This window comes from Streptomyces sp. NPDC021212 (genome assembly GCF_044332925.1).
GTDB lineage: Bacteria > Actinomycetota > Actinomycetes > Streptomycetales > Streptomycetaceae > Streptomyces.
In genome coordinates, this window is sequence record NZ_JBIRPZ010000008.1 from 16,751 (window position 1) to 132,093 (window position 115,343).

A 115,343-nucleotide genomic window follows, 5' to 3' on the forward strand; every position below is an offset into this window, starting at 1 on the left:
GCATATATTCATAATTTAAGGTTGCATTGGGCCGCCGCCACTAACCGCTGACCAATGGTCACGTTTTGGCCAATGGTTGGGGGTTAAAAAACCCCCCCCCCCCCCCCCCCCCCAGAGGGGCATGCGCATCACTTCACCGGCACGCCCCACTCCACCACTTAGGGGCAGAGCACTACGAGGAGTTAATCGCAAACCGATAATCGTCCGCCATAAGGAGCAGAATCAAGCAGCCCTCCCCCATTCCTCTATTACCTCCGCTTTCCCCCCGACCACAGTCGGCCTGCACGCAGCCGACCGGACTCCAACCGGACAGCGATCCCACTTCCTGCCCAGATTCGGGTGAGACGCTCATTCCGATTGACTGTGCGAATTCCGTTCATTCGCACACGCGCGGGGCAGGGGCCAGCAGCACCAGCACGTTCACTGCCCGTTCTCCCCCGCTCAATGACCGGATGCGGCGCGCAAAGAATCCCGGGCGGGAGGACAGAGCCTCCCGCCCAGGTACCTGCCTCGAGTCTCTGGCCTGAGAAGGCAGGTATTCAGCAGATGCGGTACCAACGCATCGAGGACCACGTGGAACGAGCCCTCGCGAGTATGAGTACCACCCAGCGGTGAACGCTGAACTCTTCCCGACTTTTCTGGTTACGCACCCCGCTCGCGTGACAGCCGGGCCGACTTCCCAGCAGGCCGGGATGCCGCGTCCTCTCCAACTGGCGCCCGAGCATGTCCGTCGGCCGGACCCAGGCGCGATAGATCAAAAACTAGCCGAATCCGGTCGGATCTGATCAAAGGACATCTCGGCGGTCAGAGCGGACGCTACTGTCCCTGTTGCAGGCAACATGCCTGAGCCAGAACGCTCTAGGGGGGAAGTTGGCGGGGGACGTCACCGGGGACAAAGATCAGGCCCCTGAAGCACCCTCAGAACGGCTGAGCCTCTTCCGGTACCTGACAGCCGAGAACTCTGGCGACTACCTCGCCATCATGCGCCTGTTCTCCTCCACGCTGCTGGCCGACCTCTCGGCAGCGGAGGTGGTCAACCTCCTACGAGAGGAGGGCCGCAATCTCGACACCGACGCCGTCGAAGAGCGGTGTCGCATGCTGGTGCGCTGGGGCAATCTCATCCGGTCGCTGCGCGACGCGCGGGTCCCCACCATCGCCGACTACCGCAATTCGCGAGCCCGGTTCCAGATGTCCACGCTCGGCGGACGCGTGCAGCGCCAGGTCGAGGATCTGTTCCGGGCGACCGACGGCGCCCGGGAAGTGGCCCGGGAAGTGCTCGGGCACACCGTCGGCGTCCTCGATCGCATCCATGAGCGGCTGTCTGGTACCGCACCCGACGCCGAGGCCCTGGCCGCCGAAGTCACTACCGTCTTCAACAATCAGGCCCTGTTCAGCGAAAGTGCCCGCGACTTCTACAGCTACCTCGGGTCCGTGCTGACCCGCTATGACCTGGTCGGCGAAGAGTACGCGACCCTCAAAGGCCTGCTGCTGGAGTACGTCGAGCTGATCAGCAACGATGTCGCCCGCCACTCCCCCGCCATCGTCGAGCGGCTGGCCAGGCTCGATCCGCTCCTCCCCTCGCTCGTGGATCTGCTGTCGGCGCTGCCCGGTCTGGAAGCCGGCGGCGGGCCCGTGGAACGGCTGCCGGGCCGGTCTCTCTCCGACTGGGCCCAACTGTCCGCCTGGTACACCGGCAGCACGGGCAGATCGGGCCCGGCTCAGCTGCGGGCGGCGGCCGAGCAGGCCCTGGGCCAGCTGATCACGAACGCCAAACGCATGTTGTCTGCCGGCGGTACGGGAGCGTCACGGCGGGCCGATCTTCTGCGTCTGGCCGCCCTGCTCGCCACGGCCGACGCCGAACAGGCCGAGCGGGCCTTCGCCTCGGCCTTCGGCGCCTACGGAATGAGGCATCTGAGCGGCGGCGCGGAGGAGCCGGATACACAGGTCTCCCCGACGACATCCTGGTGGCACGCTCCGCCGATCGAGGTGCCGCTCTCGCTGCGTGAGCGGGGCGATCGTACTGCCCGGGGCCGCTCGTCCCGGGTCCCCGACCCCGGTACGGACCGGATCTGGCTGACGGCCCAGGCCGAGCAAGAAGCCGGACGGCTGCGCGCGGCGGTGGCCGAACTGATAGCGGCCAGGACGATGCACGGGGCCCAGGTGTCCGAGTACGCCCGTGAAGTGCTCCTGGACTACGTCGGGGACTTCATGGCGAGACACCAGGTACTCCCGCCGGACGAGCCCGTCACGATGCCTTTCGAGGATGTGGGAATGAGCCTGGTCGTGACCTACAGCAAGGGACGGAACACGGTAGTGCGTTCCCCCGACGGGACATGCTGTGTGATCCACGGCTTGATAGTCCGGGTGGAGCAGATCGCAGGTCAGCAGGCATCGGGGGGGATGTCGTGAGTTCACTGGTATCCGCCACGACAGCAGCCCATGACGCCTTGGAGCGGCGCCAAGCGGCACGGCTCCTGCTCGCCAGTCCGGTGCTGACGGCACACCGAAATCCCGGCGAACTGGCGCTGGTCCGCCGCCATGCGCCCGCGCTTCGATCCGTGTTCTCCCGGATGCTGGGCTACCAGTTGGTGGTCGAGTCCTCGTTCGCCCGCCTGGTCAAAGTGCCTGTGAGGGGCGATGCACCCGCCCGGCATAGCAGCGGCACCGGCTTCACCCCTCAGATTCGTGCCCTGTTCTGTCTAGCCTGCGCTGCTCTGCTCGCCCCGGGGACCGGCGAACAGATTCTGATCTCCTCATTCATCGAGCAGATCAGGGCCGACGCTGCCGCGGCCGGAGTCGCGCTGGATGACAGTCGGAGCCAGCGCCGTTACCTGGTGACGGCCATCGGCCTGCTGATCGAGTGGGGGGTGCTGACCGAGACAGACGGCACTCTGGCGGGATGGAGTGAACGCCACGAGGAGGCGCTGCTGAGTATTCACCGTCCGCTGCTGCCACACCTGCTGGCCAGGCCCTTGGGCTGTGTGGAACGCCTGGAAGACCTGTGGACCCCACCGGGTCCGGAGTCCGACGAACCGCGAAGGTCGCTGCGACGGAAACTGGTCGAGAACCCGCTGGTGCGTCGCGAGCAGCTCAGCGAATCGGAGCGCGATGTGCTGTCGCGTGAACGAAGTGACCTGACCCGACTGCTGGAAGAGCATTTCGGGCTGGTGCTGGAAGTGCGGGCCGAAGGCACCCTCGCCTATGCGAGCGACGGCCCGGCCAGCGACATCGAGTTCCCCGGTCCCGGCACGGTGCGGCAGGCCGCACTGCTGCTGATCGATGTGCTGCTGCAGCACAGGTCGGAGAGCACCCTGCCGACAGGGCCGGAACCGAGCCTGCGATGCACCTGGTCCGAGGTGGATGCCGCGCTCCAGGAACTGGCCGCGGCCCACGCCAAAGCGTGGTCGTCCCTTTACACCAGTGATCCCGACCGGCTGCGCAGCGACGTGATGCGCCTGCTACTGGCCATGTCGCTAGCTGAGGCCGACGACGAGGGGCTGCTGCTGCATCCGGTGGCAGCCCGCTACCGGCCCGTGGTCCGCGCCGGTACCCCTACACGTGCCGCAGCCCGGCTCAACACCGACAGCCCTGCTCCCGCCACCCTGTTCAAGGACACGTGGACCACCGCAACGGAGACCGCCTCGTGACCACTGCCACTCTCCCCGCGCCGCGTTGGCATCAGGATGCCACGCCCCACACCCCCCTGGGCCGCTGGCGACTGCGCCGTGCCGGGATCGTCAATGTCTGGCACTACCTCGACCAGGAGTTCGACATACAGGGAGGCCGGTTGGTGCTACGTGGCACCAACGGCTCCGGCAAGTCGCGAGCGCTGGAGATGCTGCTGCCCTTCCTCCTGGATGCCGACCGGCGACGGATGGACGCCACCGGCTCCGGGAAGGTCCGGCTGGAAGAACTCATGCGTGTCGGCGGCGGGGAACAGGGCAACCGGTTGGGCTATCTGTGGCTGGAAGTGGTTCGCTTCCCCCAAGGGGCCCAGGACGACCGATCCAGTGCGCGGCACGAGAAGGCGCAGTACCTCACGATCGGGGCCCTGGTGCGCTTCGCCCGCAGCACCGCCGAGGCCAAGGTTTGGTACTTCACCACACCTCAGCGCGTCGGGCATGAGCTGATGCTGATGGACGAGACCCGTACTCCCCTCTCCCGTGATCAGTTGGTCACAACGATCGGTGCAGACCGGATCACCGACCGCGCCGAAGTCCACCGGGAGAAGGTGCGCACCCAGGTGTTCGGGCTGACCGGAGAGGCAGGACGTCAGCGCTATGCGGGGCTGCTGCAACTGCTGCACACCCTGCGCTCCCCCGACGTGGGCAACCGCATCGACGAGGGACGGCTGCCTCAGATCCTCTCCGCCGCACTGCCACCCCTGTCCGACCAGGCACTGGCGGCCGCGGGTGAGGAACTCGACGGTCTCGAAGAAACCAGGGCGGCCCTGGCCCGACTCGAAGATGCCTGGCAGCGCGTCACCGACTTCCACAAGGTGTACTCCCGCTACGCCACCGGCGTCCTGGTCGACAGCGTGAGCGAGGCTCGTGAAGCAGCCCGCCAGGCACTAGCAATGGAACAACAGGAGTCCGAACAGGCAAGAGCCTACGAGCAGTTGGTGCAAGAGCACGCCCAGGCCCTGGCCGCGCAGGAAGAAGCCGAGAGCTACGTCAGGGAGCTCGCGGCCACAGCCGCGGGCCTTAAGGATTCCCGCGCCTACCGCGAGGCCCGCGAGCTGTCGGAACGTCTGGGCAGGCTTGAAGCCCTGGCGAGTGCCACCGACCACGCCCTACAGGCTGCGGCCGCCACCCGCCGGGAAGAGACCACGGTCGCATCCGCCAGCGCGCACGCCGGAGCCGAGACACAGACCGCCGTTCGCGCCGGCGCTGACCTCCTCACGCAGCTTCATAGCGCAGTGAGCCAGGCCCGGTTCACCACCCGCGTGCCCAGCGACTACGCCGCTGAACTGCGGCAGCCGACCGCGGCCTCCGAGCCTGTGCGCATCCGGCGTGACGCGGACCCGGTCGCCGTCACACGGCCCGACCCCACCCTTCTGGCCCCGGCGCCCGACACGCTGCGCGAGCAGCTTGCCGCACTGCTGCAGGCGTCAGCTGAAACCGGCGAGGCCGCCCATCTGCGCCGCGACCAGGCCATGGCCCGGGCTAGGGACGCGGTCGAGCTGGACGCCGGACTGCGTGGCGTGCAGCGTGCCGAGGAGCGGGCGGAAGAGAGCACGCAGGAGGCCCGGCTTCTCGAGGAATCCGCTACCGAGGCCTTCCAGCGCCGGGACGACTGCGCCGTCCTTCTCGCCGAAGCATGGCGCAGCTGGATCACGGTCCCGGACGGCCGCACCTTGCTGCCTGGCGTCGACTGGGCGGACAGTGCCGCCGCCGCGCTTCTCCTTGACGTCCACGCGCTAGCCGGCGAGGACGAAGAAGGCCGCGAGCAGGGTACCGATCTGAAGGCCTTGGACGTGCTGCCCAACCAGGCTGCCGGCCCAGCCCGTGCCGCGCATGCACGGGAACTGGCCGCGCTCGACGCCGCCGAGCAGCAAGCAGCCAGCCGACGCGCCGAGCTGGAGGCCGAAGCGGCTGCTCTGCGGCAGGCACGCGATGTACCGCCACCGGCCCCCGTCTGGGCCGACAACCCACCTGCCAACGGCATCGCACTGTGGCGGCTGCTCGACTTCAAAGACGGGCTCAGCGCCCGTGAGCAGGCGGGGCTGGAAGCAGCCCTGCTGGCCTCCGGCCTGCTCACTGCGCATGTCACTGCCGACGGCGTCGTCACCGAGTCGGGACAGCTCCTCGTGTCCAGTGACGCCTCCGTGGTCGTCCCCTCGCTGCGCTCCGTGCTGACGGCCTCGTCCGGCCACCAACCCGTTCGGGACACTCAGGTCCTGGCCGTCTTGGACCGGATCGCACTCGATGTGTCCGGGCACGCCACATGGATCAGCCGTGACGGGTCGTTCGGCATCGGCGCGCTGCGCGGACGGCACGCCCTGCCTGCCGCTCGCTACATCGGTGCCACGGCCCGGGCGGCTGCCCGGGCCGAGCGGCTGCGGCAGATCACACAAGAGTTGAGCACCCTGCACAGCGCCACGGAAGTCCGTGAGCGAGAACGCTCGGACGTCCTGGCGCGACAGGAGGCACTGGAGGCGCACCTGGCCGCCGCCCCGCGCTCACATGAACTGGCGGCCCTGCGCCTACAGGCGGTTTCTGCTCGCCGTAGCGCAGTGGCCAAGCAGCGACAGGCTGCGGAGCTGACACGGACAGCCGAACGGGAACGTCGCCAATGGGCGGCTGCCGAACGCGCTCACCGCGAGCGGTGCGCCGCGTTCAACCTCCCTGTTGCCGAAGGTGAGTTGAACACCGTGGCCGAGGCCGCAGGCCACGCGGCCTCCCTTTGCCGGAACCTGACTGCAGCCGGCGCATCCGTCACCTCCCGGCTCTCCGAAATGGAGAAGGCCCAGCAGACACTGGCCGAGACCGCCGACCGGCGGCGTCAGGCAGAAGCCACAGCAGGCATGCAGTGGGCCCTGTGGGCGGCGCAAGCAGCGGAGCTGGCCGCCCTGCAGGACAGCATCGGAGCCTCGGCCGAACAGGTGCACGCCCAGCTGGCCGAGGTGGAGGCCGCCACCGTGCAGGCAGAGGAAGAACGCAGCCGACACAGCAGGACCGTCACTGATCTAGTCGGTCGTCTCGGCACTGCCGAAGCCACCCTCGCCGCCTCACGGCAGTCCGTACAGGAAGCCCACGTACATCTGCACCGGGCCGCTGCCGTGCTCGCCACACGTGCGAGCCACCCCGCGCTGGCCCCCGCGGCCACCGGCCGGCCAGCCGCGCCGCTCCTGCCCGGCAGCAGCCCTGCCGATATCGCACAGGCCGCTCAGAAGGTGCAGGACATGCTCGCCCGCCCCTCGGCACGCGCTGACGTCACCGCGCTGCTGAGAGCCCTGTCCGCACTGGAACGTGAGGTGACGGGCACCTTCGACGTCCTGATCACCGTGGAGGATGAGCTGCACGTGGTGGAACTCGCTGACGCTGACGGCCGTCGGCACGTCCACGAGGCGGTCCATGACCTCAAAGAGCAGCGTGACCGCGGCCGCGAGGCCCTCACCAGCCGCGAGCGAGCCGCATTCGAGCACTTCGTTCTAGGCGGCATGGCCGAGGAACTACGCCTGCGTATCTCCCAGGCCTCCAAGCTGGTCAAGGACATGAACACCTCGCTGCGGTCCATCGCGACCAGCCACGGCATCGGTGTCCGGCTTCGCTGGCAACTGGCCGAAGACACCGAGCATCCTCTGGCCCGGATCAATGACCTCGTCTCCCACGACACCCGCGTACTCCGCGCTGATCAGCAAGAAGAGCTGATCGAACTCCTCAAGGCCCGGGTCGAGGAACGCTTCCGGGCCGATCCTCAGGCCGGATACACCGTGCACCTGCGCGACACGATGGACTATCGCTCCTGGTACACCCTGGAAGCCATCATCACCGGCCCCGAGCCCGGCCGTGAACGCCGGCTGAGCCGGCGCGCGAAACTCTCCCAGGGCGAGACTCGGTTTGTCTCCTACGTCACTCTGTTCGCCGCAGCCGACGCGTATCTGTCCGGACTGCCCGACGCTGACAGCGCACTGCGGCTGATCCTGCTCGACGACGCCTTCGCCAAGGTCGACAACCGCACCATCGCCGACCTCATGAGGCTGCTGGTACGCCTGGATCTGGATTTCGTGATGACCGGGCACGCGCTGTGGGGTTTCTTCCCCGAGGTGCCATTCGTGGACGCCTACGAGGTCCGCCGGGCCGAAGGCACCTCTGCCATCACCACCCACGTCCACTGGGACGGCCGCACCCGCCACCTGCATCTGGCAGGCCAACGATGACCGCAAAGGCTGAATGCCTGGCCGAACCCCTACGTTCCTACCTGGCCCATCCCAGCCTGCGCCCGGTCTGGACGGCGGCACGCGCCCGCATGGAACGCAACCGTCTCACCCCCGTCGGCAGTGTGCAGCTCACCCTCAATGAGGAGGCCGCTCACCGGTTGGCAGGCCTGCTGGGCACTCCCGCCGAGGCAGGAACCCACCGCTTGTCCCTCAAGCGGCTGGACGAGGCCCTGCGCGTCTCGGCCGCCGCCTGCGGACTTCTGACCGCGCTCGCGGACCTCACCGGTAGTCCGCTGCATGACCGCACCGCCGCCCGCGAACAACGCCAGGCCGAACGCAACAGCGTGTGGCAGTACCTGGACACCGAACTCGCGCGGGCCAGGCTCGCCCACACCACTTGGGCAGGCGACTGGATCGATGCCCTGCGCGCGTCCCGCTTCCTGAGCCGCGCGACTCCCAAGGCCGCGATTAGCGCAGTAACCATGGCTGTCGAGACCCTGCGGACGCTACCCGCCCTCGCCGGCACAGCACCCCAGACCGGCGGGCAGATCCGCGAGCTGGCCGAGCTCGCGGCTGTCGTCACCAATGACGCCCACGGCCTGGACGGCGGCACACTGACCGCCGCTCTGGTCCTGCAAGCAATCGCCACCGCTCTGGATCAGCCCGCTCCCACCACGACCCGCGAACGACGACATCTGTGGGAACAGGCTGGCATCACCACCGACTTACTGTCCGGGACCGTCCTCACATGGCACCTGGACCCGCCGGGGGACGCTCCCTGGCCCACCATGCTGCGCCAGCGCACCAAGCTCGGCCTGGCCACCCACCTCACCGTGCAGGAACTCCGCTCCCCCGCAGCCGCGCAATGTCCTTTGATCCGTCCAGGCCAAAGGGTCTACGCCTGTGAGAACCCCCAAGTTCTCCAGGCGGCCCTGCGGCACACAACAGCGGCACCGTTGGTCTGCACGTCGGGGAATCCTTCACACGCCGCCTGGATCCTGCTCGAGCGGCTGATCGCTGACGGTGTCGACATCGTCTACCACGGCGACTTCGACTGGCCTGGCATTGCCATAGCCACCCGCATCTACACCATTGGCGCCCACCCCTGGCGCATGCACACCAGCGACTACCGAGCCGCGCTCCGCAATCCCACCACAGCCGACCGCCTCCCGCTGGCCGGGACCGCGCTGCCCACGCCATGGGATCCCGCGTTATCGCAGGCGATGCAGAACGCCGACACCGTCGTGCACGAAGAAAGCCAACTCCCCTGTCTCCTAGCCGACATGAACTCCTGACGGGCTCGTGCGCAGTCATGGGACGGAACGGAGATAGTGCATCCATGGGCCCCGTGCTCGTACGCCATCCGCTTCACGCACTGCTCGCCCGCGAGCACACCACCGCCGCCACGTACCTCAAGCGGGTCGCCGACCGGCACCAAGCCCTGGGATACGGGCAGATGGTTGGTCCACCGCAAGGAGAAGCTCTCCCGGTGGACCGGCGGGCACCGAACCGGAAATAACAGCTCAGCTCGCCATGGCTAACCTGCACGGCATCGCCCCCGAGGAAGTCCACCGCCGCGGCTGGCTCGCCAGCTGACGTCTGTGACAGCTGTGCAGGCGAGCGCTGCGGCGCGCGGTTTGGAGGCGACCGCGTCTACTTTGCGCAGGACCTTGGCCAGGTGGCCCTCCTTGGGGTCTGTGCAGTTTTTGATGTGCCAGATCACAGCGTCCGGAGGGAGGCCCAGGGTGGGGGTGCTTGGCCTTCACAACCCAGAGACGGGCAGTTGCCAGATCGGCGATGACAGATGTGTTCCCCGGCAATCTGGGGCCGTGGTTCGCAGCCTGGGTCAAGGTGATGAACGGGAAACTCCCCAAGGCCGACGATGACCTAGACGATGCCGACCTTTCTCATCGGCGAGGCAGCCCGTCAGGAAGACGGAGTTTCCCTGGCGTGCGGTCCAGGTGCCCAGGTCAGTGGTGACAGACCATGTCGGCTGCACGCCGAGCGACTCGTCCGTCCAGCAGGTCTTGCCGGTGACTGTCGCGCGAGGCTCCCCTGTACACGGCGAGGTGAGGGTGACGGTCCATACCGGCACAGGGCCATGACGACCTCCCGTGCGGGTATTGACGTACACGCTGGGGCGGCGGCCTGACAGGTAGACGGCGATTACGATGGCTTCCGCGACAGGACCCGCCTTCTGGCTGATCTGGGTGATCGACGCTTGATTGGGCTTTTGTGATATGTGCCCTTCCGCCCGGATAATCGCCGTTAGCCAGGCCTCTCGCTGCTCGGTCGACATCGCGAGCACTTGCTGGACGCAGTCAGTTTTCGGGCTTCCGGCGCGTTCGGTCAGATCGCGCGCATACGGAGCCGACAGGCGCCACTCCCTGTCATGGCGCAACTCACCGTTGACGTGCCGCTCACGGGTCCGTGTCACTCGACCGTGCCCATCCAGTGCCAGGTCTATGGCTGCCCAGTTCTGCTCCTTCGTCTGGGCGATGAGGTAGGTCATGGGCGTTGAGCCGGACTTGTAGCCCTTCTCTGGGTTCCGACCGCGCGACGGGCGAGGTTTCTGCTGCCAGCCGTCACCCGCGATCCACGCCAGCAGAGCCGCTTCCTTCACAGTGATGGCGAGTTCGCCGACCGTCTCGGCAGGCCGGCTCAGAACGATCTGTTGCCCGCGTTTGAGAGCCTGCTGCTCGACGAAGTACTCGTGAGCGGCATGGGGGTTGCGCCGTCTGCCGCGGGCGTGGTGGCCGTGGAGGTAGAGGTTCGGCATACCCCGCTCGATGCCCTTCTCAGGTACGGGGTTCTTCGCGGGAGTGGTGGTTTTGCCGCATCCGCACTGGCACTTGCCGTACGGGATCGTGCCGGGTGCGGGTGGCGGGGCGCACAGTGCCTCGGTGCGCTCCACCAGCCACCGATGGTCCGGTGCGGCGACAGCAGACCACTTCGAGGTGCCGAAGCGGTGAAGTTCTGCGGCGCCGTGGTGTACAGCGGTGACGCGAGTCCACAGACTCACGCCTCTTTGCATGCTGTAGCCCATGGTCTCGTCACCCACACGTACTTGATCATGCCGCAGCCATCCCCGACGTGTAAGCATCATCGTGCCTAAATCCATATATCAGGGGATACCACAGGCCACCGACAACGGACACGTGGTGACCTCCGCCGCAGAGCCAGTCGCATCTCCGGTTGTCTTGAGAGCACCGTGATTCAGGTGATCGAGCTGCCGAATAGTCTGCACACCCGCCCCAACCTGGATAGGCGACGTCACTGTCGGCATCTACGCCCACGTACGGCTCCGACTCCCACGCCAAACCATCAACACACTTGGCAGCGCCCTTACCGGAATGCGGATAGTAACGACGTTCCGCCCGCTGCGGCCCTCCTCCCGAGATTGTCGTCAAACACCCAGGAGCCCCGGCTGAGTAACAACTCGGCGGGGGCTCCTAGGTGTGCGCATAAGTGAACTCAGAAATCCTCTGCGACTCTCTTATCCAGCGCACCGGCGGAGGTTAGTGCTATGACAGGTTGTGCCAGCCATGACTACAAGTTCCTCGGCACTTCGTTTCTCTTCGTCGCGTGTCAGCCACAGCAAACGTGGACAAGAGAACACGGAAGGACTTCACGTACTCGGCGGGGGGTAGGTTTATGATCTTTCCCATTTGTTCGAGAATTGGTTCTCGAACAATCAACACTGCCGGGGTCATGGTTGGCTTGATGCCTGATCGCAGTAGCCCCTCACGCCCATCGTCCACCGTTGCATGGGCCTGCATGGAGTAGCGAACAACCTCGTGCAGCGCTGCTTTCTGCTCAGCCTGCTCCAACGCAGAGAACCAGGTCACAGCCTCCTCCAAACTGCGGAGGCCTTGGGCAACCTCGTTGATGATTCGCTCTGACGCTCGCAACTGCTCACCTTCTCCGAGGTTCGAATACAAGGTACGGCCTGTTCCTGTCTAGCTCGGCGTAGTCTGGACGGCTGGGGTTGTAATTCTGCCAGAAGTCCCTACCGCGGCCGCTCCCTTCACCGTCACCCATCCCTCTCGGCAGTGAATTCTTGACACTGTGGCGAGTTCTAGACGGGCCAGAGAGGATATAATCCCAGTCCGATGTCGGGTTAGGTGTTCCGTTGGCGCGGCTTCCGACAACAATGATCGGCTGTTCGACCTTATCGGCTGCATTCTGGATTCGCTTGGCGTCATTCGGGCTGATACCAGCCTCAGCTGGTGTTCTATAGCCAGGGCCGCACCACCCATTGGAGTTGTGAACGAGGATCGGAGTCTGCCCGGCCAGCACGTAGTACGTGTGGACCCCGGCGATGGTGAGGTCGTGCGTGCGCTGGTGCTTGGTGAAGTGGCGGGCTTCCTTGACGGTGACGGTGTCGCCGCTGGGCGCATGGAGGGTCATTCCGGGCTTGAGGTCACCGGCCTTGATCCATTTCTGCTCAGAGTCCGCCCAGAAGGGGTGCGTGGAAGTCGATATAAGAGCTGCTGCACGACCCTCCCTTGCATTGACTGTAAGGTCGACGAATTCCTTATCATCCTTAGTGGTGATGGTGCCGACGACTTTGCGTGCGGTGGTCTTTCCCGTCTTCGGGTTAGTTACCTTTACCGTATCGCCTAGCTGGACGTCCTCTATTGGTTTGGTGGTTCCATCCGCAAGGAGAACCTCAGTACCCGGCGTGAAGCTGTGACAGGCGGACTCTGCTTTACTGGAAGGGGAACTCTCTTTGGATTTCTTATTCCTGGCGGCCCATGCTTCTTCCCCTCTTTCGATCACCTTCTGGGCCGCTTGCTTCAGGAGGCGCGCCTTGGTTACACCAATCATATCGAGGCCCGCCGAAGTGCACGTGTCTAAATCCCATTCACCCGGGCACTCCCTTGCATTTTTAGTTGGGTCGAGTATTTCTATCGCCTTAAGCGTAAATTTTGTTATCACGTCCCATGGGTCAAGAAGAGCAGCGTTTTCTTCCATCTTCTTTCTGGCGTGGGCGTCGACGCTGGGGCCGTAGCCGGTAACCGATCCGATGCCGTGCCGATATTGCGCCCTGGCGGCAGCTCCGGTGTTGGCAGGGCTGCTGTAGCCGCCTCCTCCACCACCGTGTCCCCGGCTGCGGTGTCCACCACCTCCGTGCCCACCACCTCCGCCGCCACTTCCGGGCCATCTGGGGCCCATCGGCCCTCTCCCCGCGCATGCCTCCTCCGGGCACATGCCGGTGGGGTCGCTCATCGTGACGGGTGTGTTGTTGGCGTAGGCGTATCCGTTGATCTGCTGGGGGTCGGTCAGGTCCATGACCGGGTCGACGGAGATGAAGCGGCCGGTTGCCGGGTCATATTCGCGGGCGCCGAGGTGAGTGAGGCCGGTGGTGGTGTCGATCGTGCCGCCGACGAAGCCTTTGGTCCCGGGCCAGGTCGAGGGCTGCTCGCCGCGTGGCGCGCCGAAGGGGGTGGTGCGGCGCTGGGTGAGCTTCAGCGACTGGGCGTCGATGGCGAGTTGGGCGGTCCCGTGGTGGTCGGCCAGAGTGAGAGAGACGGTGTTGTCATCGGCACGGACTGCTTGGTTGCCGCCGCCTAAGTCGGTGTAGCGAGTGGCTTTCGGGGTTTTCGTGTCCTTGGCGAGGGTGATTTCGGTGGGACCGAGGTAGAGAGTGGTTTCTGTGGGTGTGCGGCTAATCAGGCGGTTGCCGTCGGCGTCGTAGAGGTACTCGGTGACTTGGTCTGTGCCGCCTTCGCGGGGCTGGCTGACCTTTGCGAGGTGGCCTTCGGCATCCCAGGTGAGTTTCTGGGTGTCGCCGCTCCGGGTGCGGGTGGCAGTGTTGCCGACTTCGTCGTAGCCGTAGGACTCTTCGCTCTGGCCGGTGGGTCCGGTGATGTCTATTGAGGTGAGGGCGTGAGGTTGCCTGCTGGTGGCGCCCGGTGCGGGGTAGTGGTATTCGCGCTTGGTGTCCTTGGCGGAGTCGCCTGTCGGGTCGTGTTGGGTTTCCGTGAGACGATTACCGGATTTGTCGTAGGTGTAGGACTGCCAGTACGGGGCCAGTCCGCCCGTTGTGCCGGCGGACGGGGTGTTCGCGCAGGTCTTGGTCGGCTGTGTCCATGCCTCAGTGAGACGCCGCAGGTGGTCGTAGGTGAAGCACTGGGTGTCGGTGCCGGCTCGGGAGACGTCGGATACCGAGGTAACGTTGCCGACCGGGTCGTAGCCGTAGGTGGCGTACTGGTCGACGCCTGCGACGTCCTGACGGTCCACGCGGGTGGTGGCCAGTCTTTGCGTGCCCCACTCGTAGGTGTTGGTGACGGAGGTGTTCTTCCCTCCGCTGACGCCGGTGAGCTGGTAGGCGTATGGCTTGCCGGTCAGACTGTATGAGGTCGTGGCGGTCATGCCTCGGCCGTCGTAGACCTTGATCGGCCGGAGGGTGTCGTCCTCGTAGGTGTAGTTGCTGCCGCCGCCGGGCAACGAGCCGGCCGCGGAGTAGCTGGTTGCTGCTACGAGGCCGTTGGCGTGGTAGTCGGTGCCCGACTCGTAGGTACCGGCCAGTTCGTGTTCGCGCTCTGGGATGACCGTGGCGGTCTTCATCGGCCGGTAGAGGCGGTCGTACATCGTGATTTTGTTGGTGTAGGCGGCACCGTCGACGTAGCGGGTGGATTCGGCGAGCTGTCCTTTGGCTCCGCTGATGGTGTCGAAGACCCACTTGGCGCGCAGCGGTCCGTCGGTGGTGCCTTCACGGAGTTCGGTGCGGCGGCCGAGGTCGTCGTAGGTGTTCGCGAGGGTGACGCGGCGTGCGTCGGTGGTGGAGGTCAGCTGGCCGCGGTCGTCGTAGGTGCTTTTGGTGGTGCCCTTGTCCGGGTCGCTGGAGTTGATCTGCCGCCCGAGTTGGTCGTAGTCGTACTTCCAGGCGTTGCCTGCGGGGTCTGTGACCTGTGCCAGTTGCCCGGCTGGGGTGTAGCGGTAGTGGGTGGTGTCGGCTGCCGCTTCGGTCGTGCGTGTGCGGTGTTGCTGCAGTTCGGTGGTTTTGCCGCGTGCGTCTGTCACAGTGGTGGTGGCTGTGCCGCCCTCTGGGGGGAGGACCGTGGTCCGGTCGCCGCCGTAGATGGTGCGGGTGGTGGAGAGGACGGTGCCGCCGTCGCCGTTGCCGGCGATCTGCTTGGCTTCGGTCTCGCGTCCCAGGCCGTCATAGGTGTGGCGTGACTGGGTTTCGACGCTGAGTGCGTTGTCCGGTTCGAAGAGTCTGGTTTGGGGTGTGGCTTCGGCGTAGTAGGGGGCGAAGGTCTTGGCTGTGAGGCCGCGTTCGTCGTAGAAGGTGTCGGTGATGATGCGGCCGCCCTCGGGGCCGGGGGCTTGGGTCTGGCGCGCTCTGAGGAGGCCGTCGTAGAGGGTGTAGGAGGCGATCTGTGCGCCGCCTGCGGGGGTGAGGGTTTGGGTGCGGACGGCGACGGCGTCGCCTTCGGTGATGAAGTAGGAGAATTCGTAGGTGGGCAGTTGGCTGGTGCGGCGGTCGGCGAGCCAGACTTTGGTGGACCTGCCCAGGGCGTCGTAGGCGAACTCGGTGCGCTTGTTGTTGGTGTCTACTTCCGCGAGTGGCTGGCCGCGTAGCGGGTCGAGTTCGGTCGTGGTGGTCTGTGCGGTGGTTGCGTCGCCCTTGGTGGCGGGCGGGGTGGTCACGGTGGTTTTGGCGGGGATACCGGTGGCGGGGGTGTAGGTGGTCTTGGTGGTGCGGCCGTCGCTGCGTGTGGAGCGGGAGGGGGGCCCTGTGGTGGCTGCGGTGACGGTTGCGGTCAGGTCGGTGCTGGTCAGCTCGCGGCCGTAGGAGTCATAGGTGGTGCCTGACTCCAGGTAGGTGGCTTTCTTCCCGTCGTGATCTTTGAGGGTCGCGGTTGCGGTGGCGTCGCCCTTGGTGGGGGCGACGTCGTAGGTGCCGCCGTCGTAGGCGGTCCGGACATCGGAGATGACGTCTTTGGAGCGGTCGGGGGTGTCGTCGCACTTGACGGCCACTGTCTCTTCACGGGAGGGCAGCGTCAGGAGGTTCGCGGTGGTGTTGTCGGCGTAGGTCGTGCGGGTGCACTGGTTGTCGTCGGCGGTTGTGAGGTCGCCGAAGTCGTCGACCTGCACAGGGCGTCCGGCGACGGTGTCAAGGCTGGTGGATGAACTGGTCGTGCGCCATTTCTGCCCGTCGCCGTTGTCGAGGGAGGTGAAGTTTTTGGTGTAGGAGGTCCCGATGAGGTTGGCGGTGACGGTGCCCCAGCTTCGGACTCGCTTGGCGGTCTCGTGGTGCCAGGGGCGGTTGACCGTCTTCTCGAGCGCTTTGCCGCCCGGCCCTGAGAAGGTCACCGACTTGTACGTGAAACCGGCAGCCGACTCGTGGTCGGTGATGGGGTCGCCTTCGTCCTCGTCCAAGGTGACCGTGACGTCTCGCGTGCCGCCGGAAGGGGATTTCTTGTCGCCGTCCATGCCGCGCAGGAAGTAGGTCTCTTCCTGCGACTTCATGCTGTCGGTTCCCTGGCCGCCGGTCTCTACGCGCACGCGTCCGTAGCCGCGCCACTGGGACCAGGTCTTGTACTTCTCCTTGGTCAGGCCGTCGTCATCGTCGTAGTGCCAGGCGGCGCCGTCGAGATAGGTGTAGCGGGTGACCTGGTCCGGTGCTCCGCCCGTGCGGTCGGTCGCGGTGACCGAGTCGACCACGTATTTGTTGAACCATTCTTCATCGGGGCCGTCGCTGGAGCTGCCGCCGATGTACTGGGGGAAGCAGCGTGTGGTGTTCGTCTGCGGCGTGGGCAGGGAGCCCTGGACACAGGCCGGCTCGGAATAGTTCACATCGGTCTGGCCGCCGGATTCATCCGCGACGGTGGAGAGGCGGGCCTTGATGAACGGGGCCTTGCCGTCGCCTGTTTTATCGAGGCGGTTGGCCTGCTGGGTGTAGGTGAGGGTCGTCTTCGGCAGAGTGATAGGGGTGGCAGCGCTGTGGCCAGTGTGCTGGATCTCGTCCAGAAGTAGCTGGTAGTCGACGTCTGCTGTGCCCCAGTGGTGGCCGAGTTTCCAGGAGTCGATCTTTGCGTATGTGTCGTCTTTGAGGACGGTGGTGGTGACTTCGGTCAGTCGCTTACGGGTCCAGAAACTAGGCGATAGCCGCCCTTGGTCACATTTGGTGCCGGATTTGCAGTTGAGGTCCCAGGGTGTGTCGTACCAGTAGGGTGCTTTGCTGTCGATGGTGCCGGGGTCGCAGGTGATCTGTTGTTTGGGGTCGGGAATGCAGCGTTCGGAGCTGAAGAAGGTGACCTTCGCCAGGGCTTTACTGGTGTAGACGTTGGTGGACTTCAGGCCGTATTCAATGCGGTCGAGGTAACCGCCGCGTACGTAGGGTGTGTCGTCTGCTTCTTTGAGGTCGCGGCCGTAGGAGTTGGTTTCCTTGTCGTAGTAGTAGGCGACCGCGTTGCCGTGGACGTCGACGATGTAGTCGAGGTTCCATCGCCACGCTTGCTGGCACCATGATGCGGCGAAGGATGAGGCGTGGCAGGGTTCGTCGGCGTCGTCGCCGAAGACAGGGACGTTCCAGGCGGAGTTGGTGGTGTCCTTGCCTGACGCCCAGCCGCTGAGTTTGTTGTAGCCGAAGTAGTAGCTGGTGCCGTCGGGGGTGGTCAGTACCCAGTACTCGCCGTTGTCGTCCCCGTTGTTGCGGTCTTTGTCGCTGACGCGTTTGATCTTGGTGCCGTCGTCCTGCTTCAGCTTCCACTCGTCGTGTCCGGCGGGTACGAGTTCGCCGGCCATGCCGTTGAAGGAGATGGTGGCGTTGTCGTATCCCCAGCACAGGTCGCCTGGTTTGTTGCCGTCGGCGTGCTCGATGCCGTCGTCGGAGCAAGGCTTGTAGCGGCGTTCTATGTAACCGGGCCACATTTCGAAGCCGTCGCCGGCCCATGAGGACTGGTTGTTGGTGCCGCCGGTCCGGCCGTCGATGGCGCCTGAGGTGTAGGAAAGCCCTACGCTCGGTTTCAGTCCTCCGGGGACCTCCGGTGTCGGCATGTCGTAGGACCAGGCGAAATCACCTGTGTTGAGGTTGGTGGTCCAGGTCGCGGACGGTGACAGTGAGGTGGCTTTGTAGTCGCCCTTCTCCCCCTTGTCCGCAGCTGCTGCTGCCAGCAGCGTCGTGGCGCCGCCGTGGAGGGGGACGCCGTCTGTGGTCAGGGTCCGCTTTTCCTCGTCATTGACTGTGTGCATGGGGGTGCCGGAGCGGCACGCGGGCTTGTGGGGGGTGGTCAGAGCGCACGCGGGGAGTTCCAGCAGCTGCAGTCGGGATGCATAGCCGCCGCCGAACATTTCGGAGAAGGCGGAGTAGTCGACCTTCACGGCGGCCCGGTCGCTCTGGTCTCGTCGCTCGGCTTCGGGTGTCAGGGTGAACAGCAGGCCGTTCACACCGGCTTGCTGGGCCTTTTTGTGCTCGAGGACACGAATGCGGACGCTGCGCTCCGCGCTTCCCGGGTCGTCCGCGGCTCGCTTGGCTGCCCCGGTAGGCGGCTGGAGAGTCAGTGCGACGGGAAGGTCTCCCGCCCGGGTAGGCGTGGCAGAGCGTTTCGTGGTCGAGGTTGGGAGGTGGAGGAGAGCCGACCCGCCGTCTGCCCAGCTGGCTTTCGGTGCGCGCGCTGGTGTCCTGGGGCCTTTGAAGAGGGGGCGTGGCTTGGCCTTCCCGGCTGCTTTGCCGGCTACCGGATTCTCCAGGCCGGGCGGCACCGAAGGCTTGCTCCGGCTGCTTGCCGCGCTTGGCGGGGCGCCTGCGCCCTGAAGCAGCGCGCCGACCATGACAGCGGATACGGCGATGGCAACCTGACGGCGTAGTGCTGAACCCATGCGGAGTCTGGGTCTGCCCTTCATACCTGGTTCAATCCCTCACTGCGAGCGCCACGGGGTACGGGCCCGTATGGCGCGGACGTTGTGTGAACCGAGCTGTGTGGCGGGCGGCAGCAGGGTGTGCTGCCGCCCGTGGCGGCGTGGCTACTCGGTCTGTGGGACCTCGGTGGGTACGTCGGTCCAGTGCCCGGCGAGGAAGGCCACTTGTTCGTCGGTGAGTGCGCCTTGGAAGGCCCATGCGTCGTCCACGGCGCCCGGCCAGTACTCGCCCCAGGTACCGGCCGTTTTCGCCCGGCCGATCTGCAGCGACTTGGTGGCTTTGAAGGTGAGCGTGTCCTCCGCCCACGGGATGCGGTCGGCGCAGGTGGTGTCGTCGGCTTCGCCGTCACCGTCGGCGTCGGGGCAGGCGATCTCCTCCAGTTCCCCGTTCACGTACAACCGTGCTTGTTTGCTGAATCCGTCGTAAACGAGCGCGAGGTGGTTCCAGTCCCGCACGTCGTAGAACTGTTCGTTGTCCACGCTCACCAGGGAGGCGCCGGTGGCGTCACGGTCGGGCAGGGTGACCTGCCATCGTCCTAGGCCTTCTGGGTCTTTCTTGTCTGGTTCGAAGCGCACGGCGAACGCGCTTTGCTGGCTGCCTTCTGCGCTGATCAGTGCGGCGCTTGTACTGGGAGTGGCGGCGGCCTGGGCCCAGCCGGTCACGGTGAAGCTGCCGCTGGTGTCTACCGGCACGGTGCCGGTGTCGGCGTAGTCGCCTGCGCCGTCGAGTTGCAGGGCGCCATCGTCGACCATGCCGGTGCCGATGCTTGCGTTGCCGTGGAGAGCCATGGCGTGGCGCTCGGGCGTGGCATCGGGAGAGGTGGCTGGTGTGCCGGAGGCTGTTTCGAAGTTCCAGCGTCCTTGGAGCTGGGGGCGTTGCCGGAAGAGCTGCAGCACTTCGCCTGAAGAGACGGGGCGGTCGTAGAGGCGGACATCGTCAATCTGGCCGGGGAAGAAGTTTCCCGGTTTCTGCTCGTAGGAGCCTGCACCGATGAACATCGGTCCGTCGGCGTACCAGGAGCCGCCGAGTTTGACCGAGTCGGCTTGTTGGCCGTTGACGTACAGGGTGAGGGTGTCGGCGACGGTGTCGTGTACGCCGACGAGGTGGGCCCAGGTGTTGCCGTAGGCGTGCGTGCCTTCGGGCTGCATGGCGCGTACGGCGCCGGCATCGGGTGCGTCGGAGGTGTGCTGGTTGAGCACCCACCGGTCGTAGGTGGCCGAGTAGTAGAGCTCGAAGCCAGCTTTGTGGGCGCCGCCCTGGGCGATGGCGGTGACCGAACGGCTGGGTTTGGCCTGTGGCAGCTTGGCCCACATGGAGACGGCGAAGCTGCGGGAGGTGTTGAGGTGAGGGGCGCCGACGCGAGCGTAGTCGTCCACGCCGTCGAGGGTGAGGGCCTTGCCGGCGATGCCTGGGGCTCCTGGTTTGGTGCCGCCCTGCAGGCGGGCGGGCAGAACATCGCCGTGGCCGGTCACGGTGGTGGACCCGAGTTCTTCATCGAGGCTGAAGATGGCGATGGCGGGGCGGCCGGGATCGCCGATGCGTTCCTTGGCGTAGAGCCGGGTGACCTCGTCATCGCTGATTCTTTTGTCGAAGATCTGCAGATCGTCGATGGTGCCGGGGAAGAAGGCGTCGGACTGACCGTCGTAGGAGCCGGCGCCGATCTGCAGTCCGCGGCGGGCGTTCCACGCGGAGGTGTAGGTGGTCTCCCCTACCTGTTTGCCGTTGACGAACAGGTGCAGGCGTTCTTCGACGGAGTCGAAGGAGCCGACCAGGTGGGTCCACTCCCCTGCTTTTACTCCGCCGGGCTTGTTTGCCATGGCGCGGGCGATGCCTGCGTCCGCGCTGTCGGAGGTGTACTGGTTGAAGACCCAGCGGTCGTAGGTGGAGGAGTAGTACAGCTCGAAGCCGGGCCGGTGGTTCCCGGGCTGGGTGGCGATGACGGCCGCGTGGTCGGGGACCTGGGAGAGCTGCACCCAGGCTGAGACGGTGAAGCCTCGATCGGTGTCGACCACCGGGATGTCGGTGTCGGCGTAGCCGGTGGTCCCGTCCAGTTGCAGCGCCGAGCCCGTCACACCGGTGGCGCCGGTCTGGGCGCCACCGTGGAGCTGTGCGAGGCGGGGAGGTGCTGTGCCCTTTTCCTCGGTGGCGTCCGTGTCTTCGTCCATCTGCCACATGGCGCGCTCGGGTTGTCCGGCCTTGACGCGGAATTGGTAGGTCCGGATCTCAGATGCGTTTCCGGCCTTGTCGAAGGCTTGGGCAGTGACGAAGTTCAGCCCGGGTTTCGAGGGGAGGATTTTCGCCACCTTGGCGGCGCCGTTGGAGGTGGTGATCTCGTGCTTGGCTGACGGGCTGCCGTTGACGCCGTAGCGGTAGCGGTTGACGTCGGTGGAGGTGGAGTCGAGGGTGAAGTCGCCGTACTGTCCTACGCCGTCGAACCAGGGGTCGTCCGGGTTCTCCGGGTCGGAGGCCGGATACTCCCCCGAGGACACCCCGGGGGCTTTGGGGATGCTTGTGTCGTAGAGGAAGTAGCAGCTGGTGGCCGATCCTGCGGATGACCACGGGGAGTACTGGGCGCCGTCGTAGGAGCGGACGTACCAGGAAATGGTCTTGTTCGACGGAAGGGAGGAGGGCAAGGAGATCCGGAAGTCCGAACCGGACTTCTTGGCTGTGGTGCGGCCCGGTTTCCAGCGGGCGATGGTGCCCTTGCCGTCGCCGGAGTCCCATGCTGCCTGGAACTGCACAGATATGGCGTCACGGTCGGGGTCGGTGACGTTGTTCGCGTAGATCTGGCCCCGAGTGCGGACCCGCGGGGCATCGCCGGGTCTCTTGCACTGGCCTCCGTACTCCATGAGGAGCTGGTTCATCTTGATCTGCGGGGGCGGACGGTTGTACTTCACCCGCAGGAAGGCCTTGTCCGAGAAGCGCTTCCAGGCATACCGATCGGACTCGCTCCCGGCCCGCAACCCGAAGGTCATCGTCGACCACTTCTTCGACGCCGCCTCCTGTACCGCGCTCCTCACATCGAACTCGGCATCTCCGGCGGCGCAGCCCTCATAGCCGTAGGCGAAGGAGTACGTCTTCAGATGGTCGACCCAGAAGCCGGAGGCGTTCTGTGAATTCCAGGTCGTCGATGAGCTGATGTCCTTGGTCCGCCACAGCTCCACCTCCCGCTTCGAGCAGGACGCCGACCAGGTGTTGCGCACGACGAACTCGGCTGACAGGACCGCCTTGCCGGCGAAGGCGGAGGTCGGGATGCGGTAGAAGAGCCGTTTGGTGTCATACGGGTTGCAGTAGTTCCACTCGCAGTACCCCAGGCCCTCGGTGGATTTGCCGTTGAACTTCCACTGCGGTGAGCTCGCCCAGTACTTCGACGCCATCGTCCATGCCGACGAGCGGGGCGAGTGCCACTGGGGGTCGATGAAGACCGGGTACACGGTGTCCCCGCCGCGCAGGACATCACGGTCCGGGGTCAGCACCAGCTCCTGACCGTCGGTGGGCACATGCACACCGATAGGGGCGAGCTTCCCCGACTCCCCCGCGCCCGGCTCGTCCTCCGCAGTCCCTTGGAGCGCCTGCTGCGAGGTGTCCGGGTTCTTCAGCGATCCCTTGCGGGGCGCGGCCGGTTTCCTCGCTGTGGTCTGGGACGTTGCATCGCTGGAGTCCCACATCAGGGGTGTGGATGCCTCGAAGACCGCGGACTTCGCTCCGTTATCGACGGCTTCCAGTCCGCCGTCGGTGGTCTGCTGTACCTGGATGTTCTGTGTCCGCAGCTTGAGGCGCAGTTGCTCCAGCTCCGGGCTTGCCGCAGCTTTGGCTGACTTCACCACGAGGAGCTGTGAGAATCCGTCGGTGTCTGACGAGAGTCTGAGATCTACCTCGGGCAGCACGTCGCGGTAGGTGGCTGTGTTGCCTTCCAGGACCGGTGCGGGCAGCGCGGTGGGCCAGGACAGGGCCAGCTCCCGGCCGGCGCGGCGCATCCGCACCATCGGGCCATCGCCACCGCCGGAAAACGCCACATCGAGGGCCGCCGCTTTCGGCGCGACCGTGCCGTCGCTGGTACGCGCCAGGTCCGTGTCGATCGGCTTCCACTCGCTGCCCGCCCGCGTCCGCACCGGTCGCAGGTACTCGTTGGCCTCGAGGTAGCCGTCCGGCGTGGCGAACACATCGCGTGTCTCGCCTCGCAGGGAAACGACTTCCACTTTGCTGTCTGAACGCTTCGCCTTGGCTAAGGCCTCAGCCTCAGAGACGGCTGCCTTGCTCTTGTGCAGGCCCGCGGCGGACATCGCCTGGTGAGACGTCGCGCCTTGCGCTGCGGCCAACGCCTGTGGAACTGCAGCAGGCATCAGCCCCAAGCACAGGGCCACGGCTAACCCACCCGTGACCACCCCACCCCGGCCGCGCCTGCGCGCACGACGAAACATCCCCCGGCCCCCAGCCAAAGACATAAAGATCACGTGAATAAGACGAGACGAGAACGTAGAGCAACAAAACAAGACGGTCTATGCCATCAAAGTGCACTTAAAGGGACAGAACCAGTCTCTGACGAGATGAAGGGAGGCATGACTTGAACTGCTTTTTGCCAAGGAGGCCAACTCTCAGAGGATCTTCCGGCTCTACACCGCTCTTTCTCGATGAGTCCTCTACCAAGACTTGAGCCCACATTCACCCAGAAGCAGAGGAGTTGGAGCGCCCGCCATCGCCAACAGCGTCCCGGACCGGACGGCAGCACCCGCAGGCAGCGCGTGAGCGCCGCTAGGGAACCTCCCGTGCACCCGGGTCACTGCGCACAGAAGTCAACGAGTCTCGCGAGCCCGATCTCAGTCAGCTGGCTTACCACCTCCTTCTCGGGCTGAGTAGCCTGGTCGAGTGGACTGGAGCGAACGGGCAGCCGGCGCGGTCGTTGGCGCGGCGGTGGGTGACGCGCTGGGAGCCCCGTTCGAGTTCGGCCCCGCAGGAGCGTTCTCTGCCCGCTTCCCGGCATGCGGCGTCGGCGGCGAGATGTGCGGTGGAGGCGGCTGGGATCCGGGTGAGGCGACGGACGACACGCAGATGGCGGTCCTGGTCGCTGAGTCTTTGATCGAGCAGGCCGGGCTGGATCTGCCAGACATCTTCACCCGCTTTCAGCGGTGGGCCACCTCCGAGCCGAAGGACATCGGTCTGCAGACCGAGGACGTGCTCACCAACGGCATGCCCTGGGACTTGGCCGCCGCCATCCACTTCCAGGTCAACCTTCGGGCGGCCGGCAACGGATCGCTGATGCGGGCCTCCACAGCAGCGGTCTATTTCGCCCCTGACGGTCAGCAGACCACCATGGATGCGGCGCGGCGCATCGCTGCCCTCACTCATGGCGATCGCGCCGCCTGGGAGGGCACCGCTGTCTTCCACGAACTCCTGCGCCTCGCGCTCCACGGCGACGATCCTCTTGCCGCGCTCCCGGACATCCTGGATCTGGTGCACCCCGATCACCGGGACCGGTACGCAGCCGTCCTCGCTCCCGGCTGGCACCCCGACCAGGCCACGGAGTTCAACGGCGCCGTGTGGCCGTGTCTGGGCTCCGCCGTGTGGGCACTACGCGCCACCAGCAGCTACGAAGAGGCGGTACGGGCAGCGATCGACCTCGGCGGCGACACCGACACCGTCGCCGCAGTCACCGGCGGCCTCGCCGGCGCCTGCTACGGGCTGGACACCATTCCCACCCGGTGGACCGAGCCACTCCATGTCCCCCTCCCAGGCTTCGGCAACCGGACACTGCGACTACCGGAACTCCTCCACCTCACACACCATCTCGTGACCTGACCCACGGTTTTGCCCGGATAGGCCTCCCCACCCCAGCCCACCAGATCGGTGTTGCTCCGCGCTCGCCGCTCCCTCCGGCCTGATCGGGAGCGATAGGGCGACCTTGGCCCGGTGACGTCATCTTCGTGAACATCCGCGAGCTTGGCGGGGAGCTGGGGGCGGCACGGATTCCAGCAGGCCCTGCGCACGCGTTCACGCCCCGCTTGCCGACAACCAGTCCGCCGAGACGCAGCTCTCCGAAGGCTTCGCGAACCAGCGAGTGGTGGAGGCCGAGCAGTTCAAGGTGGAGATCACCAGCTCGACCCCCGAGCTGCTGGCCGCCTGCCTTGGGAGCGCGCCGGCCGGGTCGCTCCCTTCCGGCGACGGGTGGATCAGAAACACCACCGAACCGGTCGCGCACCGGAACAAGACCACCAACCCGCCTGGCCCGGCGGGTACCCGGGCGGCCATGGCTCAGGCCTGCCTCGGGAGGAACCTCCTCAAGGGCACCGAAGCCTCGGGGGACATCACCGGCTGGCAGGACGCCCAGGAGTTCGCCCGCCTCAACTCCCCGGGACCGGGCTCGCCCGGTGTCACCTGATCGCCAACATCCTTGGTGGAAAGGGCCAGATACGGGACGGCGGACAGGACAATCTCGTCCCCTGCTGGCAGTCGGGCATGAACACCGGAACACCCAGCATGCGGACCTACGAGTTCGAGGCTCAAAGGGCGGTGAAGGACGCCAACTTCGGGGCGAATGACGCGATCCTCTACGTCGTACCGATGTGGGCCAGTTGGCGAAGCCCTGGGCTGCTGTGGTGGGGATCCTGTTGCTGGCCGCGCTGGTCTGCGGGACGTGGGCGGCGCTCTCCCTGGTCCGTGCTGCCCACGGCAAGCTGGACCTGACCCCACTGCGCGAGGGTCTGGTGCGAAGCGGCATCGAACACACCGAGGCGCGCTCAGCACTGCTGGCGCTTCGCCGTGGTGTCGTGCTGACCCTGGTATGCGCGGCGCTACTGGTGACGGCGGTAGGCACGACTTGGTACGGGCCCGTCGAGAAACCGCCCGGTGTCGAGGTAACCACACCATCCACCGGGAAGGTCTGCGGGCAGCTGGTGCGGGTAAGCTCCGGCACCTTGGTGGTGAAGACGCGTTCAGGCGAAGTCGGCGTCCGGACAGCGGACATCGCGCAGATGGCGGCGGTGGATCAGTGCCCCTGAGATGGATTCTGCTCCGCAGGTACATGCTCAAGGAGGTCGAGCGGGGCGCTGAGGCTGCAGAGACCTGGGACCCCGACCAGTTCGTCGAGCATATCAAGGTGCTCCACCGACTCCTGCAGCATGTGGAGCTATCACCGTTGGACCGGTATACCGGGGAGCGGTACCTGGGAACGCTACTCCTGAGGCTCCACCTGCTGAACACCAATACGGAAGCCCTCGACTGGTGCATCGAGCTCTTTCGCAGCGCCGCGAACTTCGGCACGGGGATCTCCCGGGTTGCGGACCTGTCGGCTCTGGCCGGGGCCCTGATGCAACGCTTCTGGGCCAGCGGTGATGTCGCCGAACTCGACGAAAGCATCTCGCTGCACCGCGCATTGCGGAAGACCGTGCTGAGTGCACCTCTCGAGCCCAAACCCAGTCCACGTGAGTTGGTGTCCTTGCTCCTCAAGAAGCCCGGCCTGTCCCGTAACCGCAGGCTGGAGGCGCTGGACTGGACACTCGAAACAGGCATCGTCTTCGGTGCATCGAGCCTGGCCGACGCCCTCTACATGCGTTTCCTGTTCTTCCGCCAGATCAGTGATCTGGAAGAGGCCATCACCTATGTCGGTGAAGCGATTGACCGCTCCCGCTCCACCCGGTTCGAGCGGGAACGCCCGGGCGAGGCAAAACGTGACCGAGGCAAATTCCTCTCGAACCTCGGGCATTACTACGTGGAACGCTTCGAGACTCTGAGGCGAAGCGAGGACCTCGACGCCGCCGTGGGGTGCGTGCGGGAGGCTGACGCCCTGCTGCCGCCCGGCGACCGGGAGAGCACGATGCTGGCCCGCAACTACGTACGCGCCCTGACCGTCCGCGGCCGGGTCAACTCAACGCTCGCGGACTACGACGAAGCCGCCCGGCTATTGGACAAGCGGGACCCGGAAGGCACCGTCTGGGAGACTGTCGTGCAGCTGCATCTCGGCCGGGCCGCGCTGAACGGTTCGGAGGAGGACCTTGCTGTGGCGGTCGGCCGGCTCCAGGATGTGATGGCGAGCGTGGAGGCCGGCGAGGTCATCGATGGCCCGCACCGCGCGAGGGTGCTCACGTTGCTGGCGGGTGCGTTGGAACAGCAGGTAGCCGCGCTCGGTCAGGCCCCCTCCGCAAGCCGGGAGGCGATGCTCGGCCGGGCCGAGGCGGCCTGGCGTGAGGCGGCTTTGCTGCCGGACGCCGCAGCGTGGTACCGGCTGCGGGCGGCCCAGGGTTGGGCCGCCCTGACCATGCGTGAGCGGCCCGGCTCCGCCGACGCCGTCGACGCATGTGCCGTGGCTGTGGAAATCCTGCCGATCGCTGCGTGGCGCGGCCTGGACCGGGTCAGCCAGGAACGGGTACTCACCGAGGCCGGGGAACACCTGGCCACGGACGCTGCGGCCGCGCTCACTGCCTCCGGTGCCCCGGAACGTGCCATCGAGCTGCTGGAGTTGGGGCGCGGAGTTCTGTGGTCCCACGGCCTGGACACCCAGACCGACCTACAGGCGCTCCGCGCCAGGTACCCGGATCTGGCGGACCAGCTGACCCGCGTACGGGTGCTCCTCGAAGGGGCTTGAGCGCGGCTTTTAGGGTGGGGGTGGGCGGTAGGGGATCGGTTCAGCTTCGCGGTCCTTGAAGCACAGCCCCAACGGCCGTCCAGCTGTCTCAACAAATCAAGATGAGCAGTCGGGTGATCGGCGAGGTTAAAGATCAAGCTCAGTCAACATGAGCGAGCTTTTGCGGGCTATGCGTCGTCGTGCTGGCGGCGAGCGGACCAGAGGCGTCTGAGGGCTTCGAGATCGGTTCGAGGGAAGTGTTCGCCCCATTTGCTGCGGTAGCTGCTCTCACCATAGGACCGAGCCACCTCGTCGAAGCAGCGGATCACAGCTCGGACGAGTGCGCCGAGAGGGAGCTGGGCCGACCAGATCTCGGTGCCCTTGTTGTCGTGATCGCTGCCGTGTCGCAGCTCTAGCACGCGAACCCAGCTGTCGTCGCCTTCGCGATAGAAGATCCAGCGATAGGCCGTCGGCTCGGCTTCGAGGCTGTCCATCCTCCCGTGGCGTTCGGCCAGGGGCGCAACGTCGAGGTCAACCCGGCATGGCCGCCAGCCAGCCCGGCTACGAAGGCCGCAAGATCAGCGTCCCAGATCCAGGCCACAACCTCGTCGACGCGCGCAGTCAGGCCGGGAGCTCAGTCCTCGCCCACATATTGCACGCAGCCCTCGTCGTATGGCTCCTGTCCGCTGAGCCGCACCCCGACGGCCACGTCGTCCAGGGAGCGGATGGTTACGCCGGGCTTGTCGTCTATGCCGTCGTCCGGGGAGGTCATGGGCGAACGCTAGGCCAGCACCACGCGCGACGTCATTCGGATTCATCGGTGGTGGCGTCCGAACTCGTATGAGAATGACTGGCCAGCACCAGATCCACGCCCGAGTTCCCGCCCTTACGCGTCCAGGAATTCGCGAACCTGCGCGCTTCTCCACGTACCGCCCACAAATCCATCGACCAGGACCGTGCCGCGAACGATGTCGTTGGCCGTCATCACGCGGCCCGGAGCCACCTCCCCGAGAATGCGGGACCGGTCGGCATGCGACAGCACCAGGTTGTCGAAGTCCGCGACGAAACGCGCGGAGACCGGGGTATCCGGGTCGGGCAGGCCCGCGTCCGGCAGGTCGTACAGCACTCGTCCCGCAGGTCCAGTCCGGCCACGACCTGGCGCAGCCCCGTCAGCCCGGACCACTTCTGCAGGTCGGCGACGCCCGCCGGGCCGAAGGCGCCGAGATACCGCCTGACGACAGTCTCCGGGTCGGGGCTTTCGACCGCCCGCCCCAGCCACTCCTCCACGGTCGCGTACACCGGCTGCCCGCCCTTGCCCCATACCCCGCGCGGCGGCAGCTGCACGAGGGGCACCCAATTACGCAGCGCGTTCACCAGTGAGCCGGGATCCGCCTCCGGCCACCGTTCGCCCAGCGCCGCCCGCAGCTCCGCAGGATTCCGCGCCCGCTCCCCCACCAGCACCCGCCCGGCAGCCACCAGCTCCTCCCGGTCCACACCCCGCACTCCGGGCGCCCAGGTACTGCTACGGAACTGGCGCTCCAGCATCGGCTGCACCACCGGCCGCAACGCCAGCACGTCCGACGCACTCACCAGATGCACCGTCCCCGCATCAGCACAAGCCGCACCGCGCGGCGCTCGGTTCCAGGGCATCTCGTCCCCGTGAGCGGGAACAGGCACCGCGGTCACGCGGTCCTGTCCCTGAGACACGCAGGAGCGCATGTTCCAGCGTCCACGGCCCTGGTCACATCTCTCTTCTCTGGTGATGACTCGCACCATGCTGGCACAGGCCCACGAAGGAGGCGGCGGAACTGGGCGCCGTGGTGGAGGCGTTCGCCCCGGGGAGGACAGAAGGTCCTCTACGCACGCTTCAGGCGTGCAACGCGGCTGTGCCGCCGCCCGAGTCGTGCGAGTGCCTGCCTGTAGATGGGGCCCTGGTGTCCAGTGCCTCAGAAGAAGGCAACCTTCGGAGCAGGCCAGCCGTGCAGCAGTGAGTGACACCTACCCTACGCCGGAACCGCCTGCGAGACACCGGTGAGCTACCTCCGTCAGCCTGCCTGGCGCTCCACCGGTATGCCGTCACAGGTGCGCGCTGACCATCACCAGACTTCAGATGCGCTGCGTCTGGCGTCGCACGGCGGAGCAAACCACATGCCCTTTCCGTGCTATCCCTACGACATTACCGTGCGGGAGTACCTGCTCCTGCACACGTGGCAGCATGCCCTGACAGCACACGCATGAGATTCGCACACGCCGCGAGCTTCGCCCCGTCGGCCGTGGCACCCGGAAAGGGATGTAAACACATGTCGAAAACCACTACGCCGCCCACCCAGTTGACCTCGGAGTACAGCACGAAGGTGGCGGATGACCTCGAGCTCAACGGCAAGGAACAGGAACGCATCAGCGGTGAACTCGAAGCGCTGAAGGCACAGTTGGTCGCTCTGGAGCAGGACCACACCGTCCTGGTGAACGTCCAGCAGGCCCTCGGGGCGTCGGCAGCACCCGCTGTATCCAAGTCCACCACAGCAGCCCACGCACCCCGCAAGAAGAAGACTGCCGCATCGAAGACCGACAAGCAGCCGCAGGCCAAGAAGCCCGCCACCCCGGCCCCCAAGCAGTCCCGCAAGAAGAACACGCCCAAGGCATCCGCCGTACCATCGGCCCAGCCCACCCTCGTAGATCTGGTCCGCGAACACCTCACAGGCCAGGGCGAGCCTCGCTCCGCAGCCGAAATCACCGCCGCGCTCGACAAGCAGCACCCCGAGCGCAACCTCAAGACCACCGTCGTGCGCACCACACTCGAAAACCTCGTGGCCAAGAACCAGGCACAGCGCACCAAGCAGGGCGCGTCCGTCTTCTACACCGCCCCGGAGACCGCAGGAGCCGCCACACAGAGCGATTCGGCAGAGCAGCAGGCTGCGGGCTCTGACAGCTGAACCCCGGTGACGGTGTCGTCGTTGATATCCAGCAGGTCGGACGCCTTGAGGTCGGGGCCGATGGCTCCCGGGTCATGTCCTATGGGCAGCGGCCCGGCTGCTGGACAACGGCACCACACTGACGTGGTGTCCCCGCGTGGATTAACGAACGACTGGTCGATGGACCTCGGTCGCCGGGGAGCCAGTCACACGCAGCGTGTCCGGTGAGTGCGTGATCGCCTTGTTCGGGTTGACTTTCTTGCGCACGACGGGCTCCGGGAGCATGCACGGCACGAAGCTTCAAACCATGGGCGTGCGATAGCGTCCCACGGGCGGGCAGGAGGGTGGCTCTCGTCGCTGCAGGAGTATCAGGTGCGACGGTCTCCGCGTGCCCGGGAGATCTTGGCCGTCAAGTGACTGGCTTCCTGGCTGGGCTGGTCGATACCCGTTTCCCGTGGGCGGCAGCTTCACTGCCGGAGTCGACCAGCCGTACTGGAAAGACGTACTCGGCGGCCTGGTGAGTCGACGCCTCGATGCGGCCCTCAAGCAGGGCTATCCGCAGTGCCAGCAGATGCCGGTTAGTCAACCGATCCCGGACAGATGAGTTCACCCAGTTCGTTTTCCAGAGCGTCCAATGTTCCTCGGAGATGGAGTGGCTCCGTGCCCGTGGCGCAAAGGCAGCGTGTTTGGTCGAGGTAGTCCTTCAATTGGCTGCGGGAGACGGACAACAAGGCGGTTCCCTCTGGCGAGCTCAGTCGGATGAAAGTGCGGTGTCCGATGTCCCAGATGCGTCCGGCAGAACTCCAGACGATGACATCGCCTTCTCCCGCACTGTGGTTGAGTCCTTCGATCAGCAGATCGCGGGCGAAGGTCCACACCACCGGCTCGCCTGGCCCGTCAGGGCGGAAGGCTGCTTCGACTGCGTAGGGATCGGCGACTCGGTAGGTGAGCCCGACCGGGAGTTCTTCGCCTTGGTCTCCTTCCTCTTGGTGCACCGTCACCTTCAAACGAGCGTGCAGAACCGAACCGTCCGGTCCCTTGCTGATCCACGCGCCCGTTCCAGGCTGCTTGGTTGGGGGCCTGCTGCTGCCTGGCGAATGGTTCTGACCGCCAACGGCGGGGTGCGCTTCAGGAGTCTCCTTACTGGAGAGATCGGATTCTGTCCGCCCCACCTCGGCCAATGCCGGCGACCACAGGTCGGGTAGGTGACTGACGAGGAGCAGACTCGTGCCCCATGACTGGTCGGAGGGGGGTGGCGCAGGATGCACGTTGCCGAAGGTCGCCACCATGCCGTTCGGCAGAGAGGTTCGGGGCAGTGCGCACGTGCGCCTGAAGAGCGCAAGGCTCCCTTCGGGCGGCCTGGATGCGGCCTGGTCGCGGCAGGCCGTCAGTCCGATCCACACACGTGCCGTAGACGGCGGCTGGCCCTCGGTTCCCTTCGGTCCCGTCCATGCCAGCGGTGCCTGTCCCGGAGTGAGGGCTGTGCGTTCGTGCTCAGGCCGAGCCAGTGTCATCGGCTCGTGGCATCGGTACTGCTGGCGACAAACCCACAGCGTGCCCGTGTCCCCTCGCACAAAGGTCTGTCCGGAGACGAGCAGCTCAACCATGCGTGCAGGCCGAAGGCTGGATTCACTCGGTGCAGTCATGCGCTCCGATGCCGCGTCACACGCATCAAGCATCATGCGCAGACGGGTAACAGCTGCGGATGCGTGGAAGGTAAGGGTGCAGGTGTCCTCGTCAATACTGGCAATGAGCTCGAGCCACCTCAGGGTGACATCTAGTTTGCCCATCAACTCGTCGGCAAAGCAGACCATGTGTTGCGCCGAGCAATTCCGCAGCTGGCCAATCTGCCCCAGTTGTGGATACAGCTGCAGCTTTCCGTGGTTCGAGCGGGCAGACAGCGTCTCCCTCAGGAAGCGCCTGCGCAGCAGGTACAGCGCATGTGTTTTGCCGACGCCGTCGCCGCACACCATAGTAACTCTGGGGCGGTCTGCCTCCGCCAGGTCCCTGAGACGGAACGGGAAGGAGAGCACGTCGTCGTGCACCCAGTCGTCGAGGGCGTAGGGATGCAGGGAAGGGCCGGCCGCACACTCGTTCTCGTCCTGTGCCGGAGGCTCGGCGGCCGGGCGGGCGGGGCCAGCCGCCGCCTGAGACAGACGGCGGTAGACATCAGCGGGAATGGGCTCGGTCTCGGCCAGAACGTGGGGGGCTCCGAGGCTGGAGGCCTTGAGCAGGGCGTCGAAGTCGTCGCCCTCGGTCGCAGTGACGTTGCCCATGTCAGTGTCCTTCCGGACGCTCACCGTGCTCCCTCCTCTCCGAGTTCGGACGCATGCACGTAGGCAATCTGGATCTTGGTGCGGGCCCGGCTGATGCGGCGCTCCAGGGCCTTTTCTGTCAGGCCGATCCGCGCCGCGGCCTCAGCCTGGGTATAGCCCAGGGCCCGCCAGCCGAGTCCTTCGCGCACTTGCGAGTCGGTGATGTGAGGCAGGATCTGGGCGAGCTCATCGCTGGTGGCTGCGGCGTAGTAGGGGTCGATGGCCCGCTGGTCGGGGATGTCACGCTGCGGTTCGTCGCCGATTCCGTCGTCGGTGCGTGCCTGCAGCTCAGCTTGCCCCATCTGTTGGCCGCGGAACCAGCTCATGTAGGCGGGTCGGAAAGAGCGGATGGTGGCACCGGCGACGTAGGTGGTGAGGCTGGCGCCACCCTGCGGTTTCCACTGTGCCTGGACCAGTCCGCGCTCGCGGAACAGCTCCATGCCGGCGATGACGGAGTCGGTGGCCACTTGGTAACGGTCGTCTTTGCTCCAAGTGCTGGTGATCATGCTGGGCGGAACGGGCCGGCCGGCCTGCTGTGAGCGGACGAAGGCCTCGCCGGTGCCTGTCCACTTGACCATGATGCGCCAGCCGTAGCTCCACCAGCCGGCGGCTGCTTTGTCGTAGCGGGGGCCCTGGAATCCGTCGCGCCGCAGAAAATCTACTAGCCGTTGATCGGCTTCCAGGCGTGCTGCCCTCGCCTTGGCGCTCTCCTGTGCGCCCGCACCGAGAGCGAGTTCGGTCTCCAGGCTCAGTAGATTCATCGAACTGCGCTGCGCCGGGTCGTCGGCACACAACTCATCGTCGGGAGCGAACTCCTCCCTGGCTTTGTCCGGCACGTCCGCTCCCTCACATCACCATGGCCAGCAGGGCCATCGAACCTGACACCCAGGTCTTAGGCAGGCATCGTGGATCTCCCCCCCGCTTCCAACCCGAACTCGCAGTGTGACTCACGCCACACGGGGGGAGGTGGCTGTGCGGCCGCTACAGCATCAACGACGCAACCGCCCGCCGGGACGGCCGCCGCCTTCCCTTTTCGATGACCGGAGTTGATGGTGAATAACCTGAACCCGCAGCCACTCCTCAGCCTGCGCACCGCGATCATCCTGCTGCTCGGCGTGCTCACCGGTCTCGGTGCAGGGATCCTGACCGTGCTCGCCGGTGGGGCCGTCGCCAGCGGTGGCCTGGCCTGCGGTGCTGCCTTCGCGGCCGCACTCCTCTTCTTCCACACGATCATCGCCTGAACGGGCGGGGGCGCCCCACTACCTGACCGTGCACCTGCGGGGTAGCAGAATCTCCCACGTGGCCTGGGGCGGCGCAGTCGGACTCGCTATCGCCGGCGCCTCACGAGACGGCCCTGGTCTGCTATCTCTGCCCCACGGCGCAAAGTAGCCGCCGCTTCCCTCCGTCTTCCCGTTGCTTCGTGTCCGGCTAGTTCGTTAGGCCGAACGAGTAATCGGCGGAGGGACGGGAGCGTTCATGCGCCGGGAGTGGTCGCCCGAGGACGTGGTGGCGTACTGGACGCCAGTCGGCAGTGCCTGGGCCCTGGTCGCGAACAAGTCCGGCCCGGCTCGACTTCGTGCTGATGCTGACGTTCTTCGAGCTGGAGGGCCGGTTCTGCCAGTTCGTGGACGAATCCCCGCAGGCTGCGGTCGACTGCGTGGCCGACGTGGTCAAGGTGCGCCGAGGTATTCGGGGCGCTCACGGAACTGCGTGCGCTGGCAGCCCGGCTGGACGACCTCGACCCGCCACCGGAAGCCGCCTCGGCCAAGCCAACCGGGGTCACGGCACAGACAGGCCAGTTTGGCGCGGAACTCCGAAACCTCCTCACGGAGAAGGTCCGCCGGGAGGCTGCCCCCGAAGGAGCCGTCAGCCGCGCCCGCCTCGGACGTTGCCGACCGTCACCGGCAGCCTCAGCCCTTTCCACCGAAGGGGAAGTTTAAGAAGAAATACACCCAGATCGCGACGAAGCCGAGGAGGACGAATCCACCGCAGCCGATCGCGAAGAACTTCAGGCACCCCGCTTCACCTCGGTCGCTTCTCGGCAGTCCGTGCGCCGCGCGAACTCCGTCCTCGACGGCGTCTCGCATCTCCCACGGCTCCATGTTTTCCAGCCCCTTCTGCTTCAATATCCGATGATGCCTAATCAAGTCCGATATGCACCAGAACCGTATTGGATTCACGGCGTCTTGCTAGCGGCCTGGGGGCCCACCGTGCGGCGGGCCCCCAGGCCGGGCAGGGGTGCTGCGAGTCGGCCAGCCGCGTCCGTCACACGCCTTGCAGTCGCCGCTGCCCTTGCAACTGGAGCAGGTGAACAGCTCCCCGGGATCCGGAGCCGTCGCAGGTGGTGCACTGCCGTTGCCCTTGCATCACTGGCACATGCTGATCGCTGCTTACTTGTGGTGGATCGGGGTAAAGGTGTGGGGCTTCTCCCAGCCTCGGGCGTACTTGGTCAGGACCGGCCCGAAGTAGGAGTTGGGCGGGGTGCCGCCGCCATTGGGCAGATGGGCGCGGCTCAGGGCCGGGCTGTACTTGCGGAAGATTGCGACGGCCTTGGTGAGGCAGTTGTTGTACGCGATCTGATAGCCGTTGTCCCTCATGGCCCTGAAGGTGCGCTGCGCGGCGGCGACGTCGCCGCCTGCGGTGTTGATGCACCGGTAGGCGTCGTAGAGGTCCTTGTGGTGGCCGGGGTCCGGCTTGAGGTTCTCTCGGATCTTGTTCCAGCTGCCGCTCCTCATCCAGCTGCCGTTGTCCTTTGCCCGCCGGGGTGTAGCTGTCTCCCTGGGCGTTGTCGGTCGAGCCCCAGATCCAGCGGCTGCTGTTCCTGGGGTCCCGGATCGCCCAGGCCACGTGCCCGTAGGTCCTGCCGGCGAAGCGCGCGCCCTCCTTGTCCAGGAAGAGGCAGGCCCGGCCGGGCGGGGCGGCCTCGGCCTTGGTGGGCGGGATGGTCACGGTTGCGACTCCCAGTACGACGGTGGCCAGAGCGGCCATCGACACACCTCCATACATTCGGGCAATTGTTCGATACATGGTTTGTTCCTCTCTCACGCTTCGGGTGGTTGCGGGATTCGGCGGCGACGTGAACGCGCCGCCAGAACCGACACTGCCCCAAAGGTTCAGGAGAGAGCACAGATGTAGGGGCGGTACATGTTGCAGTGCAACTTTCACCGTACTGACCTGCGGAATTCGGTGTCGGCGTGCAAGCGGGAAGGGCCTGCCGGGTGGGAAGTACCAACGAAGAACTGATCGACGAGTTCGGTGATGCACTCGATAAGTGGGCCAGCGAGGTCAAGGAGGTCTGCCGTGCGTTAGGCGTGCAGCAGCAGCAGCTCGCCAGCAGACTCACCGAGCTGAGCAAACTGGGGGGCGTCAGCCCGAGCCGGGTCTCCAAGTGGCTGAGCGGCCGCAAGATCATCACGACCGGCGGTGCGGCTCTGCCGGGCAAGGGCCTGTCCCAGGACATCGTTCGAGCCCTGGGGCTACAGGGAGCACAAGCCCGGCGAGTAATGCAGCTCGGCGAGAGGGTCGATCTCGTGCAGGTCCAGCTGGAGCGCAGGTATCCGACTGGCTGGAGAGTTGCCGCACAAGCTCACTTCCGCAATTCGTCTGTGGCAGCGCTCCATTCGAGTTCTTCGGCCGATGCCGAAGCTGCCCCTTCTGCGTGCGAAGCACCCCCTCCTTCTCCGTCGGCGGCCGGCCATCGCCAGAACACCCCCGAAGCCCCCGGGCCACCGCTCGCCCGCACGACGACCACCGCGCCTGCTGCTGCGGCTGACGAGGAAACCTCGGCCCGGCCACCGCTGGTCACAGGGGACGGATCGCCCGGCACCCCTCGTCGCAGCTGGAGGCGACGGCTGCAGCCTGACCGGCCTGGGTGGATCAAGGCTTGGGGAAGCGTGACGGCTGCGGCTGCCGCGCTGGCCATCGTCACCGCGGCGGTGGTGGGAGCCGACGGTGACGAGGAGACCAGGAGCGGTTCCGAGGGGGGTACCCCCCAGACGTCGGCTCCGGCCAGCCAGGCTCCTTCCCCGCAGGAAGGCCCGGGAACAGTCCCCTCGGAGTCTCCAGGCCTGGAGAAGGGGACCCTGGGGGAGGACAGCCGATGCAGCGTCCCGTTCGCGGGACCGGGCGCGACAGCATGGAGAGTTTGTGCACGCGTCGAAACGGAGCGCGTTTCCTTCGCCCTCAAGATCACTAACCATGCGAGCAGGACAACAACCGTCAGGATTCGCCTGGAGTACGCACAGGCCAACAAGTTCCATCCGTGCCCGAAGACGCCGAGCACCCATCCTCTCGACATCGCGGCAGGAAAGACCGTCATCACGGCCCCCCGGCAGTGCACTGTACCCCGGGAGGAAGCGCCTTCCGCCTACCAGGGAGTGGGCTGGGTGGTTGCCGAGGACGCCAACGCGGGCTCGTACAAACTGTCCCCCACAGCGAACGTCTATCCCGACCGCGACCGGGTCATCTGGCAGCCCGACCTGGTGTGATCGGTAGCTCTGACCCCGCAAGGGGGTGCGAGCGGGGCTCTCGCGTCGGGCCGTGAACGAGGAGCGTGAGGAGGCGAGGCAGGCAGGAGTGATCCATCCGGTGCTGCGGCACAGCGCCGTCCTGCCCGTGTCCGTAGACCGACAGGCGGCTCGTTGTGCACTGCCCGGAATGCGGCTGGGCCCGGGTCCTCGACGAAGACCTGGACGAGGAGCGGGAGGACGCGCTGCTGGCCTGGACGGAGCACCCGGACGGCGCGGTCGAGCACCTCGCACCGCCGGCCGGTCCGTCTGGCCGTCGTACGTGCGCTGACGCAAGACCGGCGGGCGCGTGGCCGTCGGCGACGAACGCACGGACGAGGCGAGGCGGTGCTGTTCAACCACGGGTGCCTGGCGATCCTCCGGCCAGTCGCGGCCGACGGCACACTGGACGGCGCGGTCACTGCCAACGCCCGACCCTGGACCACGGACCTCGTCTGTCTGTCCAGATCGACCTCTGTGGCGCCTTGCCGACTGGACCTGGAGTTGACGGTGGCCGCAGGAGGCGGCGCCTGGGACTTGGGACTGGCCCCTAAGGCGCGGCGAGCGACTATCACGGCGATCATCGTCGGCGCACGTCGACAACCCGCCGGACTCGCGCAATCTTCGCCCCTCGCGCGACTCTGCCCGTGTGTGCAAGAGGTGTCCGGCAAAGGCTCTGATCGGATCTAAGGCTCTCCAACGGCCTGGTCCGGCAAGCGAAGAGTGTCCGGAAAGAATTGAGTGTCCGATCAAGTTGCCGGACGCAGGGTGAAAACCCAAGAGTGGGTCGCACGAGCCCGGCAGTGATGCCGGAACCCCATGTCTTCTGTGGTCCAGATCGTCAAGGGGAAGTGGGTCGCCAACTGTTGCAGCAGAGGGCGGCACAAGCCACAACTTCAGAACTAGGCCCCTCACAAAAGTGAGGGGCCTGCTTCCGTTTCGGCGGGAACTTGCCGCCAACGCCGTTCGTATGCACCATCAAGGTTCACGGACGGCCGTCGGCTAAGGGGCTGCAACTCCTTGGTGCTGAAGGCGGCCTGACGAGGGATCTGGACCACAACCGCATTGACAAGACATAGGGGTAGAGATGACTCGATGGACTCGGCGGACAGGCAAGGCCGCATGCGTGGTGCCCGAGAAGGACACTACAGACCGCACCACCAAGCCCTCGAAGAAGGTGTTCGTTGTCGTGATCCTGGTCATCACCACGGCGATTGGCGGCCTTACCGCGGTCGACATGCCCGTGGCGACCAGCGTCGAGGTGGTCGCGGCAAGCCTCACGGCCGTTGAGGCCGCCAGGCGCCTGACCGCTGCGAAGGCTGCGGTCCCGGTGACGGGCACTGCGGACTAACTGCACGGCTGTGAGCAACCAGCACATGGGCTCGGAGGTCGCGAAGCTCGCAGCTCAGCTTCGCGACCTCCGGGCCAGGCGGGGAAACCCCACCTACGAGTCGCTCGGCCGCATGGCCGGGATGTCGCAAGCCACGATTTCCCGCATGCTTTCTGGGCGGGTCCTGCCCTCCTGGGACGTCGTGGCGCTTTTCATCCGCGCCCTCGACCGTGAAGCGGACGTTGGTCCGTGGCGTCGACAGTACTCGGCCGCATTGGCGGAACGTGAGGAGAAGAGGGAGGAGGCCAGACTGCGCCTGGAGCTGTCTTCTCCGCAAGAGTCCTCACAACTGCTGGCAGCGGCTACCGACCTGTCAGGCTTCCAACGCGCCCTGCGTGAGTTGATCCGCGAGTCCGGGCTCTCTCTGCGGGAGGCCGCAGTGCAAGCTGGAGTAGCGCGAAGCACCGTATCTGACGCCCTCAACGGCACAAGGGTGCCCAGCCGTGACGTGGTTGCGGCGCTTGCCCGAGCCTGTGGCCACCCGAGCGACGATTGGGTGAACGCTGCTGACTGGCTCCGAGACGCGCAAGGGAAGCCCCCTGCCCGTGATGTCTCGGCGGTGTCGTCTGATACTCGCGTCCTCGCTTCGCAAGTCGCTGAAGCGGGTCCCGCTGACGCCATGTATGCGCTGATGGCGGGTGCTGCTACCCGGACGCCGGCCGAGATCGCCGCCTTGGCCCTTCGTTTGAGGGAACAGGGACATGCCGAGGCGGCCGATTCTCTTCTCGCCGCGGTGGCGAGGGTCCGTGCGGTCGATGAGGTCGCTGCCGTGGCAGTAGCTCTCCTCGAAGCAGCGCGGCCCGTTGATGTTGGGGCCGCCGAGGCAGATGAGGCGGCGAAGGCGGAGCCAGCACGCTTTTGGCGGCTGGGGCGGCGAAACAGCACCGCCTGAGTCGCCCCCCCGCCCGCCGTCAGTCATGGCGCAGGCACCGGGTAGGGCCGCCTAAGCTCCGTCATGGGGAAGCCCAGCCAGGGCTCGGGGCCTTGTCCTACGAGGTGCGCTGGCGCGGGTATAGGGTCGGCGGCTTATCGGTCGGGTTGACGAGCAGCTGACGGACAGTCTCTGGATGCCAGCGCTCCCCGCGCTTGGATCGGATGCCCTCGGCCTTGAGTACCGCGGCGATTTCATGGAAGGACAGTTCGTCCTCGTCTCGGAGCTGGCAGGTGCGGTCGCCTTGCTCCATCTCTTCCTAGATCAGCTCGTTCTTGTGGGCCTGCCACCCGACGGCGGGGCGCCGTACGCATACTCGGCCTTCTCCCCCTTGATGCGGCGACCGCGGCGGAGCTTGATCGCTCCCTCCGGCTGGCCGTAAGGAAAGCACAGGATAATCACGGTTATCCTGTGCGTATGCTGACGCCGAATCAGAATGCCAGGGAATCGGGTGAATCATCCGACATGCCGGGGGTGCAGCTGGACTTCCCGCCGATCCCCAACGGCATGGACTACCTCGTCGGCGTCGTGAACCACCTCACCGCCGACAAGGTCGGGCCGCGTGAACTCAAGTACGCGGTGCTCCACCTCCACGCAGCCGCCGAAGTACTCCTCAAGGCCCGACTTCAGCAAGAACACTGGAGCCTGGTCTTCGACGATCCGCGCAAAGCCACCCGCAGGGCCTTCGAGTCGGGCAACTTCCAAAGCTGCGGTATCACCGACACCGTTACCCGGCTCAACGAGATCGCCGGGGTCACCCTCACCGCCACCGAGCAGAAGGCGCTCAAGAGCCTGGGCCGGGACCGCAACGCCCTCCAGCACTACGGCCTCACCCACAACGCCCGCGCCGTAGAGGCCCGAGCCGGGCAGGTCCTGGACTTCCTCGTCCGCTTCCTCGACAACGAACTCCAGCCACAGCTGAGCGACGACGCGGTGAAATGGGTCCGGCAGGACATGCTCAGGAAGCTCAGGACGGGGCTGCGGAACATCCACGCCTACCGCACCGAACGCAGAAAGCGACTGCTCGGCACCTTGAAGGACGTGGCGCACCGCACGCTCGAATGCCAAGAGTGCGGCGAACTGGCCCTCATCACCCGAGACCGCTGCCACTTCTGCAACTACCCCTTTGGCAGCTTCGATCCCGAGTACGCGGCAGACCAGTACATGTCGTACCGCCACTTCGAGCCGCAGGAACTGATCAGCGACTGCCCCCGCTGCAGGCGACGCACCATGGCCCAGGAGGTCGTCACCGCTGCCAGCGCCGACCCGGTGGACTTCTGCTTCAACTGCGACGCCCCCATCCCCAGCACGGAGATCGGCGAGCTGACGGCTAGGCCACAGGGCCGACCGTGACCACGATCGAACCTGCCCCGCAGGCCACCCTCGGCACCCCTCCACCGCCACCGTACCGCCCAGGTCCTGCCGTGACCGGCGCAGCGCCGGAGAGCCCTGTGCCGCTCGAAAAGTCATCGCTGCATGTCATGTCGCATATCTGTACTCGTTGATGACGCCGCCGAGGATCCGGGTGCACAGGACTTTGCTGGTGCTGAGGGCATGCGCCGCGGCGGGTTGTTCGTGGGCGTCGGGTGGTAGCTGGTTGCGGGTTTGGTGGGGTCGGTGTTCGTTGTAGTGCCGCTCGTAGGCCGCGAGGACGTGGCGGGCGTGGGCCTCGTTCATGATGAGGACGTGGTCAAGGGCTTCGCGCCGGATGCCGCCGATGATGCGTTCGCAGTGCGCGTTCATACGGGGAGCGCGGGGCGCACTTTTGAGGATCTCCATCTCCTCAGCTTGGAAGACAGCGTCGAATGCCTCCCCGTACTTGCCATCGCGGTCGCGTAACAAGAAGCGCAGGGTCTCAATGCGCATGCCCAGGTCGGCGGTGAGATTCCGCGCCTGCTGCACCGCCCAGTCCCGGGTCGGGTGGGCGGTGACCCCAGTGATGTGCAGCCGCCGGGTGTCGTGCTCAAGGAACACCAGCGCGTACAACCGCCTGCCGAGTGCGGTGTCAATGTGAAAGAAGTCTGCCGCGATGATGCCCTCGGCTTGCGCGGTCAGGAACTCGCGCCAGGTGGGGCCTGAGCGACGTGGCGCGGGGTCGACGCCGGCCTCGTTGAGGATCTCCCACACCGTCGAGGCGGCGATCCGATACCCGAGTCGGGCCAGCTCCCCTTGGACCCGCCGGTGCCCCCACGTCGGATTCTCCCTCGCCAGCCGCACGACGAGCTTCTTGATCGCTGCCGGGGTGGGTGGGCGACCGGTGCCCCGACGCGCGGTGTAATCCCATTTCACGGCGATGAACCTGCGGTGCCAGGCAAGCAGGGTGCCAGGGGCGACAGGGAAGATCTTGAGCCAGTGGCGCCGGGGTATCAGCCCGGACATGGCGGCGAACCAGAATCGGTCGGCAGGCTCATAACGGCCGGTCCGGCCAACTGGCGACGCAGGAGCGCGTTCTCGTGCCGCAGCACCAGCAGTTCCGCCTCCTTCGCCATCCCGCGACGCAGGAGCACCGATGGAACAGTCAGCAGCTTCCGGGTCACCTTGTACAGCAAGGACACGATCACGGAGGACATGATCCCAGCGGACTGACCGCATCCCGCTCACCTGCGGCGATGACTTTTCGAGCGGCACAGGCCGCTGAGGCGGGCCGCTGAACGGTTCCAGGTCAGCCACCCCACCGCCGCCCGCTGGGCCCAGCGCTACCGCCGCCATGGGGCAGCAGGCATGACCGACCGCTCCAGCCGCCCCCACCACTCACCCCACCAGACACCCGCCTCCGTAGAAGAGCGAGTGCTGCGGATGCGCCGTGAACACCACATCGGCCCACTGCGGCTGGCCGCCCGTGCCCCCATCGCCGCCTCCACCGCCCACCGCATCCTCCAACGCCACGGCCTGCCACCACTGACCGCCTGCGACCGAGCCACTGGCGAACCCGTCCGCCGCTACGAACGCGCCCGGCCCGGCGAGCTGGTCCACATTGACGTCAAGAAGCTCGGCCGCATCCCCGACGGCGGCGGCCACAAAGCCCTGGGCCGCGCAGCCGGACGCAAGAACAAGAGCGGGGCCGGCTATGCCTTCCTGCACACCGCGCTGGATGACCACTCCCGCCTGGCCTACACCGAAGACCTGCCCGACGAGAAGGCCGCCACCTGCGCGGCCTTCCTGCGACGAGCTGCCGCCTGGTTCGCCGCACGCGGCGTGACCGTCGAGCGCGTGCTGACCGACAACGCTTGGTCCTACAGCAAGAACACCTGGCGGCAGACCTGCCGTGAGCTGGGTATCAGCCCCCGCTGGACCCGCCCCTGGCGCCCGCAGACCAATGGGAAGGTCGAACGCTTCCACCGCACCCTGCTGGACGAATGGGCCTACCAGCAGCCCTACACCTCAGAACATGAGCGTCAGGCAGCGTTTCCCGACTGGCTGGACTGGTACAACTACCACCGACCCCACACCGGAATCAGCGGCCACACCCCAGCCAGCCGCGTCACCAACCTCTCCGGACAGCACAGCTAGGGCGGACCGGCTCCCGGGATATACAGACCTCCGGTCTCCAGGGCGCGCAGCCGGTGGTAGTCCGCTTCCAGGCGGGAGGGATCGGGCGAGGTGAGGTACACGTATCCGGCGGAGGTCACCAGGTCGACTGTCTCGGGGGCCGGGCTGCCGGAGGAGATGGTCAGCACCATGTCCGTATAGGACTCCAGGGCTCGCACGGGCGCCCAGCCCTCGTGGTCCGGGACCACGCCGTCACGCGGGGTGATCAGGTTGACGTAGCGCAAGTACCGCTCGATGCGGCTGGTGCGCAGGGTCCCGTCCAGGACACGCTCGGGATGGGCGATCGACTGTGCCAGGCACTCGATCTGATCGGTACCCAGACAGGCCCGCACCACGTCTGGCAGTTGGGCGCCACCGGGACGCGCAGCGCACTCGACCAGGACGGGCCCGGCCTCGGTGAGCATCACCTCGGTATGGGCGGCCCCGTTGCGGACCTCAAGCGCGTCCAGCACCTGCCAGGTGTACGCGGACAGGGCGTCGTAGGCGGGACTGCCGGGCGGCAGCGGTTCATCGAAGTCGTTGATGGACCGGCCACCGGATGCCGGACGCTTGTTGTACCGCCAGATCTCCACAGTACGGTGCACGCCGTCGACACTCACCGTGTTGACGAAGTGCTCGGCGCCCACAAGGCATTCCTGGACCAGGACGGCGGTGTCGCGACTGCGGTAGCGGTTCTTCCCGGACATGATCAACGCGTGCGCGCGACGGATCTCATCGTCGGTCTCGCAGAAGAACACCCGGTCCGTACCCGCGCTCGCCACGGGCTTGAGGACGACCGGTCGCAGCACCTTCGGCTCCCGCGCCCAGGCCACGGCCACCTCCGCATCGGTGGAGAGCAGCGTACGCGCCGTGGCCAGACCGGCCCCGGCCACAGCCTCGGTCATCTCGTGCTTGTCACGCCGGGCGGCCGGCCGCGTCATACCGTTGCCACGGGTGCCCAGTTCGGCGGAAAGCCCGTCGGCCAGCAGGACGCCCGACTCCGTACCCGCGATGACGATGGTGACACCGTGGTCACGCAGCGACCGTGCCGTGGCGGCCACATCACCACAGTGCTCGATATCGACATCGAAGTCCTGGGGCCGGTAGGTGAGGTGGATGTCCGGGTTCTGAGACCGTACGTGGACGTACTCGACGCCGTATCGGCGCAGTGCCCGGGGAAGGTACCGGGCGATGCCGTACGCCTCGACGATGGCGCAGATCACAGTGGGCGAGACCTTTCGTGCTCGGGGTGGGCGGGCCGATGGCGTGCGGGGCCGCCGGGGGCATGGGCCGACGGCTGAGTCGGCTGTTCGTGGTGGTGTCGGGCCAGTATGCCCGCGCCGATCAACAGCGTGATCGAGACCACGCACACCAGAGTGAGCGGAGCAACCAACAGGCGGTCGTCGGTCAGCTGGAGCAGGAAGGCCAGCGGTGGTGACAGCGCGGAGAACAGCGACGCGGTGATGGGCTCGGTATGGCGAATGCCCACCTGGATCAGGTAGAGGGGCAGGCCGACGCCCAGCACGGCCAGCACGGCGGCCGACGGCAGGGCGGCACGGAGCTCGCTCGCCCGCCCGCTCAGCAGGGCCACGGCCCAGGAGATCACCAGCGTCATCGGAAACCGAACCGACATCACAGCACGCGGTTCGAACCCCGCGTCGCTCAGCCGCTTCGAGAAGATGACGTTGCCTGTGGACGCGACGCCCGACACCAGGGTCAGCAGCAGACCCATCACGGCGTCTTCAGTGTCCAGTTCGCCCACGGCGCTGCGCCCGACGCAGCTCGCCCAAACCAGGACGGCGAGGAAGCCGGTGATGGTGAAGGAGATGATGGTTTCGGCCCGCAGGGGCCGCGCGCCGCGCCGCAGGACCGGTTCGAACAGCACGGTGAGGGCCGGGCCCACGGCGAGGCCCACCACGTTGACGACGGCCGGCTCCAGACGGACCAGGGCATAGAGCATGGTCAGCCAGCCGATGGCGGTGGTGGCGTTGAGGGCGAGGATGTCCGAACAGCGGGCGCGCGCCGGGCGCAGCACCTCAGCTGGCCCCTGTGTCACGAGGCTCCAGCCGAGGAAGACCACGGTGACCAGTGCGAACGACACAGCAGCCAGGGTCATCGGGCTGTACTGCTGTACGCGTTCCCCGGCGTACACGTCGAATCCCGCGCTGAGCGCGGCATACGCGCCCAGCGCGGCCATCCCGCGTGTCGCCGGAGCCCGGCGCGGTACCGGGTTGGCAGTGTCGGGCACGGGGTGCGGACTCTCAGTTGTCCTGCGTGGCGGTGGCCGACAGCGGGTTCCAGCGCTCCGCGGTGATGTTGATGTCCTGATCGACGCTGTCGAAGATCCCATAGGCCTCGTCGAGGAGGATCTCCATGCCGCGCTGTCCCAGTGCGATGCCGTACCACAGGTCGGCGCGGTCGGCCTCGGGCAGCGCGTCGACGGCTTCGTACAGGGCAGCCACGTGGTGATCGTCGACCTCGATGTGCAGATCAAAGAAGTTGGTGCCCAAGGCGGGGTGGTACTTGGTCAGCGCCTGCTTGGCAGCCGTGTAGGTGACGGGCGTCATGGCCTCGTTGACCAGCATGTATCCGATCGAGCGGCCGGTGTTGCATCCGCGGGCGATGTTGAAGGCCAGCTGGAGCGCGAGCTTGATGCCGGCGCGCTCCTGGTAGTCGTTGAACTCCTGGCGCGGCACGCCCAGGTCGTCGAGCAGGTGCAGGTAGTGCAGGAAGTGAGCGTGGGAGGGGTCGCCGGAGCCCAGTTCGTCGTCCAGGTTCTCCTGCAAGATGCGACGGATCTTCTCGTTCTCGGTCCATCTCAGAAGGTCCTGGAGGATCCAGGGGAAGCTACGGCTCTCGCGGCCCGCGCAGAAGACCCAGCGTATGGCGTTCTCCAGCGGCAGGAGACCGTCGGCGGCGGCCCGCACCAAGGAGTGAGCACGCACCGCATCAAGCGCGGTGTCGACCTGCTTGCGGATGTCATCGGTGAACACGTCAGGAACCCTTCGGAACTTCGGGACAATGGTCTTCGAAGTCTCCTGACGGCCCCCGAAGTACCGCTCCCCCGTGTCAACAGGACGGTGGCGCTGTTCAAGCAGAACTCTGCACGTGACGGGCCCCGCCAACAATCCGGCTCTCCCCAAGTGGCCTGATACGTCGCCCTTATTGACCAGATCTCATAGGGCGTTAACGGCTAAAAACCGATCTTCGCTGTTGAGTGGTCATTTATCACTCGAGATCAGGCAACCCTCCAAAGCAACCCGGGGTCAGTGACTTTTGATGTCACTCGGCCGACGCGGGGGCCACTCCGTCCGGTTCCAGGCTTCTTTGGACCAGACCGTCGCTCTGGCTTGCAGGAGTCGTCTCGGACCGCTGCTTCGCGTTCGGCTCTTGCTGCGGTGAGTGAGGTTCTTGACCCTCACGTGGCGTCAGGCTGCTTAGTCGGTGCCGTGGAGGATCACTGGACCGTGGGACGCGTAGCCGAGCTGGCCGACGTGCGCGTCCGCACGCTGCATCACTATGACGAGATCGGGCTCGTTCGGCCGTCGGCGCGGACCGCGGCCGGGTACCGGGCCTATTCGGCGGGCGATGTGGAGCGGCTGCGGGAGGTGCTGGCCTATCGGCGGTTGGGCTTCGGGTTGCGGGAGGTGGCGGAACTGGTCGGCGACCCGTCCACCGACGCGGTCGCGCACCTGCGCCGACTGCGCGGCCTTCTGCTGGAGCGGCGTGATCGCGCTGACGCCATGGTGGCGGCCATTGACAGGGAACTTGAGGCACGGGCGGTGGGACTGCTGGTGACACCGGAGGAGCAGCTGGCGATGCGCGGTGCACAGCTGTACGACGCGATCGGCGGTGCTTACACCGCGACACGGCGTACCGAGCCGCGGGTCGCCGCGCGGATCTGGGACGCGCTCGGGGACGCGCGGACGGTGCTGAACGTCGCGGCCGGCTCCGGCTCCTATGAGCCGGCTGATCACGATGTGACCGCGGTGGAGCCGTCGGAGGTCATGCGGGGGCAGCGGCCTCCCGGCTCGGCGCGGTGCGTGGCCGCCGCCGCCGCGGAGAGTCTGCCGTTCGAGGCAGTCCTTCGACGTCGCGATGGCCGTCTCCCCTGTTCACCATTGAGGGGACCCGATAGCGGGGCTGCGCGAGATGCGGCGCGTGGCCCGCCGCGTGGTGGTGCTGACGCGCCAGGACGTAGCGTCCTGCCTTCGACACCGACGAGCCCGGATGGCAGGACCGGTTCTGGCTTACCCGCGACTACCTGCCCCGCGTTCGCCGCCGTCCTCGCAGAGTTTCCCTCGCTTGCTGGGACGGCCGGCGCGATTGGCGCCCGCGCTGAGCCGGTGCCCATCCCGTGGGACTGCGCTGACGGCCTGTTCGAGGCGTACTGGCGCCGACCGGGGGCGTATCTGGAGGATCACGTGCGCCGTGCGATGTCGGTGTGGACGAGGGTCGGGTCGGAGGCCGAGCAGCGTGCGGTGCGAAGCCTCAGCGACGACCTCGACTCCGGCCAGCGGGCCGAGCGCAACAGCGACCTCGCCGACCTCGACGCGGCGGATCTCGGCCTCCGCCTGCTCATAACTTGACCCACGTCGCAGGTTCACTGGCCCCTTTATGGCCACAGCCCGGGCGGCTGCCAGTTCCGGACGGCGGGCGCCTCACCACGCAGCAGCTGCACCAGGACGTGACAGCCAGGGCATGGGCCCGCGAGCGTTGTGCTTGGTCCCGGTCAGGCCGACCGGGACCAAGCACCGCTTCGCCGGTCCCGCGGAAGGCTGTTTGACGAAGCTGACCTTCCCTGGGCAGATCAGGCAGAAGGCGAACTGCCGGTGATCGGCCCGGGGTAAGCACCGACTCGGCATTGCCAGGTACCTGATTCATGAGGGTCTTCCCAGATGACTTCGTTGTGCGTCAGGCGAGGTCTGGCTGGCCGGTGACTACCAGGAACCACTGGAAGGCCCACGAAGCAGAGTTGGACGTACGCCTCCGGGATTCTGTCGGCGAGCTGGTAGAGGATGCTCGCATCCGTTCCACGGACGTCGACGGCGAACCCGAGACCCATCCCCGAGCTGTCGGAGACCAGTACGTCCACGTACCCTTCCCCTTCCCTGCTCGACTCGGAGTATGTAGTAGTTGGTTCCTCTGCGACGCCTGCCCAATGAAGGTCGTGCAGCCCTTCTCGGCGAGCCCTTCGATGCGGGACATCTCGTCTCCCTTTCATGTTGGTACCACACCATCTTCACGTGGCCGGGACACGGTCGTCCCAAGGATCGAGTGCGTGACCGCCGATTGGTCAGATCAGCGTGATCGTGAATTCGAACTCTGTGTGGATGGTGCGCGTTCGGTTGCCGGCCATGGGGAATTTATCGGTCGACTTGAGAACATAGTGCGCGGTCTTTGCCTTGAAGGATGAATGGGCCAGGTAATTGGCCGCGATGTCTGGATGCGTGTCATGGCAGCCGAAACGCTGGCCGTTCTGCGTCGCCGTGGCGACTTCATCCATCAGATCGGTAGCAGTGGCTGCTGTCCTACGGTTGAGCTTGTGACTCCACATGAACCGGATGCTGGAGGACCCGTACTTCACCTGCGCAGTGAAATGGCCATACTGGCTGTTCGCCCTGTAATCGGGGTCCTGTGGAGTGAAGAAATGAGTTGCCGCGCTTGTCGACTTCGTTGGGGTATCGGTCTTTCCCTTCGAAGTCACCCAGCTCTTGGAATGCTCGGCGATGGTCACTTGGTAAGCCCTGAGCGGGGAATGCTTGGACGACTCGGAAGCGGACGCAGTGCCGGTCAGCGGCAGTAACGTGAGCGTGGCGAGAGCGATGTTGGAAATGACTCGAACGTGCTTCATGGTTCCCCTTGCGTGTTGCGGTCAAATGTCTCGTTCCTTGATTCACCCGACCGCAGGCGGGGAGTGGAGGGGATCTTCCCGGGTACTCAGATCCCCTAGGTAGCCGGGCTTACCCAACGTCGAGGAACGGCCGTCCAATCCGGTGATCCGGCGCAGCACCGCGCGGGCCCTGGGCATCAGCGAGGCGATCTCGGGTGCTGTGGGCCCGGTCGGTGGACGGGCCCACAGCGGGGTATCTCAGGCGTCCGGGATGAGGAGGGAGTCGTCATCGAGTCGCACCCGCATCGTCATGAAGGGCATGAAGGGAAAGGACGTGAAGCAGATCCAATGCCTGCTGAACCACGCCTACGGCTACCCCCTGGAAATCGACGGCGCATTCGGTCCTGACACACTCAAAGCCGTGGAGACCATGCAGAAATGCGCCGGGATCGAGGCGGACGGCCAGGTGGGCCACCGTGGTCAAGGTTCGTGGTTGGGCCGACACCACAGTGGACAAGGGGTCCGAGTTATCCCTTACGCACCCGCAGCGCGTCCAGGCCCTGCGTCACTCCGTAGATGAGGGCGATTGCCAGGCTGGTCTTGCCCGTTCGTGGGGTGCCGGTGATGCGACTGCACCCCGGCGAACTTTCCGCCGGGGTGCAGCTTGCTCAGGTCTGGGTCACATCCAGTGCTGGACCCATGTGGTGAGCAGGGTGATGGCGCTACCGTCGGCCGCGTACAGGGCGCCGCGAAGCGGTTCCTGCCACATCGGGCGTGGACGCTGTTCGCGGGTTCGTCGGCTTAAGCGCAGGTGGCGGGCCCGGCGCAGCCCGGGCCTGTCCACGGGTGGGGTGGTACCGTCGTTTTCCATAGATGTGCCTCCAGAAGCTGGGTCTTCGCGGTCCTGATCTGTGGTGCATCGCGTAGAGAGCCCTCCTGACCAGTGGCCTAGGAAACCGGGTCGGGGACGGGCTCTCTGTCGCGTTGTGACGATGGTATCGAGCGCGAGCAGGAACACCTTTTGGGTGGGACCTCGTGGTCCGCGGTCCCGCTCACAACGGTCACAGGTCGGCCAGCTGGCGATCGCGAGCACGACGTGGCCCGCTCTTCGTCGGCACCGTAGCCTCGAGCCATGCACGACATCTCGGTGGCACGCTTCTACGACGAACTGGCCGACGACTACCACCTGATCTACGCAGACTGGGACGCGAGCATACGTCGGCAAGGCGAGGCTCTGGACGCCCTCATCGGTCAGGACCGCGCGGCAGTGCTCGATTGCTCCTGCGGCATCGGCACACCGGCCACCGGCCTGGCGCTGCGCGGGCACCGCGTGACTGGAACTGATCTCAGTCCCCGCGCTGCTGTCCGTGCCGCGCGAGAGGCTGCCCACCGGAAGGTAACGCTGCGTACGAGCGCCGCCGACATGCGTCGCCGCCCATTCCCTGACGCCCAGTTCGATGCCGTCGTCTGCGCCGACAACTCCCTGCCTCATCTTCTGACAGAGCAGGATGTCCACGTTGCTCTGGCCGATGCCGCGTGCTGCGTCCCGGCGGCGTGCTGCTGGTGAGCACGCGTCCCTACGACGAGCTGCTGCGCAACCGGCCCACTTCGACGCCTCCACAGGTCCACCGGCTGACGAACGGGGGCGAACGGGCCGTCACCTTCCAGCTCTGGCACTGGTACGAGGACGGCGAGCACTACGACTTGGAGCACTTCCAACTCCTGCCGACTGGCGGAGAATGGCACGTCCAGGTCCGCCAGACCTCCTACTGGGCACTCGGCCAAGACCGGCTGGCCGGCCTCGTGGCCGAGGCCGGGTTTGTGGACCTCCGGTGGCAGATGCCGCAGGAGACAGACTTCTTCCAGCCGCTGGTCGTGGCGCACGCCGACAGGTAGACGGCCGCGGTCAAGGGGAAATCGTGCTGGGCGCTGTGCTGGCCGCCCCCGCAGTGATGCTGGCTCTTCCCGTCTTCCCGTCTTCCCGTCTTCCCGTCTTCCCGGCCGCAGCCGCGGCCGCGCCGGGCGATGTCGTCACCGCTCCGTTGTCCGAGCTGACCGCCGCTCTGCCCGTCCAGGACGAGGGCGCCCGTGACGGCTACAGCCGTGAGCAGTTCCGGCACTGGATCGACGCCGACCGCGACGGCTGTAACACCCGCAACGAGGTCCTGCTGAGGGACGCGGTGGTGGCGCCGGAGATCACCGGCCGGTGCACCATCACCGCGAACACGGGCGTGTGGTGGTCCTGGTACGACGAGACCACCCAGACCGACAAGTTCGACGTCGACATCGACCACATGGTCCCTCTCCGCAAGGCGTGGAACTCGGGCGCTGCGGGGTGGACCGCCGCCGAGCGCCAGGCCTACGCCAACGACCTCGACGACGAACGCTCCCTCCTCGCCGTCCACGACAGCGCCAACCAGTCCAAAGCCGCGACCCTGCCCAATGGATGCCACCCGCCCAGGACGCCACCTGCCGCTACATCACCGACTGGGTCGTGGTCAAAACCTGCTGGGGCCTGGCCACCGACCCCGCCGAACACACCGCCATCGAACGAATCGCCGCCGCCTGCAACGACCCCACCATCACCGTCACCCTCGCCCGATAGCAGCCACACGCCGAAGGGGCACCTCGTTCTCTTCGACGCGATCTTCTTCGCCTCACTGGAGCGGATCACCAATGTCGTCCTCATCGACGCCACGGACCTCGCCGACTGGGCGGTGCGCCTCTACGACGAGCGCCTCAGCCGCCCCGATCTGATCCGGCTCGCGACCTGGGCGCGCCTGGAGCGGCGCCCGACCGGGTATCTCGTGGCGACCACGACCGCTACGACGACCACAAACTCCGCGCCATCGCAGAGGCCCAGGCCGCCGGGCGCATCAGACAGGGAGACCCCTTCGACGTCATGGCCATGGTCATCGCCATGTCCATGGCCTGGTCTCCGGTGAGCAACGTCTACGCTGCCTCCACCCAGGAACCCACGAGCGTGCACGACCAGCGGCGCACCCTGCTCCGAGACTGCGTAAGCCGCGCCGTCGCCCCCGACCGGGGAGCCTGAGCACACCACGACGGTTCGGTGCGGCAAGCACACCCCACGAGCGTGCGGGCCCAGCCTTCACCTGCGAGGCGCTCGTCTTCGCTCCCCACTCGGTTGAGGGGCGAAGCGAGTGGGACGACGCGTAGCCCTGGCCGATTCCAGAGATCCTCATCACGGCTTGGGTGAGGCGCCCCAAGCGTCCGTACAGCACCCGCACCCACGCACTGGACGGTTGCTTCCAGCGGGACGGACAGCCGCTGCTCGGCCTGGTCCAGGAAGACTTCGGCGAGGGCTCGGCGGCCGGGTCCACCACAGGGCGCCGAGTACTCGGTCACGGCGGCCCTCCGCCCCTAGGGTTTCGGCGACGTCACGTACCTGGGGGAAGTGTCCTACGTCGGTGCCCGTCGCCGTCAGGGGTGTAGAAGGCGTTGACCGCCGCGTGCGGCTTCCACAGCATCAGCACCGTCTCCTGCCACACCGCAGGCTCCAGCTCCCACTCCCCCGCCGCCATCGCCTCGAACGCATCCCTACGTGATGACTCGTCGGCGCTCCGGGCCCGGGCGTACAGCGAGGGCCACAGGGCTTCGGCTCCGGGCAGCAGGCGGTCACCAGCGCCGTGTTGGTGTCGGCGGTGATCCGCAACGTCTGCTTGCTCCGCACCCGGCCCAGATAGACATCGCGCCGTACGACCGTCGCCCCCACCTCAAAGCTCCCCACCGTCTCTCCTCCTCCCCCACCGGCCGAAGGCCCGGGCCCGCCCAGCGATTGTTCACCCCAACGTCGGAATCGTCAGCTTCCCCGCTTGAGCATGGGCGTGGGCCCCGCGTGGTGAGGCGCGCCGGGCAGCTTGCGGTCCTCTGGACGGCGGTGACGGGTCCTGCCATCTTGCTCTCATGACGCCAGGGGGACTGATCATGAGACGTTGACTCAATGCGCTGTTGGTCTTGTTGGCTGTCGCGGCTCCGGCCTATGCAGCTGCTCCCGATGCGGACATGCACGGCGCAGCGGCGCTGATCAGTCTGCTGGCGGGTGTCGTCCTCGCTGGGGCGTATGGTCGCTGGTCACGCGTTGCCAAAACGTCCTCGCGTTAGCTCGGGTGACTGGTCATCGATGCGCAGTTCCCGGATGTACCAGTCGAGCCGTGTCCCGTCCTCGCCGTGCGTGTGCTTGCCGTGGGTGAATCCCGCCCGTTGGGCGACTGCCGCAGATGCGGTGTTCTCGGGCTCTACCCGGATCACCGCCTCCTTCCCGCCCTCCGTTGCCGCGTATCGGGAGACCAAGCCCACGGCGCGGGTAGACAGGCCGTGCCCCCTCCAGGGCGGGTAGAGGCCATAGGCGACATTCACCTGCCCGGGAGCCAAGCCTTCTGCTGCGAACCGCAGGTCGATGGTCCCCGCGAGCGCCTCGTCGGCGCCTGCCCGGATGCCGAAAGCGCGCAGTGGCCCGGCGGTGTCCCACTGTTCCTGGCAGTGCCGGATGTAAGCCTCGACGCCTTCGCGTGTGCCGGGACCGCCGCTGAGCCAGCGAACCAGCAGCTCATCCTCCCCTGCGAGGTGCGCCTCCGCATCGTCCAGGCGCAGCGGGGACAGGGTGATGATCCCGTCGGACAGCTTCACTTCCTGCATCTGGCGATTCTTGGGGCCAAGGCTGGGTAGTGCCATCGAATTCTGCAAGGCATCACGCAAAGCCACTCCATCACAGGGGGATGGTCTCAGGGTGGCTGGCGCTCCTTGGCCGCAGGCCCGAGGCCCAGGACGCTTGGTGGTGGGCGCCCTCCGAGAAACGCCGAAGCCGTACCGGATTTCTGCCATGCCCGTTTCCGCGGCTTTCCGCGGCCCGCGCAGCGCTAGCATCGGGTCCCGTGATCGTATGGCTCAACGGCACCCACGGGGCAGGCAAGACAACGACCAGTGCACTCGTGCAGCCGCTGATCCCGGATTCACGGGTGTTCGACGCCGAGAAGGTCGGCGAGACGCTCATGGACATCACGCCAGGACTGCCTGGGACGGACAACTTCCAGCACTGGCCGCCGTGGCGGCCGCTCGTGGTCGAGACCGCCCGCCGCGTACTGGACTACACCGGCGGCACTCTGGTGATGCCCATGACGGTCCTGGTCGAGCAGTACTGGCGCGAGATCAGCACGGGCCTCGCCCGACATGCCATCCCGGTACGGCACTTCGTCCTCCACGCTGACCAGGACACCCTCCGCGGGCGCATCGAGGGGGACACGCTGCTTGGCCCCTCGCCCTTCCGTCTCAAATACCTCGAGCCCTACGCCGAAGCGGCCCGCGCCTGGCTACACGACGAAGCCGAGGTCATCGACACCACACACCTCACGCCCGCCCAGGCCGCCCTGCAGATCGCAGAGGCCGTCAACAGCTGAGGCTTGATCCGCCCGCCACGTGCAGGTGGCAACAAAGAACGACCTTCCGGTGTCGAGCAGTGCGAACAGACCCAACCAGGGGCCCAGGTCAGTCCAACACCGCGGTGTCCTCTACCCCGAAAAGTCGCAGGGATTCGTCGGCGTAGAAATACACCACCCGTTCACCCACAAACCGAACCGCCTCCGGCACGCAAGCCCCCTGACCTGCACGGGCAGCTGCGCCACGTGCAGCGACAGTGGCGTCCTTCGCGACGTTGGCACGGGAGGCGCCCTTGGACGCAGCGATCGCGGAGTTGTAGGCGCGGGACGCGGCGAGGCCGGCGGTGGCGGCTGCCTGGGAAGCAGCCGTTGCCGCCCCAGGCCGCGCGGCGGATGCCCCCACTGCGGTATTGGAGGCCCTAATGGCTGTCCGGGCGGCATCCGCCGCGCCTCGAGCGGCTTTGGCTGCCTTGCGCGCTGGCCGTGACGTGGTCCTTGCCCGCCTGGCCACCCCGGTATGGAGGCCCCACGGGGCGCGAAGACTTTGTCAGCCGCAGTCGTTGCGGTTGATACGCAGGGAGCGGGTCTGGTCGTTGAGGTTGTAGCCGCGCAGGTCGTGGATCGACCCGCCGCTCTTGGTGACGCATACCCACAGGCCGGAGTAGTTGCGCTTCTCGTAGACGCGTGCAGTGCGGCCGGAGTTGTTCCGCACTGAGCTGCCGCGGTCGCGGATGGCGGAGGGCAGTTCCTTCACGCTGCCGTCGACGGCCCGCTTCACCCACGGCTGCCCGCCGAAGTTGATCTCGGGGTAGATGCACACGTAGCCATCGGGACAGTCGATCTCTGCCGGCCTGGCGGTCGCCGACGCGGCAGCGGGAGCCACGGCGGTCAAAAGGGGCGCGGTCAGCGCGGCGGCCACGAGGCCGCGGGAGAGATGGTTCATGCCCGCGTTGAAAGGCCACGGCAGCACTCGCGAGAGCGTCGGGAGACAAAACCACAAGATCGGGCGGAAACGGCGCATAGTTCCTGGAAGAGCTGGGATGTGAGAACCGACGCTGGCGCCGGGCCGCCCTGGGTGACATACGATCAGGCTCCCTTCGCGCTGGAAGGTGGCCTGTCCATGCCCGTGCCGAGCCTACTCGCGGTTTTCGCTCACCCGGACGACGAGTCGTTGTCGGCGGGTGGGGTGCTGGCCCGCCACGCGGCAGCGGGCGCGCGGACCGCAGTCGTCACAGCGACATGGGCCGCGGGGACCGAGCGGGCTGCCGAATTGGCCGAGGCGCTGCGGATCCTCGGCGCCGGCACTCCGCGGTTGCTCGGCTACGCCGATGCACGTGTACCGCAATCGGCTCCGGGCTGCGTGCGGTTCTGCGATGCACCGCTGGACGAGGCGGTGCGACGGTTGGTGTCGCATATCCGTGAGTTCCGCCCGGACATCATGGTCACCCATGACGCCTACGGCGGGCTGACCGGTCACCCGGATCACCTGCACACCCATCGCGTGACCATGCTCGCCGCCCAAGCGGCCGGGCTCGAGCAGCTCTACCCGAGCGCCGGCGCCCCCTGGCAGCCGCGCGCCCTGTACCTGGCCACACACCCGCACTCCGCCGTGCCGGTTCTGAGAGACGTGATCGGTGCGCGCAAGGCGGTGTACAGCGTTCCCGACGCACAGGTCACCGCAACCATCGATGTCAGCTTGTGGATGGAGCAGAAGAGCGCCGCGGTACTGGCGCACCGCTCCGAGGTGGAACGGGGTGCCCTGCCAGGGGTGATCGCCAGCCTTCCGCCAGATGCGCGGGAGCGGCTGTTCGCCATCGAGTGGTACATCCGCCACGCCCCCATCACCGAAGCGATGGCCCAGACGGAGCTGACCGCTTGACCGCGTGGTCCCATCGGCGGGGAGGGCTGCCCGCGCGCCCAAAATCATGGCTATTGATCACGCGAGTGGTCCCGGAGCGACTCCCACCGATCACTGGCATGCGGGACGCTCAAGGACGTTCTATGCCTTGCGAGGGGGCCGCATGTCGATAGCTCCGGACGATGGTGGAGCGCCTTGCCATACTGGCCCGGGGGTGGTCGGAGATGCCGGAGCAGCGGCTGTCGCGGCAGGAGTTGGTCCGGCGTAAGCGGCGGCGCGGTTTCGTGGGGCGGCGCGGCGAGCTGAGCGTTTTCCGGGAGAATTTCGGTCGGGATCCGGAGGCCGACAGCTATCAGTTCCTTTTCCACGTGCGCGGCAACGCTGGTGTAGGTAAGACCTCTCTGGTGCGGCAGTGGGATGCGGTCGCTGTCGAACAGGGTGCGGCGACGGTGTATCTCGATCACAGTGTGCACAGCGCCGTGGAGGCTATGGAGGCGCTCAGTGAGGGGTTGGGCCGTCAAGGGTTGGAGCTGCGGCGGTTCGACAAGCTGCTGGCGACATTCCGGCAGCGTGCCCACGAGGTGCAGTCGGTACTGGGAGCGCAGGCCGCGGAGGAGAGTGGTGTCGCTCAGCCGCCCTCGCCTTCGCTGTCAGGGTCGGTGGCCACTCAGGTTGGGCTTGCCGGGCTTGGGATGGTGCCGGTCGTGGGTGCGCTCGCCGGGGCTGTTGATCCCCAACAGGTGGCTCAGCGAGTGGATCGGTTGTGGGCGGCGCTCGGGGCTCGGATGCGGTCCCACGATGAGGTGCGGCTGGTCATGGATCCGGTGCGCAGCCTGGCTCCGGTGTTTTTGGAGGATCTGGCCGAGGCAGCGCGGAAACGGGCGTGGGTGGTCCTGTTCTTCGATGTGTATGAGCGAACGGGGCCGGTACTGGATGAGTGGCTGTGTGACATTGCGTTCGGCGAGGTGCATGGTGCGCTGCCGGCCAACGTTCAGTTGGTGCTGTCTGGGCAGGGCCGTCTGGACGTCCGGTTCTGGGGCGACTGGTTGGACCTGATCACTGAGGTACCGCTGGAGGTGTTCACCGAGGAGGAGGCGCGGGCGCTGCTGGGGCTCCAGGGCATCACCAACGAGCAAGCCGTCGAGGTCGTCCTGCGCTTATCGGGCAGACTTCCCCTTTTGGTGCATACCCTGGCACAGACGCGTCCCGGTTCCGCCGAGGCGGTGGACGACCCTTCGGGCACGGCAGTGGAGCGGTTTCTGAAGTGGGAAACGGATCCGTCGCGGCGGGCCGCCGCCCTGGCCTGTGCCCTGCCCCTACAGTTCAACGAGGATGTCTATCGTGTGATCGCCCCGGTGGAGGCCGCTGAGCAGTACCCGTGGGTGCGTCGGCTGGCGTTCGTCACTGAGCAGGCCGGGCAGTGCCGGTATCACGATGTCGTACGCACTTCTATGCTGCGGCTGCAACGCAGCCAGTCTCCCGTCCGGTGGAGTGCCACGCATGAGTCGCTGGCGGAGGCATTCTGCGCCTGGCGGGAAAAGCGGGAGGAGGGCGTGCCGGCCGAGGAGCGCTGGAGTGACGTGGCCTGGCTTGAGTACCGGTCGAACGAGACGTATCACCGCCTGTGTGCCGATCCTCGTGGGGGGCTGGCCGGGGCGCTCGCGGAGGTTGTCCATGCCTGCGATCGTGGGAGCGGCGCGATCAGGCGCTGGGCTCAACTGCTCGTGCAGGCCGGGGCGGACGCAGAAGATGAGGGTCTGGCGGCTTGGGGAGAGCGGTTGACCGCTGTATTCGGGGACGAGGCCTCTGTTGTCGTCACCACCCTTGATGTCCTGCTCCGTCACTCTGGGTTGGCGTCAGCGGAAGAAGTGCGCGCTAGGTTGCTGCGGGGCCGGGTGCACTGGCAGGCCGAGCGGTACGGGCATGCAGTGTCCGACTACACCGCAGCGCTGGTCCTGGACCCGGAGCATGAAAAGGCCTTCGTGTGGCGTGCCCTCACCCATGAGCGGATAGGGAACTTCGAGGAAGCGATTGCCGATTGGGGCGAGGCCATCCGTATCGAGCCCGACAGTTCCTGGAATCACACGTTCCGCGGGCACGCGAGCTTGAGCCTCGGTCGCCGCGACGAAGCACTGGCCGACTTCAACCGAGCCATCGAACTCGACCCTGGGCAGGGCTGGGCACTCGTCCGGCGCGCCGAGGTGTACCGCGAGCTGGGCCGTCACCAGGAGGCGCTAGCGGATCTGGATCGCGCACTCGGAATGGATCCGGAGTACACCATGGCGTATGCGGAGCGATCGCGATGCTTGTGGCAGATGGAGCGATGGGATGAGGCGGTCCGTGACATGGCGCGGGCAGCGGATCTCGAGGCTCACAGGTCGTGGTACCGAGTTCAGCTCGCTGACATGCTCCTGAACCTTGGTATGCACGCGGAGGCATTGGAAGAGGTCAGCCGCGCCTTGTCCGATCTCGACGAGGACGGGCCGCGCGGCCATGCCTGGCCCCACGAGCTCCGTGGCTGGGCACTGCACGGCCTGGGCCAGGACGTCGAGGCATTGTCCGACCTGCATCATGCGGTGGCCATCGACAGCTCGAGCTCGATTGCATTCGCGAGGCGTGGATGGCTGCTGTGGGAGGCAGGGCAGCTCGCTGAGGCGGAGCAGGATTTTGACCGGGTCCTGTCCGAGAACCATGGGTGGACGTGGTGCCTGGTCGGTCGTGGCATGGTGCGCCTCTACGGGCAGCGCTACGAGGAAGCGGCCGATGATCTCGCCCAGGCGTTTAGCATCCAGTTTGGGCTCACCGAGGCAGAACATGAGATCGCTTGGCCACTCGTGGACTTGCTGCGGGAACATCTGACAGGAAACCGCATTCCCGTCACCGCCGCGATCCGGCTTGCCGCGCTCCTCTCCCACCAGGAGCAGCGACCAGGCCTGGCTAAACAACTGGCTTCTGTGCTTGCCCTCCGTCCAAGTCCGCGGCTGCTGATCGAGAGCCTCAGAATGCTACGCCGCGTTGTCACCGCCCTACGCAACCAGCCCGCGAGCGAGGATGCCAAGCGAGTGGACTGGTCTTTGAAGCTCCTGTCCCCCATCCTCCTCGTCCTGGGCCGCGGCCGCGGAAGTCAACGATCAATCGAATGACGCGCGCGGAAGAGCGGCCAGCGTATGCGTAGCGAAAGTCGTCCCCCGTACTGAAGTCCACCAGGCGCCGGTGGGATAGGAGTCCTCCGACACCTGACGGTCTACCGGTGCGACTTCCTCGTGCAGCGCGGCGAGGGTGGTTAAGGCAATCTCTACTTCCAGGCGAGTTGCCCGACTGGGTGGGCGACGCGCGAGCGGGGCGTGGCTGTGGTGTGGTGACCGATGCGGTGTTCGAGTGCGGTGAATCGGCGGCGTGGGTGGGTGTTGGCCAGGGATCGGTGGACGGCGGAGGGCTGGCCGATGAGCATGACGCCTTGGCGTGCTCGAGTGATGGCGGTGTAGAGCAGGTTGCGTTGGCAGAGTTGGCCGGCGGAGGTGGTCATGGGGATGACTCAGTGATGGTTCCGGTGGATCCGTTGAAGACGCCGTTGGTTCCGCGGTGGGGTTGGTTGCGGGTCTACAGGACGCGGTCGCCGAGGCGGAAGATGTGTCCTTCGTGGACCGCGCTGAAGCCATGGCTGGCGCAGTGCAGAACGCCATGGCCGCGACGGAGAAGGGGCGGGCGGACGACCGGCTGAAGGAGCTCGCCGGCACCAGCGTCATGTCATTGTTCGAGCCGGGCGCCGACCAGACCACGGTCGCCATCGACGACATCGTCACGCACACAGGCATCGATGTGGAACGTCAGAGCCGTTGTCGAACGGTTCCCCCTCGACCTCGGGACGGCCGATCCTGCGGAGGTCATCGACGCGTTCACGACCGGCAAAAACCCGATGCGTGCCCGTCCGCTCATCGTCAGCACCAGCGGACGCCTCATGCTGCCACACCCTGCGCTGAACGTGATCGCCGTCCGGGAGAACCTCGAAGAGCACCTGAAGACGTCGCAGTCCGTGTGGGACCAATACTCCAAGCATCGCGGAGACCTCCTGGAGTCCCGCACGCACGACGCGCTGAACCGCGTACTTCCCGGGGCCCGCTTCCGGGACGCCTTCGAGTACTACCTGCCCGCGAACGCCCAGGAAGCCGAGACCGCTGATCCGGCGAAGTACACCAAGCGCGTCGAGGGCGACCACCTCATCGTCCTCGACGACGTCGCCATCATCGTGGAGGACAAGGCCGTCGCACTGAGCACCCTGGCCCGCGGAGGAAAGACGACACGGCTCCGCACCGACCTGACCCGCATCATCACGAAAGCGGCCGAACAGTCCGGCCGCATGCGGGATGCCATCCAGCGAGACGGGGGCCTACGCATCGAGGACGAGGACTGGTCGATCTCAGCCATATCCGCGAGATCCACACCATCGCCGTCAGCCTCGACGACATCTCGGCCGTCCTCACCGCGACCGCCGAGATGGTACGGGCCGGCCTGCTCTCCCCCGACAACATTCCCTGGACAGTGTCCCTGCACGACCTCGAGTTGATCACTGAGCTCGTCGCACGCCCGGCCGAGTTCCTCCTCTACCTGCGCCGACGCCGCGACCCCGATGTCACCGTCATGTTCCGCGCCCCGGACGAACTGGACCTGTTCCTGTACTTCTTCGAGGCGGGCCTGTGGGTCGAACCCGAGCCTGCGCAGGTACGTGCCGCCTTCCTGTTCCTTTCCGAGCCGACCACAGCCGGGCTGCGGCGCGACCGCGCGCAGGAGCCGGTATACCTGAGCAGCCGGACCGACGCGCCGGACAGGTGGTTCTACGCCAAGCAACGTGACGACGAGGGGCCTGAGTCCGTGCCCAAGCCGGCGATGGTGCCTGCACCACTCGCCCCCTTCATCGGCGAACTGCAGTCGCGGCAGGTCCGCGGGTGGCTCAGTATCGGTGCAACGTTGCTGTCTATGGCAGCGGCCGTCCAGCACCTGTTCGCGCGCCACGGTGAGCAGCTCCTCAACCACCCGGCCCCCCACGGCCGCGGCCGCAGCATGACGGTGCCTGTCACGGCCAGCATCGATCCAGCCGAGGGGTGGCTGTTCGTTTGGGCTACTCGCCCGGCCGGACAGCCCCCCCACGACGCCGAGATGAGCCTCCGTCTACCTGCGGGCCAAGAAGCACCAGCTCGGCCTGCCGCGAGGCGTCGTCTTTCTCTACGACGAACCGACCCGCGATCTCATTGGGGTGTTCTATGACGGACACATCGGGCTCCTCGACGCCGCGCTGACGGCCGGCCTGCAGTCTTTGCAGCCTGCAGCGAAACTTCAGCGCGCGATCCACCCGAACGCCAAGCGGCCACCGCGCGGCGCGAAAAGCGCCCCGAAGCAGAAGCGGTAGCCCCGCCTCCAGCGCCCCTCGATGACAGCAACCGGCGGCCTCAGCAGAACAGGCAACAGCTCGGCGGAGTCAATGACACCCGGCTACACGGCGGTACGTCGGCACCTCTTCTCCAGCTCCGCCCAGAACTCGGAGGCGCGTCGTCTGCTGCTCTGGGGGATCCGACGGAATCTTGACGTGCGGTTTCATGCAACGTGGCGAGAGCCAGTTCCCAGCGGTCGGTGATCATGTCCCAGACTGTTCAGCCTCTACGGTGACTGGCCTGTTGTCCGACTCTGTTGTGGAGCGGAGTGTGACGGCTCGGTATATGTCCTGAAGGGGCTTGAAGAGCTGCTCGTCGCCGTCCTGCAGGTCCGGGTGCCAGCGGGCGGCGGCCATCCGGTAGAGGGCCGTCGGGCTGGCAGTGCTGTGAGGGCTGGCGCCGGCGAGTTCAGGCAGAAGAGCAACGGCATGGGGCCTGGCCAGGGGATGGCGTGCACCGATGACACGGTAGATCGCGTGATACCGCACCAGGAGCAGTCGCCGACGGCGCGCAGCTTCGGTGCGGCGTCGGCGCTCGGCGAGCGCTTCAGGGCCGAGCCGGTGGCGCCATGCGGCCTGTTTGCAGGCGTCCGAACACCACCGCGGCGCCGGCCCACGCCGCAGCGGCCGGTTCCACTGCATGCCACACCAGCCGCATGTCAACCGCTTCACCGGCGCCCCTGTGCGGGCACCGACCGCTCCGCTCTCGCCAGCCCGCTCCCCTCGCTTCGGCCACCTTGTTATGCGTAACGCGCCAGGCGCCTGCCAGGTCGCGTAGGCCGCAGGAGAGTCCCCCGATCGTGTTACGGATTCCGACCTCTGCCACCGCGCACACCCCGAGGGGCTGAACTGCGTTTCTACCCCAAGAAACAGGCATTGACAGGCGCACACCGCGTTACGGGATCTTTGGGAAGACAAGGCGATCAGAGGCGTCCGTCCATCCTGCGGAAACCCGTAACACGGGTCGCACCTGCCATGCGCAGGCCAGCGCCACGCTGCGGCTCAGGCAACAATGCGGTCATGGCCCCAAGCTGGAGGGCATGGAACGGATGCCGTACTCAACAGACTTGTCCGACAGGCAGTGGGCCTTGATCGAGCCGCTGGTCACCGCCTGGAAGCAAGAGCGGGTGTCGCGCTCGGCGACCGGGGACCCGGGCTCCTGTGACCTGCGCGAGGTCGTGAATGCCCTGCTCTACCAGAACCGGACGGGCTGTCAGTGGCGTCTCCTGCCACATGGCTTACCGGCCTGGTCGGCGGTGTTCCACTACTTCACCCTGTGGCGCCAAGACGGTCTTGACCAGCGGATCCAGGAGATCCTGCGCTGCCAGGTGCGGGAGCGGGCCCGGCGATTAGAGGACCCGTCCCTGGTCATCATCGACACCCAGTCCGTCCGCGCGGCGGCGGGGGTGCCGAAGACGACGACGGGACTGGACGCGAACAAGAAGACGCCCGGCCGGAAGCGGGGACTTGCCGTCGACGTGCTGGGCCTGGTCATCGGCATGGTTGTCCTCGCCGCCAGCGCGCACGACAACGAGGCCGGCATCGCCCTGCTGGACCAGGCGGCCGAACGGTGCGGGATGCGCCTGGAGAAAGTCCTGGTCGACCCGGGCTTCAAGGACGCCGTGATCATCCACGGGGCGGTGAAGGACTTCACTGTCGAGGTTGTCCGCCGCAACCCCGAGGACCAGGGCAAGGGCTTCGTTCCGCAACCGAAGCGATGGGTAATGGAGCAGGTCAACGGCACCCTTATGCTCCACCGGCGCCTCGCCCGGGACTACGACCATCGTCCCGACAACGCCGCCTCCCGCGTCTACTGGGCCTCCACCGCGGGCATGCTCCGCCGCCTCACCACGCCCAGCCCCGCCTGGCGCGACGAGGTGGAGCTGGCCGCGCGAACGTCACCGAACTCGTGCGGCTGTTGCAGGCCGAACACGACGAGACCGCCGCGCGGGCCGACAGCCTGCGCGAGCAGATCGATCGGCTGACCACCGCACTCGTCGAGACCGAGGCCCGCCGGGCCGAGCTCACCGCGACCCGCAAGGTCATCGACGCCCTGACCCCGCCCGGCGACGAACCGGCCCTCGCGGAGGCCGCCACGGTCTACCAGCGCATCGTGACCACCTTCACCGAGCACCCCAGGCGGGTCTTCCGCGTCCGCGACCTACACGAACTCCTCAAGCTGCCTACCGACGAGCCCTCGATCAACGTCACCCGCTCCCGCCTGGGAGGACTTGTCCGCCAGGGACTCCTCGACCAACCCGGACGCGGCCAATACCAGAAACGGAATTAACGTCCACTGAGTGGTGCGGGTCGTGGTGGCGGGGGATGGCGGTGCCGGTCAGGCGGGCAGCTGGTTCAGCTTGCGGATCTGCCGGTCGAAGGCACGAGCGGGGACCAGGCGGCGCAGGGTGCTGACGCGTCCGGCGGTCGGTCCGGCGGGGTAGCGCAGCTTCGGCTTCGGGTCGGTCGCCGCGGCGACGATCGCCTTGGCGACGGTGGCGGGATCGTCGCCGTCCTTCATCGCCGCGGCCATCACGCGCTCGAAGACCTGCCGCTGCTGCTCGTAGACCGGCAGAGGCGTGGCGGGTTTCGGGGAGTTGGCCTCGAACGCGGTCCTGGTCACGGCGGGCTCGACGAGCAGTACGCGGACGCCGTGCTGGCGGACCTCGTGGTCCATGGACTCAGAGTAGCCCTCGACGGCGTGCTTGGACGCGGCGTAGGCGGCCATGTAGGGCGCGGGGACGAACCCGAGGACGGACGAGATGTTGATGATCCGGCCGCCACCCTGGGCGCGCATGTGCGGCAGGACGGCCTTGGTCATGCGGATCAGGCCGAAGACATTGATGTCGAACAGCTGCTGGTCCTGGGCAAGGGGGCGTTCCTCCCCGGCGCCGGCGGAGCCGATGCCGGCGTTGTTGACCAGGACGTCGATCCGCCCGAACTTCTCGATCACGCGGTCGACCGCGCGGGCGACCGAGGTGTCGCTGGCCACGTCGAGGTCGAGGAACGTCACGCCCTCGCGGCGGTCGTCCCCGGAGGCTCGGCGGCTCGTGCCGACGACCTCGAATCCCGCATCGACGAGCGCGAAGGCGGCCGCCTTGCCGATGCCTGACGATGCTCCGGTCACGAGTGCTACCGGCCGGTTCGTGGTCATGATGGGCCTCCTCATTGATTGAATTATGACCGTAATGCAATTACTCTAGGGCGGGAGTCGGAGAGTGGCAAGCGGCCTCTCCGCCGGACGAGGAGGAGCGCGTGGCGCGCTACGCGAAAGAGCACAAGCAGGCGACGCGGCAGCGGATCATCGAGGCCGCCGGCCGCCGGTTCAAGAAGGACGGCATCGACGGCTCCGGAGTCTCCACGCTGATGTCGGACGCGGGGCTGACCAACGGCGCCTTCTACGCCCACTTCGACTCCAAGGAGGACCTCGTCGCGAACGCCGTCGCCGACCAGCTGGGCACGCAGAACGCGAGCCTTGAAGCACTCGCGCCCGGCCGCGCCGGGCTCGAACAGTTCGTCCGCGCCTACCTGTCCGCCGAGCACCGTGACGACCCCGAGAACGGCTGCCCCACGGCCGCTCTCCTCGACGAGATCGGGCGATGCACGGACGCGACCAAGCAGGCATTCACCGACGGCCTGCTGACTGTCATCGACGACATCGCCGCCCGCCTGGCACCCGACAGCCCGCCCTCGGCACACGCACAGGCGCTCGGCGTGTTCGCCATGATGGTCGGGACGCTCCAACTCGCCCGCGCCCTGGCCGATCCCAAGCTCGCCGACGACGTCCTCGACCAGGGTGTCCACAACGCCCTCGCGCTGCTGGACGCCGGACCTGTCCGGCAGCGCCGCGTCCGACGGCCTTCGTGAGGGCGCGCCGTCCGGCGTTCGTGAATGCCTCCGACCAGGCGTTCCGGGCACGCGAGCTGCACGAACTCCTCGGCATGCCCACTGACGAGGCGTCCGTCAACATCACCCGCAGCCGCCTCGGACGCCTCGCCCGTCCAGGCTTCCTCACCCAACCCGGACGAGGCCGCTACCAGAAACGGACTTAACGTCCACTCAGACGGCGCTCAAACCACACGGGCGATGTCGGGAGCGCTTGCTGAACACCGGAGAAGGACGGGCTGCCGGTCATCTGGCAACCCGCCCCTCCAAGAATCCGCCCGGCGGGCCCGTCAGGGGCCCGTCTACAAGGCAGAAGCAGCCTCGTTGAGCGACAGGGCGAAGTCCCCGATCGCGGCGGATCGGGGACTTCCGCCTTTACGGGCCCGGCCGGAGGGGATCTGGGCGGGGCCCGGTTGCCGCTCCGGGTGCCGGGTGCTTGTTTACGCGGCGGGGGTGAGTTCGGCGCGGCCGAACAGCAGCGCGTAGCCGGAGGGGAGCCGGTGCAGGATGCGGGTCAGGAGGTCGGGACCGGCACAGGCCGCGACAGCGGAGAAGACGGAACCGGTGTCCCACCGGGTGGTGGCGAGGGAGGCGCCGGTGCGGGCAGCGAGATCCTTGACGAAAGCCCAGCCGGTCAGCGGCTGCGTGTCGGGGATCTGCGCGGTCAGGACACGTGCGGCCTCCAGGGGCAGCCGGGCGGCCAGGTCGACGCGCTCATCGCCGGTCAGCTGGCGCCCCAGCCCCGCCAGGACCAGGCGGACGGCCTCCTCGGCCTTCTCGCGGGTGGGGTAGGCGCCTTCGTAGCGGACCTTCTCCAGCATCTGCTCATACGCCGTCCCGTATGACTGCTGGTGCTCAAGCGGTGCGCGCACGTCGGTGATCACTACAGTGCATGCCTTTCATGAAGCAGGGTGGGGTGGTGCCGCTGTGCGGCACCGAGCCAGTGGTCAGGTGGGCTGGGGGCGACCGAAGAGGAGGTCGTAGCCGGCGGGAAGCTGAAGCAGGATCTGCCCCAGCAGATCGTCGCCGGCTGTGTCGGCGACGGTGGACAGTACGGCGCTGACGTCCCAGGTCGCGGTCTGCTCGGTGGCGCCCTCGATCCAGGCCGCGGTCGCCCGCACGAACCGCTCCGGCGACAGCGGTTCGGCGCTCTGGAGCGGGTTGAGGAGGATCAGGGCGAAGTCCTCCGACAGGCGTGCCGCGAGCTGGGCGCGGACTTCGCCGACCAGGTGCGCACCGAGCAGAGCCAGCACCACGCGAGCCGCGCGCTCGGCTTCCTTCACCGTGCCGTACTCGCCGCGTTCCTTCACGTGGTCGAGGAACGCCTCGCGTCGCAGAGTCATCTCAGGCCGCCACCCCTTCGTGTCCTTCGGTCTGCCCACGGGGTGCGGAGGGCGGGGTGAGGGGGAGATCAGGTGCCCTCCGCACCCTCCGGCCGGTGTCAGCCGGAGATCTCCTTGCGTCCGGATCCGACGCCGATGGAGATCTTGCGGGGCTTGGCGCGCTCGGCGATCGGGATGCGCAGGGTGAGCACGCCCGCGTCGTAGTCGGCCTGGATGTGCTCGGTGTCGAGGGTGTCGGCGAGCACGATCTGGCGGGAGAAGACGCCCAGCGGCCGCTCGGACAGCTCCATCTTCACATCGTCGGCCTTCGCCACCGGCCGCCGCTCGGCCTTGACGGTCAGCATGTTCCGCTCGACGTCGATGTCGATCGCGTCCGCGGTGACGCCAGGCAGGTCGAAGGCCACCACGTACTCGTCGCCCTCGCGGTAGGCGTCCATCGCCATCGCCGACGGCTTCGACCAGGTACCCGGGCCCACCAGCTGCTGCGCCAGCCGGTCCAGCTCACGGAAGGGGTCAGTGCGCATCAACATCGTGAAAACACCTCCAGCAGGTTCAGGCAGTTACTGCCAATGCGCCTCACTGACACCGTTGTAACATGTCATCCAATGGATGACAAACACGATGTCGTCAGCCCGACGACAAACCGAGGGAGGCGCGCCGTGACCCCGGCCGACCAGCCGTCTGTGTCCCGCACCGACGCCCACAGCCCGGTGTCGTTCCTTGCCGCCGCGGCTGCTCTTCACGCCATAGACGCCGCCCTGCGCGAGGCCCAGCACAAGACCCCGAACGCCCCCGCCCCCCGTCCGGAACAGGCGCTGGCCTCCTTGTCGCTGCTGCGGCAGGTACGCGAGCAGCTCGCCGGATGGGAGACCGGCCTGATCGAAACGGCCCGCGACGCGGGCGCCAGCTGGGCCGACCTCGCCCACCCCCTCGGCGTCGCCAGCCGCCAGGCCGCCGAACGCCGCTACCTGCGCGGCCGTCCCGGCCCAGCCGGGACCACCGGCGAGCAGCGTGTCCAGGCCACCCGTCAGGCCCGGGCCGCCGACCGCAGCACCGCCGCTTGGGCCCGCCGCAACGCGGCCGACCTGCGCCGCCTCGCCGGCCAGATCACCGCACTCACCGACCTTCCCCCCGCCGCCCGCCGCCCTATCAGCGAGCTCCACGCGGCCCTCGCCCACGACGATCCCGCCGGCCTCATCGCCCCCCTGACCGCTGCCCGCCCGCACCTGGCCGCCGCCCACCCCGACCTCACCACCCGGATCGACACCCTCACACCGCCCTGACCCCACCCGGCGCACCGCAACAGCAACCCGGTCACCATCGGCCCCCGGGCAAACGAGGGGAGACCTGGGAGACCAACGCGGCCGATAGCGAAGGAGCTGCACGGTGTGTGCGTGCCACGCGGGTGCAATGCGGTAGCAGCGTCGGCTCGGCAACCTCTACACGGACGCCGTCTCTCCGGAGAGCCGGCCCCGGGACGGCGGCCAGGGCCGCCCCCTCGGGCGGCCCGGCAGTCGCCCAGCGCCCAGTGGCCGCCGCCAAGGGCGAGCCACCGGCCCGAACCGAACCGCATCGCGCACTCCATCAGGCAGAACCAGTCGGGGGGCCGGCCAGGCGCATCGGCCTCATGCGACGCGCCGGGCGTCGCCGGTGACCACCGATCTGTCGAACTCCGCGTTGTACACGCAGAGACACGGTTTTTGGTGACCTACGAGAGGTCATCCGGTGCCTCAAGCGCTATGTGGCGCGGGAGATCTACCACCTCATTCTGGTCGCACCGCTGCCCGAGCCCAGGGTCCGGGCCGGTTGACACAACATAGGGGCATCAACCTCAACGTCCACAAGGCCGCCGACCTGCAAAAGTTCGCCGAGGCCCGGACCTGGCCGACCATCTACTGTCTGCCGCCCTACGCACCCGACCTCAACCCCGTCGAGGGGATCTGATCCCTCCTGCGACGCGGCCGGCTCCCCAACGTCGCCTTCAGCACCCCCGAACACCTCGTCCAGCGCATCCGGCGCGGCCTACGGCACATCCAGTACCGCAGCGAACTCATAGACGGCTGCCTCGCCGAGACCGGACCGACAATCAGACTCACCTGAGCAACCCGGCCACATCACGAGTCCAACCTCAGTAGGCGAACGGATCGCATGGTGCAAGCGGGGCTGCTGCGACTGGAAACCCAGGAACGTGATCATTCCCAAGTCCACCGTGGTGAACTTGGCCCGGAGTCCGCCTGCCATCAGGCTTCGGGCGGCTGTAGCCGTACCAGCCGGTGTCCTCGCTCCAGTAGGTGCAGACGCCAGTGGACTTGACGCAGGCGCTCGTGCGAGTGACGCTGCTGGCCGGTGCCGCTTGGGTGGTGGTGGCCGGGGGCCGTGATGGCCAGAGCGGCGCCCCCGGCACATCGCCTATGTCGGCACCGACCACAAGGTCCAGGAGCTCTTCCACTTTCATTCGGTAGGCGGCTCGGTCTGGCGGCGGCCGCGCCGCCCCTGGCCTACTGCGCCGCCTCAGCGACGGCGAACGCTGGAGGGTCCGCCAGCGTGGTGCCTGTGCGTCAGGGACGGGCGTCGAGCGGTCGTTGTCGCACTCGATGACCACCCACTCCATCTCGCCCCCGAGTCCCGTGCCTTCTGGGACCGCATCGGCACCCGCTACGTCAACGTCGTCGAATTGCGCTCCGGTCGCTCCCGCGCCGAGCGGCACCCCCTCCGGCACGGACACAGTCATGGTGGAGGACCTCGACGGCTCCCTGCGCGACTGGTTCGCGCGACAGCCCGGCACCGTGGCCGTGTTCCGTCCCGATCGCCATGTGGCGGCGATGGCCGAACCGCTCGAACTCAGCACCGCGAGCGATGAGTTCCAGCGTCGGCCCCCGCCCGCAGATTGCCTCACCCCGTCACGAAGGTCGTCACACTACGAGCGGGAAGCTCGCCCCTGAAGAGGCCGTTCGACACGTTGACCGTTCCCCCGGGCGCGATGTTCCTGCTCGCGTCCGTCAGCCAGGACGACACACTGGACGAGGTGTTGTTCACCAGGGTGAAGGGCTGACTCACCGGCGATGTCCCCTTGTTGATGGCGATGATGACCACCTTCGAGACGCCACCCTTGTACGCCGAGACGTAGAGGTTCGCCTGGGGATTCGAGGTCGCGTCGATCCGCACATATCCCGGGCGGACGAACTTCGAGAAGTGCGCCATGCTGGCACCGCGCTTGCTGATGCGCCCGTCTTCCCTCATCGGACCATAGCTGCGCCGGATGTACCACCACACGTATGCCTGGAACCCGGCATCCACCAGGGCATGGTGCATGTGTTCCCCCACGTCGAGCGCTTGGGGCCAGAGGTCCGCCGAGTCGCTGCTGTTGGGGTAGTAGACCTCCGTCATCCAGAGTTCTCTTCCCCTGCCCTTTTCCCTGAAGAGGGGGTAGGGAAAGTTCTGGTACGGCGTGCCATAGAGGTGAGCCCCCAGAATGTCCAGGTTGGCGAGCGCTCCCGAGTCGTTGAGAATCGGGTCCGAGAAGCTTTTCACATACTGGAAGGACTCGGGCGCGATGACCTTGGTGCCGATCGACCCGGCGTTCTCCCGCAGGAACCGGATCATCTCGTTCGGAGTCCACCACGTCCAGTCATGGGCGTAATCGGGCTCGTTCTGCACCGAGATCGCGTACAGGTTCACACCGTTGTCGCTCATGAACCTGTAGAAGTCGTCCAGGTGCCGCGCGTAAGCGCCGTACATGTCGTACCGGAGCCGTCTCGCGTTGGCCTGATTCCCGTGCACGAAGGTCTCGACCATCTGCGCGGGGGGATTCCAGGGCGAGGCGATGACGGTCGCCCCGTGCTCGATCGCACGTCTGGCCGTTGCCACCTCGCGACTCCAGTCGGCCCGGTTCTCGTGCACGGGGATTCTCAGCACGGAGAACCCGAGTTGCCCCTCGCCGTTGCCGAACGCCGCATCTCTCTGGGCAGGTGTCAGGTCGTTGATCCAGAGCGTGTGGTTCATGCCACCGAAGCCCCGTATGGTCTGCCGCTCCGCCGCCGGGTCGATGGTCACGTTGGCGGCCGCCGTCGCGGATGCCCCTGCGGACGGTGTCGCGGACACAAGGACCGGTAGGGCACTCATCGTAGCCAGAACAGATCTCCGGCTCGGTAATCGCTGCTCCCGTTCCGGGGGTTCGCTCCGACGCGGCATCATCGTTTTCCCCTCCTGAATGCTGGTGTCGATCTGCGCTGCCCCGGAAGCCGCTGATCACGACGGTGCTCACGGCGCCGGCCCTGGCAACCGTGGAACCGTCCGGGAGTGGGCGAATTCGTGCCCGCCTCTCCTGACCTCTTGTGTGAACGGTCACACCACCGCATGATTGTGGCGCTGGGAGTGGAAGTGTCAATAGCCATCGCAGCGCGGATTTCTCCGGGCCTGTCGTGCCCCATCGGAGGCCGGGCGTCACCGCAGGGTGATCACTGCCCGTGCGCCCCAGCAGAGAGCAGGTGGGCGACCGGTCACATGCGCCCCGCCCCGACGACGAACCAGCCGGCGTCCATTCGCGCACGAGCCGCCGTTTCCCATCGCGATCTCACGCTCGGGACCTGCACGGGCTGATGCGCACTCCTCCTCACAGCGCCGGAGCCCCCCACCGTGACCATCCGCGACGTCGCGCGGGTAGCCGGCGTCTCCCACCAGACCGTCTCCCGCGTCATCAACGGGCACGCCTCGGTGGCCAATGCCACCCGTCACCGGGTCGAGGACGCCATCGACGCGCTCGGCTTCCGGACCCATCGCGCGGCCCCCGCGCTCGTAGGCAAGGCGGCCCGCTCACTGACCGTCCTCACCAGCGTCACCAGCCTGTACGGGGCGGCCGCGACACTGCGTGGCATCGAAGAAGCCGCCCGAGCCGCTTCCTTCGCCGTAGCGTGAGTGTGCTGGACCGCCATGCCGTTTTGGACCGGAAGGAGTTGCGCCCGCCTGGCGCGGCCGGGTGAACCCGTCGTCGTCATCGCGTTCGACGCTCCCGGAGCGCACGCCCTGCGACTGCTGCCCCGCGGACACAGCAGTGGTAGCCGCGGTGGAGCGCCCCTGCGGCAGCGAGCCGGTCTCGACCCTGTCGCAGGCCTGGCTGGACGACCGGATCGCCGCCGACCGCGCCACCCGCCATCTCCTCAGGCCGGGACACCGCACCGTGCACTACCTGACACTGCCGACCTCCACCGCTCAGGTGGCCCAGCGCACGCGGGGCTGGCTGGACGCGCTGCGCGCGGCCGACGCTCCGGAGCCACCGGCGCTGGAAGGCGGCTGGACTCCGCGCACGGGCTACCTCGCCGCCCGGGAGCTGGTCGCGAACCCGTCGGTGACCGCCGTGTTGTGCTGCAACGACTACGTGGCCGCCGGGGTGATGCGGGCCGCCCGCGAAGCCGGTCGGCACATCCCCGGTGATGAGCGTGGTCGGCTTCGACGACGTCACCGTCGCGGCCTTCCTCGCGCCCGCGCTGACCACGGTCCGCCTCGACTTCGAAGGGCTCGGCCGCACCTGCTTCGGGCTGCTGCGCCGGTTGCTCGATCCGGCGGCACCCGCCCCTGGCGCCCTGCGACGAACCCACCCTCATCGTCCGCGAAAGCACCGGCGCGCGGCGAGGCGCAGAGGTATTGACGTCTCTCACCACCCGTCTATCATCCATGGTTGTCCGAGTAGCCGATTACCGTTCGATATTTCGAGCATTGTCGGTCGGCCAGGTCTGTGTCGGCCCCCACAGACCAGCGCCGAAAGCCGTATCCGGACCGCCGGCACGTCGTCGCTCCTGTGGCAATTCCGACCACCACGAAGGAGAACGATCCTCCATGTCCTGGCTCTCTCACGAGCACAGTCGCCGCAAGGCACTGGTAACGGCCACCGGACTGGTGGCCGGGGCCGCCCTGCCCGTCTCCGCCGCGGCCCGTGCCACCGCCTCGCCCCACGGCTCCGGCGCGGCCGCTCACACAGCCGCCGCCCCGTACACGAATCCGGTGATCTGGCAGGACTTCGCGGACATCGACATCATTCGCGTCGGAAACGCCTACTATTACTCGGCCTCCACCATGCACTACTCACCGGGGGCGCCGATCCTCCGCTCGTACGACTTGGTCAACTGGGAGTTGGTCGGCCACTCGGTGCCTGTACTGGACTTCGGCTCCAAGTACGACCTCAATGGCTCCCGTGGCTATGTCAGGGGCATCTGGGCCTCCTCGCTCGCCTACCGTCCGAGCAACCGGACGTTCTACTGGCTCGGCCAGATCGACTTCGCCAAAACGTACATCTACACCGCCACCTCCGTGGAAGGGACCTGGAGCAGGCTCACCACGATCAACAACGCCTACTACGACGCGGGTCTGCTCATCGACAGCGACGACACCATGTACGTGTCGTACGGAAACACCACCATCAGCGTGGCCCAGCTCTCCCCCGACGGGCGCGACCAGGTCCGTACGCAGCAAGTGTTCACCACCCCGTCGAGCGTCGGGACACTGGAGGGTTCACGCTTCTACAAGATCAACGGAAACTACTACATCTTCCTCACCCGGCCGGCGAACGGTCAGTACATCCTGAAGTCGACGAGTGGTCCGTTCGGTCCCTACACGATGCGGCAGGTCCTGCTGGATCTGCGCGGTCCGGTCTCCGGTGGCGGGGTGCCGCACCAAGGCGGGCTGGTACAGACTCCTGGCGGCGCCTGGTATTACATGGCTTTCGTGGACGCCTACCCCGGTGGCCGGATCCCCGTACTGGCCCCGGTCGCCTGGACCTCCGACGGCTGGCCGGTGGTGCAACTGGTGAACGGCGCCTGGGGCGCGTCGTACCCCGGCCCGGCCGCCGGCCCGGCCGCCCTGGCCACACCCCGCCAGGTCGCCCCGCTGACCGGCGTCGACACCTTCGACGGCACGTCCCTGAAACCGACATGGGAGTGGAACCACAACCCCGACAACACCAAGTGGTCGGTGAACAACGGGCTGACCCTGCGCACCGCGACGGTCACGAACGACCTGTACTGGGCCCGCAACACCCTCACCCACCGCATCCAAGGGCCCACCTCCACCGCGACCATCCAGCTCGACCACTCTGCGATGAGAGACGGCGACCGGGCCGGACTGGCACTGCTGCGCGATTCATCCGCGTGGATCGGTGTGAAACGCGACAGTGGCGCGACACGGGTGGCGATGGTGAGCGGGCTGACCATGGACAGCAACTGGAACACCACCGGCACCGGAGCGGAGCTGGCGAGCGGCGCTGTCCAGGGCAGCCGCATATGGCTTCGCGTCACCGCCGACATCCGCCCCGGCACGGGACGACCGGGAACCTTCTCCTACAGCACCGACGGTACCAACTTCATCCGCCTCGGGCCCTCATTCACCATGGGCAACGACTGGCGGTTCTTCATGGGCTACCGGTACGCCATCTTCAACTACGCCACCCAGGCACTCGGTGGCTCGGTCAACGTCACCCGGTTCGAACTGGCCACGCCGGGGCAGAGCCAAGCTCAAGCCTCGGCGTCAGGAGTGATGTGATGTCAACGCTCAAGTGGTGGCCCGCCGTGATCGCGGGCCTTCTCGCCCCTGGCCATGGGTGGAACGGCGACGCAAGGCGGCTTCAGTGGAAGTGGCAACACGTCGCTCACGGCGGGTGACGCCGCTGCGGCGACCGCCGGATGCGGCAAGACACCCACGCTGACCAGCGGCACGCATACGATGCAGAGCAAACGGAAAGAGCCGCAGCTACACCCTGAAGGTCCCGGACAACTACGACAAGAACCGCGCCTACCGGCTGGTCTTCGGATTCCACTGGGTAGGCGGCACCGCCACCGATGCCGCCACGTGGACGAACGGTGGAAACGGGCACGTGGACCTACTACGGACTCCAGCGGCTGGCCGACAACAACACCATCTTCGTCGCACCCCAGGGACTCAACAACGGCTGGGGCAACTCCGGTGGTGAAGACGTGACCTTCGTCGACAACATGATCAGCCAGATCGAGGGAGCTCTCTGCGTCGACACCTCAGGGACGGAGTGCTCGGCATCTCCGGCGGACGAACCATGCGCGACAAGTTCGTCCTGAACAACGGCTGCGCCGGGCAGAACCCGCCCGAGCCGGCACAGGGGAGCCGTGCCCACTCCTGCTGCCCCTTCCATCTGCCCCAGAATCTGCCGCGTCCCGGGACGCTGCGTCGACCGGATCGGCGTTGCTGTGACGTTTGTGGCCGCGGCGGTGGGGTGCCTCGCGGGACCGCGTCGGCCAGGCCCTCGGCCTCGGCCAGGCGGCGGGCGGCTGGCGGCAGGCGGCAGGCGGCAGGCGGCGGGCGGCTGGCGGCATCGACACCGTGGCGCTTAGCCCACCGTGCGAGGGGTTCCTGGCGCTCGGTAGCCGCCTGACCCAGCGGCTCAGTGGTCCGTTGCCCGCCGGGGCCGTCCTCGGCGGACGAGCGCGGCCCATTCCTGGTGCGTGTCGAGCTTGCTCCCGGCGCACGTGCCCAGTCCAGCGCGGTGGCGGCCCGCCCTCGGCGGCCCCCGGCGGCGGCCGGGCCGAGGAAGGAAGCGGTAAGTTCCAGGGGCCTCCGGATGGGAGATTGCGCGCCATCCGGGTCGAGTTCAGGTGTTTCGCTAAAGATTCGGCGGCGATGACAACCTCCCGGCCCTCATGACCCGTCAAGACGTACGTACCAACTCACTTCGATACTCCGGAGGTTGGAGATGCGACGTTTGGGAACCGCGATCGCCACGATCGTGCTGGCGGGCGCCGGGCTGGCGGGCACGGTGGGGGCGGCCCAGGCCGCGACCACGGGCACGTCGGCGGCGTGCGCGACCGGTTGGGGCAGCGGCGAGAAGACGGAGTCGTCCAGCAGCGCGAAGCCGCTGGTCAACATCAGAACCGGTCAGCACGAGTGCTACGACCGCATGGTCTTCGACATCAAGGGCGCGACGGCCGCCGACAAGGCGTTCGTCTGGGCCGGTTACGTCGATGCCATGTACCAGAACGGCTCCGGTGACCCGATCCCGGTCAACGGCGGCGCGATCCTGGAGATCCACGTGGGCGCGGCCAGCTACTCGCAGAGCGGGGGTACGACGTACCCCGGCAAGGTCGCACAGCAGCTCCCTGGGGTGGACGTCTCGGATTACAAGACCTTCCAGGACACGCGCTTCGGCAGCAGCTTCGAGGGCGAGACCCAGGTCGGGGTGGGGGTGCGGGCGCGGCTGCCGTTCCGCATCTTCCAGCAGGACGGCAAGGTGATCGTGGACGTGGCCCACTCCTGGAACGCCGCGAGCTAAGCCCGCACACCGTGATGGCCCGCCGCGGCTGGCGGTCACGGCCAGGAATGAACGAGCCGGCCACGAGGCGGCGCGCCGCCCCGGGTGGCGCCGCCTCGTGCGTCGCCAGCCCCGGCGGGCGGTCAGCGCAGCCGGGCGTCGACCGCCGCCGTGCGAGCTCGGTGCGGAGCCAGGCGAAGTGCGGCTTCTCGGCGTCGATCTCGGTCGCCGGGGCGGGGCGGGCCTGGCAGGGTGTCCGTCATGAGCTCCGAGCCCCAGCACTCCAACCCGGTCCGCCACCGCGACCACGGCACGTGGCTCGTCCAGTTCACCGGCCGGGTGCTCGTGGTCTGCCCGAGGTGCGGTGGCCGCGCGCTTGTCGTGCCTGCGCCCGGCGTCGCGGCCCCGAAGTACTTCAGCGCCCTGCTCTTCCAGCCCCGCCGTCTCGCCTGCCCCGGCTGCGGCGCTGTCGCCGACTGGACGGCCGAGGAGCGGGGCGCCGGCCTGGTCGGCGCGGTGCCCGGCGGTACCGAGGACCCCTTCTTCCGGCGGCCGCTCTGGCTTCAGACCCGCTGTGCGGGACGGGTCCTGTGGGCCTATGACGAGGAGCACGTCGACGCCCTCGACGCCTACGTGGGCGCCCAACTGCGTGAGCGTCGCGCCTCCCCCACGATGGCGATGTTCGCCCGGCTGCCGACCTGGATGAAGTCGGCCAAGCGTCGTGACGAGGTGCTGGCCGGCCTGGCAACCCTCCGGGCTCTTGCCCGGCTCTCGACCCCCGCGGACCGCTCCGACGCAGCCCACGAACGTGGCGACCGCCCGCGCCACCAAGGCAGCGTGCTCTTCCGCGGCGGCCCGTACTAGAGCGTTTCCTCCGGATTGTCCTGCTTCCCAGGCCGCCCAACGCCTGCCGACGGCACGCTTCCGTCATCGTCCAGGCCCGCCTCGCTGACCGTCCGGTGAACCCAGTGAGACCGGTGCAGTCCTGTGACATCGGACCTTGAACGTGTGACACCGCCCACCTGCTCATGGCCATCGCCGTCTCGGCCGCCGTCACCTGGGCGCTTCGCGCCCTGCCCTTCACCGTCCTCACCCCCCTACGCGCCGGCAGGACCGTCCAGTACCTCAGCGCCCGCATGCCCCGCGACCGTGCCCCTGACGGCTCTGGTCGTCACCATCGGGCTGCACCTGTGGCGCCGGGGCGCCCTGCTGAGCATCCTCCGCGGCACCGCAGTGAGAATGGCCCTGGCCAGCACCCTTTTCGCCCACTGAGCCTTTTCCAGCTCACTCGCCCACGCTGACGTAGCGCTGAATGATGCCGTCGTCGCCCTCGTCCCACTCGACGTCGCCCTGGCCGAGGTCCACCTCGACACCCGCGGGTTCGAGCATCGCGCGTATGCGCTGCCGGATGGGGTCGCTCAGGTAGTTGTGGTGCAGGTCCAGCTTCTTGAGGTGGGTGAGCGGCCGGCCGCCGAGGAGGGCGACGGCGCCGTCGTCGCTCAGAGTGCTCATGGACAGGTCGAGCACCTCGAGTTAGGAGACCACCGGAGCGGACGCCACAGATGCGGCGATCTCATCCTGGATCTCGCTGTTGCGCAGGGCCAGGTGCCGCAGCCGGGGCAACCGGGCGCCGGACAGGATCGGCTCCAGGTCGGCGGCGTTGCAGTCGGCTCCGTACTCCGAGGTGCCCAGCCACAGGTCGAGGTGGACCAGCGCGGGCAGTTCGCTCGCCCCCACACCACGGACGACGTTCACCGGCAGACCACCGCTTTGCACGGTCAGCCTGCGCAGCGCGTCGTGGCGCAGGGCGGGGAACTCCAGCCTCAGTGTTTCTCCTATGCTGATGCCCTCTCCCGCGCGCACGCCGAACTCCTCCAGTGCGGGAAAGCCCGCCAGCAGCCGTGTGGCGTCGGTCTGGCTGATCCGGGAGATTTCGCACTCCTCGGCCACGATGTCCCCGAGGAAGACAGACCGCAGGGCGGGCAGCCGGTCGCGCGCGGTCAGCAGCGCTTCGATGACGTCGGAGGGGTCGGTGTCTTCCGGGTCGTCCCAGAGACCGACGATCAGGGCACGGACCCGCGTGCTGTCGACCTCGGCGCAGAAGCGACCGAAGGCGCTGTCCCACGCCTCCTCGGCTTCGTACCGCTGGTTGGCGATCCGCCAGGCCACGGCGTCGGGTTCGGGCAGCGTCATCGTCTCGCCGGGTGCGGGAAACGTGAAGGCAGGAAGGCCGTACAACTCCTCGATGTGGTCATGGAAACTCATCCGGGCTGCTCCTGTCATGCGTTGCGTCAGGGGGGATGCGGTGCAGCGGTTCTACCAGCAGCGACTGACAACGGTCCCGTGACACAGCGGCGCCCCCGGTCCGGGATCGCGGACCGAGGGGCGCCGGTGGCTTCGCCCGCCGTCAGCGGAAGCTGAGTCCGGTGGCGGTGGACAGGTCGCCCAGGTCCACGTACTGGTAGTTGGAGCCCTCCCGGGCTTCACCGTCGTCGCCGGTCACGGTGGGGGTGTCCGGGGCGTCCTGGAGCACGGCGAGCCCACGCGGGTATGCCGAACCGAACGACTGGTTGACGATGTCCAGGCTGTCGGTACCGTCGGCCCTGTCGATCCCGTCCTTGCCCGCGACGAGCCGGAAGCCCTTCACGGACGGGTTGCCCTTGGCCGGGTCACGGTCATACATCGCGAAGGTGCTGTCGCTCTGGCTGGAGACACGGGAAGGCCCGGGCCGGCCCCTGTGGCCCCGCTGCCGACGGCGTGCTCATTCTGGCCGGGCCGCACCGCCGACGGTGTGCATGTACCGCAGCCCTTGCCGGTAGGAGTCGAGCAGCCCGGTCTCGGCGTACGGGAGCCCGAGGTTGTGGCAGTGTTCCCGGACCAGAGGCTGGACGAGCCTGAGGTGGGGCCTGGGCATGTTCGGGAAGAGGTGATGCTCGATCTGGTAGTTCAGCCCGCCGAGGAGCCAGTCCGTGACCGGCCCGCCCCGGACGTTCCGCGAGGTCAGGACCTGGCGGCGCAGATGGCCCCAGCGCTCGCCCGCCGGGTCGGGCATGTCCATGCCCTTGTGGTTGGGCGCGAAGGCCATTCCCAGATTGAGCCCGAAGAGCGCCTGATGGAGCAGTGCGAACGCGACGGCCTTGCCCACCGGCAGGCAGGTGAGCAGCAGAGCACCGTAACCGGCCGCGTGCAGCGCCAGCAGTACGCCCTCGACGGCCCGCTCGCGCGCCGGCTGCCGCCGCAGGTCCCGGACACTGCTCACCTTCAGGGCGATGCCTTCGAGTAGCAGCATCGGGAAGAACAGCCAGGCCTGGTGGCGGGTTACCCAGCGGGCGAATCCTCGACGCACAGCGGCCTGCTCCGCGGTCCACACCAGTGCGCCGACGCCGACGTCCGGGTCCTTCTCGATGTGGTTGGGGTTGGCATGGTGCCGGTTGTGCTTGTCGTTCCACCACGCGTAACTCATGCCCAGGAGCAGATTGCCGTGGAGGAGTCCGATGGCGCGGTTCGCCCGGCGGCCGACGGCGATCTGGGCGTGCCCGGCGTCGTGGCCAACGTAGGCGGTGCGGGCGGACAGGATGGCGAGCGGCGCGGCGAGCAGCAGCGTCCACCAGGTGTCCCCGGCGAGGACAAACCCTGTCATCACAGAGGCCAGGGCGAGGAGGTTCACGGTGATCATCCGCGCGTACCAGCCCTTGCGACGTTCCAGCAGCCCCTGTCCCCTGACCTTCCGCAGCAGGGGAGTGAACTCACTCCCCTGCTGCGCGGTGACGCCGACGGGTGCGGTGGACACAGACGGCGCGGCGGTCTGAGACATGGAGGACTCCGGTCGGTGAATCGGCCAGCAACGCTCTGACCTGCCTAAACGTACGCACCGAGGACCATGCGGCGCCATGGCGTCAACACCCCGGCCGCACGGGGGCCAGCCCCAGGACCCCGCAGGGGGTCAGCGACACCTCTGTCCCGGCCTCCCGACGACCACTACGCCAAAGCACCCGGGTCATGCCGCAGAGGAACCGCTCCTGCGGCGCCACACCATGATCACCGCTCCGCGCCGACCGCCGTCTACCAACCGGCTGGGAGATGCTGGCCGCCCTCTTCTGCGACGGCATTCCTTTCGCGATCATCGTGCTCGGCGTCAAGCGCGGAAGCTGGACCGACAAGCACATCCGCCACCGCCACCAGCGAGCGATCCCGCTCCTGGCCACGATGGCGTCCGTGCTCACAGGCATCGGCCTCTGGCGCGAGTTCCTGACCACGCAAGCCAAGGGCATCGTCGCGGCAGACTTCTTCCACATCGACACCGCCCTCGGTAGGCAGTTGTATGCGCTGGTGTTCCTCAAGCACAGCACCCGGCGGCTGCACATCACCGGGTCACCGCCCACTGGACCCGGGACTGGGCGGTGCAGCAGGCGCGGAATCCCACCGCCGACCTGGGCATGCGCTTCGAGTCCCTGCGTTTCTTGCTGCGCGACCGCGACGGCAAGTACGGCGAGGCCTTCGACGCCGTCTTCCAGGCCGGAGGAGATGGAGATCCGCAAGAGTGCGCCCCGGGCTCCCCGTATGAGGCCCAGACGGGCCTGACCGCCTGGCTGCTCGGTCCCGTCTGCGGGGAAAGCGGCCCGTGACTCCCCAACTCATCGGTGTTGATCACGCGAAGAGTCCGCGGAGCGACTCCCGAAGTGGTCGATATCGACTCCCGTTGTCGACGGCGCGGCGCTGCGTTCCGATCCTCATCGTCGTAAGGGCTCGGCCCGCAGCGATCCGATCAGCGGCCGTGCCTCGGCCCTCTCAACATCACCGCCGCGCACGGCTCCGCGCACCTCGGCCCCGGCAGCCTCCGCACGCTCATCCCCGGGCCCAACTCACCAGGAACCGACACCGTGAGATTCGGACCGGAGCCCCTTTCACGATCCAGGATCTCGGGCCCACCAGCGGCATCGTGTTGGACAGGCAGCATGCCACCCGCAGTACGCTCCCCGAACGCGCAGAGGAGCCCTGCATCCCCAACTGGTTTCCTAGGCCACGACGTTGGGAGGCCTTCCCGCGCGGTGTTCCGGCACGTCTGCAGACGAAAGGAACTCCGTATGGAGGAGAGTAATCCGAACCAATTGTGGCGTCGCCTGACCCTTCGCGACAGGTCGCGCACGGAGAAGACGGGTCACCTGCGGATATGGGTTGGTCGGCAAGGACGGAGCATGCCGGGCGAGTTCCCGCTTCGGCAGCGTGCAGGGCTACGACGGCTCTCCGTTACCAGCTCCTGAACTCCCTCCGGTACCCCCCAAGCCGCACGGACACACACACTGACCTGGGCTTTTATTGGGGGCGAGCCACCCATGACCGCTTAACCATCCACGGTCGAAGTCCAGCACCCGCGCGACGCGGGCCCGCCACCCGCAGCGGACTACTACCGCACCTTCAGTTCAAATCACATCATCGGGGACGCTCGAACTTGGATGGCCTCAGCCCTGGAACGTGACGGAACGAGACCGTGCACCAGCAGGTCGATACCAGCCAGGTATGGCCGATATCGACCTGCTGGTTGGCCTGATGGCCCCTGGATAATCTTGCCGTTGTCACCGCGCGCTGCCGGCGCGGCGCCTCGGCTCGGAAGGGCCCATTCCGCCTTCCGCCGTCTGATGCACCTCGACTTTCCTGTGCTCCTCTCTGTTCCATCGCACCAATCGGGAATTCTGTGATGGCCATTCACGCTCGTGGAACGGTTCGGCACCTTTTCCGGATCAAGCGAAGACATCCTGGGAGACACACGTGAGAAAACTGAAGCTGGGCAGTAGATCGGCCCGATCAGCCTCCGCGCTGGCCGTCGGCATACTGATGGTGACCGGACTGTCCGCCACGTCGGCCAGCGCCTCGTCGTCCTCGGCCAATGCCTCGCCCGAGCTGGGCGTTCGGTTCTACCCCGACGGGGACGGCCAATGCGACGGGCCGACGAACCCGCCGGAGCGGTGGTTCAGCGCGTCCGACTGGAGCACCCCCATCCGCCTGGACACCGACAACCGCGCGGGCGGATGTCAGCTGTCCTTCGGCCTCTACGACCCGTCGAACTCTCTCGCGGGCCTGAGCGCCACCTACACGTGGGAGGCAGAGCCCGGCAGCGACGACACCCAGTGCGAGAACGGGGGCCCGAAAACGATCCCGATCAACTCCTCCTTCAGGACGTTCGCCGACCCCATCCGGGTGGACACCGACGGCCGAGCGGGCTGGTGCAATCTCACCTTCGCCCTGTCCGGTCGCTCGGACATCATCCTTGAAGTGCAGTGGTACGGCGACGACGGCGGCGACGCCAAGGGGCAGTGCAAGAACACCCGCCCGAAGAACACCTGGCAAACGGTCTCTGACGGGCATCCCGTGAAGGTGGGCGACGACACCGACGGCCGCGCCGGCGGCTGCTACCTGTCGCTCCGCCTGAACCGCCAATTCTAGCTCCTGCCCCACGGGTCCCACAGACGGTTGACTGAGCGGTGTCGTGCTCGCGCCGCCGGCACCAGAGGCAGCTGACATCGCACGCACCCCGCCCTCCGGCCAACGCGGCCGGAGGGCACCCCCGCTGCCTTGGACTCTCTCATTACTGAACGCAGGAAAGTTCCCTCTCATCTCACCGCGGACACATCTTCGGCTCTCACCCCATCAACGGCAGGGGAGATGCGTCGGACGGCAGATCGAACGGCGTGACCACCTGGATCGCCGAGGGCTGAGTCGGACCGTCGTCTGGCAGCGCCTGGTGGGCCGCATGATGGACTGGCAGGCGCGGCGCACGCCCTGGCGCAGGTCGTGGTTCAGCGCTGCGGAGAGACGGTGTTCGCGCAGGAGTCGCGTGTTGTCGTGGTCAAGGTCGTGTGCGATGAAGGCGGCGCACAACCTTCCCAGGGCGTCGAACGCATCCAGGGTGGCGAGGTTGTCCACCTCGAAGCCTCCGGCCTTCAGCGCGCCGGTCGCCTCGTCGTAGTCGATGGCGATGTCCCGGTGCTGACCGGGCTGACCGGGCTGACCGGGCTGCTCAACGCCAACGCCCGCCACCGCGACATCCTGGCGGCCGAATGCAAGGAAGGCGTCAGCATCCGCGGCGAGAAAGACATCCGATGAGGCAGCCGGCCACTCGCCTCGGCCGCATGAGCGCGCCGCCCGGCCCCGCGGCCGCACAACGTCAGGGGCGGAGTGCGACCAAGAGATCAACCACGTAGGTCTCTTCCACCTCCTCGTGAGGAAACATCCTGACCAGCCACTCGCGCTCATCGACGAAAAACGCCTGACGGTCAGCCTCTTCAAGGACGAGGAACGCCGACCGGCTGCCAATGTTGGCGAGATGCACGTCCAAGGAAACAGTACGGCTCCAGCGCACTTGACGGCGCGCAACCCGCAGCCCTGTCAGCCCCGCCAGCCGGATGGCATCGTTGTCCGAAGGGCGCACCGCAGACCTTGGCTTTACCCCGCAGTGGTGCGCGATACGCCCGTGCTGCTCACGGATCCACGGCACGTCGAAGGCCGTGGTGTTCCACCAGATCGCCAGCGCACCGCCCGCTCGCAGGACACGCAATGCCTCCGGGACGGACCGACTGGGGTCGGTCCACTGCCAGGACTGGGCATACGTGATGAGGTCGCAGGAAGCCTCGGACAGCGGCAGAGCATTACCGTCGCCCCTCACGATCGGCACCCCCGGGAACGCTTGGTGGAACTCACCAGCCATGGCCTCACCCGGCTCGACAGCGATCACATCCGCACCTCGCTCCCGCAGCGGTGCGCTGGCGATTCCGGTACCCGCGCCGACATCGGCGACCCGGGCGCCCACCAAGCGACATCCTGCGAACTCCTCGATGCAGTCGAAGAGCGCGGCTGGGTAAGAAGGCCGACTCGCCGCGTACTGAGCAGCGGTTACGTCGAAAGACTGGGCGCGAGAGCAGGCGGTCATACCTTCATCATCGCCTCCCCGCACCAAATATTCGCCGCGCATGAAGCTGGTTCCACCCACCAAGCCCCCTTGGAATCGATCATCCAGGGAACCGGGAGGCGCTCTACCGGCGGACCGCCGAGATCAGTCCGCCGGGCCGCTCCTCGCGCTGCGGCGGGCTGCTCATCGGGCGGCCGTAGACGGAAGCGCACTCGCGCAGAGTGCGGCTATCAGCCTCCCAGCCGTGCCCGGCCAGCCAGCCCACCGCGACCGTCGCAGCGATCCGGCTCTGGCTTCGGGGGTAGATACATTATCCCCATGCAGGGAGGCGTCCGTCACCGTTCTCCGGAATGATCTTTGCACCGATTTGCGCCTCTAGGCTTGCGAGCGGTTACACGGCACAAATCTGACCCGGGAGTTGAGAGTGGCGCACGACGTTGCCGCACTGACGGTGGAACTCACGGACATGGCTGCGGCCGATCATCAGTCCGCGGTCCGCGCGAACAGCGACGACCCCGCCGAGCAGCTGGCCTGGCGGCGGCTGACCGCCCGGCACGGTGACCGGCTCGGCGAGATGATGGATGAGTACGGCTGGCCGACGGCGGAACTCGTCGGCGAGGAGGCCGCACGCGCGGCATGGCTGATCGCCCAGCACGCGGACCGGCAACTTGACGTTCAGCGTCGGGCCCTCCAGTTGATGCAGCAAGCGGTGTCGGCAGGCGCAGCCAGCCCCCGCGAGCTGGCCTTCCTGCGCGACCGCACGCTGGTCAATGAGGGTCGTAAGCAGGTCTATGGCACTCAGATCGCCGGCGTGAAGGACGGGGCACCGGTTCCGTGGCCCTGTGAAGAGCCCGAGCGCATGGACGAACTGCGTGCGGAAGTGGGCATCGAGCCCTTCGACGAGTACGTTGCCCAGTTCTCCATTGCCTGACGCCTCCTCCTCAGTCGCGTCCGGTGGATCACTGCCCGGGCACCCCCATACTCGCCGCGAGCGATGATCCGCAGGGACAGACCTCAGCCGCCCGTCAGGGCGGTGGCGGCAGAGGGCGGCTGGCCTTCGCCGGCTCCTCTGCTCGTGCGCGGGTGCTCGCAAGGCGGTAGGAGTCGGTACCGGTCTCGATGATCGTGCCGATGAAGGTGGGGCGATCGACGAGCGCCGTGCAGAGGCGCGGGTCCATGAACTTGTTCGTCCAGCCGCCGAATGACTCGCTGGCGGTGATGGCGATGCTGTTCTTCTCCTCGCCTTCGGCCAGGACATGGAAGAGGAGATCTGGCCGTAGCGGTCGACCCGCGGGGTGAACAACCGGCCTGACTCGAACGGCTCCTCAGGCAGCGGCATCAGCAGCGGCTGTTCGCGTGCGAAGTACTCGGCGACAGTTTTGAGCCTGGCACCGATGCGGCGTGCGTCGTCCTGCCGGTCCCTCCAGCGCCGGAGAGAAGACAACCTCCGCAGCAGGCCAGCTGTGCAGCAGCGAGTGAGCCAATCACACCCTGCGCCGGAAGCGTCTACGAGACACCGAAGAGCTGCCCCCGTCAGCCTGCCTGGCACCCCACCGGCATCACGTCACAGGTGCGTGGTGACCGTCACCAGACTCCGCATCCGCTGCGTCTGCACCACACGGCAGAGCAAAACACATAACCTTTCCGTACCATCACTACGACATTGCCATGCGGGAGTACCTGCTCCCGCGCACGTGGCAGCAGGCCAGACAGCACACAACTGAGATACGCACGCCGCGAGCTTCACCCCCGTCGGCCGTGGCGCCCAGAAAGGGACATCAATACATGCCGAAAACCACTGCTCCGCCCACCCAGTTGACCTCGCAGTACAGCACGAAGGTGGCGGATGACCTCAAGCTCAACCGCAAGGAACAGGAACGCATCAGCGGTGAAATCGAAGCGCTGAAAGCGCAGTTGGCCGCTCTGGAGCAGGACCACACGGTCCTGGTGAACATCCAGCAGGCCCTCGGAACCTCGGCAGCACCCGCTGCATCCACGTCCACCACAGCAGTGCCCGCACCCCGCAAGAAGACTGCCGCATCGAAGGCCGACAAGCAGCCGCGGGCCAAGAAGTCCACCACGCCAGCCCCCAAGCAGACCCGTCAGAAGAACGCGCCCAAGGCATCCGCCGTACCATCGGCCCAGCCCACCCTCGTCGACTTGGTCCGCGAGCACCTGACAGGCCAGGGCGAGCCGCGCTCCGCAGCCGAAATCACCGCCGCGCTCGACAAGCAGCACCCCGAGCGCAACGTCAAGACCACCGTCGTACGCACCACGCTCGAAAACCTCGTGGCCAAGAACCAGGCCCAGCGCACCAAGCAGGGCGCGTCCGTCTTCTACACCGCCCCAGAGGCCGCTGGAGCTGCCGCACAGGGCAAGCCGGCAGAAAAGCAGTCTGCGGGCGCTGACCGCTGAACCGTGACGGTGCCGTCCTGTGGGCTCCCGAACGGCTGGCCGTCGCCGGGCGGCACCACATCGGCGCAGATAAACAGAGACGTCTCGGGCAAAGGCAGTAACGAGGCATCGTTCGCCGTGCCTACGTCAACAAGTCCGTTACGCAGCACACGGCCCGCCGTTTCGGCTGACGACTGCCGGGCCGCTCCTTGCGTGTCCGGGCGGCCTCTTTCGGCGCCTTCACCGTGTGGACACTGGGCTGCCAAGTGATCTCATTGAGCCGGGTGATGGTGTATTGCCAAACGAGGACAAGGGCCTGGTCAGATGTAGTGTCGGCCTCCTACCTCCGCGTCGAGTAGGACCGGAAAGAGCTGACCCGACGGTGTCGTGGGTCGTGGTGACCTTGGCGTGGGTGGTCGGCCGTTGTACGCATTCGCTGCCGTGTGTCAGTGCTGGGAGGGGTTCAGGTGCATCGGCAGGACGGTTCGCATGAGTTGGGCGCCGCCGGTGGTGATGGCGTCGAAGTGGGTGCGGCTCATGGCGGCGAAGTTGGTGGGGTAGCCGGCAACGGCCCTGCGGAGCATGAGGTCGGCGGACGGCACTGGGAGGCGGTCGTCTTTCATGCCGAGGTAGGCCAGGGCGAAGCCGTCGATGCGTCTGTCGGCGGCCCCTCGTGGAGGCGGGCTCCGGCGGATTGGCGTGGATGACCATCACTCTGGCCCTCGACCCGTTTCACCAGTAGCGCTCCCTCTCCCTCGCGCCCCGGCCCGCGCAGCAACGGCCGGGGCTGACGCTTCCAACTCAGAACGTAGGTCAGTCAACCTTTGCTGAGAATTGCTCAACCATCGGTGAGCCGGGACACCAACGCACGATGGGCGTCACATAGGCAAGCGTGTTGCCACTCGGATTGGGCGCCTGGATGTTGCTGGGAACTATGGGACAGCAGGTCAGCAAACGCGGGTCAGTCCTCACTCCGGTGGGTGACCAGTGCGTCGGTGCGGTCGCCGGGGAACTCGTACCAGCGGCGCTGCAGGCACACGAACTCCACGTCCGCGCGTACCAGCCGCATGAACCCGCAGATGGTCTCGGCGAGCCGCTCCTGGGAGCCGGGGTGGGCGAGTCGGCCGTCCTCGGTGAAGGCCTCGTGTCCGCGAGGCAGGCTGAACATGTCGGGATAGACCCGTGTCCCCAGGTGTTCCAGCGGGACCCGCAGCGCCCACAGGCCGCGGTTGCCGCCGATCATCGACGGGGAGGACGAGACCAGCAGCGCGTGCTTGGTCTTGAACGGCTGCGGGCGTACTCGGGAGACCCAGTCGATGGCGTTCTTCAGCAGTCCTGGAACGGAGGCGTTGTACTCGGGCGACGAAATCACGAACGCATCGCACCGCTTGATCCTTTCGCACAGGGCAAGGGCACCGGCGGGCAGCCCCTCGGAATCCTCTAAGTCCGCGTCGTACAGCGGCATGTCGAAATCCCGCATCCTGGCCAGGTCGACCTCGGCACCAGTCTCGGCGATCACGTTCGCCGCCAGCGAGGCGAGCCGCGCGTTGGTGGAACCGGCGCGCAGTGCAGCGCCGAATACCAGCACCCGAACGGGAGCCAACCGAACGTCCATGGTCATCCTGCGGTCCCTTTCGCCGGGCGATTGCCCCCCCTCAGCCAGTTTCCCCCAGCCCGGCCTGCCGCACGAGACGACACACTGCGGCTCTTGGCCGCGATCGGCGTCGTCTGCCGGCCGGCGCTCATGCACGTCGCCGTCCGGCTGCGCGCGGTGCTCGGCCGACCGGCCTGCCACTGGCGCCGGGAGCGGATCGGCGGCTGGGTGTTCATCGCCCTCGGGGTTGGGGTGGCCGCCGCCGAGTAACGCCCGTCAGGACCGCGTCGCCCTCCCGCACTCGTCCCCAGCGGACTCGCCCCGCCCGAGCGGAGCACTGCGGTCGTACGAGTCGGCCTCCGTGCCGGCCTCGTCCACCCGGCGGTCCGTCCGATGCGGGCCTCCACAGCAGCGGCCACTTCCCCCCTGGCGGACAGCAGACCACTGTGGATGCGGCACGGCGCATCGCTGCCCTCACACATGGCGATCGCGCAGCGTGGGAAGGTACCGATTCTTCCCCGAACTTCTGCGCCTCGCGCTCCACGGTGACGATTCTCTTGCCGCGCTCCGGGGCATCCTGGCCTGGTGCACCCCGAGCACCGGGGCCGGTACGCGGCCGTCCTCGCACCCGGCCGGCACCCTGAACTGCCACCGAGTCCAACGGCGCCGTGTGGCCGTGTCTGGGTCCCGCTGTACTCTCGCCCACGTCCAGAGCTTGACCAGCGCCAATCGCTGTTGATGAAACTCGTCGACGATGTCGCTGGGCCCGAAGCTCCTGCCTCTCCCCTACGTGGACCGTGTCGCCGAGCCGATACGCCGCTCCCTGGGATCACCAGTCCGGCCCCGACGGCGCCCTTGGCGCCGGATTCCACCACGCCCTGCAGCGGTTGCGAATGCCGGGCAGGTACCCGCCCGAGGACCACCACAAGGGGGAGTTTCGGCGTCGATGACCACTTGGTGGCTGGTGGAGTAGCGGTAGTCCTTGGACCGTGCAGCAACGGGGGCGCGCATGGCCACCAGGCTGCCCTCCACGATGCACACGGTGCCCTTGCCGAACCGTTCGTAGGCAGGCCGGGCAGCTCCGCGTCGGTCCGGACGGAGGGATAACCTGGGCCCGTCAGCGAAGATCACAGAAGGGCGGAGCACATGGCAGACATCATGGAGACGGCGGCGCGGAAGGTCTTCGAGCGCTACGACGTCGACGGAGATGGCCTGGTCACCGCGGACGAATACCGCAAGGTCGTGGCAGAGCTGGAGGGCTCGGAAATCACCGAGTCGCAGGCCCAGGAGCTGATCGACTCGCTCGACACCAACGGTGATCGCAAGATGTCCTTCCAGGAGTTCTGGGCAGCCATGAACGGCTGACACAGCCGAGTCCGGCACGTGATCGTGCCGCAGGCGGTGGGCCCCTCTGCCCGCCATCGCGTGGAACGTGGGCGCGGAGCACGCCCCGACGACAGTGGACACAGCCGGGGCCCCGCGCACCGTGGGCGACCTGCGACCACCTCCCGCACCTCGCGGGCATACCCCGCGAGGTGCGGGTCTGGTGGGCGGCATATGCCGCAGACGCTCCAACGACCGGACGACCTCCGGATCCGAGCCCAAACAGTGCGTTCCGCCCGCACGGCAGATGCCCTCCCGCCGGCGGGCAGAACCTCCTCACCCGTCGGCGACGGCCGGCACGGCGCCCAGCGCCTGCACGGACCTCCTCTTCCCGATACACGGCTGCCTGGGCGGACAGGTACGCAGCACCACCGCGACGAGACACGCAAACGGGCAGGCTCCGGGGCGAGATTCTCCGGCAGCAAGCCACGTTGGCAAGGCCCGGCGCCAGGCGAGAGCACACTGCGGCCGGAACCCGCCGAAATACAGCTACTCCAAATCAACGCTCCCCACGGGCAGGCTACGGGGCAGCTCGCGGTCCTCTGGACGGCCCTGACGAGGCCTGCCATCTTGCTCTCATGACGCCAGGGGGGACTGATCATGAGACGTTGGCTCTTGCGCTTGACCACGCCTGGCGTTGGTACGAAAACCGCAGGGGACGTGCTTACCAGGTACTCAATGCGCTGTTGGTCTTGCTGGCTGTCGCGGCGACGGCCTATGCAGCCGCTCTCGGTGCGGACATGCGTGGCGCAGCGGCGGTGATCAGTCTGCTGGCGGGTGTCGTCCTCGCTGGGGCGTATTCGGAGAGCATGAGGCTTCAAGCCTCGGCGCTCTTGGCCGAGGATGCGATCAAGAAGATTCAGGAGCACTTGGCAGCGACTCTCAACATCGATTGTCTACGCCTCGTCGAACGTGAACTCGCTCTCCACCAGGCGCCGAGGCTGCGGTGGATGCACCCGGTATCGAGGGTGCTGGTGTCCATCGGTGTAGTGGCGTCGCTCGGTGGTGCGGTCTATACCTGGCTGGCGGCTCCGTGATGGAGCTTGAAGTCGACGGCGCCAGATGCAAGCTGGGTGTGATCTGGTCACCCTTCGGAAGCCAAGCAGACCGCGCAGGTGACCAAGCCGCGCCTCCAGGACGGGCGGCAGAGGCCACAGGCGCCCCGGCTCTTCGATCAGTCCCGTCAGGTCTCGGCGCCGAAGTCCCGCCTGCCCCACGACGCGAGGCACGCTCCTCCGGCCGCCCTGGGAGAGTGCCCCTGGACGCCGCGGGGCACGCCGTCCGGGCCGCTAGCGCTCCTTCGACTGCAGGTCGTAAGTCGAACCGATGTCCGGGCTTGGCCACCTCAGGCGCTCCGCCTGGTGTAGATGCGGGCTCAGCTCCGGGATGCGTGCCGGCCGGTCATGAGTTCGGCGAGGTCTTCCGGGTGAAGGAATGAGGGTGGTGGCGGTGGGCCCCAGTTGAACAGGCCTTTCGTCCCTTCCCAGACCTCGGGTTCCCAGATCTCGTCTTCGGGAATGCAGTCCATGTCCGAGTAGTACTCGGAGAAGTTGCCGGCTGGGTCTTTGAGGTACCAGAAGAAGTTCGATCCGGCGTGGTGGCGGCCCAGTCCCCACACATGGCGCTCGGGGTGGTCTTCGAGCATCGCGGTCGCGCCCCGCCCGACCTCGTCTATGTCGTCCACCTGCCAGCTGGTGTGGTGCAGGAAGGAAACCGGCGCGGCCATCGCCAGCACGTTGTGGTGGTCGACCGAGCACCGCATGAACGCACCCTTGTCGCCGATGTAGTCGCTGATCCTGAAACCGATGCCGTCGGTGAAGAACCCCATGGTGGTATGGAGATTGGTCGTGCCGATGACCGCATGCCCGAGCTTTCTCGGTCGGACCGCACCGTCGCGGAGCACGCCGGGCGCGCGGCCGTTGCGCGCCACGCGGCCCGGGCCGTTGTAAACGGTCGCGGGCCCCGGTTGTTCCACGATGCGGGGCGCGACTTCGATGCGGGCCACCACACCCGTTATCGGCTCGGTCGCGCGGAGGGTGTGGGCGTCGAAGTCGCGGGAAACACCGAGTCGTTCCAAGCTCGCGGCGATGCGGGCGATGTCATCCGCATCGTCCACCCCGATGCCGATCTCCACCAACCGACGGTTGGGTGTGCGCACCAGACGCAGCTGCTCCCCGCCGTCGCGGGTGGCGAAAACGCCCCCACCGCGGTGTTCGAGACCGAACGCATCGTAGTAGGCGATCGTCGCCTCGAGATCGGGAACGCCGATGGTGACGCTGGTCAGTCTGTGCAGGCTCATGGCGTTATGCCCCCTTCAGACTCGCGAAAGACCTGGTTGAGCTCGCCGATTCCGTCGATCCAGTTGTGCAGTTGGTGCCCGAGTTGATGAATCGCCAGGGTTCACGGCCCTGGCCGGCTCCGGCAGGGGTACCGGTCAACGCGAGGTTACCGGGGTGGAGATGGTGCGGGACAGGTTCGCGACCGGCTCGGGGACTTGGGAGAGCAGGTCGCTGGTGCTGCCGCGCTGGACAATCTCTCCGGCGCGGCCCAGCTCGAGGTCGTCCTTGTCGGACACCGCGTCGGGAGTAGGTAACTGCAGGGCAAAATGGGGCATTCGCCCGCATCGTCAACCTCGTGATCGTCGAGAATGACGAGCTTCGCAGGGCGCGGGGCGAAAACGCCAGGGGCGACGCTGGACCAAGTCCGAGCTCGGCGTGGCACGCTCGCGCTGAGCCATCGGGTGATCGATCTCGTGATTCGACGGGCCTCCCTCGCCCGAGGTGACGTTCGCACTGATCCCGGACTCTTCGACGCTGGAGAGGCTACGCCCAGCCATTGGCCGATGGGAACAAATCACGGCACGACCCGCATAGCGCCGGCGATCTGGATGCCGTGGTCGGAGCGGACTTGACCTTGACGCTGGGTTAACCCTCCATCCTTCCGGCAGGAGCTTCCTCGCAGTCGACTGGAACAGCTCCGCGAAGGAGGCAGATGACCATGACGGCGCAATCGATCGCCGGTCCGGCGATTCGCGTGCAGGGTCTCGAGAAGTCGTACGGGAGACTCGAAGTGCTGCGCGGCGTGGACTTCGACGTGGCGCGGGGCAACATCTTCGCCCTGCTCGGCTCCAACGGGTCGGGCAAGACCACGACCGTGAGGATCCTCGCCACGCTCCTTGAGGCCGACGCGGGCACGGCGAGTGTCAATGGCTTCGACGTCGCCACGCAACCGGCGAACGTACGGGAGTCCATCAGCCTCACCGGGCAGTTCGCGGCCGTCGACGAGATCCTCAGCGGTCGGGAGAACCTCGTACTCGTCGCCAAGCTGCGTCACCTCAATGACCCGGGCACGATCGCGGATGACCTGCTCAATCGTTTCTCGCTGACGGAGGCGGCGGGCGCAGAGTGTCGACGTATTCGGGTGGGACGCGCCGCCGGCTGGACATCGCGATGAGCCTCATCGGGAATTCGCCGGTGATCTTCCTGGACGAGCCGACGGCCAGGCTCGACCCCGAGGCGCGCATCGAGGTGTGGCATGCGGTCAAGAAGCTCGCCGGCTGCGGAACGACGGTGCTGCTCACCACGCAGTACCTGGACGAGGCCGAGCAACTGGCCGACCGGATCGCGATCCTCCATCAGGGTCGGATCATCGTGAACGGCACCCTCGCCGAGCTCAAGCAGCTCTTCCCGCCCGCCACGGTCGAGTACGTCGAGAAGCAGCCGACTCTGGAGGAGATCTTCCTCGCGATCATCGGCGGCGACGACAAGAGCGACGCCACCGGCACGAACAACTAGAGGACGAGGATGACTGCGTACTTCTTCGGCGACACTGCTGTTCTCACGGGGCGGACCCTGCGCCATGTCACACGCAGCATGGACACCATCATCACAACCGTCATCACGCCGGTCGCCATGATGCTGATGTTCGTCTACGTGTTCGGCGGCGCAATCGACACAGGGTCGGTTTCGTACGTGAACTACATGCTGCCCGGCATCCTGCTCATCACGATCGCGTCGGGCATCTCCTACACCGCGTACCGGCTGTTCACCGACATGAAGAGCGGGATCTTCGAGCGATTCCAGTCCATGCCGATCGCAAGGTCGGGTGTACTGTGGGCACACGTCTTTACCTCTCTGGTGGCCAACCTGGTCTCGCTCGTGATCGTCGTGGGCGTCGCGCTGCTCATGGGCTTCCGCACGGGGGCAGGAGCACCGGAATGGCTCGCGGTCGCCGGCATCCTGCTTCTGTTCACCCTGGCACTGACCTGGATCGCCGTGATCCCTGGGCTCTCCGCGGCGTCGGTCGAGGGCGCGGGGGCGTTCGCCTACCCGCTCATCTTCCTGCCGTTCATCAGCTCAGCGTTCGTGCCCACGGAGACCATGCCCGGCCCGGTGGGCTGGTTCGCCGAGCACCAGCCGGTGACGTCGATCGCCAACACGATCCGCGACCTGTTCGCCCGACAACCGGTCGGCGACGACATCTGGATCGCACTCGCGTGGTGCGTCGGCATCCTCGTCGTGGCGTACGTCTTCGCGATGGTCGCCTATCGCCGGAAGATCGCCTGAGGCAGGCTGAGCCCCGTGCTCACCATCAGCCAGCTTGCGGCGTACGCCGGGGTGACGGTACGGGCGGTACGCCACTACCACCAGATCGGGCTGCTGCCGGAGCCCGAGCGCGACCACTCCGGATACCGGATCTACGACGCTGCCGCGGTCGTGCGACTGATCCGGATCCACGCCCTGGCAGATGCCGGCGTGCCACTGGCCCGGGTGCAGGAACTCCTCGACGCCGGCCCGGAGGAGTTCGCCGATGGCGTCCAAGAGGTCGACAAGGACTTGCGCGCCGAGATCCGGCGGCTGCAGGACACCCGCAAACGGCTCGCCAGGCTCGCTGCCGGAGAGCACCTGGCGCTCCCCCAGAGCGTCGTGGACTACCTCGACCGGCTGCGCGGTCTCGGCGTCGGCGAGCGCTACATCGAGATGGAGAGGGATGCCTGGATCATGGTCGCCGCCCAGGTGCCGCATCTGATCGACTCGGTGATCGCCAAGAAGCACGAGCAGCTGGACGACCCCGACATGGTGAAGCTCTACAGCCTTTTCAAAGGGGTACTCGACTGGTCGGCCCAGGATCCGCGGGTCGTCGAGGTCGCGGACATAGTGGAGCGCCTGAGAAATCGCGCTGTGGAGGCCGGCGAGGTGGGTGCCGACGGCTTCGATGGCCAGTTCGTCGACCTGCTGGACTCCACCGTGGCCGCGTCCTCACCGGGCGCCGAGCGGGTGGTGGCGATCCTGGAGGAGCGGGGCTGGAGGGGCTGGACCCGCATCGAGCGAGTGCCTGCCGACAGACTCAACACTGAGCTGCCGCCATCTTGAAGGCAGGTCAGGGGCCTGGTCTGACGTTGTTCCGGCGCATGGCCGTTGACAACACCAACAGACTTGACAGGGAAAACGGCTGCCGCCCGGCCACGCTCACGACCAGACGGTGGCCTCCCCCAGCTCGCAGGCAGCCAAGTGCTTGCTGACGTTGGCCGCGACGAGGTGCCTGTCCGAGCTGGTCAGCGCCTTGTCCGGATGCTGTCCCAGCATCTCGGACAGCCACCGCTTCAGCACAGGGCCCCGACGGCCTCACCCGGCACCATATGCCGTCCTTGGCGAAACGGAACTGGGCTGCAGATGCCGTCGAGGTACGCCCGCACGGCTGCGGATCCGGGCGCCGCACCGCCCGCCCCATGAGGCCGGCGGGCCGTCAGTCGCCACCAGGACTGCGACGACGAGGCCGGCTACCGGGCACCGGCGCCCCCGCACGCGTCACCTGTCACAGCCGCGCGCTGGTAGCTTCCGCATCGACCGCACCACGTACTGATCGTGGCCCGCTTGTTGGACGACCTGGAGAGCAGCGGCATGCCGGCCACCGGAGAGAGGGCTGCGGGGCATCCAGCAGCGCCGTTCCTGGAAGCACCGGTCAGCGGGCCCTGCCAGGGCGCCGGGGGAGGTCGCGGGGCGTGTGGGCAGCCGTCGACGAGTTCGGTGAGCTTGTGCTTCTCCGCGGTCGACGCTCCGGTCGTAGCGCAACTTGGCGGTGACCCAGCCGGCAGTGTAGTGGCAGTGCACAGCCTCGTCGGGCACCCGCTCGGCCGGACCACGGTCGCTCTTCTGCCGGTTCGAGCAGGCGGCGTGGATCGCCGATGATTCCCATAGGCCACACGGCGTTTCCGCGGCCAGGCCGAGGCGCCCATCCCACGCCGCCGCCAAGGGGACCATGTGGTCGAGGTCGAGATCGCGGGGTTGGTGACGTACTGGTCGTCATGTCAGGAGTGGCGCTCGGCCGGTGCCGGGGGCAGGATGCACCGGCCAGTCACCTGTAGTGCCTGGAGTGCTTCGTCCAGCAGGACCTCCGTGCGGGTGCTGCAGCCTCGCGGTCGGCATCGGACAGCGAGGCGACGGCCTCGCTGTCCGGCGACGCTCCCGGTCGTCGTCACGCTCGCCGAGGCGGGTGGGTCCGAAGAGCCGGGAGCGTCAACTTCACGGGTGACTATTCACCCTCCGCAAGGGTGAGCGCGGGTGGTGCGACGGGCGCTTTCGGTCATGACGGGCGTGGCCCGAGAGGACAGGGAGGGCCCTGTGGCCGAAGTGGCCTGGGCGGGCGGTGGCGTGAGGGGTCCGCGTGGCGGAGGTTGTCCGAGGGGTGGGCTTCGTAAACCCGCTACACAGGGTTGGCCGGACTCAACCGTTAATCACTTTACGTGTTTACATGAATGCGTTGTGCTGCTGACTTGTTCCGGCTCCGTCACGGCCCGGCGGTGCACTCCAGCAGCATCGACGCAAAGGGAAGAACCATGGCCACACCTCCTGTTGCTCCGCTCCGGGTCGCCCTGGTCAACGGCAGCTACGAAGAACCCACCGTGAACGGCATGGCGTTCCTGCCGGACGCCTCCCAGACGCAGGCATCCAACCGTGTCCCGGGCTGGCTCACCACGGCCTCCGACCACATGATCGAGCTGTGGCAGTCGGGCTTCCAGGGCGTGCCGGCGGCCGAGGGCAATCAGTTCGCCGAGCTCAACGCGAACGAGGTCTCCACGCTCTACCAGGACCTGCCCACCACGCCGGGTACGACGCTGTACTGGCGGCTGTATCACCGTGGCCGCCAGGGCGACGACACCATGGCCCTGGACATCGGCGCCCCGGGCTCCACGGTGGAGCAGCGGCGCTTCACCGACGGCAACACCGCCTGGGGTTACTACACCGGTACCTACGTCGTCCCGGCGGGCCAGATGCTGACGCGTTTCGCCTTCCGGTCCGTTGCCGCCGCCGGCGGCAATCGAAGCGTCGGCAACTTCCTGGACGGCATCTTCTTCGGTACCGCCCCGTACGTGACGCTGGACAAGGTCGCCATTCCCGTCGGTCCGCTGAAGGTCGGGGACGTCGTCACCTATCGCATCACCGCCAAGAACGAAGGCGGCGGTGCGGCAGAGAGCCTTGTCCTGACCGATGTCATCCCCGACGGCACGACGTATCTACCCGGGTCCTTGCGCATCGTCGACGGCCCGAACGCCGGTGTGAAGACCGACGCGGAAGACGATGACCAGGCCGCCTACGACCCCGAGGCGAACCAGGTCGTCTTCCACCTCGGCAACGACGCCTCCGGCACGCAGGGCGGCAGTCTGCCCAACACCGAGACCCTGCCGGCGGGGACCACCGTGGAGTACCGGGTCACCATCGACCTGGCCGCTGCCGGCCAGCAGATCAGCAATACCGCCACCGCCACCTACGAAAACCGGCTCGGCGAGACACCCGAGCCCCTGACGGCCACCTCCAGCGAGCAGATCACGGAAGTCAAGCCCGCCGCCGACCTGACCGTGGCGAAGGCGGCCGACGCGACCACCGTCACCGTCGGCCAGACCGTGACGTACCGCATCGCCGTCCATAACGCCGGCCCGAACGCGGCCACCGGCGTCACCGTCACCGATCCCCTCCCCGACAGCCTGACCTTCCTGTCCGCCGACGCCACCCCCGGAACCTACGACCCCGCCACCGGGCAGTGGACCGTCGGCGACCTGGCCAACGGTGCGACCGCCACCCTCGTGCTGCGCGCCAAGGCCACCAAGCCCGGCCGGATCACCAACACGGCCACCGCCGCCGGCAACGAAAAGGATCCCGACACCACCAACAACACCGACATCGTCACCGTCTGCGTCGAACCGCCCCCCGCCTGCTGCGACCCCTGCTCCCCCGCCGAGTAACCCGCCCGGGGGACGCAATACGCGGACTCCCGCCACAACCGCCCCCGGCACGCCCCCTCGTAGGGGCGGGCGTGGCGGGGCACGGTCAGTCGATCCTCGACCAGGCGGAGGCGCACTGCGCGACTCTGCGCCGCTGCAGATGTCGGCGGTCCGTGATGGTGCCGGCCGCCGGGCCGACGCGAGCTGTCTCGCGCCCGGACTCGGCCATGCCGGTGAAGAACGCCATGGGGACGGCGGCGTCGATGGCCGGGCTCATCTCTCACGTGCGGGCGGTGGCCCCAGCACCGCGGGCCCTCCCCTCAGTGAAGACCGAGTCAGTCACCAGCTGACGCCACTGGGGTCGGCTGGATAGTCGGGCAGGGCCACGGTGCTGCTGACTTTCTCGCCCAGCTTGAGCATGCCGTTCAGGAACAGGCGTCGGGACAGCAGGGTGTTGCGGAGACGTATGCCGGTGGCGGTGGCGGGGGCGAGGAACTTCCCGGTGCGGTCGCCGCCTACCTGGCAGCCTTCGGCGTACTTGCGGAGCCGTCTCTCGTAGCGGGCGAAGGCCGCCCCGTGATCGCCCTGGGCTCGCGCGAGTTCGCCGGCCAGGACGTATGCGGCGACCACTGCGGTTCCCGTGCCCATGCCGCCGATGGTGGCCCCGCATGCGGCGTCGCCGACGAGGCACACGCGCCCTGTGGACCAGGTGTCCACGTCCGCCCGGCTGATCGAGTCGAAGTACAGGTCGGGGGCCTGGTGCAGCGAGGCGAGCAGACGGGGCACCTCCCAGCCGAGGCCGGAAAACGCGGCTGCGATCAGGCGCTTCTGCTGTTCGGGGTCGTGGCGGTCGTACGACAGCTCCGGCGCGGCGAAGACGAAGAATGCCCCTGCCCGCTTCGGATCCCGGTGGTCAGCGCCGACGGAGGCCAGCCGCCCCGGCACGTTGTACCCGACCGAGCCCTTTCCCACACCCAGGGCGTTGGGCAGCTGCCAGGTGGCGGCGTAGTAGCCGAGGTGGCTCACGTAGTCCTCCTCCGGTCCGAAGGTGAGGCGACGGACGTTGGAGTGCAGCCCGTCCGCACCGATGACCAGGTCGAAGTCGCGCGAGATTCCGCTTTGGAAGTCGGCCCGCACGCCGGAGGAGGTCTCGGTGAGGCTGACGATCGAGTCGCCGAAGATGTATGCGGTGTAGGGGGCGCTGTGCTCGTAGAGCGCTCGGGCCAGGTCTCCGCGGAGCACCTCTATCTCACCGCCGGCGAACTCGGCCGGCAGGTCCAGCCGTGTGCGGCCGTGTTCATCGACGAAGCGCATCGGGCTGCCGCCGGTCTGGAGACGGCGCAGTTCGGGAAGCAGGCCCATGCGTTCCACCACGGTCAGGTGCGTTTCGCCACGGAAGTCGACGGCCTGACCGCCCTGGCGCAGGGCCGGGGCCAGTTCGACGACGGTGGGCCGGAAGCCGTGGCGTCCCAGCCAGTAGGCCAGCGCCGGGCCGGCGATGCTCGCGCCGGAGATGAGGACGTTCCTGTTCACGGGGTTCCTCTCCGCTCGAAAAACTGTGTCTCACGGACACTAATATTTACTGTGTACCCTAGACACAGTTGATTCGGCAAGGCATGGCAGGAAGGGCGGCAGACATGGGTGGTGAGCACGCCGAGGTGGCGCGGCTGCTGTGGGGTCCGCACCCCAAGCCCGCGCGAGGCCCCAGGCCGACACTCGATCTGGACCGCATCGCGCGGGCCGGGATCGAGATCGCCGACTCGGAGGGGCTGGCCGATGTGTCCATGCAGCGGGTCGCCGCGCAACTGGGCGTGACCAAGATGGCGCTGTACCGGTACGTGCCGGGCAAAGCCGAGCTGGTCGCTCTGATGGTGGACGCCGCGATCGGCCCCTGTCCGGCGGCGACGGCGCGGCCCGGTGGCTGGCGTGAGCAGCTGGAGGACTGGGCCCGCCAACTGCTCACTGTCTTTCGTCAGCACTCCTGGGCACTGGACGCCACCGTCGGGCCGCGGATCATGGGTCCTGGAGAGCTGTCCTGGCTGGAGCGTGCCGTGTCCGCCCTGGACGGCACCGGTTTGAGCGGTGCCGAACGGATGGACGCGGTTGTCCTACTGGTCGGTCACGTACGCGGCATCACCCAACAGACCCGTGCGGCAGGCCCCGCAGGCAACCCCGAAGCCCAACTGGGCGCCATTCTCGAAAATCTGATGCAGGCGCACGGCGAGCGATTCCCCGCACTCACTGCGGCCTTCGCGTCAGCCACCCGGTCCGACGGGCACGATCAGGCATGGGATTTCGGCCTGCAGCGGATCCTGGACGGCCTCGCCGCGCTCATCGACCAGCGCGCACGTTGACCGCGGCTCGGATCACAGTCGTCCGGCTTCCCCCTGCTGTGCACCGCACAGTGACAGGCGCACCGTTGAGCCCGTGACCTGCACGTGCTTCACCGGCTCCGCTCGTACGAGTCACCCTCGTCCCGTCCGGCGTCGCGGTCGTCGTCCTGGAGGTGGTTCTCCTCGTCCCCAGTGAGAAGTTCGCCGGTCTCGTCCATGCCGCCACGACGCCGAGCCCGTCGTGGAACGACGCCACCGTCGTCTTCGGCCACGACGCCGAACAGCTGCGCTCGATGCGGCTCGCCCCGACGACTTCTACGCTTGATCGTCCGGACCCGGGCGGCGCTCCGAGCCCGTCTCGCCGTGCCACCGGGACCTACTCCGATCCCCAGGAGGGACGCGTATGAGCACCACCGTTCCGGCCCGACCCGAGTCCGTGTTCACCTACGGCGCCCCAGCTCTGAAGTTCGGGCCGGGTGCGTCCGACGAGATCGGCTTCGACCTCTCCCAGCACGGGGTGCGCAGGATCCTCGTGATCACCGACGCCGGGGTGGCCGCCACCGGCGCGCCACACCGCATCGCCGAACGGATGACCGCGTTCGGCATTGAAGCCCACGTCTTCGACGGCGTGCATGTGGAGCCCACCGACGTCAGCCTGCGGCAGGCGGTCGACCACGCACTGGCGTCGGGCCCCTGGGACGCCTTCGTCGCGGTGGGCGGCGGCTCCAGCATCGACACCGCCAAGGCCGTCAACCTGCTCAGCACCAACCCCGGCACGCTGATGGACTACATCAACGCACCCGTGGGCAGGGCGCTGGCGCCCGAGAACCCGCTCAAACCGCTGGTCGCCGTGCCCACCACCACCGGAACCGGCTCGGAGAGCACCACCATCTGTGTGCTCGACGTCCTGGATCTGAAAGTCAAGACCGGCATCAGCCACGCCCGGCTGCGGCCCACGCTCGCCGTCATCGACCCGGACCTGACCTTCACCCTGCCCGCCGGGGTGACCGCCGCCAGCGGCATGGACATCCTGTGCCACGCGCTGGAGAGCTACACGGCCCGCCCGTACGACACCTACCCGCGCAAACGCCCTGAGCAGCGCGTGCCCTATTGCGGCGCCAATCCCATCTCCGACGCGTGGTCGGAACGGGCGCTGCACCTGCTCGCCCGGTCCTTCCGTACCGCGGTCCGCGACGGCGACAACCCGGAGGCACGCTCCGACATGGCTCTGGCGGCCACCTTCGCCGGTCTCGGGTTCGGCAACGCGGGCGTGCACATCCCGCACGCCAACGCCTACCCGATCGCCGGTCGGGTGAAGGACTTCCACCCCGCCGGCTACCCCGGACACGAGCCGATGGTGCCTCACGGTATGGCCGTCTCGCTCACCGCGCCGGAGGCGTTCCGCTTCACCTTCGCCGCCCAGCCGGAGCGGCATCTGCGGGCCGCGGAACTCCTCGCGCCGCGCCTGGAACGCCCCACCGACCCGGCCGAGTATCTGCCCACCGCGATCGAGGACTTGATGCGCGACATCGGCATGCCCGAGGGCATCGGCGGCGTCGGCTACGCCAAGGGCGACATCCCCGCACTGGTGGAAGGCGCCATGCAACAGCAGCGACTGCTGGCCACCGCCCCGCGCGCGGTCACCGAGGACGACCTCGCCGACATCTTCGACCGCTCACTGTCCCTCTGGTGAGGAGGGGCGACACACCGCCCGCGCCGTCCGAAGGAGCCGGGCACAGCCACAGCCAACCTCACCAGCACGGACAGGGGCACGGCGGCCTCATTCCGGGGCGGACGCGGACGTGGAACAGGCACCGACGCGGAAGGTGCCACGGCGGCCGACAGCGCACCCCCGGCCCAACCAGCGCGCCCCGGCCGCCGCCCCAGCGCGGCGAGCGGGCGCGGCTCTACCAGATCGACCCGGCGCTGGTAGAGGGGGTCAGGCAGGCCTTCGCGATCGCCGATGCCCGACCCGACCTACTGCGCGGTGACCCCACCGCACGCGCACTTGGCGAGGGCGCGGCAGGCCATGATCCGGCCTCCATCCGCAGACGGGGACTTATCCGTCTCGGAGATCATTGAGCTCGCCATGGGTGAGGGTGAATGGTGGCGTGCTGCGGCGGGGACGCGCCGGGCGACGGCATCGACGACGGGCGTACCGCTCCGGGGGGGGAAGCGGACCGCGAAGGCCGCCTCGCCGCCCGCCTGCTGGCGTCGAAAACGAAGCGACCGGCTCAGCGGCTGCAGAGGATGCAGCTGTGCCAGTGCGGAAGGGCAGTCAGGACGCGATGCCGTGCGCATGAGGCCATGGCAGCCTCGTCAGGCTCGGGGAAGCCGGGGAACCCTGGGTCGGGCGTGGCCGTCGCCGGGGAGAATGCCTCCACCATGCTCTTGAACTGCTGCACATAGCGCTCCGCAAAGGGCGGGTCATACGGCAACTCGTCCCAGCGGTGCCGTTGCAGAGCAAGATCAATCACCCGCAGCACGAAATCCTTGTTTTGGGCTTGCTGGGCGTCGTCGCGCCCCCAGTCGATCTCCTCCAACTCGAAACCGACAATGCCCCGTCCCATGACGCTCTGGTCCTGCTGGGTGAGAAGCCCTGCGAATCGGTAGTCCCACGGTTCTTGGACGAGGTCGGACACCGCCAGCATCAGTACCTCGACAAATACCGCGGTTCCCCCGTTGGTCATCTCCAGTTCCTGACCTGCACCGCAAAAGATGTTCACACGAGTCACGCTACTCAGAAGCAGGCGCCCCCGCTCGGCAGGCTGAAGTCGGAGTGTCCGCCGGTGTGACTCATCAACATCGCGTGCATGTACAACCCCGCGCACGCCACGGTCCGTCTCCCCCGGCCGCGTCGGCCACCTCCCGACTCGCCGCCGAGGGCAAGACGCTTCTGGATCACGCCCCATGCCGTCATGATGACCGCAGCCGTCCCGGTGGACTCGCGTATTCAACTGTCGCGAGTACTGCTGCCCAAGCGTCGTTGCGGTCACTGTGTGTGCTGGGGGCGTCGCAGACGTGTTGACCGGACTATGGGAGGACACGCCGGGCGGGAGTGCATCCCCGCTCGGGCGTCGACGGCTTCTACGACTGGGCGGTGGCATCGGATCGCCGCTTTGCCAGGATGCGCCGGTTCCCGCCCGGAGCCGGCCGCGTGGTCACCCCCGTGCGGGGCGTGTGCGGCGTGCGGTGTGTGCGGGCCGTCCGACTGCGGCGTACCAGACCAGGGCCGCACATATGAAGGCCGTCGCCGCGGAGACCAGTGACCTTGTGAGGGTGTCGTTCCGTGCGCCGGAAACGAGGGCGACGGCCAATGCCACCGTCAAGGTGATGACGGGCAGCGCACGGGTGCTCCGCGTGGCGCCTGGCGCGGCGGCCGGCGGCAGCAGCCAGGTTGCGAGGCCGTAACAGGCACAGGCCAACAGTGTGGCCCCCAGCACTTCGCTGGGCCGGTGGCCGCCCATGGTCGCGCTGGCGGCGGCGATGCAGGCGAGCCACAGCACACCGGCCGTGGCGATGTAGGGGCGGATGCGGGGGGAGACCACGAGGACGGCGGCGAGAGTCAGCGCGGCGGGGATGGCGGTGTGCCCGCTGGGGAAACCCTGATCAAGGAGATTCTCGGGCGCGCCCACCAGATCGGGGCGGGGCAGGGTCGATTTGAGCACCTCCTTGCCTCCGGTCGTGAGAATGACGACGCCGAGCGCCGCGCACCCCGGCCACCAGCACCGCCGCACCAGGGTGAGGACCACGATGACGGCCAGGCCCACCATCAGGGTGGGCTTGGCGCTCAATTCCAGCGGCGGCAGGGGCGTCGAGCCGTAGGCCGATCCCGACAGGGGGTAGATCCATGCGTCTTCGCTGCCCTGTTTACCGAGATCAAACAGGGCGTTCTCAGCTCGTTGCCCCCACGGGGTGCAGATGGCGAGCAGGTAGAGCGTCAGGAACCCCAGGGTGTAGAGCAGAGCCGGCATCCACGGCCGTGTCGTACGCGACGGGCTGGGGTCGGCGGGGCCCTGCCTTGAGGCCGCCGGACGGTGCGCGGGCAGGGCCGGAGAATCGTGCTGAGTCATCGCTCTGTTTCTTCCGTTGAGGGGGGTAAAGCACGCACGTCTTGTGGCACGACGTGGGCCGTCGGGCTCGGCCGATCCACCGGGGGTCCGCTCCTATTCGGGGAGTGCCTGCCCCTGTCGGCGCTGGGCGGTGATCGCCAGGGCGGGGAGGGGCGCGATCAGCAGGAGGAAAACGACCAGGTCCGGAAGGGACTGCATGAACGCGTCCGGCTGGACGACGATCGCCTGCGTGCGGACGATCGCGACCGCCGCGACGGGGATCAGCCACCGGTGGTCGCCGGTGGCTGCCGTCGCAACCCACGCGGCGATCAGCGCCGCGACTTCGAGGACGAACAAACCGCGCTGGAAAGCCGGACTGACGGAGATGATGTGCAGGCCCCCGGCCACGAACATGGCGAGCAGGACAAGGGGCAGCCAGCGGTACGAGCGGCGTCGCAGACGGCTGGGACGGCAGAGCGCCAGCACGGCGCACGCGGCGCACAGTGTCCCCGAGAGCACCAGGTCACGGGCCGTCAGCGGGGCGCCCAACCCGTAGTAGCTCAAGCCCGCCTTGCCCTCGCTGCCGAAGAGGGTGCGGCCGTGGGTCGTGGCGCCGGCCCAGATCATGGCTGCCGCGGCCGGCAGCGCGATCCACGCTCTGCCACGCAGCAGAGCGATCAGGCAACCCAGCGGGAGCAGCCCGTAGGGCAGCAGCCGTATCCGCGTGGGGCCTCCGGCCCACGGATACCAGCCGGAGAAGTGGAAAGCGATGGCGTGCTGTCCGGGGTCGATGTGCAGTGCCCAGTGCCACACGTCCTGTAGGTACGGAACCAGCGCCAGCGCGGCGAGGGCCAGGGCGGCCAGATGGATGCCGTCCAGCCACCACGGACGAGCCGCGTCGTCGACGACGGCACGGGCGCGGGCCTGCACCCCGGCACACGCCAAGGCGGCAACTTCCCGCGGCGGGGGCCAGGAACGGCCGGGATACGCCTCGGCCAGGCAGGTCAGCAACTCCTCTCCCTGCCGGGAACGACGGTAGGACTTGGGATAGGCCACAAGCAGCAAACGGTTCATGCCGGGGCCGCTCCGGCATCCCGCGAGCGTCCGATGACGACAGCCGCCGCCTGCTGCATCCGCAGCGCCTCCCGGCCGAGCGCCTCGGTGCCGTCTTCGGTGAGCCGGTAGTAGCGCCGCGCCCGCCCGTCCACGATCTCCTCATGGCCGGCGGCCAACAGCCCGGCCCGCTCCAACCGCTCCAGCGCGCCGTAGAGAGTGCCGACAGCGATCCGGAGCCGCCCGTCGGTGGCCCGCTCGGCAGCCTTGATGATGCCGTAACCGTGCAACGGTCCATCCATGAGCGAAGCAAGGATGAAGTACTGCGGTTCCGTCAAGGACGGGTTCTGGCGCGTCATGCGTCGAGTATATATCGAGCTACGAAGTATGCCGCCAGTCCTGGCTGATCATCGGCAGCGCCTCCACGCCCGCGGCGAGCACCACCCTCTCCCGCCCGGCGTGCGCGACGGCGGTCTCGTCGACGCCCCCGCGCGGCGTTGACGGATGCCCACCGCGACCTGGTCCGGGAGACATGTCATTCCCACCGTGTCCGCCGGACCCGACTCGCCTCCGCTGAATCTTCCATGGACCTCGCGTCGTTCCCGTGGACTGTCCGGTTCGATCACTTGGCGTCCAAGGCGGCGGCCCGGGATGCGACGGGTGAGGGGCGGGTCCGCCTGGGGAAATGAGCGGCAGGGCCCCCTGGTCCGCGATACGGTACGCCGATGTCAGAGATCAAGAAGTTCCAAGTCACCTTTGACTGCGCAGAACCTGAGCGCCTCGCTCGCTTCTGGAGTGAAGTGTTGGGGTACGTCATACCGCCGCCACCGGAGGGGTTCAGCACCTGGGACGATTTCAACCGCACCCTGCCTCCTGAGAAGCAGGGATCATGGTTCGCCTGCAGTGATCCCTCAGGCGTGGGCCCGCGCCTGTACTTCCAGCGCGTCCCCGAAGGCAAGATCGTCAAGAATCGGGTGCATCTCGACGTCCGGATCGGCACCGGGCTCGTGGGGGACGAGCGCCTCGCCGCGCTCGAAGCCGAGTGCGCACGACTAGTCGCGCTCGGCGCGACCCACGTGCAAACGCTGTACGCCGATGAGGAAAACGAGTCATGCATCCCGATGCTGGACATCGAGGGCAACGAGTTCTGCATCGACTGAACATTCTTCGAGCCGGGGAGGTGGGGGAACCACCTCCCTTGGGACTCTCTGATCTCGCAAGGGGCGGAAGTTACTTCACCCCATATGCGCGGGAGTTACCCGCGAGGGCTAGGTTGTACAGCCGGGCGATGCCGAGCATGGCGGTGTGAACGCCGTCGCCTTTCAGATGCCTTCACCCGCGCAAAGACGTGCTCGACGCGGTCCCCGGACCTTGCGGTGGGAGGTGTTGTGCTCCTCTCTCCACACTGGCAGTTCGGTCTGGCCGCGTTCACGGCGGTGCGGAATGAGCAGCCGCTGCCCCGATAGCCGCCGTCTGCGATGACCGTAGCTCGGCCGACGGCGGCCTTCGCGCCTGAAAGTTCCCACGCCTTGCAATCGTTGCGGTTGCCAGGCAGCGGCCGGCCAATGGCGACGACGAGTTGGAAGTCGGCGTCGATGACGACCTGGTGGTTGATGGAATACCGGTAGTTCTTCGACTGTTCGACGATGGTGCGGTCACGGGTCGGAACCAGACACCCCCCCGTTGTCGACCTTCAGGCCGCTGCCCGCCAGCCCAGTCCGTCGCCGGGGCGGACCCGAACGCCACCACGACCACATCAGCGGGCAGCACCTCGCCGGTGGCCAGGCACACCCCCGTGACGTGCCCGCTCTCTTCGGCCAGCCCGGTCACCGCCGAGCCGAGCCGCAGTACGACGCCGCGCTCGGTGTGCAGTGCCGCGAGCTGCCCGGCCACCAAGGAGGCAAACTGGCTCTCCAGCGGGGCCGACTGCGGCCCGGCCAGGGTGACCGACGCTCCCGTGCGGTGGCGGCAATCTCCGTGCCGAGCACCCCGTACCCCATCACCACGACACGCGAGGCGGCCATCAGCTCGGCCCGCAGCGCCACCGCGTCTTCGAGCGTACGCAGCACATGGACCCCGGCCAGACCATCCTGGCCCACGAACCTGCTTGGACAGCGGCGGCCGGTCATAGGGCTGGTACGACTCGGCTCCCAGCACGGTCACGCCACCCTGAAATCCCTTGCGCCGCAGGGCCTCCACTGTGGAGAGCCCACCCGCCGAGGCCCCGGCCACCAGAACACTGGAAGGAGTACTCACGCGTCCTGGCGTCGGCGCTGACGCGCGGGTCCGCCAGCAAGGCCCGCTGCTCGGCGAAGCACGGTGACCAGCCACGGGGTGCTGCCGTTCCACAACCGCACGCGGGTCAGCGGGCCCTCCTGCCGCTGGGCGTACAGGCCCGGAGCCGGATCGAACGGGCAGCCCCGGCGAATTGGCCATCGGGAAGTCGGGGACCTTCGTCGGGCTCTCCTCGACGGCGCTCTGTGTGCTGGTCATTGTTGCCGTCCTCTCCGTTACTCCCCATCCGCGGCCTTCTCGCCGGAGACCTCGACCGCATCACGCGCCTCCAGCCGACCCGCCACTGAACACACCGACGCACCGCTGCCCGTCGGCAGCAGGACTCGGCACGTTGTGATCGCCACACGACGGAAGCACTCATGAATCAGCCCGGATGGGCCCCGAATCGCGGATCGATGTCGTCCTGCTCGGCTTGGCGGATCCACTGCTGGAGCAGGGCTGTGGCTACCGGAGAGACCCCTTGAGAGTTGGGGCGGTCGTTCGACTTCAGGATTTCTCCGGCGCACTCTACTCTGCGGTCGCGCTGCGCCTACGGCAGCGCGTACCCACGCCGCATCCTGGAGGTCCATCGATGCGTCCAACTCGTCGTTCGTCCACAAGGACTTCGCCGTTACGGCCCCGTGCCGTGGCCGTGCTGATCGCCTTGGCCACCACCCTCGCCTCGGCACTGTTGACCGTCTCCGCCACACCGACGGCAGCCACCGAGCGGCAGTCCCAGAGCAAGCCCGCGACCGGCTCGTCGGTCGGCAACGCTTCCGTCCTCGCGACGATCCCGAATCCGACCACCGCTTCGCTCGAGGCCACGAACGGGCCGCTGGCCACTGCCACCTACACCGTTCCCAACCCGAGCGGGTACGGGTCCGGCACGATCACCTACCCGACGGCCGACGGCTCGTACCCGGGCGTCGTGCTGATGCCGGGCTATCAAGGCACCCAGCAGAACCTTCAGTGGCTCGCGCCCCGCCTCGCCTCCTGGGGCTTCGTCGTCATCAACGTCGGCACCCACACGCTGAGCGACGATCCCGCCTCGCGCGGCCGCCAGATCAGCGCCGCCGGTACCCAGCTGCTCTCGTTCAATGCCTCCGTCGGCAACCCGATCCACGGGAAGGTGAACGGCACGCTCGGTGCGGCCGGTCACTCGATGGGCGGCGGTGGTGTGATGGTGGCCCTCCGGGACGACTCCCGCTTCAAGGCGGGCGTGCCCCTGGCCCCGTACAACCCGAACCAGAACTTCTCCAGAGTCACCGACCCCACCTTCTTCATGACCTGCCAGAGCGACCCCGTCGCCAACGGCAACACCTACGCTCTGCCCTGGTACAACTCCATGTCCCAGGCCGAGAAGCTCTACATCGAGGTTCCCGGCGACCATCTCTGCCCCATGACCGGCTACGGCAACAAGGCCAAGCAGGGCAAGTGGATCGTGTCGTTCTTCAGCCGCTGGTTGTACGGCGACACCCGCTTCAGCCCGTTCCTGTGCGGTGCCGCGCGGGAAGCGGACAAGACCAACCCCTCCCTGGTCACACGCTGGCAGGACACCTGCCCGCTCTGAGCGGGAGCCGCGACCGACACCGTGCCCCCGGACATGAGGCCGTCGCTCCGGGGGCACGAGCACGCCTCCGGATTGATGCACATGACGCATCGACAGATCTCGGGTTCGGTGCTGGACACCGATGGGACACGGCTTGGAGACTCCCCCATGACAGGGCGATGCCCCCACCTGCCTCGCCCCGGAAGGACGCCGCTCGGCCGCGCGTCGGGGCGTTCACCACACCGTACGGATCGTTCTCGGTTCACCGCACCAGGCAATCGGCTCCACGTCCGGCCCTCGCGGGCCGCCCGACACCTTACGGAGGACCCATGAGAGACATCACCAGACGTACGGCGCTCACCATGGCCGCGGGTACCGTCACCGCCTCGACGGTGATCAACGCGGCCACTGCGACGGCCGATGCCCCGGCGCCGGGACTACCGGCGGCGTCCGGGGCCGGTCCCGCTCTGCGGACCGCCCTCATCACACGGGTGACGCCCAGGAACAACTGGCGGGTGACCGCCGTCGCCATCCGCTACACCCACCCCCTCCAGATGCACGGCGGCGTCATCCCACCCTCCGCGTTCCAGGTCACCGCCGACCTCGGCAGGCAGAGCGCAGCCCGAACGGTCACTCGGGCCTACCCGAACACCGCGGCCAGGACGGACGACCACCCCAAGGCCGGACGGCCGGGCAGATACCTCATCATCGAGCTCGACCCGGACGACGCCAATGCGCAAGCCTCCGGCACCGACCCCCTTCCGCTCCATCGCGCCTACGCCGTCCGGCAGATGGCTGACGTGAGGACCCCCGGCGGCGACCTGGTACTCCCGGCCGGTCCGTTGGCGATCCGGAACGACGACGTCATCACCCCGGTGGTCGACGACTTCACCGCGGGATCGTTCACCGACTCCACGGGATTCGAGCTGGCCTTCCGGCTCTATCAGCCGGAAGGGTTCGTACGGCGTCCGGGGGCGGCCACCCGGTATCCGCTCGTCGTCACCCTGCATGGCGGCGGCGAAGTCGCCGACAACAACATGACCCAGCTCACCGCCAATCGCATCGCCGTCACCTTCGCCAAGCCGGAACGCCAGCGTCGGCACCCCGCGTTCGTGCTCGCACCCCAGATCCCACTGCCCCGCCCCATGGACGGACCCGACAATACGGACTGGACCGACCCCAAGGTCCGAGCGGCACTGGTCGAACTCATCGACACCTTCACGAAGCAGCGCCCCGTCGACACGCATCGGCTCTATCTCGTCGGCCTGTCATCAGGTGCGCGAGGCATCTTCAACCTGCTCCCGAGCTATCCCCACACCTTCGCCGCGGCCCTGGCCACCGCCGGCTGGGGCGACCCGTCCACCATGGAGCGGATCACGCACATCCCGATCTGGGCCGACCACTCCATCGACGACCCGGTGGTCCCCTACCGCGAGGGACGGTTCGGAAAGCCCGGCACCTGGACGCTGATGAAAGCGCTGGAGAGCGCCGGTGCACAGATCACCCGCGGGGAGTGGGCCAATGACCTGCCCAAGCCGGAGTTCGAAGCCCGGTCCAAGGCCCTGCTGAGCCGGGCGCGCCGGGCCGGCAGCCACGTGCTGTTCACCAGCTACACGACCGGAACGACACCGGTGAACCCACACTTCGCGTGGGCACAGACATATGAGAACGACGTCGTCATCGACTGGCTCTTCGATCAATCCCGTTAGGTCCTGATTCAGCTTCGGGACGCGTGCCGGCCGGTCATGAGTTCCGCGAGGTCTTCCGGGTGAAGGAACGAGGGTGGTGGCGGTGGGCCCCAGTTGAACGGACCTTCCGGCGCTTTTCGAAACCTCGAATTCCCAAACGAGGAATTCGCAGGTAGGAGCCGCGTATTCGCCCCGACCAGAACCCGCACCCCGGACAGTCCGCCCGCCCTGCGGTCGCGGGTAACCGGGAGGCGCTCTACCGGCGGACCGCCGAGATCAGCCCGCCGGGCCGCTCCTCGCCCTGCGGCGGGGTGCTCATCGGGCGGCCGTAGGCGGCAGCGCACTCGCGCAGGGTGCGGCTGTCGGCCTCCCAACCGTGCCCGGCCAGCCAGCCCACCGGGTCGTCGGGCATCTCCGAGACCCACATCGACGCCGCCGATCCCGGCACCGCGTCCGCGCCGAAGCGCTCGATCACGCCACGCGAGCCCAACGTCAGCCCCATCCGACTCCCCGTCGCCGACTGCGCGCTGATCCGGGCCAGCAACAGCTCCACCGCATCCTCGGGCAGATAGATCAGCAGCCCTTCGGCGATCCACACGGTCGGCACGCCCGGGTCATGCCCTGCGGCGGCCAGCGCCCCTGGCCAATCCTCACGCAGATCCACCGGGACGGTGACCCGCTCGCAGCGCGCGACGGCCCGCTCCCGGCGCAACACCGAAGCCTTGAAGTCCAGTGGCGCGGCGGTGTCGACCTCGAACAGCCGGGTGCCCTCGGGCCAGTCCATCCGGAAGGCCCGGCTGTCCATCCCTGCGCCGAGCAGCACGACCTGCCGGACTCCGGACAGGCAGGCCTGCCGCAACAGGTCGTCCAGGAACCTCGTCCTGATCACGATGGAGAACGACACGGCCAGCCGGCGGCGTCGCGCAGCCTCGTCATCAGGCAGCGGCGGCGAAGAGGGCCACAGGCCGCCGGCGGCGGCGAAAGCCTTCGCCAGCGGGTCGCGGAACAACGCATTCACCCGCTCACTCTCCAGCGCCCGCACCCTGGCCACCCCCACCGCCGTGGCCCACACCCCCGACGGCCGCACCCACTCCTGCTCATCAGCCACCACACCAGCTTAGATGAACGATGCCAAAGGACCTGAGGAGTGGAGCCAGCATCAGGCGCGACCAGCCAGTCACGCGCGCACTGACCGCCTACGAGCGCCATCAGCCATCGGGGCGGCTCCGTAGGGCAGCACCTGTACATGCAACCGGCCCCCTCGACATGGTGTCGAGGGGGCCGGTGCGCTGGTAGCGGGGACAGGATTTGAACCTGCGACCTCTGGGTTATGAGCCCAGCGAGCTACCGAGCTGCTCCACCCCGCGTCGGTCCGCCCACCCTACATGGCGCGGGCGAGGGGGTTCGACGTACTCCGCGCCCGGTGGTGTTCGGTACCGAACTCAACTACCCGTGAACCGAACAGCATGGGCCGACACCTGCGGATCGGTGGCCACCAGCAGCCGAGAGCCCTCCACCTCCAGCGCCTCCCGGTCAGCGATCCCCAGCCGCCCGAACGGCTCGACCAGGACCGCCGCCTCACCTCGGCGGCGCTCGAACTTCCACGTACCGCCCACAAATCCATCGACCAGGACCGTGCCGCGAACGATCCCGTTGGCCGTCATCACCCGGCCCGGAGCCACCTCCCCGAGAATGCGGGACCGGTCGGCATGCGAGAGCACCAGGTTGTCGAAGTCCGCGACGAAACGTGCGGACACCGGGGTATCCGGGTCGGGCAGGCCCGCGTCCGGCAGGTCGTACAGCACCCGTCCCTGATCGTCCCGGTACGTCCGCAGTTCCAGTCCGGCCACGACCTGGCGCAGCCCCGTCAGCCCGGACCACTTCTGCAGGTCGGCGACGCCCGCCGGGCCGAAGGCGCCGAGATACCGCCTGACGACAGTCTCCGGGTCGGGGCTTTCGACCGCCCGCCCCAGCCACTCCTCCACGGTCGCGTACACCGGCTGCCCGCCCTTGCCCCATACCCCGCGCGGCGGCAGCTGCACGAGGGGCACCCAATTACGCAGCGCGTTCACCAGTGAGCCGGGATCCGCCTGCGGCCACCGTTCGCCCAGCGCCGCCCGCAGCTCCGCAGGATTCCGCGCCCGCTCCCCCACCAGCACCCGCCCGGCAGCCACCAGCTCCTCCCGGTCCACACCCCGCACTCCGGGCGCCCAGGTACTGCTACGGAACTGGCGGTCGAGCATCGGCTGCAGCACCGGCCGCAACGCCAGGGCGTCCGACGCACTCACCAGATGCACCGTTCCCCGCATCAGCACGAGCCGCACCGCGCGGCGTTCGGTCATCAGGCTTGCCAGGTCGGCGAAGGAGAAGCGCTTCAGCCGGGTCCAGAGCCCGACGTAGGGCGCGTCCGGCGCCTGCGACTGCATGCCCACCAGGTGCTCGATCGCATCCAGAGCGGACATCTCGGAGCGTTCCAGCAACAGCTGACGGTCCAGCAGGGCCCGGTTGAGCGTGCGGCGGTCGAGCACGATGTTCGGCATGAGAGAACGCTACCGAGCCTTGCGGACAAGTTCCGTCCGCAAGGCTCGGCTGTGATCCTTTGTGTACGAGAGAGTGCTCCTGGGAGGTGAGTCGGATCCTGCCGCCGAAGTCGGACGGCCCGAGCCCCTGCGCGGTGTCGCTCCACGGATAAAGCTGATGGTGACGTGGTCGCCGACGCGCACACCGAGTGCTTGCGCGGAGGCGCGCTGGACCACCGCGCCGCCGGGACGCATCCAGGCACCGGAGGTCACCAGTGGCCGGTCCGGCAGATGCCGGGCCCGGTCGGCGAGTCCGGCCTGATCGAGGAGTTCGGCGGCACAGCAGCGGGCGTGCGCGGTGAGGCTCCGGCGAGCACGTGCTGTTCGAGGACGCGCTGTCCCCGGGGCCGACTGGTGCCGATCACCGGCGTCGTCCACTGGGCAGCGGCCTCTTGGGGCCTGGCGGACCTCGATGTGGCGCATGCTCCACCAATCTCGCGCTGCTGCACGGCCCGGCGTGGGGTTTGCGGGTTCGCCGAGGCTGATGGGGATGCCGGCGGGGTGCCGGCCACGGTCGCGAGCAAGCAGCTGTACTGGCGGGTACGGGACGGGTCGGCACCCTCAGTGGGCGGTTTGTGATTCTTTGACCGGATCTACTGTCGCCTGATGGTGTGGCGGCGGGGCGGTGGCGATCACTGCTGGCGCAGGTCCTTGACGCGGCGGAGTTTGCCGAGCGAGCGCTCCAGGGTCTCCATCTCGACGATCGCCACCTCGACGGTGACACCGACGCCGTCCTTGACGCCCTGAGCGATCCGTTTGGCAGCCGCCTCCCGCTGCTCGTTGCCGACGCCGGGGCGGGCCTCTACGCGGATGGTCATGTGGTCCATGCGGCCGCGCCGGGTGAGCTGGATCTGGAAGTGCGGGGCGACGCCGGGGGTGCGCAGCACGATCTCCTCGATCTGGCTGGGGAAGACGTTCACCCCACGCAGGATGATCATGTCGTCGCAGCGGCCGGTGATCTTCTGGATACGACGGAAGGCGGGCCGGGCGGTGCCGGGCAGCAGCCGGGTCAGATCGCGGGTGCGGTAACGGATGACCGGCAGACCCTCCTTGGTGAGGGAGGTGAAGGCCAGTTCGCCGTCCTCGCCATCGGGCAGGACGTCATCCGTGAGGGGGTCGACGATCTCGGGGTAGAAGTGGTCCTCCCACACGTGCAGGCCGTCCTTGGTCTCCACACACTCCTGGGCGACGCCGGGGCCGATCACTTCCGACAGGCCGTAGATGTCGACGGCGTGGATGTCCGTGCGCTCCTCGATCTCGCGGCGCATCTCCTCCGTCCAGGGTTCCGCGCCGAAGATGCCGACCTGGAGGGAGGTGGACCGGGGATCGATGCCCTGCTTCTCGAACTCGTCGAGCAGGGTGAGCATGTAGGAGGGGGTGACCATGATGATTTCGGGCTTGAAGTCCTGGATGATCTGCACCTGGCGTGCGGTCATGCCGCCGGAGGCCGGGATGACCGTACAACCGGCCCGTTCGGCGCCGTAGTGGGCGCCGAGGCCGCCGGTGAACAGGCCGTAGCCGTAGGAGATGTGCACCTTGTGGCCGGGGCGGCCGCCGGCCGCGCGGATCGAGCGGGCGACGACGTCCGCCCACAGGGAGAGGTCGTTGTCGGTGTAGCCGACGACGGTGGGGCGGCCGGTGGTGCCGCTGGAGGCGTGGAGGCGGCGGATGTGGTCCATGGGGACGGCGAACATGCCGAAGGGATAGGTGTCACGCAGGTCGGCCTTGGTGGTGAAGGGGAAGCGGGCCAGGTCTTCCAGTGATCGGCAGTCCTCGGGCGCGACTCCGGCGTCGTCGAACTTCCTGCGATACAGCTCCACGTTGTCGTACGCGTGCCGCAACGCCGTTCGCAGTCGGCTCAGCTGAAGGGTTCTCAGTTCCTCGCGGGACATCCGCTCCGCGTCGTCCAGCAGGTGGGCGGGAAGAGGCTCGCCACGGCGGACCGCGGCGGTCGGCGGGATCTTGGCTTCGCTGGTCACGGCGACTCCTCGAGGTGCGTGCTCCTGATGCTACGGCTGCGGCCGCGGAACTCTGCGATCACCTCGTCGCCTCGCCGGACGCTCACGTCGTAGATGCCGCTGCGGCCGAACCGGGTGCGCTCCCGGGCGGTGGCCACCAGGACGTCTCCCTCGTACGCGGGGGCGATGAAGTCGATGTCGGCTCCGGCGGCGACGGTCACCGGACCGTGGCTGTTGCAGGCGCAGGCGAACGCGGTGTCAGCGAGGAGGAAGAGACAGCCGCCGTGGGCGATCCTGTGACCGTTGACCATCGCCGCGGTCACGGTCATCCGGAGCGCGGCGGTCCCTTCGCCGTGCTCCAGCAGTTCGATGCCGAACTGCCGGGATGCCTGGTCCATGGCGAGCATCCGCTCGACGGGGCCCTGTGTCGCGTTTGTGGCTTGCGTCACTGATTCCACCACCTCCAT

Annotated in this window: 90 protein-coding genes, 1 tRNA gene and 22 pseudogenes; 58 read left to right on the forward strand and 55 right to left on the reverse strand. The window is 67.5% G+C overall.

Annotation, left to right across the window (positions count from 1 at the left end; genetic code table 11):
• The first annotated feature begins 870 nt into the window (after positions 1 to 870).
• From ACH4SI_RS21800 to ACH4SI_RS21820, 5 genes are read left to right on the forward strand one after another with little or no spacing between them, the layout of a single operon-like run.
• Positions 871 to 2,409: a TIGR02677 family protein gene (locus ACH4SI_RS21800; RefSeq protein ID WP_398298035.1), complete on the forward strand. Its 1,539-nt coding sequence runs from the start codon at positions 871 to 873 to the stop codon at positions 2,407 to 2,409.
• Entirely contained in the window at positions 2,406 to 3,647 is a 1,242-nt protein-coding gene (locus ACH4SI_RS21805; protein ID WP_398298037.1) for a TIGR02678 family protein, read from the forward strand. The genes ACH4SI_RS21800 and ACH4SI_RS21805 overlap by 4 nt, the downstream gene beginning before the upstream one ends.
• Entirely contained in the window at positions 3,644 to 7,882 is a 4,239-nt protein-coding gene (locus ACH4SI_RS21810) for a TIGR02680 family protein (RefSeq protein ID WP_398298039.1), read from the forward strand. Before ACH4SI_RS21805 ends, ACH4SI_RS21810 begins: the two co-directional genes overlap by 4 nt.
• Positions 7,879 to 9,177, forward strand: coding sequence for a TIGR02679 family protein (locus tag ACH4SI_RS21815; RefSeq protein WP_398298041.1), 1,299 nt, complete (start codon positions 7,879 to 7,881; stop codon positions 9,175 to 9,177). The genes ACH4SI_RS21810 and ACH4SI_RS21815 overlap by 4 nt, the downstream gene beginning before the upstream one ends.
• Positions 9,178 to 9,221: 44 nt before the next feature.
• Positions 9,222 to 9,401 carry a hypothetical protein gene (locus ACH4SI_RS21820; protein WP_398298043.1) on the forward strand — a complete coding sequence of 60 codons (180 nt, stop codon included), beginning with the start codon at positions 9,222 to 9,224 and terminating at the stop codon, positions 9,399 to 9,401.
• Between the two features lie 327 nt (positions 9,402 to 9,728).
• On the opposite strand, the gene ACH4SI_RS21825 is transcribed toward ACH4SI_RS21820, so the two are convergent.
• From ACH4SI_RS21825 to ACH4SI_RS21840, 4 genes are all read right to left on the reverse strand, one after another.
• On the reverse strand, positions 9,729 to 11,003 hold the full coding sequence (locus ACH4SI_RS21825; protein ID WP_398298045.1) for a hypothetical protein: 1,275 nt from the start codon (positions 11,001 to 11,003) through the stop codon (positions 9,729 to 9,731).
• A 403-nt stretch (positions 11,004 to 11,406) separates the two neighbouring features.
• Entirely contained in the window at positions 11,407 to 11,823 is a 417-nt protein-coding gene (locus ACH4SI_RS21830) for a DUF5958 family protein (RefSeq protein ID WP_398298047.1), read from the reverse strand.
• Positions 11,798 to 18,739 (reverse strand): polymorphic toxin-type HINT domain-containing protein, encoded by a 6,942-nt coding sequence (locus ACH4SI_RS21835; RefSeq protein WP_398298049.1) that lies wholly within the window; start codon positions 18,737 to 18,739, stop codon positions 11,798 to 11,800. Before ACH4SI_RS21835 ends, ACH4SI_RS21830 begins: the two co-directional genes overlap by 26 nt.
• 120 nt (positions 18,740 to 18,859) lie before the next feature.
• The gene (locus ACH4SI_RS21840; RefSeq protein ID WP_398298769.1) at positions 18,860 to 23,038 is read right to left on the reverse strand and encodes a LamG-like jellyroll fold domain-containing protein; all 4,179 of its coding nucleotides are present in this window, start codon (positions 23,036 to 23,038) and stop codon (positions 18,860 to 18,862) included.
• A 583-nt stretch (positions 23,039 to 23,621) separates the two neighbouring features.
• On the opposite strand from ACH4SI_RS21840, the gene ACH4SI_RS21845 reads away from it, so the two are divergent.
• The 4 genes from ACH4SI_RS21845 (at position 23,622) to ACH4SI_RS21860 (ending at position 27,333) form a co-directional block, all read left to right on the forward strand.
• Entirely contained in the window at positions 23,622 to 24,551 is a 930-nt protein-coding gene (locus ACH4SI_RS21845) for an ADP-ribosylglycohydrolase family protein (protein ID WP_398298051.1), read from the forward strand.
• A gap of 262 nt (positions 24,552 to 24,813) precedes the next feature.
• On the forward strand, positions 24,814 to 25,131 hold the full coding sequence (locus ACH4SI_RS21850; protein WP_398298053.1) for a hypothetical protein: 318 nt from the start codon (positions 24,814 to 24,816) through the stop codon (positions 25,129 to 25,131).
• Positions 25,132 to 25,324: 193 nt separating this feature from the next.
• Complete coding sequence (locus ACH4SI_RS21855; protein WP_398298055.1) at positions 25,325 to 25,750, forward strand: hypothetical protein; 426 nt, start codon at positions 25,325 to 25,327, stop codon at positions 25,748 to 25,750.
• Positions 25,751 to 25,773: 23 nt separating this feature from the next.
• Complete coding sequence (locus ACH4SI_RS21860) at positions 25,774 to 27,333, forward strand: hypothetical protein (RefSeq protein ID WP_398298057.1); 1,560 nt, start codon at positions 25,774 to 25,776, stop codon at positions 27,331 to 27,333.
• Positions 27,334 to 27,500: 167 nt separating this feature from the next.
• On the opposite strand, the gene ACH4SI_RS21865 is transcribed toward ACH4SI_RS21860, so the two are convergent.
• From ACH4SI_RS21865 to ACH4SI_RS21875, 3 genes and pseudogenes are all read right to left on the reverse strand, one after another.
• Positions 27,501 to 27,806, reverse strand: a complete 306-nt coding sequence (locus ACH4SI_RS21865) for a hypothetical protein (RefSeq protein WP_398298059.1) — start codon at positions 27,804 to 27,806, stop codon at positions 27,501 to 27,503.
• A 140-nt stretch (positions 27,807 to 27,946) separates the two neighbouring features.
• The gene (locus ACH4SI_RS21870) at positions 27,947 to 28,084 is read right to left on the reverse strand and encodes a hypothetical protein (RefSeq protein WP_398298061.1); all 138 of its coding nucleotides are present in this window, start codon (positions 28,082 to 28,084) and stop codon (positions 27,947 to 27,949) included.
• 114 nt (positions 28,085 to 28,198) lie between these two features.
• Positions 28,199 to 29,088, reverse strand: a pseudogene (locus tag ACH4SI_RS21875) (winged helix DNA-binding domain-containing protein).
• 524 nt (positions 29,089 to 29,612) lie between these two features.
• On the opposite strand from ACH4SI_RS21875, the gene ACH4SI_RS21880 reads away from it, so the two are divergent.
• A complete protein-coding gene (locus tag ACH4SI_RS21880) occupies positions 29,613 to 30,245 on the forward strand; it encodes a hypothetical protein (protein WP_398298063.1) in 633 nt (210 codons plus the stop codon).
• Between the two features lie 388 nt (positions 30,246 to 30,633).
• Here the strand turns inward: ACH4SI_RS21880 and ACH4SI_RS21885 are convergent, their stop codons facing one another.
• The 3 genes from ACH4SI_RS21885 to ACH4SI_RS21895 are packed head-to-tail and all read right to left on the reverse strand — an operon-like array spanning position 30,634 to position 33,375.
• Positions 30,634 to 30,834 carry a DUF6283 family protein gene (locus ACH4SI_RS21885; protein ID WP_398298065.1) on the reverse strand — a complete coding sequence of 67 codons (201 nt, stop codon included), beginning with the start codon at positions 30,832 to 30,834 and terminating at the stop codon, positions 30,634 to 30,636.
• A complete protein-coding gene (locus tag ACH4SI_RS21890; RefSeq protein ID WP_398298067.1) occupies positions 30,803 to 32,500 on the reverse strand; it encodes an SsgA family sporulation/cell division regulator in 1,698 nt (565 codons plus the stop codon). Before ACH4SI_RS21890 ends, ACH4SI_RS21885 begins: the two co-directional genes overlap by 32 nt.
• Before the next feature lie 20 nt (positions 32,501 to 32,520).
• Positions 32,521 to 33,375, reverse strand: coding sequence for a hypothetical protein (locus ACH4SI_RS21895; RefSeq protein ID WP_398298069.1), 855 nt, complete (start codon positions 33,373 to 33,375; stop codon positions 32,521 to 32,523).
• A gap of 213 nt (positions 33,376 to 33,588) precedes the next feature.
• Here ACH4SI_RS21895 and ACH4SI_RS21900 point away from each other — a divergent pair, with 213 nt between their 5' ends.
• On the forward strand, positions 33,589 to 33,780 hold the full coding sequence (locus tag ACH4SI_RS21900; RefSeq protein WP_398298071.1) for a hypothetical protein: 192 nt from the start codon (positions 33,589 to 33,591) through the stop codon (positions 33,778 to 33,780).
• Between the two features lie 669 nt (positions 33,781 to 34,449).
• On the opposite strand, the gene ACH4SI_RS21905 is transcribed toward ACH4SI_RS21900, so the two are convergent.
• Entirely contained in the window at positions 34,450 to 34,665 is a 216-nt protein-coding gene (locus tag ACH4SI_RS21905) for a hypothetical protein (RefSeq protein ID WP_398298073.1), read from the reverse strand.
• 264 nt (positions 34,666 to 34,929) lie between these two features.
• A complete protein-coding gene (locus ACH4SI_RS21910) occupies positions 34,930 to 35,274 on the reverse strand; it encodes a hypothetical protein (RefSeq protein ID WP_398298075.1) in 345 nt (114 codons plus the stop codon).
• 483 nt (positions 35,275 to 35,757) lie between these two features.
• On the opposite strand from ACH4SI_RS21910, the gene ACH4SI_RS21915 reads away from it, so the two are divergent.
• The 3 genes from ACH4SI_RS21915 (at position 35,758) to ACH4SI_RS21925 (ending at position 39,326) form a co-directional block, all read left to right on the forward strand.
• Positions 35,758 to 37,026 carry a helix-turn-helix domain-containing protein gene (locus tag ACH4SI_RS21915; protein WP_398298077.1) on the forward strand — a complete coding sequence of 423 codons (1,269 nt, stop codon included), beginning with the start codon at positions 35,758 to 35,760 and terminating at the stop codon, positions 37,024 to 37,026.
• 1,144 nt (positions 37,027 to 38,170) lie between these two features.
• Positions 38,171 to 38,395 (forward strand): hypothetical protein, encoded by a 225-nt coding sequence (locus ACH4SI_RS21920; RefSeq protein ID WP_398298079.1) that lies wholly within the window; start codon positions 38,171 to 38,173, stop codon positions 38,393 to 38,395.
• A gap of 10 nt (positions 38,396 to 38,405) precedes the next feature.
• Complete coding sequence (locus tag ACH4SI_RS21925) at positions 38,406 to 39,326, forward strand: helix-turn-helix domain-containing protein (RefSeq protein WP_398298081.1); 921 nt, start codon at positions 38,406 to 38,408, stop codon at positions 39,324 to 39,326.
• A 97-nt stretch (positions 39,327 to 39,423) separates the two neighbouring features.
• On the opposite strand, the gene ACH4SI_RS21930 is transcribed toward ACH4SI_RS21925, so the two are convergent.
• Positions 39,424 to 39,618: a recombinase family protein gene (locus ACH4SI_RS21930; protein ID WP_398298083.1), complete on the reverse strand. Its 195-nt coding sequence runs from the start codon at positions 39,616 to 39,618 to the stop codon at positions 39,424 to 39,426.
• Between the two features lie 164 nt (positions 39,619 to 39,782).
• Between ACH4SI_RS21930 and ACH4SI_RS21935 the strand changes: the two genes are divergently transcribed.
• Entirely contained in the window at positions 39,783 to 40,718 is a 936-nt protein-coding gene (locus tag ACH4SI_RS21935; protein ID WP_398298084.1) for a hypothetical protein, read from the forward strand.
• 126 nt (positions 40,719 to 40,844) lie between these two features.
• Here the strand turns inward: ACH4SI_RS21935 and ACH4SI_RS21940 are convergent.
• Positions 40,845 to 41,926, reverse strand: a pseudogene (locus tag ACH4SI_RS21940) (integrase core domain-containing protein).
• Between the two features lie 70 nt (positions 41,927 to 41,996).
• Here ACH4SI_RS21940 and ACH4SI_RS21945 point away from each other — a divergent pair.
• Positions 41,997 to 42,875, forward strand: a pseudogene (locus ACH4SI_RS21945) (IS481 family transposase); the annotation flags it as partial.
• Here the strand turns inward: ACH4SI_RS21945 and ACH4SI_RS21950 are convergent.
• The 3 genes from ACH4SI_RS21950 to ACH4SI_RS21960 all read right to left on the reverse strand — a co-directional run bounded on the left by ACH4SI_RS21950 (position 42,872) and on the right by ACH4SI_RS21960 (position 45,886).
• The gene (locus ACH4SI_RS21950) at positions 42,872 to 44,116 is read right to left on the reverse strand and encodes a hypothetical protein (protein WP_398298086.1); all 1,245 of its coding nucleotides are present in this window, start codon (positions 44,114 to 44,116) and stop codon (positions 42,872 to 42,874) included. The pseudogene ACH4SI_RS21945 and the gene ACH4SI_RS21950 sit on opposite strands and share 4 nt — an antisense overlap.
• Positions 44,113 to 45,090 carry an EamA family transporter gene (locus ACH4SI_RS21955; protein WP_398298088.1) on the reverse strand — a complete coding sequence of 326 codons (978 nt, stop codon included), beginning with the start codon at positions 45,088 to 45,090 and terminating at the stop codon, positions 44,113 to 44,115. Before ACH4SI_RS21955 ends, ACH4SI_RS21950 begins: the two co-directional genes overlap by 4 nt.
• Before the next feature lie 64 nt (positions 45,091 to 45,154).
• Positions 45,155 to 45,886, reverse strand: a complete 732-nt coding sequence (locus tag ACH4SI_RS21960; RefSeq protein WP_398298090.1) for an iron-containing redox enzyme family protein — start codon at positions 45,884 to 45,886, stop codon at positions 45,155 to 45,157.
• A gap of 474 nt (positions 45,887 to 46,360) precedes the next feature.
• On the opposite strand from ACH4SI_RS21960, the pseudogene ACH4SI_RS21965 reads away from it, so the two are divergent.
• A pseudogene (locus ACH4SI_RS21965) lies at positions 46,361 to 47,482 on the forward strand (MerR family transcriptional regulator).
• Between the two features lie 707 nt (positions 47,483 to 48,189).
• On the opposite strand, the gene ACH4SI_RS21970 reads toward ACH4SI_RS21965, so the two are convergent.
• A complete protein-coding gene (locus tag ACH4SI_RS21970; RefSeq protein WP_398298092.1) occupies positions 48,190 to 48,747 on the reverse strand; it encodes a hypothetical protein in 558 nt (185 codons plus the stop codon).
• 298 nt (positions 48,748 to 49,045) lie between these two features.
• Between ACH4SI_RS21970 and ACH4SI_RS21975 the strand changes: the two genes are divergently transcribed.
• From ACH4SI_RS21975 to ACH4SI_RS21990, 4 genes and pseudogenes are all read left to right on the forward strand, one after another.
• Positions 49,046 to 49,306: a peptidoglycan-binding protein gene (locus ACH4SI_RS21975; RefSeq protein ID WP_398298771.1), complete on the forward strand. Its 261-nt coding sequence runs from the start codon at positions 49,046 to 49,048 to the stop codon at positions 49,304 to 49,306.
• Positions 49,307 to 49,858: 552 nt separating this feature from the next.
• Positions 49,859 to 50,622 (forward strand): annotated as a pseudogene (locus ACH4SI_RS21980) (class I SAM-dependent methyltransferase).
• A 398-nt stretch (positions 50,623 to 51,020) separates the two neighbouring features.
• Positions 51,021 to 51,092: pseudogene (locus ACH4SI_RS21985) on the forward strand (HNH endonuclease); the annotation flags it as partial.
• 267 nt (positions 51,093 to 51,359) lie between these two features.
• Positions 51,360 to 51,781 (forward strand): annotated as a pseudogene (locus tag ACH4SI_RS21990) (TetR/AcrR family transcriptional regulator); the annotation flags it as partial.
• Between the two features lie 346 nt (positions 51,782 to 52,127).
• On the opposite strand, the gene ACH4SI_RS21995 reads toward ACH4SI_RS21990, so the two are convergent.
• Both ACH4SI_RS21995 and ACH4SI_RS22000 read right to left on the reverse strand, forming a co-directional pair.
• Entirely contained in the window at positions 52,128 to 52,271 is a 144-nt protein-coding gene (locus ACH4SI_RS21995; protein ID WP_398298094.1) for a hypothetical protein, read from the reverse strand.
• 550 nt (positions 52,272 to 52,821) lie between these two features.
• Positions 52,822 to 53,445, reverse strand: coding sequence for a GNAT family N-acetyltransferase (locus ACH4SI_RS22000; RefSeq protein WP_398298096.1), 624 nt, complete (start codon positions 53,443 to 53,445; stop codon positions 52,822 to 52,824).
• A gap of 176 nt (positions 53,446 to 53,621) precedes the next feature.
• Here ACH4SI_RS22000 and ACH4SI_RS22005 point away from each other — a divergent pair, with 176 nt between their 5' ends.
• Complete coding sequence (locus tag ACH4SI_RS22005) at positions 53,622 to 54,143, forward strand: ATP-binding protein (RefSeq protein WP_398298098.1); 522 nt, start codon at positions 53,622 to 53,624, stop codon at positions 54,141 to 54,143.
• Positions 54,144 to 54,669: 526 nt separating this feature from the next.
• Here ACH4SI_RS22005 and ACH4SI_RS22010 read toward each other — a convergent pair.
• Positions 54,670 to 55,065 carry a peptidase inhibitor family I36 protein gene (locus ACH4SI_RS22010; RefSeq protein WP_398298100.1) on the reverse strand — a complete coding sequence of 132 codons (396 nt, stop codon included), beginning with the start codon at positions 55,063 to 55,065 and terminating at the stop codon, positions 54,670 to 54,672.
• Between the two features lie 177 nt (positions 55,066 to 55,242).
• Between ACH4SI_RS22010 and ACH4SI_RS22015 the strand changes: the two genes are divergently transcribed.
• Together ACH4SI_RS22015 and ACH4SI_RS22020 are read left to right on the forward strand one after the other, a co-directional pair.
• Positions 55,243 to 56,001, forward strand: coding sequence for a PIG-L family deacetylase (locus tag ACH4SI_RS22015; protein WP_398298102.1), 759 nt, complete (start codon positions 55,243 to 55,245; stop codon positions 55,999 to 56,001).
• Between the two features lie 203 nt (positions 56,002 to 56,204).
• Positions 56,205 to 59,123: a tetratricopeptide repeat protein gene (locus tag ACH4SI_RS22020; protein ID WP_398298104.1), complete on the forward strand. Its 2,919-nt coding sequence runs from the start codon at positions 56,205 to 56,207 to the stop codon at positions 59,121 to 59,123.
• 152 nt (positions 59,124 to 59,275) lie between these two features.
• Here ACH4SI_RS22020 and ACH4SI_RS22025 read toward each other — a convergent pair whose 3' ends face one another.
• Positions 59,276 to 59,506 (reverse strand): hypothetical protein, encoded by a 231-nt coding sequence (locus ACH4SI_RS22025; protein WP_398298106.1) that lies wholly within the window; start codon positions 59,504 to 59,506, stop codon positions 59,276 to 59,278.
• A gap of 291 nt (positions 59,507 to 59,797) precedes the next feature.
• Between ACH4SI_RS22025 and ACH4SI_RS22030 the strand changes: the two genes are divergently transcribed.
• The 4 genes and pseudogenes from ACH4SI_RS22030 (at position 59,798) to ACH4SI_RS22045 (ending at position 63,695) form a co-directional block, all read left to right on the forward strand.
• The gene (locus ACH4SI_RS22030; protein WP_398298108.1) at positions 59,798 to 60,544 is read left to right on the forward strand and encodes a hypothetical protein; all 747 of its coding nucleotides are present in this window, start codon (positions 59,798 to 59,800) and stop codon (positions 60,542 to 60,544) included.
• Positions 60,520 to 61,242, forward strand: coding sequence for a hypothetical protein (locus ACH4SI_RS22035; RefSeq protein ID WP_398298110.1), 723 nt, complete (start codon positions 60,520 to 60,522; stop codon positions 61,240 to 61,242). Before ACH4SI_RS22030 ends, ACH4SI_RS22035 begins: the two co-directional genes overlap by 25 nt.
• 1,203 nt (positions 61,243 to 62,445) lie before the next feature.
• Positions 62,446 to 63,297 (forward strand): annotated as a pseudogene (locus ACH4SI_RS22040) (IS5 family transposase); the annotation flags it as partial.
• 17 nt (positions 63,298 to 63,314) lie between these two features.
• Complete coding sequence (locus ACH4SI_RS22045; RefSeq protein ID WP_398298112.1) at positions 63,315 to 63,695, forward strand: hypothetical protein; 381 nt, start codon at positions 63,315 to 63,317, stop codon at positions 63,693 to 63,695.
• A gap of 48 nt (positions 63,696 to 63,743) precedes the next feature.
• Here the strand turns inward: ACH4SI_RS22045 and ACH4SI_RS22050 are convergent, their stop codons facing one another.
• Entirely contained in the window at positions 63,744 to 64,559 is an 816-nt protein-coding gene (locus tag ACH4SI_RS22050) for an oxidoreductase (RefSeq protein WP_398298114.1), read from the reverse strand.
• Between the two features lie 101 nt (positions 64,560 to 64,660).
• Between ACH4SI_RS22050 and ACH4SI_RS22055 the strand changes: the two genes are divergently transcribed.
• Positions 64,661 to 65,272 (forward strand): TetR/AcrR family transcriptional regulator, encoded by a 612-nt coding sequence (locus tag ACH4SI_RS22055; RefSeq protein ID WP_398298116.1) that lies wholly within the window; start codon positions 64,661 to 64,663, stop codon positions 65,270 to 65,272.
• A 458-nt stretch (positions 65,273 to 65,730) separates the two neighbouring features.
• Here ACH4SI_RS22055 and ACH4SI_RS22060 read toward each other — a convergent pair whose 3' ends face one another.
• From ACH4SI_RS22060 to ACH4SI_RS22070, 3 genes are all read right to left on the reverse strand, one after another.
• A complete protein-coding gene (locus ACH4SI_RS22060; protein WP_398298118.1) occupies positions 65,731 to 66,174 on the reverse strand; it encodes a DUF2267 domain-containing protein in 444 nt (147 codons plus the stop codon).
• A gap of 63 nt (positions 66,175 to 66,237) precedes the next feature.
• Positions 66,238 to 66,633 (reverse strand): DUF2267 domain-containing protein, encoded by a 396-nt coding sequence (locus tag ACH4SI_RS22065; RefSeq protein ID WP_398298120.1) that lies wholly within the window; start codon positions 66,631 to 66,633, stop codon positions 66,238 to 66,240.
• A gap of 98 nt (positions 66,634 to 66,731) precedes the next feature.
• Positions 66,732 to 67,163, reverse strand: coding sequence for an Hsp20/alpha crystallin family protein (locus tag ACH4SI_RS22070; protein ID WP_398298122.1), 432 nt, complete (start codon positions 67,161 to 67,163; stop codon positions 66,732 to 66,734).
• 129 nt (positions 67,164 to 67,292) lie between these two features.
• Here ACH4SI_RS22070 and ACH4SI_RS22075 point away from each other — a divergent pair, with 129 nt between their 5' ends.
• Together ACH4SI_RS22075 and ACH4SI_RS22080 are read left to right on the forward strand one after the other, a co-directional pair.
• Complete coding sequence (locus tag ACH4SI_RS22075) at positions 67,293 to 67,916, forward strand: type III effector protein (RefSeq protein WP_398298124.1); 624 nt, start codon at positions 67,293 to 67,295, stop codon at positions 67,914 to 67,916.
• 544 nt (positions 67,917 to 68,460) lie between these two features.
• A pseudogene (locus ACH4SI_RS22080) lies at positions 68,461 to 68,733 on the forward strand (transposase); the annotation flags it as partial.
• A gap of 792 nt (positions 68,734 to 69,525) precedes the next feature.
• Here ACH4SI_RS22080 and ACH4SI_RS22085 read toward each other — a convergent pair.
• Positions 69,526 to 70,686 carry a glycoside hydrolase family 30 beta sandwich domain-containing protein gene (locus ACH4SI_RS22085; protein WP_398298126.1) on the reverse strand — a complete coding sequence of 387 codons (1,161 nt, stop codon included), beginning with the start codon at positions 70,684 to 70,686 and terminating at the stop codon, positions 69,526 to 69,528.
• A 582-nt stretch (positions 70,687 to 71,268) separates the two neighbouring features.
• On the opposite strand from ACH4SI_RS22085, the gene ACH4SI_RS22090 reads away from it, so the two are divergent.
• From ACH4SI_RS22090 to ACH4SI_RS22125, 8 genes and pseudogenes are all read left to right on the forward strand, one after another.
• Positions 71,269 to 71,547, forward strand: a complete 279-nt coding sequence (locus ACH4SI_RS22090; protein ID WP_398298128.1) for a LacI family DNA-binding transcriptional regulator — start codon at positions 71,269 to 71,271, stop codon at positions 71,545 to 71,547.
• Positions 71,548 to 71,695: 148 nt separating this feature from the next.
• Positions 71,696 to 72,004, forward strand: a pseudogene (locus ACH4SI_RS22095) (transcriptional regulator); the annotation flags it as partial.
• 58 nt (positions 72,005 to 72,062) lie between these two features.
• Positions 72,063 to 72,155, forward strand: a pseudogene (locus ACH4SI_RS22100) (substrate-binding domain-containing protein); the annotation flags it as partial.
• Between the two features lie 310 nt (positions 72,156 to 72,465).
• Positions 72,466 to 74,163, forward strand: coding sequence for a glycoside hydrolase 43 family protein (locus ACH4SI_RS22105; protein WP_398298130.1), 1,698 nt, complete (start codon positions 72,466 to 72,468; stop codon positions 74,161 to 74,163).
• A gap of 317 nt (positions 74,164 to 74,480) precedes the next feature.
• Complete coding sequence (locus tag ACH4SI_RS22110) at positions 74,481 to 74,711, forward strand: hypothetical protein (RefSeq protein WP_398298132.1); 231 nt, start codon at positions 74,481 to 74,483, stop codon at positions 74,709 to 74,711.
• A 632-nt stretch (positions 74,712 to 75,343) separates the two neighbouring features.
• Positions 75,344 to 75,919 (forward strand): hypothetical protein, encoded by a 576-nt coding sequence (locus ACH4SI_RS22115; RefSeq protein ID WP_398298134.1) that lies wholly within the window; start codon positions 75,344 to 75,346, stop codon positions 75,917 to 75,919.
• Positions 75,920 to 76,159: 240 nt separating this feature from the next.
• Entirely contained in the window at positions 76,160 to 76,762 is a 603-nt protein-coding gene (locus ACH4SI_RS22120) for a hypothetical protein (RefSeq protein WP_398298136.1), read from the forward strand.
• 164 nt (positions 76,763 to 76,926) lie between these two features.
• Positions 76,927 to 77,170 (forward strand): annotated as a pseudogene (locus tag ACH4SI_RS22125) (branched-chain amino acid ABC transporter).
• 12 nt (positions 77,171 to 77,182) lie between these two features.
• Here the strand turns inward: ACH4SI_RS22125 and ACH4SI_RS22130 are convergent.
• The 4 genes and pseudogenes from ACH4SI_RS22130 to ACH4SI_RS22145 all read right to left on the reverse strand — a co-directional run bounded on the left by ACH4SI_RS22130 (position 77,183) and on the right by ACH4SI_RS22145 (position 80,242).
• A pseudogene (locus ACH4SI_RS22130) lies at positions 77,183 to 78,163 on the reverse strand (STM4015 family protein).
• Between the two features lie 142 nt (positions 78,164 to 78,305).
• Positions 78,306 to 78,599, reverse strand: a pseudogene (locus ACH4SI_RS22135) (phytase); the annotation flags it as partial.
• Positions 78,600 to 78,659: 60 nt separating this feature from the next.
• The gene (locus ACH4SI_RS22140) at positions 78,660 to 79,712 is read right to left on the reverse strand and encodes a fatty acid desaturase family protein (protein WP_398298138.1); all 1,053 of its coding nucleotides are present in this window, start codon (positions 79,710 to 79,712) and stop codon (positions 78,660 to 78,662) included.
• Between the two features lie 248 nt (positions 79,713 to 79,960).
• Positions 79,961 to 80,242: a hypothetical protein gene (locus tag ACH4SI_RS22145; RefSeq protein ID WP_398298140.1), complete on the reverse strand. Its 282-nt coding sequence runs from the start codon at positions 80,240 to 80,242 to the stop codon at positions 79,961 to 79,963.
• Positions 80,243 to 80,298: 56 nt separating this feature from the next.
• On the opposite strand from ACH4SI_RS22145, the gene ACH4SI_RS22150 reads away from it, so the two are divergent.
• Positions 80,299 to 80,523: a hypothetical protein gene (locus ACH4SI_RS22150; protein ID WP_398298142.1), complete on the forward strand. Its 225-nt coding sequence runs from the start codon at positions 80,299 to 80,301 to the stop codon at positions 80,521 to 80,523.
• A gap of 1,141 nt (positions 80,524 to 81,664) precedes the next feature.
• The gene (locus tag ACH4SI_RS22155; RefSeq protein WP_398298144.1) at positions 81,665 to 82,339 is read left to right on the forward strand and encodes a hypothetical protein; all 675 of its coding nucleotides are present in this window, start codon (positions 81,665 to 81,667) and stop codon (positions 82,337 to 82,339) included.
• 196 nt (positions 82,340 to 82,535) lie between these two features.
• Here the strand turns inward: ACH4SI_RS22155 and ACH4SI_RS22160 are convergent.
• Positions 82,536 to 82,813 (reverse strand): annotated as a pseudogene (locus tag ACH4SI_RS22160) (LacI family transcriptional regulator); the annotation flags it as partial.
• Between ACH4SI_RS22160 and ACH4SI_RS22165 the strand changes: the two are divergent.
• Positions 82,712 to 82,999, forward strand: coding sequence for a hypothetical protein (locus ACH4SI_RS22165; protein WP_398298820.1), 288 nt, complete (start codon positions 82,712 to 82,714; stop codon positions 82,997 to 82,999). The pseudogene ACH4SI_RS22160 and the gene ACH4SI_RS22165 overlap by 102 nt on opposite strands.
• Positions 83,000 to 83,060: 61 nt before the next feature.
• On the opposite strand, the gene ACH4SI_RS22170 is transcribed toward ACH4SI_RS22165, so the two are convergent.
• Entirely contained in the window at positions 83,061 to 83,822 is a 762-nt protein-coding gene (locus ACH4SI_RS22170) for a class I SAM-dependent methyltransferase (protein ID WP_398298773.1), read from the reverse strand.
• Positions 83,823 to 83,925: 103 nt separating this feature from the next.
• Positions 83,926 to 84,066, reverse strand: a pseudogene (locus ACH4SI_RS22175) (SAM-dependent methyltransferase); the annotation flags it as partial.
• 159 nt (positions 84,067 to 84,225) lie between these two features.
• Between ACH4SI_RS22175 and ACH4SI_RS22180 the strand changes: the two are divergent.
• Positions 84,226 to 84,732, forward strand: a complete 507-nt coding sequence (locus ACH4SI_RS22180; protein ID WP_398298146.1) for a DUF6624 domain-containing protein — start codon at positions 84,226 to 84,228, stop codon at positions 84,730 to 84,732.
• Between the two features lie 94 nt (positions 84,733 to 84,826).
• Here the strand turns inward: ACH4SI_RS22180 and ACH4SI_RS22185 are convergent.
• A pseudogene (locus ACH4SI_RS22185) lies at positions 84,827 to 85,072 on the reverse strand (ATP-binding protein); the annotation flags it as partial.
• 514 nt (positions 85,073 to 85,586) lie between these two features.
• Here ACH4SI_RS22185 and ACH4SI_RS22190 point away from each other — a divergent pair.
• Entirely contained in the window at positions 85,587 to 86,216 is a 630-nt protein-coding gene (locus tag ACH4SI_RS22190) for a hypothetical protein (protein WP_398298148.1), read from the forward strand.
• 425 nt (positions 86,217 to 86,641) lie between these two features.
• Here ACH4SI_RS22190 and ACH4SI_RS22195 read toward each other — a convergent pair whose 3' ends face one another.
• Positions 86,642 to 86,818, reverse strand: a complete 177-nt coding sequence (locus ACH4SI_RS22195; RefSeq protein WP_398298150.1) for a hypothetical protein — start codon at positions 86,816 to 86,818, stop codon at positions 86,642 to 86,644.
• A 338-nt stretch (positions 86,819 to 87,156) separates the two neighbouring features.
• Positions 87,157 to 87,816 carry an NADPH-dependent FMN reductase gene (locus tag ACH4SI_RS22200; RefSeq protein WP_398298152.1) on the reverse strand — a complete coding sequence of 220 codons (660 nt, stop codon included), beginning with the start codon at positions 87,814 to 87,816 and terminating at the stop codon, positions 87,157 to 87,159.
• Positions 87,817 to 87,903: 87 nt separating this feature from the next.
• Here ACH4SI_RS22200 and ACH4SI_RS22205 point away from each other — a divergent pair, with 87 nt between their 5' ends.
• From ACH4SI_RS22205 to ACH4SI_RS22220, 4 genes and pseudogenes are all read left to right on the forward strand, one after another.
• A complete protein-coding gene (locus tag ACH4SI_RS22205) occupies positions 87,904 to 88,059 on the forward strand; it encodes a hypothetical protein (protein WP_398298154.1) in 156 nt (51 codons plus the stop codon).
• Positions 88,060 to 88,182: 123 nt separating this feature from the next.
• Positions 88,183 to 88,484: pseudogene (locus ACH4SI_RS22210) on the forward strand (ADP-ribosylglycohydrolase family protein); the annotation flags it as partial.
• Between the two features lie 451 nt (positions 88,485 to 88,935).
• Entirely contained in the window at positions 88,936 to 89,154 is a 219-nt protein-coding gene (locus ACH4SI_RS22215) for an EF-hand domain-containing protein (protein ID WP_398298156.1), read from the forward strand.
• A 626-nt stretch (positions 89,155 to 89,780) separates the two neighbouring features.
• Positions 89,781 to 90,209 carry a hypothetical protein gene (locus ACH4SI_RS22220; RefSeq protein WP_398298158.1) on the forward strand — a complete coding sequence of 143 codons (429 nt, stop codon included), beginning with the start codon at positions 89,781 to 89,783 and terminating at the stop codon, positions 90,207 to 90,209.
• Positions 90,210 to 90,547: 338 nt separating this feature from the next.
• Here ACH4SI_RS22220 and ACH4SI_RS22225 read toward each other — a convergent pair whose 3' ends face one another.
• The gene (locus ACH4SI_RS22225) at positions 90,548 to 91,471 is read right to left on the reverse strand and encodes a VOC family protein (protein WP_398298160.1); all 924 of its coding nucleotides are present in this window, start codon (positions 91,469 to 91,471) and stop codon (positions 90,548 to 90,550) included.
• Between the two features lie 135 nt (positions 91,472 to 91,606).
• Entirely contained in the window at positions 91,607 to 91,747 is a 141-nt protein-coding gene (locus ACH4SI_RS22230; protein ID WP_398298162.1) for a hypothetical protein, read from the reverse strand.
• Between the two features lie 422 nt (positions 91,748 to 92,169).
• Here ACH4SI_RS22230 and ACH4SI_RS22235 point away from each other — a divergent pair.
• From ACH4SI_RS22235 to ACH4SI_RS22245, 3 genes and pseudogenes are all read left to right on the forward strand, one after another.
• Positions 92,170 to 92,979, forward strand: a pseudogene (locus ACH4SI_RS22235) (ABC transporter ATP-binding protein).
• A complete protein-coding gene (locus tag ACH4SI_RS22240; protein ID WP_398298164.1) occupies positions 92,976 to 93,737 on the forward strand; it encodes an ABC transporter permease in 762 nt (253 codons plus the stop codon). The pseudogene ACH4SI_RS22235 and the gene ACH4SI_RS22240 overlap by 4 nt, the downstream one beginning before the upstream one ends.
• Positions 93,738 to 93,752: 15 nt before the next feature.
• Complete coding sequence (locus tag ACH4SI_RS22245; RefSeq protein WP_398298166.1) at positions 93,753 to 94,544, forward strand: MerR family transcriptional regulator; 792 nt, start codon at positions 93,753 to 93,755, stop codon at positions 94,542 to 94,544.
• 96 nt (positions 94,545 to 94,640) lie between these two features.
• Here ACH4SI_RS22245 and ACH4SI_RS22250 read toward each other — a convergent pair whose 3' ends face one another.
• Positions 94,641 to 94,781, reverse strand: a complete 141-nt coding sequence (locus ACH4SI_RS22250; RefSeq protein WP_398298168.1) for a hypothetical protein — start codon at positions 94,779 to 94,781, stop codon at positions 94,641 to 94,643.
• 1,226 nt (positions 94,782 to 96,007) lie between these two features.
• On the opposite strand from ACH4SI_RS22250, the gene ACH4SI_RS22255 reads away from it, so the two are divergent.
• A complete protein-coding gene (locus ACH4SI_RS22255; protein ID WP_398298170.1) occupies positions 96,008 to 97,411 on the forward strand; it encodes an isopeptide-forming domain-containing fimbrial protein in 1,404 nt (467 codons plus the stop codon).
• A gap of 85 nt (positions 97,412 to 97,496) precedes the next feature.
• On the opposite strand, the gene ACH4SI_RS22260 is transcribed toward ACH4SI_RS22255, so the two are convergent.
• A complete protein-coding gene (locus ACH4SI_RS22260; protein WP_398298172.1) occupies positions 97,497 to 97,667 on the reverse strand; it encodes a hypothetical protein in 171 nt (56 codons plus the stop codon).
• A gap of 62 nt (positions 97,668 to 97,729) precedes the next feature.
• The gene (locus tag ACH4SI_RS22265) at positions 97,730 to 98,923 is read right to left on the reverse strand and encodes an FAD-dependent monooxygenase (protein WP_398298174.1); all 1,194 of its coding nucleotides are present in this window, start codon (positions 98,921 to 98,923) and stop codon (positions 97,730 to 97,732) included.
• 104 nt (positions 98,924 to 99,027) lie between these two features.
• On the opposite strand from ACH4SI_RS22265, the gene ACH4SI_RS22270 reads away from it, so the two are divergent.
• Both ACH4SI_RS22270 and ACH4SI_RS22275 read left to right on the forward strand, forming a co-directional pair.
• On the forward strand, positions 99,028 to 99,744 hold the full coding sequence (locus ACH4SI_RS22270; RefSeq protein WP_398298176.1) for a TetR/AcrR family transcriptional regulator: 717 nt from the start codon (positions 99,028 to 99,030) through the stop codon (positions 99,742 to 99,744).
• 382 nt (positions 99,745 to 100,126) lie between these two features.
• Entirely contained in the window at positions 100,127 to 101,416 is a 1,290-nt protein-coding gene (locus tag ACH4SI_RS22275) for a hydroxyacid-oxoacid transhydrogenase (protein ID WP_398298178.1), read from the forward strand.
• Between the two features lie 541 nt (positions 101,417 to 101,957).
• On the opposite strand, the gene ACH4SI_RS22280 is transcribed toward ACH4SI_RS22275, so the two are convergent.
• The 5 genes from ACH4SI_RS22280 to ACH4SI_RS22300 all read right to left on the reverse strand — a co-directional run bounded on the left by ACH4SI_RS22280 (position 101,958) and on the right by ACH4SI_RS22300 (position 105,362).
• A complete protein-coding gene (locus ACH4SI_RS22280) occupies positions 101,958 to 102,449 on the reverse strand; it encodes a hypothetical protein (protein ID WP_398298180.1) in 492 nt (163 codons plus the stop codon).
• A 435-nt stretch (positions 102,450 to 102,884) separates the two neighbouring features.
• A complete protein-coding gene (locus tag ACH4SI_RS22285; protein WP_398298182.1) occupies positions 102,885 to 103,697 on the reverse strand; it encodes a phosphatase PAP2 family protein in 813 nt (270 codons plus the stop codon).
• Positions 103,698 to 103,889: 192 nt separating this feature from the next.
• Positions 103,890 to 104,849 (reverse strand): hypothetical protein, encoded by a 960-nt coding sequence (locus tag ACH4SI_RS22290; RefSeq protein ID WP_398298184.1) that lies wholly within the window; start codon positions 104,847 to 104,849, stop codon positions 103,890 to 103,892.
• Positions 104,846 to 105,187, reverse strand: coding sequence for a PadR family transcriptional regulator (locus ACH4SI_RS22295; RefSeq protein ID WP_398298186.1), 342 nt, complete (start codon positions 105,185 to 105,187; stop codon positions 104,846 to 104,848). Before ACH4SI_RS22295 ends, ACH4SI_RS22290 begins: the two co-directional genes overlap by 4 nt.
• 19 nt (positions 105,188 to 105,206) lie before the next feature.
• Positions 105,207 to 105,362 (reverse strand): hypothetical protein, encoded by a 156-nt coding sequence (locus ACH4SI_RS22300; RefSeq protein ID WP_398298188.1) that lies wholly within the window; start codon positions 105,360 to 105,362, stop codon positions 105,207 to 105,209.
• A 191-nt stretch (positions 105,363 to 105,553) separates the two neighbouring features.
• On the opposite strand from ACH4SI_RS22300, the gene ACH4SI_RS22305 reads away from it, so the two are divergent.
• Entirely contained in the window at positions 105,554 to 105,988 is a 435-nt protein-coding gene (locus tag ACH4SI_RS22305) for a VOC family protein (protein WP_398298190.1), read from the forward strand.
• A gap of 95 nt (positions 105,989 to 106,083) precedes the next feature.
• Here the strand turns inward: ACH4SI_RS22305 and ACH4SI_RS22310 are convergent, their stop codons facing one another.
• Both ACH4SI_RS22310 and ACH4SI_RS22315 read right to left on the reverse strand, forming a co-directional pair.
• Entirely contained in the window at positions 106,084 to 106,500 is a 417-nt protein-coding gene (locus ACH4SI_RS22310; protein ID WP_398298775.1) for a transposase, read from the reverse strand.
• A 98-nt stretch (positions 106,501 to 106,598) separates the two neighbouring features.
• Positions 106,599 to 107,321: pseudogene (locus ACH4SI_RS22315) on the reverse strand (hypothetical protein); the annotation flags it as partial.
• 427 nt (positions 107,322 to 107,748) lie between these two features.
• On the opposite strand from ACH4SI_RS22315, the gene ACH4SI_RS22320 reads away from it, so the two are divergent.
• Together ACH4SI_RS22320 and ACH4SI_RS22325 are read left to right on the forward strand one after the other, a co-directional pair.
• Positions 107,749 to 108,672: an alpha/beta hydrolase family protein gene (locus ACH4SI_RS22320; RefSeq protein ID WP_398298192.1), complete on the forward strand. Its 924-nt coding sequence runs from the start codon at positions 107,749 to 107,751 to the stop codon at positions 108,670 to 108,672.
• Positions 108,673 to 108,980: 308 nt separating this feature from the next.
• Positions 108,981 to 110,360 carry a PHB depolymerase family esterase gene (locus ACH4SI_RS22325; RefSeq protein WP_398298194.1) on the forward strand — a complete coding sequence of 460 codons (1,380 nt, stop codon included), beginning with the start codon at positions 108,981 to 108,983 and terminating at the stop codon, positions 110,358 to 110,360.
• Positions 110,361 to 110,368: 8 nt separating this feature from the next.
• Here ACH4SI_RS22325 and ACH4SI_RS22330 read toward each other — a convergent pair.
• From ACH4SI_RS22330 to ACH4SI_RS22345, 4 genes and pseudogenes are all read right to left on the reverse strand, one after another.
• Positions 110,369 to 110,467 (reverse strand): annotated as a pseudogene (locus ACH4SI_RS22330) (dioxygenase); the annotation flags it as partial.
• Positions 110,468 to 110,595: 128 nt separating this feature from the next.
• The gene (locus tag ACH4SI_RS22335) at positions 110,596 to 111,411 is read right to left on the reverse strand and encodes a class I SAM-dependent methyltransferase (RefSeq protein ID WP_398298777.1); all 816 of its coding nucleotides are present in this window, start codon (positions 111,409 to 111,411) and stop codon (positions 110,596 to 110,598) included.
• A 218-nt stretch (positions 111,412 to 111,629) separates the two neighbouring features.
• A tRNA-Met gene (locus tag ACH4SI_RS22340) sits at positions 111,630 to 111,706 on the reverse strand.
• Between the two features lie 75 nt (positions 111,707 to 111,781).
• Positions 111,782 to 112,879 carry a winged helix DNA-binding domain-containing protein gene (locus tag ACH4SI_RS22345; RefSeq protein ID WP_398298196.1) on the reverse strand — a complete coding sequence of 366 codons (1,098 nt, stop codon included), beginning with the start codon at positions 112,877 to 112,879 and terminating at the stop codon, positions 111,782 to 111,784.
• A 399-nt stretch (positions 112,880 to 113,278) separates the two neighbouring features.
• Here ACH4SI_RS22345 and ACH4SI_RS22350 point away from each other — a divergent pair.
• Positions 113,279 to 113,476 (forward strand): annotated as a pseudogene (locus tag ACH4SI_RS22350) (aminoglycoside phosphotransferase); the annotation flags it as partial.
• A 74-nt stretch (positions 113,477 to 113,550) separates the two neighbouring features.
• On the opposite strand, the gene paaK reads toward ACH4SI_RS22350, so the two are convergent.
• Both paaK and paaI read right to left on the reverse strand, forming a co-directional pair.
• Positions 113,551 to 114,810 carry a phenylacetate--CoA ligase PaaK gene (gene paaK, locus ACH4SI_RS22355; protein WP_398298779.1) on the reverse strand — a complete coding sequence of 420 codons (1,260 nt, stop codon included), beginning with the start codon at positions 114,808 to 114,810 and terminating at the stop codon, positions 113,551 to 113,553.
• Positions 114,811 to 114,893: 83 nt separating this feature from the next.
• Positions 114,894 to 115,325 (reverse strand): hydroxyphenylacetyl-CoA thioesterase PaaI, encoded by a 432-nt coding sequence (gene paaI / locus ACH4SI_RS22360; protein WP_398298198.1) that lies wholly within the window; start codon positions 115,323 to 115,325, stop codon positions 114,894 to 114,896.
• Between the last annotated feature and the right edge of the window lie 18 nt (positions 115,326 to 115,343).

Bases quoted from the DNA above. Each gene is read 5' to 3' on its own strand.
- ACH4SI_RS22270 (WP_398298176.1), top strand. From the start codon at position 99,028: ATGGGTGGTGAGCACGCCGAGGTGGCGCGGCTGCTGTGGGGTCCGCAC.
- ACH4SI_RS21815 (WP_398298041.1), top strand. From the start codon at position 7,879: ATGACCGCAAAGGCTGAATGCCTGGCCGAACCCCTACGTTCCTACCTG.
- ACH4SI_RS22215 (WP_398298156.1), top strand. From the start codon at position 88,936: ATGGCAGACATCATGGAGACGGCGGCGCGGAAGGTCTTCGAGCGCTAC.
- paaK (WP_398298779.1), bottom strand. From the start codon at position 114,810: ATGTCCCGCGAGGAACTGAGAACCCTTCAGCTGAGCCGACTGCGAACG.
- ACH4SI_RS21910 (WP_398298075.1), bottom strand. From the start codon at position 35,274: ATGAGGAGCGGCAGCTGGAACAAGATCCGAGAGAACCTCAAGCCGGAC.
- ACH4SI_RS22225 (WP_398298160.1), bottom strand. From the start codon at position 91,471: ATGAGCCTGCACAGACTGACCAGCGTCACCATCGGCGTTCCCGATCTC.
- ACH4SI_RS22070 (WP_398298122.1), bottom strand. From the start codon at position 67,163: ATGTTGATGCGCACTGACCCCTTCCGTGAGCTGGACCGGCTGGCGCAG.
- ACH4SI_RS22325 (WP_398298194.1), top strand. From the start codon at position 108,981: ATGAGAGACATCACCAGACGTACGGCGCTCACCATGGCCGCGGGTACC.
- ACH4SI_RS22275 (WP_398298178.1), top strand. From the start codon at position 100,127: ATGAGCACCACCGTTCCGGCCCGACCCGAGTCCGTGTTCACCTACGGC.
- ACH4SI_RS21870 (WP_398298061.1), bottom strand. From the start codon at position 28,084: ATGACCTCCCCGGACGACGGCATAGACGACAAGCCCGGCGTAACCATC.
- ACH4SI_RS22255 (WP_398298170.1), top strand. From the start codon at position 96,008: ATGGCCACACCTCCTGTTGCTCCGCTCCGGGTCGCCCTGGTCAACGGC.
- ACH4SI_RS22295 (WP_398298186.1), bottom strand. From the start codon at position 105,187: ATGACGCGCCAGAACCCGTCCTTGACGGAACCGCAGTACTTCATCCTT.
- ACH4SI_RS22030 (WP_398298108.1), top strand. From the start codon at position 59,798: ATGTGGAACGTCAGAGCCGTTGTCGAACGGTTCCCCCTCGACCTCGGG.
- ACH4SI_RS22305 (WP_398298190.1), top strand. From the start codon at position 105,554: ATGTCAGAGATCAAGAAGTTCCAAGTCACCTTTGACTGCGCAGAACCT.
- ACH4SI_RS21880 (WP_398298063.1), top strand. From the start codon at position 29,613: ATGTCGAAAACCACTACGCCGCCCACCCAGTTGACCTCGGAGTACAGC.
- ACH4SI_RS21970 (WP_398298092.1), bottom strand. From the start codon at position 48,747: ATGAAGCACGTTCGAGTCATTTCCAACATCGCTCTCGCCACGCTCACG.
- ACH4SI_RS22105 (WP_398298130.1), top strand. From the start codon at position 72,466: ATGTCCTGGCTCTCTCACGAGCACAGTCGCCGCAAGGCACTGGTAACG.
- ACH4SI_RS22260 (WP_398298172.1), bottom strand. From the start codon at position 97,667: ATGAGCCCGGCCATCGACGCCGCCGTCCCCATGGCGTTCTTCACCGGC.
- ACH4SI_RS21865 (WP_398298059.1), bottom strand. From the start codon at position 27,806: ATGGACAGCCTCGAAGCCGAGCCGACGGCCTATCGCTGGATCTTCTAT.
- ACH4SI_RS22285 (WP_398298182.1), bottom strand. From the start codon at position 103,697: ATGCCGGCTCTGCTCTACACCCTGGGGTTCCTGACGCTCTACCTGCTC.
- ACH4SI_RS22015 (WP_398298102.1), top strand. From the start codon at position 55,243: ATGCCCGTGCCGAGCCTACTCGCGGTTTTCGCTCACCCGGACGACGAG.
- ACH4SI_RS22115 (WP_398298134.1), top strand. From the start codon at position 75,344: ATGCGACGTTTGGGAACCGCGATCGCCACGATCGTGCTGGCGGGCGCC.
- ACH4SI_RS21930 (WP_398298083.1), bottom strand. From the start codon at position 39,618: ATGGAGCAAGGCGACCGCACCTGCCAGCTCCGAGACGAGGACGAACTG.
- ACH4SI_RS22025 (WP_398298106.1), bottom strand. From the start codon at position 59,506: ATGACCACCTCCGCCGGCCAACTCTGCCAACGCAACCTGCTCTACACC.
- ACH4SI_RS21820 (WP_398298043.1), top strand. From the start codon at position 9,222: ATGGGCCCCGTGCTCGTACGCCATCCGCTTCACGCACTGCTCGCCCGC.
- ACH4SI_RS22050 (WP_398298114.1), bottom strand. From the start codon at position 64,559: ATGACCACGAACCGGCCGGTAGCACTCGTGACCGGAGCATCGTCAGGC.
- ACH4SI_RS22140 (WP_398298138.1), bottom strand. From the start codon at position 79,712: ATGTCTCAGACCGCCGCGCCGTCTGTGTCCACCGCACCCGTCGGCGTC.
- ACH4SI_RS22200 (WP_398298152.1), bottom strand. From the start codon at position 87,816: ATGACCATGGACGTTCGGTTGGCTCCCGTTCGGGTGCTGGTATTCGGC.
- ACH4SI_RS22065 (WP_398298120.1), bottom strand. From the start codon at position 66,633: ATGACTCTGCGACGCGAGGCGTTCCTCGACCACGTGAAGGAACGCGGC.
- ACH4SI_RS21890 (WP_398298067.1), bottom strand. From the start codon at position 32,500: ATGGGCAACGTCACTGCGACCGAGGGCGACGACTTCGACGCCCTGCTC.
- ACH4SI_RS21835 (WP_398298049.1), bottom strand. From the start codon at position 18,739: ATGAAGGGCAGACCCAGACTCCGCATGGGTTCAGCACTACGCCGTCAG.
- ACH4SI_RS21840 (WP_398298769.1), bottom strand. From the start codon at position 23,038: ATGTCCGCCGCGGGCCTGCACAAGAGCAAGGCAGCCGTCTCTGAGGCT.
- ACH4SI_RS21975 (WP_398298771.1), top strand. From the start codon at position 49,046: ATGAAGGGAAAGGACGTGAAGCAGATCCAATGCCTGCTGAACCACGCC.
- ACH4SI_RS22010 (WP_398298100.1), bottom strand. From the start codon at position 55,065: ATGAACCATCTCTCCCGCGGCCTCGTGGCCGCCGCGCTGACCGCGCCC.
- ACH4SI_RS22240 (WP_398298164.1), top strand. From the start codon at position 92,976: ATGACTGCGTACTTCTTCGGCGACACTGCTGTTCTCACGGGGCGGACC.
- ACH4SI_RS21995 (WP_398298094.1), bottom strand. From the start codon at position 52,271: ATGGCGGCGGGGGAGTGGGAGCTGGAGCCTGCGGTGTGGCAGGAGACG.
- ACH4SI_RS22195 (WP_398298150.1), bottom strand. From the start codon at position 86,818: ATGAAAGACGACCGCCTCCCAGTGCCGTCCGCCGACCTCATGCTCCGC.
- ACH4SI_RS21935 (WP_398298084.1), top strand. From the start codon at position 39,783: ATGCTGACGCCGAATCAGAATGCCAGGGAATCGGGTGAATCATCCGAC.
- ACH4SI_RS21825 (WP_398298045.1), bottom strand. From the start codon at position 11,003: ATGGATTTAGGCACGATGATGCTTACACGTCGGGGATGGCTGCGGCAT.
- ACH4SI_RS22345 (WP_398298196.1), bottom strand. From the start codon at position 112,879: ATGCCGAACATCGTGCTCGACCGCCGCACGCTCAACCGGGCCCTGCTG.
- ACH4SI_RS22190 (WP_398298148.1), top strand. From the start codon at position 85,587: ATGCCGAAAACCACTGCTCCGCCCACCCAGTTGACCTCGCAGTACAGC.
- ACH4SI_RS22300 (WP_398298188.1), bottom strand. From the start codon at position 105,362: ATGTCTCCCGGACCAGGTCGCGGTGGGCATCCGTCAACGCCGCGCGGG.
- ACH4SI_RS22290 (WP_398298184.1), bottom strand. From the start codon at position 104,849: ATGAACCGTTTGCTGCTTGTGGCCTATCCCAAGTCCTACCGTCGTTCC.
- ACH4SI_RS22170 (WP_398298773.1), bottom strand. From the start codon at position 83,822: ATGACCGCCTGCTCTCGCGCCCAGTCTTTCGACGTAACCGCTGCTCAG.
- ACH4SI_RS21900 (WP_398298071.1), top strand. From the start codon at position 33,589: ATGGTGAATAACCTGAACCCGCAGCCACTCCTCAGCCTGCGCACCGCG.
- ACH4SI_RS21955 (WP_398298088.1), bottom strand. From the start codon at position 45,090: ATGGCCGCGCTGGGCGCGTATGCCGCGCTCAGCGCGGGATTCGACGTG.
- ACH4SI_RS22020 (WP_398298104.1), top strand. From the start codon at position 56,205: ATGCCGGAGCAGCGGCTGTCGCGGCAGGAGTTGGTCCGGCGTAAGCGG.
- ACH4SI_RS21860 (WP_398298057.1), top strand. From the start codon at position 25,774: ATGCTCAAGGAGGTCGAGCGGGGCGCTGAGGCTGCAGAGACCTGGGAC.
- ACH4SI_RS22120 (WP_398298136.1), top strand. From the start codon at position 76,160: ATGAGCTCCGAGCCCCAGCACTCCAACCCGGTCCGCCACCGCGACCAC.